This window comes from Spirosoma arcticum, assembly GCF_054779955.1.
This window is the reverse complement of record NZ_BAAGXG010000001.1, coordinates 57,672-173,014: the sequence shown is the minus strand read 5'-3', so window position 1 is coordinate 173,014 and position 115,343 is coordinate 57,672. Positions and strand designations below refer to the sequence as shown.

The window sequence follows — 115,343 nt, the reverse complement described above, 5'->3', positions numbered from 1 at the left end:
CTTTGAGCCGGATAAATTCGGCCAGTTTAGCTGGGTTTTCGGCCGTGATCCAGCAGGCTTTGGTGTAGTTAAGCGGCACCCACCGGCACTTAGCCCCGTATTCATTCTCCAGCCGGTATTGAATTACCTCAAACTGGAGTTCGCCTACAGTGCCAACGAATTTCCGGTTGCCGAGTTCAAGCGTAAATAACTGCGCCACACCTTCATCCGTCAACTGCTGAATACCTTTGTCCAGCTGCTTCGACTTCATGGGGTCGAGGTTGACGAGTTCTTTGAATATTTCGGGCGAGAAACTCGGAATGCCCTGGAACTGAAACGCTTCGCCTTCGGTCAGCGTGTCGCCGATTTTGAACGTACCCGTATCGTACAACCCAACCACATCGCCGGGGAACCCTTCTTCAACAACGCTCTTGCTGTCGGCCATAAAGCTGAACGGCGAGGCAAAGCGCACGTTTTTGTCCAAACGGATGTGGTGGTAGAATTTACCCCGCTCAAACACCCCTGAGCAGATGCGCAGGAACGCAATGCGGTCGCGGTGGCGGGGGTCAAGGTTCGCGTGAATTTTGAAGACGAAGCCGCTGAAGGCCTTCTCACCGGGCAGCACCTCACGTTTGTCGGTTGGGCGGGCGATGGGTTCGGGCGAGATGTCGCAAAAGCCTTCGAGGAGTTCTTTTACGCCGAAGTTATTAACCGCCGAGCCGAAAAATACCGGAGCCAATTTCCCGTCTAAATACGCCTGCCGGTCGAACCCGTCATACACGCCGTCGATCAATTCAACGTCTTCCCGAAGTTGAGCAGCATCACGAGCGCCCACTTTTTGGTCGAGCAGGTCATCAGCCAGATCGATGGGCAATACGTCGGCCTCTACTTTGGTTTTGTTGGCTTTGAAGAAATATAACTTTTGCTCGATCAGGCTATACACCCCTTTGAAGTCCGACCCCATGTTGACGGGCCACGTCATGGGCCGAACGCGAATGTTCAGCTTCTCTTCCAGTTCATCCAGCAGGTCGAACGGGTTACGGCCTTCGCGGTCCATTTTATTGATAAAAATAATCACCGGCGTATCGCGCATCCGGCATACTTCCATCAGCCGCTCGGTCTGTTCCTCCACGCCTTTCACGCAGTCGATCACCAGAATAACACTGTCGACGGCGGTCAGCGTCCGGTACGTATCTTCCGCGAAATCTTTGTGACCGGGCGTGTCGAGGATATTAATCTTCAGGCGGTCATACTCAAACGTCATTACCGACGTCGCGACAGAGATACCCCGCTGTTTCTCAATTTCCATAAAGTCGGACGTAGCCGACTTCTTGATTTTATTGGATTTGACGGCCCCAGCCGTTTGGATGGCCCCACCGAAAAGCAACAGTTTTTCGGTCAGCGTGGTCTTGCCGGCATCGGGGTGGCTAATGATGGCGAACGTCCGCCGACGGGCGGTTTCAGCCTGTATATTCGTTTGCATTATTTTAAGAATCAGAGGGCAAAAGTAGGGATTTGAATGATGAATGATAAACGATGAATGGTTTGCACCGGTAGATATTCATCGTTTATCATTCATCATTCTATAAAAAAGGCCCAGAACAGCAGTGCCCAGCCCGCGATAAGGGCCACGCCACCGAGGGGGGTGATCGCACCCAACCACGTAACGCCCGTGAAACAGAGTACGTACAGCGAACCCGAAAAGATGAGCGTACCGATCAGGAATGAATTACCCGACCAGTTCAGCAATTTGACTGTTGCGGGATTACTACCGAATAACTGCATCAACACACCAACCAGCACGAGGGCAAGCGCGTGATAGAACTGGTACTTAACCGCTGTCTCGAACGTCGCGGCCCGGCCGGTGGCGTCCAGCATAGTTCGCAGGGCGTGAGCGCCGAATGCACCAAGTCCCACGCCGATAAGGCCCAGAATAGCCCCGGCTTGAATAAAGAATTTCATACTATGTAGTGCCGAACGTCCACGTTCGGCGGGGTCTGTTTGCTTTGCAGCCGAACGTGGACGTTCGGCATTACCGCGCCCCGAAAATAGCGCTTCCCACCCGCACCAGTGTGCTTCCTTCGTCAACGGCAATGCGGTAATCGCCACTCATACCCATCGACAATTCGCGGAACTGGAGCATTGGCCGTTGAATTGCGGCAAGTTCATCGTACAACTGCTTCAGGCTGTGAAACTCCCGACGTACCTGATTTTCGTCGTCGGTGTTGGTGGCTAAGCCCATCAGTCCAACAATGCACACGTGGGTCAACTGATCCAGTTCGGGAGCACAGAGCAGGGCGTTGGCTTCGTCGGGCGAAAGGCCAAATTTAGTTTCTTCATCGGCAATATGAATCTGAAGCAGGCAGTCGATAACGCGGTCGTGTTTAGCCGCCTGTTTGTCGATTTCCTGTAACAGCTTCAAACTGTCGACCGAGTGGATCAGGGCCACAAAGGGGGCGATGTACTTAACCTTGTTCGTTTGTAAATGCCCGATCAGGTGCCACTGAACGTCGGCGGGCAGTTGCGGCTGTTTGTCGGCCATTTCCTGCACTTTGTTCTCGCCAAACAACCGGCAACCGGCGTCATAAGCCTCCTGCAACAGGGGAACGGGCTTCGTCTTGGTAACGGCAATCAGTTTGGCGCGGCCCTGTAATTCACTGTCAAGCCGGTGGATTGTGTCTGCAATCATAATTAGATAACAGTGGACCGAGACGGGCCGTTCGCGAATAATTTGCAAAATCAAGTCGATCCGTACGCGCAAACCCGTAGTTTTCGGCCGGTGGCTACCAAAACCGCGTAATTGGCGCAATAAATCGACAAATGCATTAGTTTTGGTAGCGAATTTGACCTCTAATGATCTGCCCAACTTATGACCCCAATAGAACCCCGACCCCAAACCAAGAACAATAGTCGCAGTTATTTGCTGGCTGCGCTACTTATTCTGGCCGCGCTGAACGTGCTGCTACTGTATTTCTGGTATCAGGAACGGCAGGATAATAAAACCAAAGACGCCACTATTGCCGCCCGAACGGAGGAAGTGCTGACCGTTAAAACCAGACTCGATTCGGTATCGGCGCAGTTGGATGCAAAGATTGCCGAAATTCAGCGACTCGGTGGCAGCGTGGACTCCCTGCTAAAAGTAAGGCAGCAACTGGAGGTTGACAAGCGCGAACTCCGCAACGTCACCTCCTTCGACAGCCGGAAATACAATCAGAAGATCCGCAACTATCAGGCATTGCTGGCCCAGAAAGACCAGGAAATTGTCCGCCTGAGAGAGGAAAACGGCTTGCTGGTGCAGCAAAACGATAGTCTCTCACAGGAAAACAGCGGTTTAAAAGCCGAGCGGCAAACACTCAGCGACTCAGTGGTGGCGGTTTCCACCAGAAATCAGGAGCTAAACGAAAAGGTAACCATCGCGGCAGCGCTCCGGGCTGAGAGCGTTACAGTCAATGCGCTTAATACCCGAGGCAAGGAGCGCGACGGTGGCAGCTACAAAGCAAAACAACTCGACAAAGTAAAAATATCGGTCAGGATAGCCCCGAACGGACTGGCCAAGCAGGACGACAAAGAGTTGTATTTGCGGATACTCGATCCCAGCGGAGCCGTTGTGTCGGACATGGCGACCGGCTCCGGCGAATTCACGTACAATGGTCAGGGCATGATTTACACCGCCATGCAACGCTTCCCATTCGACAACAGCCGCCAGCAAATTGACTTCGTGTATGGGCGCGGGGGCAGGCGCTTCAGCGAAGGCCGCCACGTTATTGAAGTCTACTGTGAAGGCTTCCGCATCGGCGAGGGCGAGTTTACGGTTCGGTAGCGTAGGGCGGTAATCATGGGGCAATGCCCTACGTTACTGATAAAGCCCCTTCAGGGCAGAACGTCAAAGGTCGCTGACTGCCTGTATTTGGCTGGCAGCAGCGGCTTTTGACGTTCTGACTTTTGAATTGCGACTAATTTTCTTACCTTTGCGCCCTCATTTCAAACCAATTAGATACAATGTTTCCCAATAACTACGAAACGGTGTTCATTTTAACTCCCGTTTTATCTGATATTCAGATGAAGGACGCCGTTGACAAGTTTCGCAAAGTGCTAACCGACAACGGTGCGGAGCTTGTTCACGAAGAAAACATGGGTCTGCGCAAGCTCGCTTATCCCATCCAGCACAAGAACACGGGTTACTACCAGCTCTTCGAGTTCAAAGCCCCTGGCACCACCATCGAGAAACTCAATACCGAGTATCTCCGCGATGAGCGTATCATTCGTCACCTGACGATTTCGCTCGACAAACACGCCGTGTCCTACAACGACCGGAAACGCAATGGCTTAGTGGGTAAGAGAAAACAAACCGAAAACGCCGGGGAGGCCAAGTAATCATGAGTCTGCAAAACGAATCCGTCTCAAAAACTGAGAACCGCAAAAAATACGACCGCTTCAAAAAAGCCGGTATCAAATACATTGACTACAAAGACGGTAATTTTCTACTGAAACTGCTCAACGAGCAAGGCAAGATTCTGCCCCGCCGGTTGACCGGTACCAGCCTGAAGAATCAGCGCAAAGTAGCCCAGGCCGTCAAACGCGCCCGTCATTTAGCCATCCTGCCGTACGTCGGCGATTCACTGAAATAAGTTAATCAGTTGGTCAGTCGATCAGTCAGTGAGTAGCTAACCGCATCAGTTACTCACTGACTGACTGACTAACCGACTAACGGACTCTAACAAATGAACATCATTCTAAAAACCGATATTGCCGGCCTGGGCTATAAGAACGACACCGTCACGGTGAAGCCCGGCTACGGACGCAACTACCTGATTCCGCAGGGATTTGCCGTAATGGCGACTGACTCCAACAAGAAAATTGTTGCCGAGAACATTCGTCAGGCGGCTCACAAAGCGGAGAAAATCAAGACCGAGGCCCAAACCATTGCCGACGGCATTGGCGACATGACGCTGACTATTCCTGCCAAAGCGGGTGAGAGCGGCAAAATCTTCGGTCGCGTTACCAACACTCAGGTGGCCGACGCACTGCGCGAAAAGGGCTTCGAGATCGACCGTAAGAAAATAACGGTCGACGATGTGAAAAACCTCGGCTCCTACGAAGCTTCCCTCGACTTGCACAAGGACGTGAAGCACAAAATTAAATTTGAGGTGGTTGCTGCCGACTAATCGTCTCGTCTGGCCTTCCCAACTAAATGCAAACCTCCCGGTCAATGGCAACTGCTATTGACCGGGAGGTTTTTTTGTGCCGATGGGCTTGTGAAATAGGTCGGCTTACTGAACAGACAGCACCTGACAGGGTAGACCATTAAACGTCACCACGTCACCCGCCCGGTGGCCCGCCAAGGCAGCTGCCACGGGTGAAGCGGGCGAAACGGCAAAATAGTCAGGCCCATCGAGCGTCAGTTTTCCCGCGCTGATGCTGATAAAGAAGGTGCCCCGATTGGTCGTGACTAAGCTGCCGGACTGAACGGTATCATAGGTCTTTTCTACGTTGAGCCGGGTGAGTTCCTGTTCCGTTTTTCGGGCTTCGGCTAATAGCTGAGCATACCGGTCGCGTTCGAGCTGGGCCATCGCCCGGCCGGTTTCGTATTTGTCGCCCGCGCTGCTCTTCGATTCCGAGTTAGCTGACTCCTGAGCCGCATCCATGGCTTGCTGAGCGGTGGCGATGCGTTGCTCAACATACTGCTGACAGCGGCTGTACAGGCTTTGTTTGATACTCAGCGAATCACTCATCATGTTGTTTTCCTGCAATTGGTCAAAGCGCCAGCTCACTGCAATCGACGCCAACCACCCGCATCACAGCACACTCGACCTCAATGATGAAGTCGATTTCGTCGGTGTTGTAGTAAAGTACGTCCCAGGCGTCGACGTATCCCTGAATACTGTCCCTGAATTCTTCCGGTTCGGTATCGCCGTCGTTGATCAGTCCCGTCAGAAAGTCGATAAACGCATTGACTGCTCCATTCATTTTCTGCCGGCCGGTTTCATCGGGCGGGGACAATTCCCGATTGATCCAGTCAGCATCGGGAAATTTTTCGTGGCTGCGGTAAAACGACAGCCGGGCCAGCATGTCCTCGGGCGTCAGTTTTGGTTTAGTCATGCGGTTTTCTACAAATTGGTTTTCTTCATTTCTGAAACCGCATAACTGACCGCCCTGTCCGTAAGTGCCATGTACGTAATTGAGGGGTTTTGCGAACCGGTCGAGGTCATCGCTGCGCCATCGGTTACAAACACGTTTCTGACGCTGTGAAGCTGGTTGTGTGCGTTGAGCATCGACGTTTTCGGGTCGCGCCCCATCCGGACACCCCCCATCTCGTGAACGTCAAGTCCAGGATTGCGGTGATCGTCGTAAGGTTTAATGTTTTTGCAACCTGCTTTTTCGAGCATGTCGGCTCCCTGTTCCAGAAAGTCCTGCATCATGCTCAGATCGTTGTCGGTGTAGCCGATGGACGTGACGAGTTGCGGTATGCCCCACGGATCTTTTTTGTCGGCGCTGAGCCGGACGTGGTTTTCACGACGTGGCACGGTTTCGCCCTGCATCATCATGAATACGTGCCACGGACCGGGTTTAGTCATACTGTCTTTAAATTCGGCCCCGAAGGTCTCCATCGTGGGTTGCCCCGTACTGCGGCTCGCGCTGAAGGCAACCATGTAACCCCGCTGAAACCGGGACGCCGGACCGCTCGTTTCCTGCTTATCGACGTTGCGAAAATTGGGCATAAACGCCGTTGTCGGGCGACGGCCGTAGTAGTAGTCATTTTCAAAACCCTCGTAGTCGGCCAGGATATTCCCCCGGTAATTATGGAACGCCACGTAGCGGCCCAGCACCCCGCTATCATTGCCAAGACCGTTTGGAAACCGGCGGGAGGTAGAGTTCATCAAAATCAGATTCGTATTCAGGCAGGCCGCATTCACGAAAATAATGCGGGCGAAATACTCAGTCATCTGCTTCGTATGCGTGTCGATCACCCGAACGCCGGTGGCTTTTTTCTTTGCATCGTCATAGATAATTGAATGCACGACCGAATCAGGCCGCAGGGTTAGGTTACCCGTTTTGGCCGCCCACGGTAGGGTCGACGAATTGCTGCTGAAATACGCGCCGTAGGGGCAACCCCGGTAACACAAATGCCGCGCCTGGCACTGCGCCCGGCCCTGGTCAAAATGAATTTGCTGCGGGTCGGTCAGGTGAGCGCACCGGCCAATGATCACGTGCCGATCCTTGTAGCTATCAGCGACGCGTTTCTGAATGTGCTTTTCGAGGCAGTTCAGTTCCCACGGCTTCAGAAACTCACCATCGGGCAGGGTTTCCAGCCCATCTTTATTACCGCTGATGCCCACGAACTTTTCGACGCGGCTGTACCAGGGCGCAATGGCCTCGTAGCGAATGGGCCAGTCGACAGCGGCCCCGTCGCGGGCATTGGCCTCGAAGTCGAACCGGCTCCAGCGCTGCGTTTGCCGCGCCCAGATCAGCGACTTCCCTCCCACCTGATAGCCTTTGATCCAGTCGAACGGTTTTTCCTGAACGTATGGGTGCTCCGCATCTTTGGCAAAAAACTGCTGCGTTCCCTCATCCAGCGCGTAACACTTGGTAGCAATGGGATTTTCGTTTTTGAAGGCGTCCGGCATTCGGCCCCGGTGCGGAAAGTCCCATGGGTTGAGCGTAGCGGTTGGGTAATCGACAATGTGCCGCACGTCGCGTCCGCGTTCCAGCACGAGCGTTTTCAGGCCTTTTTCGCACAATTCTTTAGCCGCGTAGCCCCCACTAATCCCCGACCCAATCACGATGGCGTCGTACGAATTCACTTTCTGGGCGTCGCCGTTGATAGTCATATAACTGCCCTTTTTAAGGTTACGATATTACGCATTAATTGCCCGGTAGCCAAAGCCTATCATTTTACTCGATTTTGTAAACAACCGCTGTTGGTTTTGGCTTACTCCCCAAAGTACAACCCAAACGCAACGTATGGAAAACCAGATCAAACCCCAACATCAGGACCAGCACCCCGGCCTGACGGAGGAAATGGACCCTAAACCCAAGTATATCCGGCATTTATACGTCGGGGCCGACAAACTCAAAGACAAAGTTGCGCTTGTTACGGGCGGTGACAGCGGTATTGGCCGGGCCGTTGCCATTCATTTCGCCCGCGAAGGAGCCGATGTCGCCATCGTGTATACCCCCGAAGAAGAGCAAGACGCACAGGAAACGAAGCAGTTGGTCGAAGCCGAAGGGCGGCAGTGCCTGACGCTGGCGGGTAACCTTCGGGAGTTAGCCTTCTGCGAACAAGTAGTCGCGGATACGGTGGCTCGGTTTGGCAAACTGAATATTCTGGTCAACAATGCGGCCGTGCAGTATCAGCACGAAGACATTACCCAAATTCGCGACGAGGACCTGCTGAAAACCTTCGAGACCAACATCTACGCGCAGTTTCGGGTTACGAAAGCCGCCGTGCCCCATTTGCACGAGGGAGACAGCATTATTAATACAACGTCCATCACCGCTTACCAGGGCCGCGCCGACCTACTCGATTATTCATCCACGAAGGGGGCGATCATGACCTTCACGCGGGCGTTGTCCAGCAATCTGGCGTCTAAGAAGATACGGGTTAACGCCGTAGCGCCCGGACCAATCTGGACGCCACTCATCCCGTCGTCGTTCCCAAAAGCGCAGGTGGCCATGTTCGGCAAAGACGTACCCATGAAGCGCCCCGGACAGCCGAGCGAAATCGCCCCGGCCTACGTTTATCTGGCATCGGAGGATGCATCGTACGTAACTGGCCAGGTTATTCACCCCAACGGAGGCACGATTGTAAATGGTTAAATTAGTTTGTAGTTCGTGGTTTGTCGTTAGCACTAACGACAAACCACGAACTACAAACCACAAACTGAATACTACGTTATGGAGCAAATGGAAATTGAAACTAAGCCCCAGCATCAGAATGCACAGCCGGGCTTAGAGTCGCAGATGGACCCGCAGCCCATCTACATACGCGACGATTACAAAGGAACTGGAAAATTGAAGGAAAAAGTCGTCCTGATTACGGGCGGAGATTCGGGCATTGGCCGGGCTGTGTCGGTGCATTTCGCCCGTGAAGGGGCCGACGTGGCCATCATGTACCACCCGCGTGAGGAGGAAGACGCCCAAAAAACCGCGTCGTTAGTGCGCATAGAAGGGGTCCGCTGCCTGCTGCTGCCGGGCGACCTGCGTTTCCTGGCCTCCATTCGGCAGTCGGTGGCTAAGGTTATCAGCGAGTTCAACCGGATCAATATTCTGGTTAACAACGCGGCTAATCACGTGGAGCAGAAGGAGTTCACCGATATTTCGGACGAGCAGATGCGCGACACCTTCGAGATCAACATCCTGGCGATGTTCCGGTTGACCAAAGAGGTGCTGCCCCACATGGCTGCTTACGACAGCATCATCAACACCACGTCGGTCGTGTCGTACCGGGGCAGCGAATCGCTGATCGACTACGCGTCTACCAAAGGGGCCGTCACGTCGTTCACGCGCTCATTGTCGCAGAACTTAGCCGACCGCAGCATCCGCGTCAACGGCGTGGCTCCCGGCCCAATCTGGACCCCGCTCATCGTGTCAACCAAAACGCCGGAGGAAGTAGCCAAATTTGGTAAGGATACGCCGATGGAGCGCCCCGGACAACCCGCCGAACTGGCCCCGGCCTACGTCTTCCTGGCGTCGGAAGATGCCTCGTACATAACCGGGCAGGTGATGCACGTGAACGGGGGCGAAGTGATTAATTCGTGATGTGAGACTGAAAAAACTTTGCCAAAGTTTAACCGGACCGCGCAGGTTTTGGCAAAGTTGATTGTCTAACTTTAAAGCCCTTCCGACACATTCGTCAGAACGGCTTTTGTTATGGAAACTCCCCTCGCCAACAGTCAGTTAACCGCCCACCCTGTTCCCCTCCACCCTGGCCTGCCGGTGCTGGGCAACACACTCGCGTTCCTTCGCAACCCACTGGGTATTCTGCATACGCTGCAACAGCGGTACGACCGTGTAGTGCACCTGCGCATTGGGGGGCGCCATCAGTATCTGGTTATGCAGCCCGAAGATGCCAAGCATGTTTTGCAGGAGAATCACCGCAACTACGGCCGCTCCCCGGCGTTTAACATACTGAAAATTTTTCTGGGCAACGGTCTGTTAACCAGCGAGGGCGATTTCTGGCGTCGGCAACGGCGGCTGGCGCAACCGGCGTTTCACCGGCAGAAGTTAGCAGCACTGGCCCAAACGATGATCCACGAAACGGCCGACTGGGTGGACGAATTAGGTCAGTTTGACCACCGGCAACCCGTCAATGTATCGCAGGCGTTTATGGACGTGACCATGCGCATCGTTTGTAAAACGCTGTTCGGCTCCGATGTGGTTGGTAAACTCGACGGTCTGTCGTCGGCCCTCGACACGCTACAGTACTACGCCAATCAACGGATGCTGTCGCCTATTCGGTTTCCGATGCACTGGTCAACGCCCGCTCACGTACGGTTCCGGAAGGCGGGGGTGCTGGTCGATTCGTTTATTTACAACGTCATCAATCAACGCCGGGGAGAGAACGCCGACAACCGCGACGACCTGCTGGCCATGCTCCAGAGTGCTCAGGACGAAGATACGGGTGAGCAGATGTCCGATCAGCAACTGCGCGATGAATGCGTGACGCTCTTTGGGGCCGGTCACGAAACCACCGCCGTTTCAATGGCTTGGACACTCCACTTGCTCAGCCAACACCCCCATGTGCTGGCCCGGCTACAAACTGAAGCTAAAACAGTACTGGGTGGTGCCCGAACGCCCCCACCCGACGCGTTTCGGGCGTTACCCTACGCCATGCAGGTCGTGCAGGAGTCGCTCCGGCTGTATCCACCAGCCTGGATTATGAGCCGGTTGGCCCTCGCCGACGACCCCATCGGTCCTTATACCATCCCAGCCGGAACGACTGCATTGGTCAGCCCGTACCTGCTACACCGCGACCCGGCCAGTTGGCCTGATCCTGACCGGTTCGACCCCGACCGATTTGCGCCGGGTCCCGGCGGGGAACCGCACGAGAGGCCGGGTGCGGGTGGCGCACAACCTGGTGATGATCGGCATTCGTATGCATATCTGCCTTTTGGGGGTGGACCGCGCTTGTGCATTGGCAATCAGTTTGCGCTGATGGAGATGCAAATTCTACTGGCCATGCTGGCGCGAACGTTCGCGATTGCTCCCGTAGCGGGCTGGAAAATTGAGCCACAACCCTTGATTACGTTACGTCCTAAACGCCCAATTCATGTTTACCTGAGTAAGTGAAATTACACTTTACCAGGAACTTGTGCAGCTAAGCGTTTCACAGCACCCTTCAAAACATAAACCGTAGACCGTCAAAGGTCATATTTGCATTTCTGCTGTGAAACACGATTGCATCTTTCGTAGCGGGGCTTGACTTTGTGGTCACTATAGCCAAACTTAGACAGTCCATTGATGTTCTGTTTCAATTCACCTTTAAAAGCGACACAATGAGACTACAAATGCACGCCGTTAAGTTCACGGCCGATCAAAATCTGCTTGATTTCATCCAGGCAAAACTTGATAAGTTAGACACCTTTCACGACCGTATCATCGGTGGAGAGGTGTTTCTGAGATTAGAGGGGGCCGACTCCAACAAGGTGAAGGAGAAAGTCGTGGAAGTTCGCCTGACGATTCCCGGCAAGGAGTTGTTTGTGAAGGAACACGACAAAAGCTTCGAGAGCGCCACCGACCGGGTGCTCGATGTGCTGAAAGATAAACTCGTTCGCTGTAAACAGAAACGAAGCGATTTCTCCAGCCCGGCCATTACGGAGGCTAAATCCAGACAGGAAGAAGAGGTTTTTGAACCTGACGAGCTATAGAGCGTTTTGCTCCTGAATGACAAAAGCCACTCCAAACGGGGTGGCTTTTGTCGTTTATGTACCTACGGGCTGAAGCCCGTATCGTAATATTGAGAGGCTACGGGCTGAAGCCCGTAGGTACATAAACTATAGCCCAAACGCTGTTTTTACCTGGTCGACAAAGTCAAGTTTCTCCCAGGTGAACAACTCGACTTCAACAGTTTTGGTGTGCCCGTTGGACCCGAACGTCTTGGTCACAATCTCATTCTTGCGGCCCATGTGACCGTAAGCGGCCGTTTCGGAGTAGATGGGATTGCGGAGTTTCAGCCGCTGCTCAATGGCGTATGGGCGCATGTCGAACAGTTGCGCGATTTTTTCGGCAATGACGCCGTCGTGCATGTCCACTTTAGCCGTGCCGTAGGTGTTTACGTATAAACCACACGGTTTGGCCACGCCAATGGCGTAGGATACCTGCACCAGCACCTGATCGCAGAGGCCGGCAGCAACGAGATTTTTGGCAATATGGCGCGTTGCGTAAGCCGCTGACCGGTCCACTTTCGAGGGGTCCTTGCCCGAGAAAGCTCCCCCACCGTGCGCACCCTTGCCACCGTACGTATCGACAATAATTTTGCGACCCGTCAGGCCCGTATCGCCGTGTGGTCCGCCAATAACAAACTTACCCGTTGGATTTATGTAGTAGGTAATGTCGCCATCAAACAACCCGTGCAGCTCAGCTTTCTGGGCGGCTTTCACGCGGGGAATAACAATGTTGATGATGTCCTCACGAATCTTGGCCAGCATGGTTAAGTCGTCGGCAAAGTCATCGTGCTGCGTCGAAACGACGATGGTGTCGATGCGAATGGGCTGATCATCGTCGGAATATTCGATGGTCACCTGCGACTTGGCGTCGGGGCGCAGGTAAGGCATCAGGTCGGTTTCGTGGTTGCGGATGGTCGACATCTCGCGCAGGATGGCGTGGGCCAGATCCAGCGGCAGCGGCATGTAATTGTCGGTTTCGTTGGTTGCGTAACCAAACATCATGCCCTGATCGCCCGCGCCCTGTGCGTTAGCCAGACTTTCGAAATCATTGCTGTCAGCCTGACGGTCAACGCCCTGATTGATGTCGGCCGACTGGTCGTGCAGGGCCGAAAAAATTCCGCACGAGTTGGCCTCGAACATGTATTCGCTCTTGGTGTAGCCAATTTTGCGGATAACGTCGCGGGTGATTTTCTGAACGTCTAAGTAGGTATCGGTTTTGATTTCGCCCGCCAGCACAACCTGACCGGTTGTCACGAGGGTTTCGCAGGCTACTTTACTGGACGGATCGAACGCTAAAAAATTGTCGATCAGGGCGTCGGATATTTGATCAGCGACTTTGTCAGGATGTCCTTCAGAAACGGACTCGGACGTAAAGAGGTAGGGCATTAGTAGCTCCGTATGACTTGGTTTGAACGCACAAAGCTAACGGTTTCCGGACAGAGGGCAAGCACCCGCACCGAACCGATTTAGCAAGCAGCTGGTCATCCGATCAGTTTCCGGCGCAGCACATCGAAAAAAGCGACGGTGAAGGGCCACGACGGATACGTAGCGAAAAACCGTAGCTCGTCGATAAACCCAGTGTCTTCATCTAAGAACCGAAATGCGTCGACGGGCCGATTTTTCGCGTAAAACCGCGTAAATATATCGTCGGCGGGGTGGCGATTCTTCTCCAGTACGTTCAGCAGCACACTATCATAAAGTTTAAACCGGCGGCTGAACCACGATGGCTTACGATTGGGCTTGCCCGTTTGGACTAAGTTACGGACAATGTCGCGCAGGTACTGTTGCGTACGCTGGAACGTGTAACCCGTTGAGGCTTTCGTATGCCCACCCGACGTACCAATCCGAACAATGTGCTCCGAGGGATTTTCCTGGGTCTTCGTGTCGCTCATGGGAATAACACCGTATTCGGTTTCCGTAATCTGGTACGTACCCGTATCCAGAAAACGGTTAATGTAGCGCCGGATGTCGGCGTCGTATTCCGCGTCCGTCAGTAGTTTATCGTTGAAGAGAGTAAACTCAACGAGGGCCGTCTTCGCATCAAATGGCATCACATACACGAACCGGCAATCGCCGTGCTGCTCCACCCGAAAATCCATTATTTCGGGCTTCTCCGGATCAAAACAAGGCTTCTCCGTATTGATTACCCAGCCCTTAAAATGCTGGAGGAGGTTATGGTTCCTCGGCTGATCGGTTTTGAGCGCAAATGTGCTGTCGAACACGTAATCGGCGATATACGGCTCGTCGTCGGCAATAACGAAACCGCCCTGGGGCGTGTCTTTTATTCGGTTAATGGTGGCCTGACGGCGTTCGATATTGGGCCACTTTCCCAATTCATTCTGCACGAAGGTGTAGAAGTCGATTCCCCGCAGCATCTTGTACTGATAGGTGCCGAGGTCGAGCGGACCAGCGTGGGTGGTGCCGTGGAAACTAACCGTGTTCCACCGCCGAAACATGATCGACTCGAACGGCCCGGCTCCATTTTCCCAAAAGCACCACGTCCGGTCGTTGCGGTTTTTCTGGTCGCGGTCCAAAATCAAAATCGACCGGTTGCGCAAGGGTGACTGCGTAATATAATACGCCAGACTCAATCCCGCCATGCCACCTCCGGCGATAATAAAGTCGTATTTTTTCATGCAGCAAAATAAAAGTCCGAACCGTCGGCCCGGACTTACTTCTATAAATAACGGCAATCGTCAATTGTTTGCAAAGGAACGGCTAAACTTACACATGCACGTGCTTTTCGGCGTGGTAGCTCGACCGCACCAGCGGCCCCGATTCTACGTATTTCAGACCCCGCATCAGGCCCTCTTCCTTATACATCGCGAACGTTTCGGGATGAATCCACTCAATCACCTCATGGTGCATCTTGGTCGGTTGCAGGTATTGACCCAAGGTAAGAATGTCCAGCCCATTCATGGCAAGATCGTCCATTGCTTTGAATACCTCTGCCTGCGTTTCGCCCAAGCCGAGCATAATGCCCGACTTAGTGCGCTGTCCGTAGGCTTTTGTCCGGCGAACCTGCTCCAGACTCCGCTCGTAGCGGGCCTGCGGCCGAACGCGCCGGTAGAGCCGCTCCACAGTTTCCATATTGTGCGACACCACTTCCTGACCAGCCGAAATCATGCGTTCCAGGGCGTCCCAATTGCCTTTAGTGTCGGGAATAAGCGTTTCGATAGTCGTTTGAGGAGATGCTTCTTTGATAAGCCGCACCGTTTGATACCAGATTTCGGCACCCCGGTCTTTCAATTCGTCACGGTTAACAGAGGTGATTACGGCGTGTTTGACTTTCATCAGCACAATGGCTTCGGCCACGCGCCGGGGTTCGTCCGTATCGTATTCATTGGGCCGCCCCGTAGCCACGGCGCAGAACGTGCAGCTTCGGGTGCAGATATTGCCCAGAATCATGAACGTGGCCGTACCGGCACCCCAGCATTCGCCCATATTGGGGCAGTTGCCGCTTTCGCAGATGGTGTGGAGTTTATGCTCGTCCACCAATTTGCGCACTTTGGCATACTCAGGACCGATAGGCAGCTTTACCCGCAGCCAGTCGGGACGTTTTTTCCGTTGTTCGGAGGGTATAACGGGTAGTTCGATCATGGGGCCTCATTCCTTTCCCTTAAAATTCGTTTTTGGGGCGTAAAGTTCTCTATAAATGTATAATGGTTAATGCACAATGAATAATGACAACTCGGTCATTATTCATTGTGCATTAACCATTATACATTGGTTTTACTTCTTGTTTCCGAAAAACAGGGTAATGTAGCCTGAGGTGAAAAAGCTACGGTTACCGTCAGTGCGATTACCACCAGCGACTGTGTTCGGGATAATTACGATCTTGTTAGGAAACGCTTCCGCCAGAAAACCTATTTCAAGACCTGTTGTGTTGGTTCGGAATGCACTAAGTTCAAAGCTGAGCGCTGCCTTTACGTTCAGCCCAAGGGTAAATTTGGACTCGTCGATACCCTGGAAGAAATTGCCTTTTCCGGTTACATTTTCACCGGTGGGCGTTGTGGAACCATTCACCTGCGAAGCCGGAACCTGCCGGGTGGTGTTGCCAAACGATACTTCGAGGTAATACGGCTTTATAATTCCCAGCGAAGGTCCACCCGCCAGAATACCACTGACCGAGATACCGTCGTCGGCATCTCGCTGGAATAATTTGACCTCCCGGCCATACTGAGGGCGCAGAACAAAGAGGTAGTTTTCTTTGCCGTCAATGAACCGTGACCCAAACGAACTAATGGACGACTGAATCTCCTTGGGGTGTCTCACATTCACCAGTTCAACGCTCAGATAGCGGTACTGAGGCATTCCCAGTAAAGTGCCGGACAGAAGTTTAGACTGCCGAAACGAAAACCCACCGATAATGCCGGAATTGGTACTCGTGGTGACACCAAACGTCGTTATGGTGCGGTAATCTTCGTCCTCTGAGTCAGTCGATTGTGCGTAGGAGACCTGCGCCAGCGGCAGCAGACAGCTCAGTACAATCCCAGCCAGTATGTATAGTGTTCTCATTTTTTATAAAATCATGAATTAAAGCTAATCAATTTACCAGTCTTCACAAAATCGTGCCGCACTATTAGCGTAACCAATTGATAATTTATATGTTTGACGGTAAAGTCAGTCAGTTAGTCAGTTAACCAGTCAGTGAGTAGCTGACCGCACCGGCGGACCGGCGTACTTTACTGATCAACTCATCAACTGTCCAACTGACTATCTGTTTTTATGGCAACCATTCATATCGACTACCTCGGCGGATTACGCACGGACTGCGCCCATCTGCAATCCGGCACCCACATCAACACCGACGCTCCCACCGACAATCAGGGCCGGGGCGAGGCCTTCTCCCCTACCGACTTAGTGGCCAACGCGCTCGGTACGTGCATTATTACGACGATGGCGATTTTTGCCCAGCGCGACGGCATTGATTTGACGGGCAGCGCACTCGACGTCACAAAAGTTATGACCAGCCAGCCGCCCCGTCGCATCGCCCGCATCGAAATCGACCTTACGCTTCGCGCCAATCCCCTGCCCGACGATGACACCCGCGCCCGCCTGGAGAACATAGCCCATACCTGCCCCGTGGCCATCAGTCTGCACCCCGACGTGGAGCAGGCGGTGAGCATTCGGTGGGAAGCGGGGGTTTTAGTATAGGTCGAGAAAGTAGTAAAAGCAGTTGTCCAGATTCGATTCCCTCGAATCGATCAACGCTGAAACAGAGCAAACAATCCTTTCTTCGCCTTTAAGCGCACCACCTGCCCGGAATTTTTGGCGTTGAATTTTTCCACAATGTCGAGTTCGTACTGCCGGAAAAATTCTGGGTCGAAGTTGGCTTGCGGCAGGTGTTCCAGCACGTGTTGAATCGATTTTTCGTCCGTAATCCACTGCTGCCAAACGGCCTGCCGCTGCCGGATGCCGAGGGTGTTCATGCCCGTAACGGCCTGATTGTCGGCCCGGTAGTTGATGCGTAGGGCAATTTTTCCGGTCGGGTGCTCCCAGTAAAACGTCTGCTCGGACTCGTCTTTGGGTAGAAAGGCCGCTACATTTCCGTACGTCTGATACTCAATATCGAAGAACTTGGCCGAGTTAAAAAAAACGCCCGGCTGATACGCGTTTTTTTTACCAGTAATCGTCTGCGCCACAGTTTCGCCCATCATCTGGCCAGCGTACCAGATTTGTTCCAGCGGTTTGCGTCCCGGCGGGGGTGTTCGGTGCTGAACACAGTCGCCGATAGCGTAGACACCGGGGAGGTTCGTTTCCAGCCGTTCATTCACCAATATGCCCCGGTCGGTTTCCAGAGCCGTGTTTTTGAGGAAATCAATAGCAGGACTAACGCCAACAGCAATACCAACAAACTGCGCAGGAATCGTTTCTCCGCTTTTCAATACCAACGCCCCAACGCGACCACTGCCATCATCCTGAATTTCGGCCAGTTCAGTCTCAGTGCGTAAGTCAACGTGGTGTTCGCGGATGTGGCGCGTTACTAAGGCCGACTCTTCGGCGGGCAATACGCTGCTCCAGAAGCTTTTCTCGCGTACCAGAAACGTGACGTGGATACCCCGCGACAGCAGCATTTCACACAACTCAATCCCAATCAGTCCGCCCCCCACGACCACCGCCTGCCGGATGCCTTTCGTGTCGGCTTCCATCCGGTCGAGGTCGGGCTTGCCGTAAAGTCCCTGTACTCCCCGCAACGCCTGACCTGGCCAACCAAAGAAGTTAGGCTTGGAACCAACCGCGAGAATAAGTACGTCGTATTGAAGCGTTTGGGTGTCGCCGTATTTAAGCGTTTTGTGGTCAAAGTCGATTTCCGTCACCTGCGTTCGTAGCAGCTCGATCCGGTTTTTTTGCCAGAACCAGTCTTCGTAGGGCTTCGTATGGTGAAACTCCAAGTGGCCCATATACACGTACATCAGCGCGGTACGGGAGAAAAAATGGTCGGTTTCGGACGAAATAACCGTAATCCGGTCGTCGCTCAGTTTGCGAATTTCGCGGGCGGCTGTAATACCGGCAATGCCGTTGCCGAGAATGACAATGTGACGCATAAGAAACGTAAATAGATTATCAAAGTACGGCAATAGATGGCAGTCGGTTAGTCGGGTCGCCGACAGAATACCATAAAAAAAGCCGATTCCCATAAGGATCGGCCACAAACCTGCCTGGGTCGAAGTAAGATCTATCTAATTTCGTTTCTCGCGGGTCATCGACATCGACGCCCCCGTGCCGCGCCGGGCCTGCATTTTCTGCAAGCGAGCCGCGTCCTGCTGCGACACAATCTGTAAGGCCGAATACTCAGTCTTGCCCGTAATGAGCGGGAAGCCTGCCACCCGCTGGGCCGATGAACAGTGAACGCATGTTTTAGCCGTTGGCAGCGCTTTCAAACGCGCTTCAGGAATTGAGTTACCACATCTTACACAGTACATAACGTTGCTTGGTTGCTTATCTAAAAAACACCAATACGCGCTGGAAAGTGCCTTTTTGCGTATTTTAATCCTCCCAAACGATTACTTCCTCGCGCCCGAACCACGGCTCGTACTGCGTTTGGTAGCGGGCGTCGATCACGTTGCGTTTCATTTTCATGGTCGGCGTCATCAGGTTGTTTTCTACCGTCCAGGGTTCTTTCATCACGATCAATTTACGGACGCGCTCGTAGTTGTGAACGCGCTCGTTGAGGGTATCGAGCGTCTGCTGAAGTCCCTGCGCTACGGTTTGCCGGTCGGCCTGACGGGCGGCTTCCGATAGGACGATCAGCGCAATCGGCTGGGGAAGCTGCTGACCCGTTACGCACACCTGCTCGATGTGGTTGTTTTCGGCAAAGCCAAACTCGATCTGCGACGGAGCAATGTACTCGCCTTTGGGGCTTTTGTACATTTCCTTCACGCGGCCCGTGATGCGCAGAAACCCCTCGCTGTCTACCTCGCCCACGTCGCCGGTGTAGAGCCAGCCGTCTTTTATCGTTGCCGCCGTCAGGGCCGGTTCGCGGTAATAGCCGAGCATGTTCCAGCGAGATTTGGTTTGTACTTCGCCCGTTTGCGGATCGGTGCGGACGGCCATACCGTCATTAATCCGCCCAACGGTGCCGTCCTTGATTTTGTCGGCGGGCATCATCGACACCGCGCCGAGGTTTTCCGTCATACCGTAGGCTTCCTGAATAACGATGCCCAGACGCCGAAACCACTGAATCAAGGAAATGGGCATGGGCGCGGCTCCGGTGATGATGACTTTAGCGTCGTTGAGACCCAGCCCCTGCCGGATTTTACGCTTTACAATGCCCGACAGAATGGGAATTCGCAGCATTGTGTCTAATTTCTTCTGCGGCATTTTTGCCAGAATGCCCATCTGAAATTTCGTCCAGATGCGCGGCACCGCCAGAAAGTGCGTAGGGCGGGCTACGGCTAAGTTTTTGGCGAACGTTTCCAGCGATTCGGCGAAGTAAATGGTTCCCCCTGTGGCCACACCCGTGGCTTCGACCACGTTGCGTTCGGCGATGTGGCAGAGTGGCAGGTAAGAGAAAAAACGTGTTTCGGCGATATCGTAGCGCATTTGCTCCTGTGTTTTGCCCATCACTTCGGCCACCGAGTCGTACGTTATCATGACGCCTTTAGGATTACCCGTGGTGCCCGACGTGTAAATGATCGTGAACAAATCGTTCAGGTCCGGCAACGGATTTCCGGTCATGGGCGCGTAATTAGCCAGTACGTCGTCCCACTGAACAGCATCGGCATCAACGGAGGGAAAACCAGGTGCATAAGACGGAAAAGCAATCTTGTGTACGTCCGTCGGCACCCCCGACTTCACACCGTCCCAGCCATCTAATTTTCCCACAAACAGCGCCCGGCATTCACTGTGCTCCAGCACCTGCCGAAGCTGTGGTCCGGTGAGCGTTGGGTAAAACGGCACCGACACATGGCCGCTCATCAGAATGGCCAGGTCGGCAATGAGCCAGTGGGCGCAGTTTTTGGATACTAAGCCGACATTGCTTTTCGGCGGCAACCCAATTGAGTTGAGATAGGTAGCCAGAATGCGGGCCTGACGACCCACTTCAGCCCAGGTGAAATCGACAAACGCGTCGCCGATGGGCTGGCGCAGAAAAATCCTGGCAGGCTGTGACTGTTCCCACTTATAAAAACAGCCAATGAGCGTGTCTACCTGCTGATCGGTACGGACGAGCGTTTCCATCAATTAGTCAATTTATTCCGTGAAATCTTATAAATTGATTTAAGACGAAAGTTCGGCTGAAATACTCGTAATGAAGCACACAAAGCCGAAAACTCACCCTTTTTTCCGGGTTCTTCGCCACCGCTTATAATCGGCAGTGAAGCTGTCGAGAAAGAACGACGGACCGGCCGAGATGTATAAGCCGGAATAATTGATCTGACTGGCGGGAATGTCTTTTTTGAGAACGAAGCGGTAGCCAGTCAGTACGCTGAAGCCGAACCAATGAAACGGCCGAAACCGGCGCAGTTTGGGAAACTGATACAACGCCTGCGCACCAACCCCGGCAGGCAGAAAAAATCCCCTCGCTATTTCGTTTTCGAGCGATTGGTCATTTTTGCGTTCGTAGCGCGAGTGGCCATACCCCACCTCAATTGGCAAACTGATCTGAATTGCTCCTTTGCGAAACAAATAAGGCTCAAAAAAAGCAGTTGCAATGCGCAGGCGACGCGTAATGGCTTCCGATGTACCCGGCAATAAGCCCGGCTGGGTTAGGGTCTGATTAACGAAATAAAAACCGACTCCTGCTTTGAAGGCGGCCGACCTCCCTTCAGAATCAACCTTGCGTGGGTGCCGGGACGGGAACAGTAATCCCGCCCGAAGTCCGTAGACAGGCACCGGAATACGGCGTCCATCAGCGTTACGCGTGTCGTTGAAAAAGAAAAAACGCTGGTCGGTAGAACCCGTGACAGTGGGTGACTTGGAACGGGCGGTGCCGACCGAATCGGGCGATGTGTTCGTTGCGGGAGACGGGTAAGCGGACTTTTCGACGGATATGTTAGTTTGAGCTGACGCAAGTGAACCAACGCCCGCCCAGATTACGCTGAGCAGCAGTACATGCCAAAACCAGTTCCCGTTTACCATAGTAGTAATGAACTTATAACCCGTAAACTGCCCGATGGTTAATCAGGGCGGTCGGTCACTAATTTTTGAGTAACTTTCTACTGAACAACTGGTTGCCTGGTATCACCCAACTCATGCAGCATTATGGCAACTAAATCAGAGGGATCGTCAACGACGACCGCCAAAAAGAAAAGCAGCAAGAACGACAATTATGACAAACCCGACCTGCGCGAAAAGCTCAAGGAGGAAATCAAAGCGGGCGACAAAGGAGGCAAACCCGGCCAGTGGAGTGCCCGCAAAGCGCAGTTGCTAACTCATGAGTACGAAGCAGCCGGGGGTGGCTACCTCAGCAACGAACGGACCGAGTCGCAGCAGCATTTACAAGAATGGACCGATCAGGATTGGCGAACTGAAGACGGCAAGCCAGCGGACAAAGGTGACAAAACAGCCCGTTATTTACCCACTGAGGCCTGGGAAAAATTGACACCGGCGCAGCGCAAAGCCACCAACGCCAAAAAACTGAAAGGTTCTGAAGAAGGAAAAAGCCGCGTTCCTAACACGAAGAAAGCCAAAGAAGCCCATAAAGAGGTGAGTGAGTAGAGAAGTTTGTAGTTTGTGCGGGCGCAGGGGTTTCTGGCTCCCTACCAGCAGCGAGCGTATTGGGGCTGGGTCGGCACGGTCATGCTGGTCGACTATGAAACCTCGCCCGTTGGCCCCTACCAGGAATTGCTATTCGTTCCGGGCCTGTTTCGATTTGGCGATACGACCAGTTTCTCTATCGCCAAAATATACGTGTCGACCCGCGCCAGCGTCTGGAACGGTCGTCAGAATTGGGGAATCCCAAAGGAACTGGCCCACTTTTCGTTCGTGCTGAATTCCGACGGCAGCCGGACGATTTCGGTGCGATGGGGAGTCACTCCTCTCGTTGCGGGCTACTCCCTGGGGCCCTCGCTTCCCAATCACGACCAAACTCGTGCCCGGCTTTCGCGTGGCGCAGGAACCATTAACGGCCAATGGTTTCGCTCCTGAACCGGCGGGCGGTTTGCTGCTGACCCGCCCGTCGGCGGCTGGTTCGGCCCGGCTGACTTCCCTTTCCCAACTGCACATGAATCCGGCTTTATTTCCTGATCTTAAACAGGTGAAACCGCTGATCGTGTTGACGGTCGAAAACTTCGGGATGACGTTTCCTTCACCCCAGCCCTGCTAACGGCCGGCCGACCTTCCCCGCCCGGTGCAACTCCGATTGGGCGTAAATCCGGCAGCTTAACCAAAAGTTACATAAGTAGAACATCGTTGAACGCGTGCTTTGTGGGACATTGTTATACTGCTATATCTTGTTCCCAAAACCATACTCTGTCTACACCGTCGAGGAATTTGCCCTCGATGACCTGTTTGTTCGTTGGGTGCAGCACCCCAGCGACGAGGAGGTAGCCGCGTATTGGCAAGGCTGGCTCAGTAACAACCCGCACTGTGTCGAAACCGTCGAAGCAGCTCGCGAACTGGTACACACGGCATCGCTGCCCACCAGCACCTCGCTGTCTACCGGCGACGTATCGTCGGTATGGGGGCGCATCCGGGAGTCGCTCCGAACGATGGAAGATGTCCGGCCGCTGCAACCCGATGTGCGGGCGGTGGTGGGCTGGTGGTATTTTCTGCGTACAGTGGCCGCCACATTTGGACTGATTCTGCTCGTTGGCTGGGCTGTGTGGATGCAATACGGTCCTGGCCAATCCATTCAAACCATCCGAACCAGCCTGGGCGAAACCCGTACCATCCGCCTACCCGACAACTCCGCCGTTACCTTACACGCCAATAGTTCGTTGCGCTACGCCCGGCGGTGGTCCGACGAATCGCCGAGGGCCGTCTGGCTACAGGGTGAGGCCGATTTTTCGGTCGTTCACCGGACCGACACATCGTCAGCGCGGCTGTTCCGGGTGCATACCAGCGATCTTACTGTCGAAGCCGTGGGCACGGCTTTCCGGGTGCGCCAACGGCCCGAGTGCACCCATGTTGCCCTAACATCGGGAAAGATAAACTTACTACTGAATCAACAGAAGCCCATTCGGCTCCAGCCCGGCGACTCGGTGGAGGTAACCGCCGGATTTGTACAAACTTTACCTTAATCAATATCCATTTAACGCTGTACCTGTAATGCATAAAACTAATACCAAATCAACGCGGCCGTGGCTTCCTTTACTTAGCCTGACCGCCCTAACGCTGCTGGCGCAACCTGCGCTGAGCGCTTCGCCCACGCCCCAGTTGGCCACCGAAAACCCCGCTCAGGAACGGACCGTGAGCGGCCGGATTCTTTCCAGCGACGACAACGCGGCTCTGCCCGGCGTTAACGTGGCCGTAAAAGGTACAACGCGCGGTACCACTACTGATGCCAATGGCGACTACCGCATTGCCGTTCCGAATAATCAGGCTGTGCTCGTTTTTTCGTCCGTCGGATTCGTTTCTCAGGAAGCAACCGTTGGCAACCGGTCGAGTGTTAACTTGACTTTAGCGGCTGACGACCGGTCGCTGAACGAAGTCGTCGTCGTCGGCTATGGTACGCAGAAAAAGAGTCAGACGACCGGTGCCATCTCGTCGGTAAGCGCTAAGGAGATTGCTGAACTGCCCATTACCAACGCCCGGCAGGCCTTGCAGGGCCGGGCCGCCGGGGTCGACGTGATCCAGAACGGCAGCAAGCCCGGCGCGGGGGTAACGGTCAGGATTCGTGCCCGCCGGTCCATCAACGCCAGCAACGATCCCCTGTACGTACTCGACGGAATTCCATTAGCGGGTAACATCGACGACGTAAACCCGAATGACATCGCCGGTATTGAAATTCTGAAAGATGCTTCAGCCACCGCTATTTACGGGTCGCGGGGAGCCAACGGGGTCGTTATTGTTACAACCAAGCGGGGTAAAGCGGGCAACACGGTCGTAGCCTATGATGGTTATTACGGCACGTCAAGCCCACTCAGCCTGATCGACGTGATGGATGGTCCGCAGTTCGCCGAATACAAACGCGAGTCGCGCCGGGCTTTGGGTACGGGCGTAGGCGGCTACAAGGATGCCAACGGGGCTGCGGTCCCAAGCGGCCAGACGAATGCATTCGCCGATAACGCCCTGTTCGAGGCTGTTGAAAAAGATGCTATTGCGCAGGGCCGCTCGACGGATTACCAATCGTTTCTTCTGCGGACGGGGCGCATTCAAAGCCACAACGTATCGGTGCTGGGTGGCTCCGAGAAAACGCAGTTTGGCCTGTCGGTCGGCTATTTTAACGAAGTGGGCATTATTAAAAACCAGGACTTCAGCCGTTTCAACTTCCGGCTGGCTATTGACCACCAGATCAACAAGAAACTTCGCGTGGGGTTGACCTCCCTGAGCGCCTACGGCCTGCAAAACGGAGAAAACTTTAACCCCTACGGCGGTGCGCTTCAGGAGAACCCGCTGGGTCGACCTTTCGACGACAATGGCAACCTGATCTTTTTACCCACTCCCGACGGGTTACGGACGAATCCGGCGGCTGAAGTAGTACCGGGTGCTCAAATTGACTTAGTCAAGCGCATTCGGACCTTTAACAGTCTTTACGCCGAGTGGAACATCATTGACGGGCTAAAATACCGGGTCAATTTTGGCCCTGACTTTACCAATCGGCGCATCGGGCGCTTCACGGGTAGCCAGACCAACGCCCGGCGCGGGGGCGACCCAACGGGCTTCACCGGCTACGAGTACCAGTTTAACTACACGCTGGAGAACATCCTGAGTTACCAGAAGTCGTTCGGCGGGGTGCACAACCTGAACGTAACGGCCCTGCACTCGTTTCAGCGCGACGACGTAGAGGGAGGTAGTATCAACGTGACGGGAATTCCGGCCGAAACCCAGCAGTATTTCAACCTCGGCCAGGCAACCATCATTAGTGGCATTAATACTGGTCTGACCCAGTGGACGCTCAACTCGTACATGGGCCGCGTTAACTACGATTACAACGACAAATACCTGCTGACCGTGACGGGCCGCTACGACGGGTCGAGCCGGTTCGGAGCCAACACCAAGTACGGCTTCTTCCCGTCGGCGGCTGTAGGCTGGAACATCAGCAACGAACCATTTATGAAGGGCAGCACCTGGGTCGATTTGCTGAAACTGCGTGCCAGTTACGGCTCCACGGGTAACACGGCCATCAACCCCTACCAGACCCAGACCCTGCTCACCCGCACGACCTACGCCTTTAATGCTACGCCCGCTTACGGCTACCGGCCCAACAGCATCGGCAACGCAGATCTGAAGTGGGAAACGACCACAACCGGAAACATTGGCGTGGACTTCAGCCTGTACCGGGGTCGGGTGTCGGGTTCAATCGAAGCCTACCGGGCCAACACCCGCGACCTACTGCTGTCGGACCAGCTACCATTTACGAGTGGCTACGGTTCGGTACTGCGTAACGTAGGAAAGACCCGCACCGAAGGATTGGAGTTAACCCTCTCGACGGTAAACGTCAAATCGCCGTCGGGTTTCAAGTGGACCACCGACCTCCAGTGGGCACGCAACCGCGAAGCCATCATTGAACTTTTCAATGGTAGAGTCGACGATATTGGCAATGCCCGCTTCATTGGTCAGCCGCTAACGGCTTATTTCGATTACAAGAAAATCGGCATCTGGCAGTCGAACGAAGAAACGCAGGCCGCCAGTTTCGGGCGCAAGGTTGGTGAGATAAAAGTTGAAGACAACAACGGCCGAGCCGCCGACGGCGCACTAACGGGCCAACCCGACGGCAAAATCAACGCCGATGACCGTGTCATTATCGGATCGCAGGTGCCGGAGTTCTCCGCCGGGATGACCAACCGCTTCAGCTACAAAGGGTTTGACCTGTCGTTCTTCCTGTTTGCCCGCGTAGGCAGCACCATTCGGAGCGGGTTCCACACGGCGTTCAACTCGCTGGCGGGTCGCTATAACAACTTAGACATTGACTACTGGACGCCCAACAACCCGACTAACGAATTCCCACGCCCCAATCAGAGCCAGGAGTTTCCGGTATTTCAGTCTACGTTACAGTACTACAGCGGTACCTTCCTGAAAGTGCGGAACATCAACCTCGGCTACAACGTCCCGGCAGCACTCACTCAGAAACTCCGCATGAGCAGCCTGCGGGTCTTTGCCTCGGCCCAGAACCCGTTCAACTTCTCGGAGTACCGTTCCAAATACAAGGGCATTGACAACGAGTCGTTCGATACGGTCAACGAGGCTCAATCGCCGTCCGTTAAGCAATTTACCGTCGGTATTAACGCTAAATTTTAAGAATCTGATCGTCCATGAAAAAGACATATTTATTTGTTGGAGCGCTTACCACCGGCTTGCTGCTCGGTACAACCGCTTGCAAAGACGTCCTTGTTGAAGTTCCCATCTCGCAGGTTGGGGCGCAGTACATCAACACTGCCGCCGGGTTTGAAGCTGCGGGCCGCGCGGCCTACTCGACCCTGCGCGATTTTTACGGCCGCGAAATTGGCATGAACCTGACTGTTTTCGGCACGGACACCTACACAATGGGTGCCGATGGGGCTTACAAGTTCATGAACCAGTACCTCTCGCAGTTCGACGGGCGGGTAGACATTCTGCGCGATCTCTGGAACAACTTCTACGTCGGCATCAACACGATGAACATCGTCATCGACAACAGCACCGTTGTAACGGGTCTGGATGCTGCATTAGTGAAGCGCCGGGTAGCTGAGATGAAGTTTTTGCGGGCGCACCACTATTTCGTGCTGGTACAAACGTTCGGGGGCGTGGCGCTGCTCACGAAAGGTAATCTGGCCCCCACGAAGGAGTTTTCGCGGGCCTCGGTCAAAGACATCTACGCCCAGATTACGAGCGACCTCGAAGCGGCCATTCCAGATTTGGCTACCCCAACGTCGGACTACGGCCGGGCCACGAAGGGAGCCGCCGAACACCTGCTGGCACGGGTGTACCTAACCAAAGGTACCTCGGAAGCTGCTGCCTCCGACGACTTCACCAAAGCGGCTACGTATGCCAACAACGTGATCAAAAATTACAACTACGCGTTGCTACCTGACTTTGCCAACGTGTTTGCTCAGGGCGGTGGAGAAATCAACAGCGAAGTAATTTTCTCGACCCAGTACACGTCTGACGCACTCACCGCTATTGGAGGAGCCGGGGGTAACCCGGTTCAGGGCAACGGGAATCCAAACAACGTACAGGGTAACCAAACGCACCTGTACTATGGGATGGAGTATGATACGCAGGCGGGTATGCAGCGCGACACGCAAAATGGTCGGCCTTTTAAGCGGTATCGCCCCACGACCTACATGCTCGAAACGGTGTTTGCTCCGGCCAACCGGGTGAACGATTCACGCTACAAAAAGACGTTTAAGGATACCTGGCTCAGCAACCGGCCCGGCACCTTTACGACACCCATTTTCGACGACTCGAAAACGACGCTGACGTTTGCCTCCGGCGACACCACCATTTTCATTCCGGGCTTCGAGATGACGAAAGCTGAGCGGGCCAGACGCAAGTATCAGGTGTTGGTACCGAGCAACTACCGGCCTAACCTGTTCCCGACGCTTCAGAAGTTTCTGGACCCGCTCCGCCCCGACCGGACCTACGAAGCGGGCAGCCGCGACTTCCTGATGTTTCGCTTAGCCGAAACGTACCTGATTCTGGGCGAAGCGCAGTTTAAATCAGGCAAGCTACAGGAAGCCGCCGATGCCTTCAACGTCGTGCGTCGGCGGGCCGCCTGGCCGGGTCGGCAGAGCCAGATGGAGATAACGCCCGCGCAGATCAACATCGACTTTATTCTCGATGAGCGCGACCGCGAACTGGCAGGCGAAATGTTCCGTTGGTTCGACCTCAAGCGCACGGGTAAGCTCATTGAGCGGGTCAAAGCTAACAATACCGATGCCGCAGCGAACATCAAGGACTTCCATGTCTTACGGCCCATTCCGCAGGATCAGATCGACCGCACCGCCAATGGCGCAACGACCTTCCCGCAGAATCCGGGTTATTAATTGGGAGGTGAACAGTTTACAAAGTGCCGGGCACATCAGTCCGGCACTTTATTTTTGCCAAAGTAGAATTGAGTCGTCTTGTTCTTATACTACCGGTTCTCAAACAGAAACGCCATTTTTCACCATCAGTAACCGCTGCCTCAGCTTATACTGATTATTCCTGCCTAACCCTCATGCACGAGACTGTAAACAGACGACAGTTTCTCCAAACGACCGCACTTTCGGCTCTGGCAATCACCGCCGGAGCCGATCGGTTGTTGGCCGGATTAAGCAAGAAATCCGGGCTTAGAATTGCGTATTCAGCCATTACCTGGGGCGGCAACGACGCCCAGGCCATCACCGACCTGGCGGCTCTCGGCTACCGGGGCATTCAACTGCGGGCGAACACCTTTGGGCCATACCGGGCCAAACCCTCTGAACTCAAAGCCTTGCTCGACCAAAACAAGCTGACATTAGCCATGTTTTCGAGCGGCAACGTTGAAATTGACCTGGCTAAAGAGCAGAGCACCATCGACCAGCACGTGGCCCACGCCAGTTTTGTGAAAGCGCTCGGCGGTTCGGCTATTCAACTGACCAACTCGGCCCGGCCCAAAGACCGTCTCCCCACAACTGAAGAACTAAAGCGATTAGCAACAGTCATGAATGAGATCGGCAGGCAAACGGCCGACCTGGGCGTTCAGGCAACTTATCACAACCACATGCACCAACTCGGCGAAACGCCCGAAGAGGTCGATGTGATTGTGCAGGCGATGAATCCCAAATTCATGAAGCTGGAGCTTGATATTGCTCACTACAAACAAGGTGGAGGTCAGCCCGAAAAAGCGGTGAAGCAGTACAAAGACATTATCTATGCACTCCACCTGAAGGATACGATGTCGCCCCTACCCGATAAGCCCGGCGATCCCCAAGCCTACAAATTCGTGGAACTCGGCCGGGGGAATGTGGACGTACCAGCGGTGTTCAGGGCGCTGGACGACATCAGTTTTAAAGGCTGGGGAATTATTGAGCTGGATGGCGTGCCAGAGACAGACAAGACGGCGGCTCAGTGCGCGCAGATTAACAAGGATTATATCACTAAAACGCTTAAATTTCCGCTGTAAATCAGTGCTTTTTCGTTTCTAATCTTACACAAAGCACCCAATTTTTCAACGTATGAAACAACCACTCATCATCTGTCTTTTAACACTGGGCTTGATGGCGGCTGAGAAACCGCAGTCCCCCAATACGCTCACAGTCAAAGAAAAGAAAGACGGTTGGAAACTGCTTTTCGATGGCAAAACAACCACCGGCTGGCGTGGGGCTTATACCGATAAGTTTCCCAACAAAGGCTGGACCGTTCAGGACGGAATGCTCAGCATTCAGCAGTCCAACGGCTCGGAATCCCAAAGTTTCGGCGACATTGTAACCGACGCTGAATACAGTGATTTCGACCTGATGTTCGATTTCAAACTAACCGAAGGAGCCAACAGTGGCGTCAAATACTTCGTCGTTGAGCATCAGCCAAAACCCAAAGGATCAGCGTTCGGGCTGGAGTTTCAGGTGCTGGACGATGACAAACACCCCGACGCCAAACTCGGCCGCAATGGCAACCGCACCGTTGGTTCGCTCTACGACCTGATTCCGGCAAATAGCAAAAAGGCCAATCCAATCGGCGAGTGGAACACGGGCCGGGTCGTGTCGAAGGGAATGCACGTTGACCATTATTTGAACGGCAAAAAAGTAGTCGAGTACGAACGGGGCAGTTCAGCTTTCCGCGAGGCTGTGGCCATGAGCAAGTATAAAGCACCCGATTACAATGCCAACGGCCGGTTTGGGGAAGCTCCCAAAGGTCATATCCTGTTGCAGGACCACGGCAATCAGGTGTCGTATCGGAATATCAAAATAAAGCCGTTGGACCAGTCTGCCAATACGGCTGGACAGTAGCCATTTATAACCATTTTTGTCTATTTATTATTCAGTATAAAACGCCTGACTTATATGGAAAATCGTCGTGAGTTTATAAAAAAATCAGCGCTTGCCGGTTTGGGCATGAGCTTCTCGGCGGGCAGCTACGCCCGCATCCTTGGCTCGAATGAGCGGGTCCGGGTTGGTATTATCGGCTTCTCCGACCGGTTTCGGCAGTCGCTGGCTCCCGCCTTCATGGCCCACGCCAAAGATCAGAATTTTGCCTTCGTTGGCGTATCCGACATCTGGAGCCGTCGGCGGGATGAAGCCGAGTCTTACCTGAAAGGCAAAAGCTGGAACGACAGCGCCTTTTTCAAAGCCCGCAACAACGACGAATTGCTTGACCGTAAAGACGTCGACGCCGTCATCATCAGCACCGCCGACTTCCAGCACGCGATTCACTGTGCAGATGCCGTTGAATCGGGCCGGGACGTGTATTGCGAAAAGCCCTTTGCCGAATCGCTGGAAGATGCCCGCAAGGCGCTGAAAGCCGTTGAGAAAAGCAAAAAAATTGTGCAGATCGGCTCGCAGCGCCGGTCAGCGCCCAACTACCATGCGGCCAATGAGTTCATCCGCTCGGGTAAGTTCGGCGACATTTCAATGGTTGAAATGACCTGGAACGTCAACCAGCCCGGTCGCTGGCGTCGTCCGAAATTAGTGTCCGAAATTCGTAAGGAAGACACCGACTGGGCACGTTATCAGATGAACCGCCCGAAAGTGGAGTGGGACCCGCGCAAGTACTTAGAGTTCCGGCTTTTCTACCCCTATTCGTCGGGTATTCCCGGTCAGTGGATGTCGCACCAGATTGACACGGTCCACTGGTTCAGCGGCTTCGATCACCCACGCAGCGTGGTGGCCAATGGTGGAGTGTATGTCTGGAAAGATGGCCGCAGCAATGCCGATACGTTTACGGCTGTTTTCGATTACGGCCCGGACAATGACAAAAACAAAGGTTTCCAGGTAACCTACCATTCCCGGATGCACAACGAAGCCGGTGGCACGAAGGAATATTACTACTCGAATGGGGGCATGATTAACTTAGACACCAACCAGATTTCGTCGGAAGGTGGTTTGCAAGCCAAATATGCCAAGGAGATGAATATGGAAGCCAACATGCTATCGAGCCTGCAGTTGGAGAAGGGAGCACCCGTGGAAACGTCGGCTAATACGGGGGCTGATGACATGACGTCGCGCCACATGAAAAACTGGATGGAGTGCGTTCGCAGCCGCAAAGAGCCGAACGCGCCCGCCCGCGTCGGATTCAATCACTCCGTCGCCAACGTCATGGCCACCATGGCCCTACAGACCGGCAAGCGCGTGACGTGGGATTCCACGAAGCAGGATGTGGTGATGAGTTAATTGAATGATGAATGATGAATGATGAATGATGAATGATGAATGATTATGCAAAAAACATTCATCATTTATCATTCATCATTGTTTTATAAGCCCCGCCCCGATCTGGCAGCTCAGGCACTTTTTGACGGAGCAAAACTCGTTATAGAGTTCGATAGACGCCTGCGAATCGAAGGCGGTGCGGACGCCCAGCCCCAGCGCATTCCAGCCGTTGGTCAGGCGGTTTTTCTCGGCGGGTAGCTGCTCCAGTAATGCGATGGCCCGGTCAATGTAGCCCGGCTCTCCCCGATGGTGTGCGTAAGCCGCCAACAACGGCACCACGGTGTTGATGATAATGTTCTGAGCGGAGTTTTCGCCCAGCGAGGGCACCGTCGCTTCGGTCGCTTTGCCGAACCGGTAGTGCGACTGCCAGTAGTCGGACGGTGTTACTTGCAGTGACTTCAGCAGCGTATCGGCATCGTTGCTCCCTACAAACAGCGAAAACAGGCTGGCATGTCTGGTTACCAATCGAGCGAGTTGAGCCAGTCGTAACGTCGGGAAGTTGGCGGGCCGAAGCCGCCCCCATTTCCAGGCGTGAGCCGTCACCTGTTTATCTGAAAGCTGATACTTAACCGACAAAAAGCGGTACTCCCGTTGCAGCGCAACCGCATACTCGTCCGCCATTCCGGGCCGGGGTTCGTCGATGGTATCGAGCAGCCCCGCCGTACCAAACAGCATGGCCTCGGCCTGTAGCAGCACGTCGCGGTGTTTGAGCATGGCTTTCAGCGGCAGTTCCCGGCTAAGCTGCGCCATCGGTTCGGCGTTGATCTTGAAGCCCATGTTCACCGTCAGCAGCCGGTACGCTGTTTCCTCCCAGTCTCCGCCCGTTGTCTGGAACACCGCCTGCACCCCGGCCGCCTTGCGCTCTAACCGTTGCAGCATCGCTTTGTCGAGCATAGACGTTAGCCGCAGCGGCTGCACCGACCGGAACTGCCCGGCGCAAGGAATAGCGTCAGGAGAGTCACTCAGTAAGGCGTAGCGGTCGATAAGTGCGGCATCGGTCAGGGCGTTTAGTTCGATGGTGGGCAGTGGTGTACCATTCGCCCGGTCAACCCGGCGACCTGTTGTAGCGCGGTCGTCCTGCCAGACCACGTGCAGAATAACATTGTCGTAGGCGCGGTCGTGCTGATGACGATGTGCCAGCCAGTCCGACGTTTTGGTATGCATCTCTACGGTTCCACCCCATTCCACGTCTTTGATGAGCAGGCGGGCGTTGAAAAAATCCGGCCCGGCGTCATGGTTTCGGAAACCGGGGTGCAGCACCTGAATGGAATCGCCGTCGGTGGTGATCAGGTTATGCCTGGTGAAATACTGGTATTGCCAGAGAAAATAAAGAAAGGCTTCGGACATGAGGGACGGTGGGCGGGAACAAGGCATCAAGTATCCGAAATAAACTGGCCAATGTCAATTGGTTACGGAGCCAGATGGCTAAAAGGGTTAGGTTTTCCCAACTTTCCGCTTTACCAGTAAACGTAATACTGCATATCATGAAAAAATACATCCTTTTGGAAGTCATACTGTTCGCCTGGCTGTGCGTGGGCATCGCCGTTCGCTCCTCACCATCAGCCGACGGCTGGGTTAGTATTTTCGATGGCAAAACGCTGAATGGCTGGAAAGCCGCCGAAAACCCCAGTACGTTCAGTGTGCAGGATGGGGCCATTGTCGTGTTCGGGCCACGGGCGCACCTGTTCTACGACGGACCCGTCAACAACCATATGTTCAGGAATTTCGAGTGGAAAGCGCAGGTCAAAACCATGCCCGGTGCTAACTCCGGCATGTTTATTCACACAACCTACCAGGACACCGGGTGGCCCAGCAAAGGCTACGAAATTCAGGTGAACCAAACCCACACCGACTGGCGTAAAACGGGCAGCGTTTACGCCTTACAGGACGTAAAGGAGACGTTCGTTAAAGATGATGAGTGGTACACCGAGCAGATTAGCGTGCAGGGCAAGAAGGTGACCATTCGGATCAACGACAAGATTATCAATGAATACATGGAACCGGACAGCATCAGCCGGGGCACCAGCGGCAAGAAGCTCAGCATGGGCACCATTGCCCTGCAGGGTCACGACCCCAAAAGCAAGGTTCTCTTCAAAGATATTATGGTAAGGGTGCTGCCGGATTGATGGCAGGTGCCGGAGGAACGGGAAGAAGGGGGCGAGAGGGAGGAATGGGAACGTAATAACGTTCTTCTTCCTCCCTCTCGTCCCCTTCTTCCCGTTCCTCCCTCTTACCGAAACCGCTGAATGCTGAAGTCGCGGTCGTTGCCATTCTGACCGATCCGGGCGTTGAGCGTGTAAATCTGGTTGTTCACGGCTACGCTGGTCGTTGCGCCCGTGTAAACATCCGTATCAAATTTCACAATTGATGCCGTCTGGAAGTTGTTCGTGCTACGCACCTGAGCTACCCGGCTGCCCCCTGTCACGACGTAGAGATCACCGTTGAGCAGTGACAGGCCATCGCCGGGCAACGAAACGTTACCCATTATCATTATCTCTGAGACCGCGTTGCCGTTCTGTAAGTCGACCTTGTAGAGTTTCCCCTGACCGGTGTTAGCCACGATGAGGTAATTATTGGGGTGATACAGGATACCGTTCAGGCCAAAGCCAGGATTACCAAATCTGGCGTTATCCCGCAGCAGAATGCTGGCTGTCCCGTCGGGGGCGACCTTATAAATCACGGGTGAAAACGAATCCGTTACGTAAGCGGTGCCATCCGGGGCCAGGGTCACGTCATTAGCAAAGTTCGGATCATCCGCCGGTAGCAGAGCGTCTAAATCGGTCCGACGTACCAATTGACGGGTGTTGAGATTAAAAACCAACAGTTCGGCCGTCTGACGGGTAGTTGCCGGGGTGCTTCGGATCGACCGTCCCTGATCGCTGTTGCAGACAAACACGAGATCACCAGCCACCTTCATGCCAATACCGGCAATCAGTTCGGGGGCCGTCAGCAGGTCGGCATAGCGACCGTCCGTATCGACCGTACCGATTTTCCCCAGCGGAATTGAGGTCACCAGAAACTTGGCCAACTGCGACGAGTAGGCAATTCCTTCCGGGTACAGGCGCTCGGCCACAAAGTTGATCCGCTCCGGAAACGGGGCATTGGGACTGGCGCGGTGATCTTCGCAGGCGGCCAGCCAGCAGGCCGCTGCCACCAGCAGCGCACCTGACATCCATGATTTTTTCATTGGGTAATCGTTGTGCATGATTGTGAATGTTAATCGGTTATGGGCGTTAGCTACGTCCCAACAGATAAGGGTTACTTACGCCGTTTTGTTTTGGTTTTTTAGGCCCCGGCCCGCCTTCAGCAACAAACTATTTGGGACAGGGGTAGTTTCTATTGTATCAACTTTCACCCTACTGAGTACGATCATGAAACATTTCACAACGCTGACGGAAGCCATGGAAGACCTGCGCGAACGCGGCTACACCGTTGACTTCTCCCCGGCTAAAGAATATTTGAAAGCCACAACCAACGATAACATCAAGCTAAAAAGTGATGAGTTTAACGTAGACGAATTTCATCGGTTCGAAGGTACTTCCGACCCCGGTGATGAGATGACGCTGTATGCCATCAGCGCCACCAATGGCATGAAAGGCGTGTTCGTTTCGGCACAGGGCACTTACGCTAACGAAGTATCGCCCGAGTTAATGGCCAAATTAAACGTGACCCATCCCAACGTCAATACGGAAGGAGCTGTTCAACCAATAAACCCCACTGCCGCCAGCCAATAAGCGATTTTACTGACATATGCAAGAAAAGAACCCGGAACATGCTAAATTTTTCGGGTTTTTCACTATCTTTGCGGCCTTTACACTAAAACGAGTCGTTCTTTTTCGTACTGATACCATCATGAAGTTATCCGAATTCAAGTTTGATTTGCCCGAAAGTCTCATTGCCAAACACCCGGTGGAGCGGGGAGAATCACGGTTGATGGTCGTTGACCGGAAAACCAAAACGATTGAACATAAGCAGTTTTCGGATATGCTCGGCTATTTCAATGATGGCGATGTGATGGTGATTAACAACACGAAAGTGTTTCCGGCCCGCCTTTACGGCAACAAAGAAAAAACCGGCGCTAAAATTGAAGTGTTTCTGCTGCGCGAACTGAATCGTGACATGAAATTGTGGGATGTGCTGGTGGACCCCGCCCGCAAAATTCGCGTGGGTAACAAATTATATTTTGGCGACAGTGACTTGGTAGCCGAAGTAATCGACAACACCACCTCGCGGGGCCGCACGATCCGGTTTTTGTTCGATGGCAACCACGACGAGTTCATGAAAACGGTGGACGAACTGGGTGAAACGCCCCTCCCCCGCGAGATTCAGCGCGAAACCGAATCCAGCGACCGCGACGATTATCAGACCGTTTTTGCACAGCACGTTGGCGCTGTAGCCGCTCCCACGGCCGGTATGCACTTTACGCGCTCCATGATGAAGCGCATGGAAATTAAAGGAATCCATTTCGCTCCCGTTACGCTGCACGTTGGTTTGGGCACGTTCCGGCAGGTGGACGTTGAGGATTTGACCAAGCACAAAACTGATTCGGAAAATTACCGCATTCCCGAAGAGTCGGCTCAGATTGTGAATACCGCCCTCGATGCGGGCAAACGGGTTTGCGCCATCGGCACCACGTCGCTCAAAGCCATCGAATCGTCGGTGTCGGCCAACAGCCGGTTGAAGCCGGTTGAAGGCTGGACGGATCGGTTCATTTTCCCGCCTTACGAATTCAAGATTGCCAACTCATTGCTGACGAGCCTGCACTTGCCGGAGTCGATCCTGATTATGATGACGAGCGCGTTTGGCGGTCACGAACTCATCAAAGAAGCGTATCAGGTAGCCATCAAAGAGAAATACCGCTTTTTCGGCTACGGCGACGCGATGCTGATTATTTGAAAAGAGTTGACCAGTTCATAAGTTGGTGAGTTAATCAGTATTTTTGAGGGGCCATCTGGCCCCTTTTTTTGACTCATCAACTGACCAACTTGTCAACTGACCCACTGTTTGCCATCATCGTTGCCGGGGGAAGTGGCAACCGAATGAAGTCCGACGTGCCGAAGCAATTTCTGCTGCTCAATGGTAAACCCATTGTTCAGCACACGCTGGAGCAATTCCTGAGCGTTACGCCCACGCCCCAACTGATTCTGGTGTTGCCCGCCCGCGACCGGACCACTTGGGAAACCCTCAGTCAACAACACGGCTTTCATCAAACCATTCAGATTGTCGATGGTGGGGCTACCCGATTTCAATCCGTACGCAATGGGTTACGGGCCATTTCCAGCCCGGACGGATTCGTCGCTGTACACGATGGCGTCCGACCATTTGTTTCACCGAAGATCATTCAAAATAGCTACGAAACGGCGGCCCGCACCGGATCGGCGGTGACATGTGTGCGGGTGAAAGATTCCGTACGGCAGATTGACCCGGATGGTAGCAGCATGGCCCTTGACCGAAATGCGCTCCGACTTATTCAAACGCCCCAAACCTTTGAGTTAAGCCGGTTTCGGCAGGCGTTTGAAACCGACGAGCAACCGTTTTTCACCGACTGTGCCAGTGTCCTGGAACACGCTGGTTTCCCGATAACGCTCATCGACGGTTCCTACGAAAACATCAAGATTACAACACCGGAGGATCTGAGGTAGCCAATACAACCACCGTATCCAGCAACGCTTCCAAATATTCATCCGTAGGAGCAAGCCGGTTCATGAGCGACACGCGACTGTGTGGGTATGTACTTTGTTATGTGTCCTTCTTTAAAGAGTAAACATCTCTATCATTTGTATAAAAACATGACTGCTGTCATGTTTTTGAATGATTAATCTCATAGAAGAATTGTGTCAGCCTAAATAGCTTTGCCAAACGATTCATTTAAACGTGTAATGAACAACACGTTGACAAGTAACAACTCGAACGACATTCCTCTTTTTGACTATCTCCTAAATTTAATGCAGTTAAATCCATGAACGTACCGCTAAAGAACGTTAAAAACGATATTGACAAACGGACTGGAGAAACCTTTATTATTTACATTCAGCAAGTGAGCAAACTGTATCAGTTACCAGCTTCGCTCGAAAGGCGAATGCAGGCTTTGGCTAAGTCTATGATTCCCTGATTAGCCCATTGAGCATGTTACGTTTACTGCCGTAACTGAAATCCGTTAGATAAAAAAACGGATTAGACGAGCCCAGGCAGCACGTAAATGTCGACGAAGTTCCTTCAGCCATTGCTGCCTACCAGTTGATTCATCCGTTGGTGAAGGCTTTGCGAGCGACTCTGCCTCAAACTGGTTTCTATACTGTCTTAAATTGGCATAATGTTGACGTTGGCTTTTTTTCATATACTTAATTGGTATATGTAGAAGCAATAGAAGAGTGATATCAGTGACGCAAAGTAGTATAAGGCGTAATTAATCACTATGACATTTATCAGTCTACCAGATAACCGATATCATGGGCTGTCCATTGACAAACTGACATCTTTACGGATAGCCAACTCTATCGTATGATCGTCATGCTCCCCTCGACCTAGCCGGAGAGGTCTGTCCAATATCAGACTCGTTGACTCCGTCTCGACCCGATACCCGATTTTAAGGCTTAATAGGCGGCACTTCGTTTCGCGTCATAATCGTTTAAAAGCAGATCTCAGCGTGTCGGAAGGCAGACCTTCTTCATAAGCCAGACCCAGTAACCAGTTGAGCATCTGATTCCTCCCAATAGTCTGCCGGTGGGGGTGCTGCCAGGCTTTCACGAAGATGTTGATCAGAATAGTTTCAGATTGAGACGCCGGTAGATTGGCCGACAAAATAAGCCCCCACAGTTTAGGAGTGTACTGCTCATAGAATGTCAGAAAAACCGGAAGGTCCCTCCTGTCCGGCTTAGCGGAGTCGATTGATATCATTGCGTTGATGGAAGTCCGCAAAGATCACAGGACTGGGTCGTCCAAACTATAACAGAACACCCAACCGAGACTGATAGATGTCAGTTCTCCGCATGATTTTTATCAGGTTCAGACCCACGTCAGCGCTTCAGGCGGGTGAGTTTGTCGATGTCGAGCAGCGTAATCTGGCTGGCATTGATGCTAATCAGCCCTTCGGCCCGTAAGTCACCAAGAATACGGATAACCGTTTCGGTGGAGGCCCCCACTAAATGTGACCAGTTCTCACGCGACAGCGTCATTGCCGGTGATGTGTTGGGAGCCGGATCGTCTGGAGTCTGCGTGGAACTGTTTGGATCGTCAGCAATGCGCTCCTGCCTTAGCGCTGAAGCGGGGAAAAGGGCAGGGCCTTCCAGCAGCACCGGCTCATTGGCGGTGCGGTTATCCGACCGCACCGGATAAAATTTCCGCTTGTACATCAGCAGGGCTTCGGCTACCCGTTTACGCACCGACTGATACGCCAGCTTCAGCAGCCGCTCCTGAAGTTCGGCCACGTCGCCAGCCAGCATCCGGATGAATTGATTGGCTATGTACTGGTGGTTATAAATAAGGAACAAAAAGTCTGCTTTGGGAATGATGCATATATCGGCGTCATCGAGCACTTCGGCGCTTTCGGCATAGGGGGCTTCTTCCAGAAGGGCCAGGTGGCCCACAAAATCACCCTCCCCGAGCAGAGCTGTAATGTACTCGTTACCGGCTGAGTCCGTTTTAAATAGTTTAATTTTTCCCTTACTGATAAAGTACAGCGCAGTCGGCCAGCTACCGGCCGTAAACAGGCGGTGTTTCTGTTTGCAGAGCGTCGTTGGGTAATTATTGCACAGAGACTGCTGGGCGTCCGTTTCGTCCATGATGGCCCGCGTCAACTTGTCCAGCCGGGAGAGGTTCTCGGCTGGGTCCGTTTGTTGGCCCACCCCCTTCCTGAGCCGCACATCCACCACATTGAGCAGGGTGAGGTCATCAAAAGGTTTAGTGATGTAGTCGTCCGCGCCTAAGTTCATACCGTGGCGAAAATCGGTCGGTTCTGCCTTGGCCGTCAAAAAAATAAACGGAACATCGGCTAAACGGGGATCTTTGGCCAGAATATGCAACACGCCGAAGCCATCGAGTTCGGGCATCATGATATCGCACAGAATCAGATCGGGACGGGTTTGGCGGGCCAGTTCGATCCCTTCTTTGCCGTTGGCCGCCTGCAGGACTTCGTACGGGGCTAACTGAAGAATTTCGGTTATATTCTCGCGCATCTCCCGCGTATCGTCAATGACCAGAATGGTTTTCATCTTGAATGGGGAATATGGGTAGCGTTACGGTAAAGACCGTGCCCGAATCGAGCTGGCTGGTAAAGGTAACAATCCCTCCCAGCAGATCGACATACCGTTTGACAACGTACAAGCCTAAGCCCGTACCCTGGGCGTAAATGGCGTTGCGGGCGCGGAAGAAATTGATGAACAGTTTGTCTTTGTCTTCATCGGGAATGCCAATGCCTTCATCCCGAACGGTGATCACTAATTGATTGCCCTCAATGGCGGTGGTCAATTCGATCTCTTTGCCATCGGCAGAGTATTTACTGGCGTTGACCAGCAGGTTGATGAGGATGTTTTTGAGCATTTGCCCATCGAGCGAAAGGACCGGTTGACCCGACCGATGGGTGTAGACCACGCGCTGATGGGGCTTGATAACGGCCTGCATATCCTCAATGACTTCGTTGCAGAACGTCACGATATTGAACGAATAGGGGCGACCGTGCAGCGTGGCCTGTTCCATCTGGCTGAGCGAGAGGAAATCATTCAACAGGCCCGTCAGGCTGTGCACCGCCGATTTGATGCGCTGCACGTGCCGCTCCCGCTTTTCGCCGTCGTCGGGGCCAGTGTAGCGCCCAATCAGGGCGGCCGAAGAAAGAATAGTGCCCATGGGGGTACGGAACTCGTGGGAAGCCAGGGTCACAAAGTTCGACTTGAGTTCGTTGAGTTCCCGCTCCCGAATGAGCAGATCATCGGCCTGTCGGCGGGCCTGATAGGGTTCGCTGGCGTCGCTGGCCGTCACCATAACGCGGTTTATTGTTCCATCGGCATCGGGCAGGGCATCGTAGACAAAGTCGAAATAGACCGTTTCGAGTTTTCCGTTGCGATTTAGGGTAACGGGTAGTTCTGAACCGACAAAGGGCTGACCAGTTTGCATAACGGTGGTCAGCAGTTCCTCAAAGCCCTGGTCGGCCGCTTCGGTCAGCACGCTAAAGATAGGCTTACCCAAGACCTGCGCTTCGGTGCGGCCCCAAAGTGCGCAGATGCTGGGGTTGGCTACCTCAACGATAAACGTCGGTCCCCGAAAAATGGCCATCCCGACTGCCGCTAACCGGAAAACCCGTTGCACGTAATCGGCGTTGGCGTTAACCTGCTGGCGGGCCAGCACCTGTTGGGTCACCTCAGTGGCCAGCACGAACACCCCGGAGACGGGACCGGTCGATGGGTCTGTGCCGACGGGAGAGCGGCCGGTTAACCCGTCGAGCAGGGGTTCGTACACAAAATTAAAGTAGCACGTTTCGAGTTGCCCGTTGCGCAGCAGGTCAGCCCGGCGTTCGTTGGCCGTAAAGGTTTCGCCGGTCTGCCTAACAGTGTGCAGCAACCGGTCGAACCCCTGTACGGTTAGTTCGGGCAGGGCCACCAGCAGGGGCTTGCCAATGAGGTCGTCAACCGTGGCTCGGTCCACTAAGGTGAGGTAGACCGGATTGACCATCTCAAAGATCAGTTCCGGCCCGCGCAAAATGGCGATGCCCACCGGTGCCTGCTCGAACAACTCCCGAATTTGCCGGTCGCTGTTAGCGAGTTGCTGCCGGGCCTGTACCTCCTTCGTTACCTCGTGGGCAATGCCACTGAACCGATAGACCTTGCCCGCCGGATCAGCGTAACTCCGGCCCGTGAACCGAACCCAGCGCAACAATCCGTCTGTGGCCCCAATGGTCCGGTACGTCAGGTCGTACTGCCCCCCTGACCGGGCGTTTATTTCCCGCTTCACGGTCTCGTCCACCCGCACCCTATCGTCGGGATGAATATGGCTTATGGCTGCTTCGTAGGGGATGTCCTGGCCGCTGGCCAAGCCAAAAAGCGCAGCACACCGGTCGTCCCAGTGCACGATATTGGTTAGCGGATCAACCTCCCATACACCGAACTGGGCGGCCTCCATCGCAAACCGGAAGCGTTCCTGATCTTCCTGCTCCGTGGCTACTCTCCGGGTGGCTTCTTGGCAAGTAACTAAAACACCCGCTACCTGACCGGCTTCGTCCCGGACGGGGCTATAGCTGTAAGTCCAGTACACATTTTCGATCTGGCCGTTGCGATAGATGGGAATCAACTGGTCTTCGTTCCAGGTGGCCTCGCCCCCGGCCAGCACCTGCCGGATCAGCGGGTGAATAGTCGGCCAGATTTCGGACCAGCAGTCGGCCCCGCGCTGCCCTAACGCCATTGGGTGTTTGCCACTCTCGCCGAGGCTGGGCTGGTAAGCGTCGTTATAAAACTGAATCAGGTCGGGTCCCCACCACAGAAACATGGGAAACTTCGCCGACAGGAGCACGCTTACCACCGTGCGCAGACTTGATGGCCACTGATCGGGTGCCCCAACGGCCGTAGAGGCCCAGTCGAAGTGCCGGGTTCGTTCGCCCATTTCGCCACCCCCGGCCAGAAACGCCGGTGCGGCTGCGTTATCTGCCGCCATGTTTATAGGGGATCAAAACGGGCCTTGTACGGGCCGATTTAACGGGTGTGATGGTATAAAGTTAGGCCGTTTTGGCGAGCGGACGATCACCCCGTCGATGTATTTAGAAAGCAGACCTGGATGGCCTGGGCAATCTGGGTCATATCGAAGAGGGAAGCTGGTTTCTGGATATAACTGTTCAGGCCGTTCTGATAGGCAAGGGCCACATTGCCGGGATCGGCGGAGGTTGAAATGATCACGGCCGGAATGTGGCGCAGTGCCGGATTGGTTTTGATGGCCATCAGCGTCTCCAAGCCGTTCATTTTCGGCATGTTCATGTCGAGCAGAATCAACGGTATCGGCTGGGGCGACGGTTCCTGACTCCAGTTGCGCAGCATAGCTAACAAGTCCCCACCATTCTCGGCTTCAAGGATAGTAACGGATGGGTCGGCTGTTTGAAGGGCCTGCCGCATAAAGTAACGATCATCATCATCGTCGTCGGCCATGTAAATGACTTTTCTCAATTCGTTCATTGGCGTAGCGCGTATTATGGGGGTAATAAGGATAACAAAGGTGCAGATCAATAGACGGTTGGCCTATGACGGATGTCAGCAGCGGATATGATGGTTCACGGAATTGACGGTCAACCACCACGTATAGCTATATACCGCTACCGGTCATATAAGTAGGTGATGCCTGTCATAGCGGGGCGGTCAGTCCCGCCCTACTTTTGTCAGGATGGTCTACTGCCGTTTCGTACAGACACAATCAATCAAAGGGCACGCGTATGACGCAACGACAAACGATAATGGGCTTTTTTGAGAACGCAGCCGAAGCCCAGCAGGCGGTTCAGCTCCTGCTGACGGAGGGCTTTATTCCGGAAAAGGTTAGCCTGTTGACCCCTACCGGCTCCCACCCGGTTGCCAGTGACGGACTCACCGCGCCTGCCGAAGCGGACAGCAGTGGCCGGTTTTTCAGTTCTTTATTTGGTGATAGTGAAGCTGTCCGGGGTAGCTCAGACGGACGGGACTACAGCGGACCGGCCGAAGAACCAGTCGCCCGTCAGCGCGGTACATGGGTAACAGTTCAGGTACAATCCACCACTGAGGCTAAGCAAGCCGCCGAGTTGCTGAATACGGCCGGAGCGGGGGACGTAGCTGCGGATGAACGCCCGAACCCAACCGATTGAATAATCCTTTCAATCTCATTCCAACATCGGTTGGAATGAGATCAATTCGCCCACGCGACCAGTACTGGCTATCGATGTGAGTGACGAGCCGAATCACCTCAGCTATGTGTGACCGGGCATAGAGGTGCATTTGAACAAGTTGATGGGGGAAGCAATGGAGCACGCAGAATCCAACCAGGAGTTGTATGCGCTTAGTAACGCCTACGAAACCACGCTAATTATTGAACTAAAGCGCGTTAAAGGGGAATTACACACCCTACGGACTATTTAAGTGGCGGCTATCCGTGGAGTCATACAGTCACGCCGATTTTTTAATCCAATAACCCGGTTGGTTCATGCAAAACATAAAGGCATGTTCAGCTGTAGTAACCGTATGGGTTTGTATTAAACTCACAGTTAACCCTTTTCTTTTGTCAATCACCGGCCCTGTTGTTTGTATTGAAGATGACGAAGATGACCAACTGTTGATGAGTTCAGCCATCAACGAACTGCGGGTCCCCAATGAGCTACGTTTTTTTACCAATGGGGAGTCCGCGCTACACTTTCTGAAGACCACGCTACAGAAGCCTTTCCTGATTCTATGCGACGTAAATTTACCCGGCATGGACGGAATTGAGCTACGAAAACGGCTGAATGAAAATGAGTATCTAAGACGAAAATCGATTCCATTCTTATTTGTCACTACGGCCGCCAGTCCGGCACTCGTGCAGACGGCCTACGATGAGACGGTTCAGGGCTACTTCAGAAAACCACAGACGTATATCGAACTAAAGAATCAACTTCAGTTGATCCTGACCTATTGGCGTGATTGTATTCATCCCAACAGCGATTTCTAATAGTTCATCGGCACAGCGCTATCCGTAGACGGCGTAGATCACAGAATGGTAGCGGGGCCAGCAGGCACACACCAATTGAAAGAAGGTACTGTCAGCCTGAGTGATGAGTTGGCTGTAGCCTTTTATCCAGGAAACGAAGTGTATGAGACAGCGCAGGCAACTGCATCGAGCAAGGCCGTCAAATGCGCATCGGTCGTCAGCGGATTCATGAGCGAAACGCGGAGCCACACGCGCCCGCGCAGGGTCGTCTGAACGATGTAAAACCGTCCGTCCTCCAGTAGCTTCCGACGAATTTGGGTGTTCAGCGCATTGAGTTTATCGGCATCGGTTTCGTCGCCAACGTACCGAAAGCAGACGATGTTACTTTCCGGCTCAACGGCTAATTCAAAACCGGTCCGACTCCGCACCTGTTTGGCAAACCGACACGCCAGGCCGTAAAGCGTATCAACGTTCTGGGTAAAAATTTCTTCGCCGTACGTCTGTAGCACGGTGTATACTTTCGCGCTCATCATCAGCTTCGTACACTCGAACGCCCGCTTACCGGAGTTAAACCAGTCTTTCGCACTACTGTCAGCCCACAAATATTCTGCTTTCTGTTGGAACGTCCGGTAGGAGTCGGCGTTGCGTCTGTAAAGCACCGCTGTGGCTAAAGCCGGTATCATCATCATTTTGTGAAAGTCGATCACTACCGAGTCAGCCCGTTCGATGCCCCGCACCAGCGGCCGGTAGGTATCCGATAGAGCCGCCACGCCCCCGTGTGCTCCGTCGGCGTGGAACCATAGATTGTGCTTTTCGCAGAAATCAGCAATAGCGGTCAGGTCATCGTAGGAGCCGGTAGACGTGGAGCAGGCGCTGCCAATCACCGCAAAAACGGTCAGCCCGGCGTCTTTTGTCCGTTCCAGATGCTCTTCTAATAAGTCGGTCCTCATTTGAAAACGGCTATTGGTCGGAATTTTGACGATGCCATCGGTGCCGAGACCCATAATGCGGGCAGCCCGGTCCACGCAGTAGTGCGCTTCTTCCGACACGATGATGGCGAGCCGGCTCGTTGTCCCCTCAATCCAAACATCATTTAACAGGGTAACGGCACGGGCCGTAAGCAGCGCCGTGAGGTTGGCCAATGTACCACCCGACGTGAGCAAACCGCCCGCATCCGCCCCCAGAGTGAGCCGTCCCGCCAGCCACTCCGTCACAATTCGTTCGAGGGCGTTGGCGGTCATACCCATTTCATACACCGCCTGTCCCTGGTTGAGCATCCCCGTCAGCACACCCGTCAGAGCCGCTAAGGGCAGCGGCACGGCGACTTGATGGCCCATGAACTGCGGATGATGCAGGTGAACAGACCGCTGCACGATATTGGCCAGTAACGGCAGCGGGTCGGGGTTGACGGGCTGTTGGAAATCGGCCTGCCAGTAAGCCAACTGTTCGTCGGGTTCGGTGTAAGGCAGCACTGGGTGAGTTCCGGCTTCGGCGCGGGCGAGGTGATCGGCCATCAAGTCGACCAGCGCGTGAGCTTGCTGGCGGAATGTTTCGGGTGAATAGGCGTCGGTAAGGTTCATAAAACAAAGCAACGTACTAATTTTGATACGTAGAAATGCTGTTTTCTCATGAACTGATACCCGAAACGCATCAATGGACCTTCATCAGCTCAAGCACTTTCTGGCCTTAGCGGACTCACTCAACTACCGCCGAACCGCCGAAACAGTGTTTATTGCCCAGCCCGCGTTAAGCCGACAAATTCAGCAGTTGGAGTCTGAAATAGGTGCGTTGTTGTTCAAACGCAACAAACGAAACGTGACGCTGACACCGGCTGGGGCGTATCTGCAACAAGAAGCCCGCCGATTGGTGGAGCAGTTGGAAGGGGCGTTCCGGCGGTCTGCTCAGATTCACCGGGGCGAAGCGGGCGAGGTGCGCATCGGCCACGCCAGTTCGGCCATGCAGTCGATCTTACCTAAACTATTGATTAGCATCCAGAAGAAGATGCCTGATTTGCGGGCACTACTGATGGAAACGACGAATCGATATCAGATGGAGGCTCTGCAAAATCGGCAGATCGACGTGGGTTTTTCGCCCAACATCATTGCCCCGCCCAACGTGAGCAGCCGGGTGGTATACGAAGAAAACTTCGTTGTGTTGCTGCCCGAACATCATCCCATCAGCGCGAACACGTTTACCGACTTATCAGTTTTTGCCCAGGAACCGTTCATCCTGCCACCCCTGTCAGAAGGCATCGGCTACGTCGAAAGCATTCAGGCGCTATGTCAACCTTACGGATTCCTACCGCGCATTGCGTATGAATCGGCCTATTCGGGGACGGTGCTGCGCTTAGTCGAAGCGGGCATGGGCATCAGTATTGAACCGACCTCGACGCTGCGCGGACAAAACCTGCGCATCAAGACGATTGAACTAACGAATGCATCCATAAAAGCCGAAATGCGCATGTTGTGGCTTACTGAACGAACGGCGGAACTTCAGCTGTTTTTTAGGTTAGTTGAACAAGTATCGTTACAATAAACGTTGCCAACGTTAATTCTTTATGCACCAGCGCCTATCGCCCGCCCAGTACACCAACGGCATCCTCGCCGGTGACCGACTACTGCTGAGCCGGGCCATTACGCTCGTCGAAAGCCGCCGACCCGACGATCAGGCCCTGGCGCAGCAAGTGCTCGACAGCGTGTTACGAAGAACGGGAAATAGTACAAGAATCGGTATTACGGGGGTGCCGGGCGTGGGCAAAAGCACGTTTATCGAAGCCTTCGGTACGTATCTAACCGACTTGGGCCATCGGCTGGCAGTGCTGGCCGTTGACCCCACCAGCCAACGGTCGGGCGGGAGTTTGCTGGGCGATAAAACCCGCATGGAAACGCTCTCAATGAACCCCAACGCTTATATTCGCCCGTCGCCGGCTGGTGACTCGCTGGGGGGCGTGGGCCATCGTACCCGCGAAACGATGTTGCTTTGCGAAGCGGCCGGATTCGATGTAATTTTGGTGGAGACGGTGGGCGTTGGTCAGTCGGAGACGGTAGTGCACGGCATGGTCGATTTTTTTCTGCTGCTGATGCTGGCCGGAGCGGGCGACGAATTACAGGGCATGAAACGCGGCATCATGGAACTGGCCGACGCCTTAGTCATTACCAAAGCGGATGGCGATACGGTAGGCCCGGCCAACCGCGCCCGCGTCGACTACCAAAACGCGCTGCATCTGTTTCCACCCACCGGCACGGGCTGGTTTCCGCCCGTGCTGACCGGCTCAGCCCTGATCGGCGAAGGGATAACTGACGTCTGGCAAACCATGCAGGCCCATCAGCAACTGATGACGCAGAACGGCCACCGCGACCAACGACGGCAGGAACAGCAGCTAACCTGGTTTCGGTCGGCGCTCCGGCAGCAGTTGGAAGGCCGCTTCTACGAGCAACCGGGAATGCGCGACCGGCTCACGGCCCTCGAAGCCGAGGTCCGGGCCGGAACAGTACTGCCCACCCCGGCCGTACAGGCTTTGCTGCAATTTCCTGCTAAAGGTTAGAGTCAACGGCTTTCCCGCTTTTATCAGGATGTACAGAATTTTACTACTCGCTGGTGGTCTTTTCGGCGCACAAGCGGCCAATGCTCAACGCGATACGACCATTACCATCACCTCGTCGGGCGGTTTGCAATACGATCAGAAACGGCTGATTATCAAACCCAATACCCGCCTGAAACTTCGTTTCTGGAATAAAGATGACATGGAGCATAACCTCGTGGTGACGCGGCCCAACTCCCGGCTGCGGGTGGTTGAGTTTGCGCTGGCACTGGGCGAAAAAGGACCGGAGCAACATCATGTCCCCATCATGGACGACGTGCTGGCCCATACCGTGAGCGTTGCGCCGGGCAATACCGATTCGCTGGTCGTTACGCTGCCCGAAGGAGCGTATCCATTTGTGTGCACCTATCCCGGTCATGGCTCGATCATGTACGGTATTATCTACGCTACCAACGACCCACGCCTGCCCGATCCCGCACGGGACCGGAACCTGCCCAACACCGAGCGCGTTGCCGAAGCCGCTCACGCCAATCACACCGCAGCGTCGGGTCATCCCTACACCGTGCAGCTCCCCGCCGTTTACCGGACGTTTATGCCCGACTGCGGCCCAGCAGCCATTGCTGTGGGCTTACCCGGTCCCGACGGGGGACAGTCGTACGTGTTCGACGCGGGACAGTGCCGACTGCGCTATGCCTGGTCGGGTGGGTTTGTCGATAATACCGAGCAGTGGGACGGTAAAGGTCAGCGCCTGACGAAAATAGTGGGCGATATTTACTACCGGGATACGAGCGATTTTCCATGGCGAGTCGGCACCGCAGCCACGCCCCCGCAGTTCAAAGGGTATCGGCTAATCAATCGCTATCCCGAATTCCGGTACGTTGTGAACGGTGTGGAGGTGCGTGAACTCATCAAACCGCTGCCCGCCGGACGCGGGCTGGTGCGGACGTTTACACTTAGTCCCACCAAACAATCTGTAACGTTCATTTCGGCCGCGCAGCCGGGTATCCAGGTGAAGCCGTCCGTTGGCCGATTACAAAACGGCGAGGTACGTTTACCTACTGGTACGAAACAATTTTCAATTACCGTATCTACAATGTAGAATGAATAATGTAGGCTCCGTCCCTCATTGTGCATTCTACATTTTACATTATTCATTAAAAATGCTCGCTTCCCTCCTGCTCACCGCGTCCCTGCTTGTGTCGGCTCCGGCCGATACCATCACCGATTATTACGAAATCGAAACCATCCCGACCCCGGCTGGACTGGTGGCTGAAACGGGCGGGTTGTCGTTTTTGCCCGATGGTCGGCTGGCGGCTTGTTTTCACCGGGGCGAGGTCATGCTGTACAATCCTAAAACCAAAAGCTGGAAACTCTTCGCCGAGGGGCTGCACGATCCACTGGGCGTGGTAGCCATCAGCAACCGCGAATTATTAGTGATTCAGCGACCCGAACTGACGCGCCTGACTGACACGAACGGCGACGGTATAGCCGATCAGTACGAGACCGTGACGGACCAGTTTGGGATGTCGGGTAATTACCACGAGTTTGCGTTTGGACCCGTGCGCGATGCGAAGGGCAACCTGTACATTGGCCTCAACACGGCCTCCAACGGGGCCGGTATCCGCAACGAAGTACGGGGACAGTACGACTCGCTCGGTCGACAGGGCCGCATGTACGCCTGTGTGCCGTACCGGGGCTGGGTGATGCAGATAAAGCCCGATGGCACCGTTAAACCCTACGCCAGCGGATTTCGGTCGCCCAATGGACTGGGTTTTGACGCGCAGGGGCGGTTGTTGGTTCCCGACAATCAGGGCGACTGGCTCGGCACCAGCAAGCTCTATCACGTGGAAGAAGGAAAGCACTACGGGCACCCGGCCAGTTTGGTGTGGAAAGCCGGTTTCGCCGAAGTAGACCCACTTACCCTACCGGCCCAAACGCTCGACAGTATGCGGACGGTGGAGGCCATTGCGTTTCCGCACGAGGTGATGGCTCACTCACCCACGCAGGTTATTTTCGATAACACGGGCGGTAAGTTCGGGCCGTTCGTCGGGCAGACGTTCGTGGGTGAAATGGATTTCTCGCGCCTGATTCGCATCCTGCCCGACGTAGTACAGGGGCAGATGCAGGGTGCCTGCGTGCCGTTTTTCGACAAGGCGGGTATGAGAATCGGGAACAACCGGATGACGTTTGCGCCCGACGGAAGCCTGTGGCTGGGCCAAACTGATCACGGCTGGCTCGGCGACCGGGGCATTCAGCGACTGCACTATAAGGGACTGACGGCCAAAGAAGGTATTCCGCTCGATGTTATGGCTATGAAGCTGACCGCTACTGGCTTCGACCTGACGTTTACACAACCGCTGGACGAATCCACGGCGCAGTTGGTGGCCAACTACCAGTTTCAGCGCTATTATTACGAATATCACAAAGAGTACGGCTCTCCCCGAATGGATGTGCAACCGGTAGTTTTGAAGACGGCTACCCTGTCGCCCGACCGCAAAACCGTCTCACTGACCCTGACTGATCTTAAGCCGGGCCGCATCTACCAATTAGATTTAGGTGATTTACGGGCAGACGGCGGACAGAAGAAACTGATGAATAAACTGATTTGCTATACGCTGAACCGGCTGGTGGAATAATGTATCCTGGTGGTGCGGCATACCGACGGCCACGTCCGGGCGTAAGATGCTTAATAAGACGTTTCACGCCCGGACGTGGACGTCGGTATGCCGCACCACCAGGATACACTGCTCTTACTTCCCAAACATTTTCGTTACCTCAGCCACACGCTTGCCCTGAAAACGAGCGGCATTCAAAGCTACTTCGTCCGGCGCCACCGTACCATTCTGGCTCGTAAACGACGCGCCATACGGGTTACCCGACTGGAACTGGATTGGATCGGCATAACTCGGCGCGACGATGATACTACCCCAGCTATAAAAAACATTATTTATCGCAAGAACGGTGCTTTCGTGACCGCCGTGGGCCGTTGCGATACTCGTGAACGACGACCCAATTTTATTTACCAGCTTCCCCTGACCCCACAACGGGCCGGTGGTGTCAATAAACTGTTTCAACTGAGCAGAGGGTAAGCCGTAGCGCGTCGGCGATCCCAGGATAATGGCGTCGGCCCACTCCAGGTCATCCAGCGTTGCTTCGGGAATGTTTTGCGTTTCGAGCCGGTGTGCCGACCAGCCTTCGTTCGAGGCAATGGCTTCTTCAGGCGCCAACTCCTTTACTTTTAACAACCTGACCTCGGCTCCGGCCTGTTTAGCTCCCTCTTCAATGGCGCGGGCTATTTTGTGGGTTGTACCCGTCGCGCTGTAATAGATTATTGCAACTTTTGCCATGATTCTGATTGGTTTTCAAGTTTTTATTAAAGGCGTTTAAACTGCCTCTTCATCAACCATCAGTTCGAGGTTAAGTTTTCTCTGTGCTCGCATGAAGTCTCTTTGTGTTTAAAAACAACGCTTCCAAAAACAGATCAGCTTCGTCAACCCCAACAGCCAGCGAAGGCAATAACCGGATGGTGTTTTTGCCCGCAACGCCCGTAAACTGTTTATGCTCGAACAACAGCGACTTCCGCAGGGCATCAACTGGAAAGTCGTACTCAATGCCGATCATCAGTCCCCGGCCCCGCAGTTCTTTATAACCCCCAATCTGCCGTATACCGTCCATGAAGTAATTTCCCATGCGGGTTGCATTTTCAATCAGCCCTTCGTCATTCATGATGTCGAGTACGGCAATGGCCGCTGTGCAGGCGAGGTGATTACCGCCAAACGTGGTGCCAAGCAGCCCGTAGCTTGCCTTGAACTTGGGAGAGATTAGAATACCGCCAATGGGAAAACCGTTACCCATGCCTTTGGCCATCGAAATAATGTCGGCGTTGATGCCGCTGAACTGGTGCGAAAAAAACCGCCCCGACCGTCCGTAGCCGCACTGAACGCCGTCCAGAATGAGCACCGCCCCGGTTTCATTGCAGCGTTGGCGCAAGGTTTGCAGGAACGCATCCGTGGCGACGTGTATACCGCCCACACCCTGAATGCCTTCGATAATGACAGCGCAGGTTTCCGTCGTAATACCGGTCAGGGCCGCTTCGACGTCGTTGAAGGGCAGGAACCTGACGTGTTGATTGTAGTTAACGGGCGCAATGATAGCCGGGTTGTCCGTTGCGGCCACGGCTCCGGCGGTGCGGCCGTGGAAGGCTTTCGAGAAGGCCACAACCTGCGTCCGGCCGCTGTGAAACGACGCCAGTTTGAGCGCATTCTCATTGGCTTCGGCCCCGGAGCTACACAGAAACAGGGCATAATCCGGGTGGGCCGACGCAGCCCCTAACTTGTCGGCCAGTTCCTGTTGCTGCGGAATATGGACGGAGTTGGAATAAAACGAAATCTTTTGGAGCTGGTCGGTGATCGCCTGCACGTAACGCGGGTGCGCGTGGCCAACCGAAATCACGGCATGACCACCGTACAGATCGAGGTAGCGGGTGCCATCGGCATCCCAGAGGTAACTGCCCTGCGCCCGAACGGGTTCGATGTCGTAGAGCGGGTACACATCAAAAAGTTTGGCCATTCTGTTCGTAAAAATCAAGTGCAAGTTTACGGATAATCGGGTTATAACGGGGCTAAAGTGCAAAAAGGAAGCCGCTTAGCTTCCCCGTTTCCTATAACGCCCATTGCTCAAAGTCGGGCAATGAATGTGTTCAGCGCCTTCAACGCGTCGTCCGGCTGTTCAATCATACCGAGGTGACCCACCATTGGCAAAGACACCACCGTGATGCGGGCGTTCATGTTGGCCAGACGGCTCGTTTGCTCATACGGAATGACCTGATCGTTCTCCCCTAACAAAAGAAGTACGGCAAAGCGGGCATCGCGCAGAACGTGCGTGCGGTCAGGTCGGCCAGCGATGGCGTTCATACCGGCGATGAGCGCATTGGCAGGCAGATTCTGGTACCGCACCACTAATTCCTGAACCTTCTCGGCCGGGTAATCGGGCGAGACTACTTTCGACATCGTTTTCTCAATAAAAGGAGCAGATCCGTTTGTTTTCAGGGCTTCGATGGTCTGCTGCCGCTGCGCTTGCTTCGACTCGTCATCGGCGTAGGCGGTTGAATGAAACAGGCAAAGGCCTTGCATCATTTCAGGATGCTGTTCGGCAAAGGCCAGCGCGATATATCCACCCATTGAGTGTCCAACCAGCATGACATCGTCAATACCGTCCGCCTGTAGCTGGCGAAACAGGTCTTCGGCATATTCATCGATTGTCGTATGATTTGTCAGCCAAGAAAAGTCGGGGCGAAGAACAGGACCGTCAGATACCAAACCGGCGTAGATGCCATCCCAAATAGAAGCATCTACGCCGTGTCCGTGGATCAGAACGATGGTGAAGGAATCACGCATCAGCTATATAAGTCTCATTGCAAGAGGTCGACCAGAATCAGTGCTAAACCCACAATCAGCGCAATAACACCTATCGTACCACTACCGACCAGAATCAGAATCAGACCAATAACGCCAACGATCAAACCAATGGTCAGCAGTGATTTAGCCATTGTCCGTTCGGGCGAAAGTTTGTTTTTGATTTGCTTGTCAATACGCTTGGTAGCCATACGCTCCAGCAGCGACGCTTTCTTGGGCGAGGTTGTCGCGTTGGGAGCCAGCGACGCTTTCGTGTTAGCCGAAGCCAGCATCGTTTTGACCCGATCCATGCGCTTATTCAGTTTCTTGTCCGTCGCGAGTTTGCTGTCATTACGGACATACGCTTCAATCTGGCTCATGGTCGCGTTGGCCTGCGCAATCTGTTCAGCAGGAGCGGGCGTTGCAGCGGCTACCGGCGCAGGGGCAACAACCTCAGCGGGTTGAGCAACTTCAGCGGGCGTAGCTACGGCTACCGTCTCGGTTTTGGGTGTATTGTACTGATCAACGGGGCCACGCTGGAAATAAGCGACCGGGCGGCTACAGGACGAAAGGATGGCCACTCCCATCAGGGCAGTGCAAATGTGTTTGGTGAATGTACTGGTCATAGGGCATTGATTTTTTGAGGTGAAACATTGAGTTAACAACCACACAACCTCCCACCTGTCAGATTGTTAATGGATAAATGAAAAAACCAGCGAACGCAGACGGTACGCGTGTGCAAAACCAAAGTATAAGCCCGTCATACGTTGAGCACATGACGGGCTTATACTCAGTCAGTCCGGGGTTACTCAGGCGGCAGAGCGCAGTTGGTAAGTAGCCGTCTTGCCAAATTTCTCGCGGGCATACTCAAGGCTGATCGTCAACTCTTTAAGGGTAGTTTGCGACGGCACTTCAAACATCGCATCGGTAATGATCGACTCGCAGATTGACCGAAGTCCCCGCGCGCCCAACCCGTATTGCAGGGCCTGATCGACAATGTAATTCAACGCGCTGGCGTCCCAATGCAGGGTCACGCCCTCCATCCTGAATAATTTATCGTATTGCTTGGTAATGGCGTTTTTGGGTTCGGTCAAAATCTTCATCAGCGCATCCCGGTCCAGCGGTTCAAGGTGGGTCAGCACGGGAAGCCGACCGATTAGTTCGGGAATCAGACCGAACGATTTCAGATCGAGCGCCGAGATGTAGCGCATCAGGTGACCTTTTTCGAGCGTATCGTTCAGCCGCCGGTCGCCCGAAAAACCAATGGGCCGCGTGTTGATTCGCTTGGTAATGTGCCGTTCAATGCCATCGAACGCCCCGCCACAGATGAACAAAATATTTTCGGTGTTGAGCGCAATCAGCCGCTGGTCGGGGTGTTTGCGCCCGCCCTGGGGTGGCACGTTCACGACCGAGCCTTCGAGCAGTTTTAGTAGCGCCTGCTGAACGCCTTCACCACTCACATCGCGGGTGATACTGGGATTGTCTGACTTGCGGGCTATTTTGTCAATCTCGTCGATGTACACGATACCTCGCTCAGCCGCTTCAACATTGTAATCAGCCGCCTGCAGGAGCCGGGTCAGAATCGTTTCCACATCCTCGCCCACGTAGCCAGCCTCAGTAATGACGGTGGCATCGGCAATGCAAAACGGCACTTCAAGAATTTTAGCGATGGACCGCGCCAGGTACGTTTTGCCGGTGCCCGTTTCCCCCACCATAATGATGTTCGATTTTTCAATCGTCACGTCATCGTTGGTGTTGGGCTGCATCAATCGCTTGTAATGATTGTAGACCGCTACGGTAATCGACTTTTTCGCATCGTCTTGCCCGATCACGTACTGGTCGAGGTGACGCTTCATGTCAGCGGGCTTGATGAGGTTGATTTTTACCTCGGTGGGTTCACTCTTACGAGGGCGCATTTCTTCCAGCACCACTTGGTGGCCCTGTTCGATGCAGTAGTTACAGATGTGCGCGTCGATGCCCGACAGCAGCAGCATCACCTCGTTTTTGCGTCGTCCGCAGAACGAGCAACTGATTTGTGGCATGAAAGGTTGCAGAGTAGATAGTAGGATTAAAGTCGGTTGATATGCTCGTATACGATACACATCCGCACACATCCGCCGAGTTTGGTTAACGATATATTTACAGGCTTTGTTGGTACAATTCGGACACAGAGTGAGTATTTGGCTCTGTTACGAGTGGCAGTAATTAACAAAGTTACCAGTTAACACCCAAATCGGCAAATACCGGCCCGGTTAAAGGCTAACAGCGGATGATAAGGCACAAAAAAACGCGAAGGTCCTGATGGCACCTTCGCGTTCTGCTACCGTATAAAAACGCAACTGATTACTTTTCCCGACGCAATACCTCGTCGATCAGACCGTAGGCTTTGGCTTCTTCGGCCCGCATCCAGTTGTCGCGGTTCGAGTCCAACTCAATTTGTTCAACCGTCTGACCCGTGTGGTTGGCCAGGATTTCGTACAACTCCTGACGCAGTTTAACGATCTCGCGCACCGTAATTTCCATATCGACCGACTGTCCCTGCGCACCACCCGACGGCTGGTGAATCATAACGCGGGCGTGGGGCAGCGCCGACCGCTTGCCAGCCGCACCACCTGCCAGCAGCACGGCACCCATCGACGCGGCTAAGCTTGTACAAACCGTGGCCACGTCGGGCCGGACATACTGCATGGTGTCATAAATGCCCAGACCGGCATAAACCGAACCACCAGGACTATTGAGGTACATCAGGATGTCTTTTTTAGGATCGGCTGACTCCAGAAACAGCAACTGCGCAACGATGATGTTAGCAATATTGTCGTCGACGGGAAGGCCCATAAAAATGATCCGGTCGGCCATCAAACGGGAGAAAACGTCAACTTCGCGGAAGTTCATCGGCCGCTCTTCAATAACCGACCGGGTCATGTTCTCAACGGTGTGGTTTTCGATAGTGTGTTTTACATAGCCGTCTACAGTCAGGCCGTTCAGACCCATGTGTTGCACGGCAAACTTGCGGAATTCGTTTTGAAAATTCATATAGTAGATTTACGCTTTGGTTTTAAAACGATGATTGTGGGGTGTAAGTTTCGGTTGCACCGAACGATGCAAAATTGCGTTATCCAACCGAAAAACCCTGTCGGTCTGCGTGTAGAATTTATCGGTATCACTTGACATGAAGCATTCCCTTCCCGAACGAATCCGGCTGCAGCGGCTCCAGCGTGGCCTGTCGCAGGAAAACATGGCCGATCTGCTCAGCCTGTCCACCACGGCTTACGGCGATATTGAGCGCGGCAAAACAGATCTTACTCTGTCCCGGCTGTCACAAATTGCCCATGTTCTGGACGTTTCGCCCGTGACGTTACTGACGGATGAAGCCATCCCGGCGCAGGTCGTTGATAGTCAGCCCAAGGAGATAGCTAATCACGAACTGGAAACGCTCCGCCTGACGGTTGAGAAACAGCAGGTTGAGTTGGACAAACTCCGGCTCGAAGCCGATTACTACAAACGCAGATACGACGACCGCATCGCCATGGAAGTGGCCCGGTCGATGGGCGTGAGCCAAAGCCGGGAGCGGATTGGATTTTAAGAACAGCCAATGTAAATCACTACGTACTGTGTTGAACTACGAATCCATTTACAAAAAGTGCCAGCCGATTCAAAAGTCGGCTGGCACTTTTTTTCACGAATCGTTGATCAGTTACAAACTAACCGTTGCCCATTCTATCGAATTCTTGTTGTTCGGTTTCCGCACTTCGTATGCCACTACCAACTGCCTGTCAAGTACGAGTCCGCTGGCGTTGGTCCCATTCTGCGCGTTTTTGACAAACTGGGTGTTGGGCGTTGCAGCTCCGTTGATGTTGCGGAACGCAATTACCGAACTCATGCCACTTTCCGACGGCTGGCTTTGCTCCCAGAGCAGCACCGACGACTTTGGGGCGGGAACGAGATAAGCATTTTTAGCGGTGGGGTCATCAAGCACAAACAGTCGTTTGCCCTGCTCGTTCACAACCCGGATACCCGGCGAATCCTGCGTACCGGAGAACCAGGCCACCAGTGGGCTACCCCCACCCGCGCTCGACGTTGGTCCCGAATGTGGGCAACCGTTGATTTGCCAGTTGTCTTTCGACAGAATTTGTGGTTTCGAGAAGGTCCGTCCGTTGTCGGTTGAACTCATTTGGGCAATATCCCGGATGTTGTCCTGATTCTCGCGGTAGTACAGATGAAGCGCCCCGGCCGGGTCAACCAGCAGGCTGATGTTGCAGCAGTCGCACACGAATGGATCGAGAATTCGCTCGTCACTGAATTTACCCCCGGTTGAGGTCACAAACCGCAGGTCGCGCTGGTGGGCTTTACCCTGAATATCGTTCAGGTAGGCAACGCCAATTTCGCCGTTGGCCAGCACAGTCGCATCGAAAAAGCCCCGGACAATATTGGGCGTTTTGTCGGCGTGTACCGGTGTTGGCTGCGTCCAGGTGTTGCCCTGGTCGGTCGAGACGACGTACACGATTTGCAGATCAGTTGGTCGGCCACCACCGGGCCGGGTCGCTTTAGGCGCTTCTGCTTTGTGGCCCTCATGCCCGGCTCCGTGCGCGTCGTGCCCCGCATGAGCAGCCTCCTGTGGTGGTGCCAAAGCGGCTGTGGCTACGGTTTGAGGATTGGCAGTCTGAGGACCGCGCAGGGCAAAAACGGCCACTGCCGAACCGTCCTTCCGGAACAGTAGTTTGGGGCGCATCAGCCGTGAGTTACCAATACCGGCGGCTGAATGAATCAACTTCTTGTCGCCGAACGTCTTACCCTGATCGCCGGATTTCGCCCAGTAGAAATAAACAATGCCGTCATTGTCTTTCTCAGTCCACGACAGCGCTACGTCGCCCGATGGCGTTCTGGTTAGCGTTGGCACTGCGTAGGCGCGGCTGGTATCGCTGGAAATGCCGTTCGAGTAGGCCGCTGTCGTGCAAACGATAAGCAGACATAAGCAAGTGATGTGATTGAAAAATGTGTTCATGATATAGACAATGCTGGCTCGTTTACTTAACTATTTAGATTCAATCTAATTTAACGTAAAGGTAAAAGCGAATCGCATAGGTCAAACCGTTATCCACAAAAAATCTGCACAATTCTGCTAACCTCCCCCTTATATTTGGCAGTTTACATTTAAATAGTCCGTAAGCGCGGACCAATTGCCCACTACATCCATGAACGAACACAGTAAAGCATTTCTCTACCAGTACCTTAATAATGCTTCGCCCACCGGCTTCGAATCATCGGGGCAGCAGATTTGGCTGAACTACCTTAAACCCTACACCGACGAATACATCGTGGACACCTACGGCACGGCGGTGGGTGTGGTTGGACCGGGCAAAGACTACAGCGTGGTTATTGAAGCCCACTCCGACGAGATTTCGTGGTTCGTCAATTACATTTCCGACGATGGCTACCTCTACGTTCGGCGCAACGGCGGCTCCGACGCCATGATTGCCCCGTCGATGCGGGTTCACCTGCACACCAAAAAAGGTCCCGTTGATGGGGTATTCGGCTGGCCCGCCATTCACGTCCGCGACCTGACCAAAGACGTGGCACCCAAGGTATCCGACCTGACCATCGACGTTGGGGCCGCTACCAAGCAGGAAGTTGAAGAAATGGGCATTCACGTCGGCACAGTGGCGACATTCACCGACGGGCTGATGGAACTCAACGGCCGCTACTACGTGGGCCGGGCGCTGGACAACCGCATGGGCGGATTCATGATCGCCGAAGTGGCGCGGCTACTGAAAGAAAACAACGTGACGCTGCCGTTTACGCTCTACGTCGTCAACGCGGTACAGGAAGAAATTGGATTGCGCGGGGCCGAAATGATTGCCCGGCGGCTAAAGCCCAACCTCGCCATCTGCACCGACGTCACGCACGACACGCAGTCGCCTAAGTACGACAAGAAGGAACAGGGCGATCTCAAATGTGGCGGTGGACCAGTGCTGTGCTACGGCCCGGCGGTGCAGAACAACGTGCTCGACTTTATGATCGGCGTGGCTGAGCAGCAGGAAATTGCGTTCCAGCGGCAGGCCGTGAGCCGCTCCACCGGCACCGACACCGACGCTTTTGCCTACGCCACCGAGGGCATTGCTTCGGCCCTGATTTCGCTGCCGCTGAAATACATGCACACGACGGTCGAAACCGTTCATATGGATGACGTGCAAAGCGTGATCCGGCTCATGTACGAAACCCTGCTGGCACTGAAAGGCGGGGAAGATTTTCGGTATATTAAGTGAGTAGGGACAACGTCAGCCGGATGAACTTCCTGTTGAGTTTGTTTACATTGTATTTGTTACTTTACCTTAGTGTATGAAAGAACTGATCTTTTTAGTCGAAGAAGACCCCGAAAGCGGCTACACGGCACAAGCCGTTGGCGAAACCATATTTACTCAGGGCGAAACGATGGCTGAGTTAAAAACAATGATTCGGGATGCGGTTAATTGTCATTATGATGGTCCGTCGCAGTGGTCGCAATTCGTTCGGTTGCAATTTCCCGTTTAAACGCCACAACAAAACAACGCCGATGCAAAACCAGTTGTGTGGACATCTACTAAATGTAGTTACCTCAAAACACATACAACCATGCGTAGCACCCGCGATTTTTTTATTGGCACCCTGACTGGCTTAACGATTGGCTTATTGGCAGCACCGAGCAGCGGTCAGGAATCGCGCCGACGGCTGAAACAAGAATATGACAAGCGTATGCAGTCTTCCGGTGGACCGTCATCTGGCGGTGGTCTGAAAGAGCAACTAACAACCGCCTTCGAGCAGATCAAAGAGCAGGTGAACAATTACATTGGCCAGAAAAAGAGCCATGAACAGCGGATGTCAGACACGGGACATTTTGATTATCAGTCCGAACGGATGAATAAGTTCACCGACCAGAATCCAACGTCACCAGTGGCTTCGTCGACGCTGGTTGATGTGAACGACTATAAAGCGTAAATCGTAAACTGACACATCCGTTTTTTAACCGAATTTTTGCATTAAGCCGGATAAGGATGGTGGGTAGATTATGTCTGCACCTATTCTGGTCCGGCTTATTACTGATTGAAAAATCTGTTGACTACTTAGCAGCCGTTGTCGATACGGGCGGGTTAATCATGATGTGGGCACGGTGGGTGCCGGGGTCCATGATCCAGGGCATACCGGGGGCGGCAGGCTTCAGGGGCAGACCCGTGCTTTCGGCGGTGGCGTAGGGAATGTAGACCACCGAACGCAGATACCCGTCTTTTACCTCGCCGGTAGCCGGGTCGTAATTTTCGTCTTTAGCCGTGTACACGAACAGCGACGACGGATTGACGGGCATTATCAGTTTCTCCGCTTTGGCTTCCTGTTCCCGAGTTTCCAGAACTTCTTTTGCCGTTTTGCCCTGCTGTTTCAACTCCCGACCGCGCTTCATGAACGGCTCCAGGTCGCGGTGGTAGCACGACACGCTCAAACCCTTTTGGGCGGGATCATCGGCTAAGCAGATCAGTTCGTTGGTGCCTTTCCGCAGCACGGCAAATTCATTTTTGTCGGAATAACCGTACACCGTAGCGCCCGCCTGTTTATCGGCCGGGGCGGCCATCACAGCGGTTTTGATCTGCACATCAGCAGTCGGAACGGTGGGCGTCTGGGCCAGCGCGGCAAAGGTTAGCAGTAGGAAGGAAGTAGTCAGAACGGGCGTTTTCATGGTCGTGTACGTGTTTCCTGTACAAGACAGTCCAGTTCAATAGCTACTCACCCGTTCCGCCGACCGCCCCTCATGCCATTCCCGTTGCCCCGGTTTTGCCGGTCATAGGGCTGCATGGCGGGGGCACTACCCACGAAATTTCGCAGGTTATACACGAAACTGAGCATGAAATAGCGGTTCAGCACGCGGCTCTGTACTTCCTCGGTGTACGTGTCGGTGACGTTGCGGACGATGCTTCGGTTCTGGTTCAGCAAATCGAACGCTTGCAACCGCAACTCGCCCCGCTTCTGCTTAAACAACTGCTTTGTCAGTGTTGCATTCCAGAGCGTGAATGACTGATTGTAACTACCCGACGATCCGCCATAATGGTTGTAGAAAACGTCGTTGGCAAGCGTGAAACCGCCCGGCAGTTGGTAGAACACGTCGAGCGTAACCGTCTGGTTCAGAAAGTTCTGGTTTTGCTGAGGTTGGAGCGAATACCGCGCCGATTGGTAGTTGATGTTTCCCGACAGGTTCAGGTCTAATTTCTCCGTAAAGTTGGAACTGATGCCCACGCCCTGCCCCACGAGCCAGTTGTTGGCGAGGTTCGGCTGGCTATTCACGAAACTCGTTCCCCGGTTGTAAGTGAGGTTAGTGGTCAGGTTGAGGTTAGCTTTCTGCTTGCCGATTTTAACAGGCTGACCCAGCACCAGAGAGCCATTAGCCGTATAATATCCGTCGGTGTTGACCGGTTGGGTCCTCTGCGCCCCGGATTGGTTAAACGTGGTGGCGTTCACGATCTTGTTATCCGTGCGGCTCAGGTTCAGCGACGCAAACAGGTTGCGAAACGTACTCGGCTCGAAGCGGTTAAAATTAGCCGATAAATTGTGGCTGTATTCGGGTTGCAAATTGGCATTACCGAGCCGAATGTTGAGCGGGTTCGTGTTATTAGGCACGGGCTGCAACTGATTCACGTCCGGCGCGTTGATACGGGTGCGGTATTGGATACGCAGTCGGCGGCTCTTGCCAAAATTGTACGTGAACAGGGCGTTGGGCAACAGGCTTGTGAAGGCCCGGCTAAAGCTGCTGTCGCTCGTAATGTTGTCCGAATTCAACCGGGCCTGCTGCACGTCGAAACCCAGCGCGTACGTGTATTTGAGTCGGCGGGTTTGCCAGGTCATACCGGCCCGGTTGGTCATGAACGTATTCAGAAAGCGGTTGCTCAGGGGGACGTTGGGCAGGTCATACTCGTTGGTTGCTTCGTTAAAATTGTTGACAAACCGGTTCGATGTATTGCGGTTGTTGGAGAGCGTATAATGAAATTCGAGCGTCTGGCGGAGCGACAGCGGTTCGGTATAATTGACGTTGACGCTGTTCGTGGCCGAGCGCGTTTGCTGATCGTTACGCTGGTTAATTGTCTGCTCAAACAACCCCGTTTGGCTGTTCGGACCGGAAACGCCTGTTGATGAAACGCCCGTCGTGGATATAGGAATAGTTGGCCGGGCGAAGGTGTTCTCTGACTGATTGATACCGTCGTTGTCCCGGTTGTTACGGGCCATGTTCCAGTTCAGGGAAGCTGTTCGTCCGCGTTTGCGAAACTTGCGAAACAGCAGCAGCGAATTATTTCCCGTAAATCCGTCACCGGTCGAATTGTACCTGGTATTGCTGGTATTGACTGAATTGCCTTGTCCGTCGAGCGTTTGTGATAAGCTGTTGGTCTGAAAATTGGAGTTAAGCCACGACAGGTTCGGGATGACCCGGATCGTCGTGAGCGAGTCGAGCCGGTAATCGAGCCGGAGATTGACCCGGTGATTGGTATTGCTATTGTTGGAGCCGTTTTGCCGGTTGGTCACGAACGTTGAGTCAGCCTGACTGCCTGATGCACCGTTTGGTAATACGTTTTCGCGTCGGCTGCGCTGATCGGTGAGCGTGTTGGTGTTGCTGGCGTTGTAGCTGCCCGCCACGTCAATCTTTTTACCCCACGTATCGCGGTAGTTCAGACCAGCCGCCCACGACTGCGTAATGGCGTTGCTACCCACCTGCCCCGTGTTGCCATCATTGTTGTTGCCCCCACCGGGTCCATTACCCCCAACGCGAACGTTGTTGCCGCCCCCAGTATTTCCACCCCGGCCCTGACCAGCTCCGCCGAAGTTGTTGCCCAGACCCAGATCCTGCGCCGTGAACCCCTGCTGATTGATGTTATTGGCCATGCCTACTACTGAATACTGCTGACCGTTGTTGAAGCGGTTTATGCTGGCACGACCCGAATAGCGCAGGTCTTCACCGGGCTGCGGGCCGGCCGCAATGGACTGTTGCCCGAACGTACCTTTGCGCTTATCTTTTTTGGTGGTGATGTTAATGGTTTTCTCGCGGTCGCCGTCGTCCACGCCCGAAAACTGCGACTGCTCCGACTGCTGATCGTAGAGTTGAATCTTGTCGATAATATCGGCGGGCAGGTTTCGGGTAGCCATTTTGGGATCGTTGCCAAAAAACGGTTTACCGTCTACCAGTACTTTTCGGACTTCCTGCCCCTGCGCTTTCACCGTGCCGTCGCGACCAACTTCCACGCCGGGCAGTTTTTTGAGTAGTTCTTCCACCTGCGCGTTGGGCCGCGTTTTGAACGAATCGGCGTTGAATTCCAGCGTATCGCCCTTCACGGCGATGGGTGCCGCTTCGCCCTGCACCTTCACCTCGCCAAGAGTTTGCGATGTAGCGACGAGGTCAACGGTGCCCACGTCGGGATTCGGGTTAGCCGACGACACACTCACACGCCGGGTTTTGCCCCGATAGCCCACGTAAGTCACTAATACCCGATACTGCCCCTCGGCCACTTTCGGAAACGCGAACCGTCCTTCGCCATCGGTAATGCCAAACGTCACCAGCGACGAATCCCGCCCCGACAGCAGCGACACCGACGCTTCGAGCAACGGCTTCCGCGTCAGCGAATCCACCACCGCACCCCGGATGCTCTGGGCTTGAATGAATAATGGACAATGCATAATGAACAATGCCACGAGCATCCCCCACCTTCTTGCCCATCTTGGTCCGCCCATTTTATATTTTACATTACTCATTAATTTCTGGGAAACGGTATTGTAGTCATCGCTTTCTGCCGAAAATCAGCCATTGCTTTCCGGCGGAGTTCGTTCATCTCATCAGACGAAACGGCTTTAGCATCGGCTGGCGGCTGAACGGTAGTCTCAGCCACGCTTTCGGTTGATATACCGGTCGCTTTAAATGACTCATTGTCCGACTCAATCTGTAGCACCACGCCCCGCTCCGGCGTCAGGGCGGCCACGGGCGAATAGGTAAACGGCAGTTCCGTCGTGTACCAAACCGTAAACGTTTGAGCTTCGCCCTCATTCCGGCGGGGCGAAGCGGCCGACGAATCCCTACCCGCCCGGTTGCCACCCCTCCGCTCACTAATTCGGGCGGTAGCCGTGGCTTTGTGGCAGAGATAACCCGCTATTTTCTTCGTCTTGTCGGAGAGTTGCCAGTTTTCAGGTTTGGGCATGGGCCGCTCGGTGCGGTAGGTCGTGCTGACCGAGTCTTTTTTGATCGTCATCACGTCGATGCGCTGCCGGTTGGCAAGGTCGAGAAAAGTCGTCTGCTCAAAGGGGGGCGTCATGCGTGTCTCACGTGGGGGACCGCCCTCCCGGCTTTCATTTGGCGTTCGGCGCACCATCATGTTTTGCGGCCGGTCGCGCTCCTCTTTGGCCATCGTGCCGGAGAAAACGAGTTTCTGCGTGAACGACATTACTTCCGGAATACCTTCCGGGGCGTCAGGCGCACCGGGGCTGCCCGGACGCACCTCCTGCCCATTGATGACCATTCGCATCTGCAACGGGTCGATTCGGCGCATGCCTTCGTAGGTGATTTTGCCGGAAGCCGGTGCGTTTTGCGCCAGTGCAAGGGTGCTGGTCAGGAATCCAGCCAGGAAAAGCGAGAAAGCGGTCTGTTTCATGGCAGAAGGAGGAAATCGTAAGGTGAAAGTTGCACAATTTTTCGGCCCGGTCGATTGTATCTTGTTAAAAGACGTTAACATAGCGACGAATGCCCAATTTGTGTAGCCGAACGCCCTTTATGACCTCCCAAATCATCTCCGTCGTGCCGTCGCAGACCGAACTGCTATTTGACCTCGGTCTGGATGCGGAGATCGTCGGCATAACGAAGTTCTGCATTCACCCGGCCGAAAAAATTCAAACTAAAACCATCGTCGGCGGTACTAAAACGCTGCACCTCGACCAAATTCACGCCCTCCAACCCGACCTTATTCTCGCCAACAAAGAAGAAAATACCCGCGAACAAATCGAAGAACTCCAGCGCCATTACTCCGTTCACATCACCGACGTGGTGACGCTACCCGACGCGCTGACGATGATTCGAGAGGTTGGAAGGTTGGTCGGCAAGAAACAACAAGCGGACGAAATGGCAAGCCAAATCGCGTTCTCCCTCGCTTCCCATTCCTCCCGCTCCTCCCCTTCTTCATCCGTCGCTTATTTCATCTGGCGCAAGCCGTACATGGTCGCGGCTGGGGGCACATTTATCGACGCCATGCTCCAAGCGGCCGGGTTTCAGAACGCCTTCGTCGGGCAGACGCGCTACCCTGAAATCGCACCCGACGACCTGCGGGCGGCCAATCCTGATATGATCTTTCTATCGTCGGAGCCGTACCCATTTGCGCAGAAACATGTCGCCGAGTTGCGGGCCATTTGCCCGTCGGCGCGGGTGATGGTGGTGGATGGTGAGGTGTTTTCGTGGTACGGCAGCCGGTTGTTGCGGGCCGACCGTTATTTTAGGAACTTGCATACCGAAATCGCCCGAACAGCATGATTACCGATATATCGCAGCTCGATCCCAACGGCACCTACACCTACGCCGACTACCTGAAATGGCAGTTTGACGAAAGCGTTGAACTGATAAAGGGGAAAATTCATCGAATGTCACCGGCGCCCCGACGTGCTCATCAGCGGGCTGTAAGCCAACTCCTGATTGACATAGGCGTATACCTGAACGACAAAACCTGCCAGATATACGCAGCTCCCTTTGATGTTCGGTTACCCGTCCGTAACGAGCGCAAGCCCGAGCAGTTACATACGGTTGTCCAACCTGATATTTGCGTGGTCTGTGAGGTAGCCAAGTTAGATGAAGCCGGTTGTTTGGGCGCTCCCGACTGGATTATTGAGATTATATCACCACGAACCGCCAAGAATGATTTTAACGAGAAGTATAATCTCTACGAAGAAGCCGGCGTTCGGGAATATTGGATTGTTCAGCCCAAAGAAAAGGCCGTGAACGTCTATACCCTCGAAGACGGCAACTATGCCTTGGTGGACATCTACGAGTCCGGCGATATTCCCAGCCGCATCTTTCCCGAACTAATTATTTCGCACGAACGCATTTTTAGGTAGATGACCACCTCCGCTGAGCACACGCTGTCCGTTGCGTCCGTCAACATGATCCTGTTTGCCATTCGGCAACGCGGGCTTGATTCCGACGACCTGGCCCGTTCGGTGGGTATCGACCCGGTGCAACTGCGCGATCCTGACGGGCGCCTGCCCATCCGAACCATGCAGGACCTGTGGCGCGAGATCATTGCCCGCACCGGTGACCCGTCGATTGCGCTCCGCATTGGCGAAATGATCAATCCGATGGCATTTGGCGTACTGGCCTACGTGATGATGCACAGTCCCACGCTCGGCCGGGCGTTTGAAAAGCTTTTTCAGTATCAGGACATTGTTTGCGATGGCATCCGCACGAGCGGCCAGCAAATCGGCAGTCAGTACGTAATCTCGCTGCACCTGACCAGCCGGGAAATTATTTATCCCGACTATGCGGTTAACTCCGAGCTATCGGTTTATTTGTCGGCGATGCACGCGCTGACGGGGCAACACATACCAGTTAGTGAAGTCCGGTTTTCTTACCCGCGACCGGCCGACACGACCGAACATGAGCGCGTCTTTGCCCCCGCCCGCCTGACGTTCGGCGCACCCGAAACGTCGATGGTGCTGGACGCGGCCCTGCTCGACACGCCCGTCATGAACGCCAGTGCCAGCCTGTTCCCGTTGGTTGAACAACACGCTATCGACCAGATGAAGCGGCTTCAGACGCCCACGCCCACCTTGGCGCAGCGCGTCCGAACCGAAATTGTGTCGCTGATGCGGGGCGAAGAACCTGCGCTGACCGTCGTTGCCGACCGGCTGGCAATGGGTGTCCGGACGCTGCAACTGCACCTCAAAGAAGAAGGCACGACGTATCAGCAGCTTTTGACCGACGTGCGCCGGGACTTGGCCGTGAAGCATTTGCGTGAGCCTAATTTCAGCACCACCGATATTGCCTATTTGTTGGGTTTCGCCGAGCCGAGCGTGTTTTTCCGGTCGTTTAAGAAGTGGACGGGACAGACGCCGGGCGCGTTTCGGGCTACAGCGTTCCCAAACTCGTATGCTTGAAATTATCGGCGTATTTCAGCCCGTATCCGGCTACGCGGTCCATACTGGAGTGGGCAACGAGGATAAGTCCCGCCAGCATCAGGTATTGATTGCCGGTCATCAAGCCCCACACGCCAATAAGAATACCCAATGCTTTGTGGTGAACGAGGTTGTAGGTCACCGCGCCAACGGCCGGGTTAATCAGGTAGCCAACCATGCTCAGGTCAGGCAGCAACAGCAGGGCCGGAAACCACCACCAGGCGAAGTTCAGGCGTGAGAACAAATAAATGCAGGCGGCAAATAAGGCTAACTCCTCAACTTTATGCAGATATTTCATCGTGTCTATGTTCACAAGAACGTTTAGTACACGACAAAGGTCCGACGAACCAGCCGGGCCGTCGCTGACAAAAGGCGTAGTTCTGACTGACCGATTACGAAAATTTTACAGTCACCACCCGCGCCATATCGTCCCAGAACGACGGATATGATTTAGCCACCACGCCCGGCTCGTTAATCACAATTTCCCGCTGCATCGCCACGGGCGCGAAGGCCATTGCCATCCGGTGGTCGTCGTAGGTTTCGATATGGGGAATCGATAGGACGTTGTTCGCTAACGGCCGAATTTCGTACCGGTGGTTTATCTCTACTTCGACCAATTCGGCACCAATCTTTCGGAGTTCCGTTTGCAGAGCCATCACGCGGTCGGTTTCTTTTATCTTCAGGCTTTCGATACCCGTCAGCGTCAGCGGAACGTGGTTTACGGCCGCACAAACGGCCACTGTCTGGGCCAGATCGGGGCAGTCGGTAAAATCCCAAGTCAGTGGCGATTCGGTCGGGCGTTTGGTTAGAATCACGCCGGTATCCGTGAAGGTGCTTTCGACGCCCAGCGGTCGCATAATGTCAACAATGGCACTGTCGCCCTGCAAGGATTTCTCCTTAAGACCCAGCAACTCAATGGTAGTGACTTCGTCTGGCGACAGGGCCACCACGCTGTACCAATAGCTGGCCCCCGACCAATCCGATTCGACCTGATACGGCTTCGGTGTGTATAGTTTTGAAGCTACGGTAATCGTTTTCGCGTCCCAGTCGGCCCGAACGTCAGCCCCAAAGTAACGCATCTGCTCGATGGTCATCTCGATATAAGGCCGTGACCCAATAGCGCCGGTCAAATGAAGACCCAGCCCATCAGGAAGCAGGGGTGCAATCATCAGCAAGGCCGAAATGTACTGGCTGCTTACGTCGCCCTGGATTGACACCTGATTCTCACCAGATGCGCTAAACCCGTTTAATTGCAGGGGCGGATATCCGTCGTTCTTCAAATAGGCAATGTCAGCACCGAGCGTGCGGAGCGCATCGACCAGAATGCCGATGGGACGTTCACACATGCGGGGGGTACCGGTCATGATTTTTTGCTGACCCGTAACCGAAAAATAAGCTGTCAGAAAGCGCATCGTCGTTCCCGCATCGAGTACATCAGCGGTTGGGTCCTCTGATTTCAGCAGCCGGATCATCGTCTGCGTGTCGCGGGCGGTGGATAGGTTTTGCAGATCGCAACGGAAGCCGGTCAGGGCGTTGAGAATCAGAGCGCGGTTGCTTTCGCTCTTCGACGAAGCCAGTGGAATAGTGGCCTGAACGGGCTTAGCAGGGGGTAGTAAACGAACGGTGTTCAACAGATTGCGGGTTGGCGATGGAAACCATTGAGTGGGTAAGCAATAGAATTAGCTGTATAATTCGACCAACTTTGCCAAAGTTCTAAACTTTGGCAAAGTTTACGCCGGATACACGCGGGCTTTGGCAAAATTAACGCATAGCCTTCACACGCATGACTTATTTCATCAACGCTACCGTCTTTACCGGCGACGACTGGCTAACCGGCGCGTCGGCATCCATCGCCAATGGCCGGATTCAGACGATTACAACGGCGGACGAGGTTGGTAAGAACAACAGCTTCGGAAGTGGCCATAACGAAACAGATACCGTTATCGATCTCAACGGCGACTACCTCGTTCCCGGCCTGATCGACCTGCAACTGTACGGCGGTTCAAGCCGGTTTCTCAACGAGCAGCCCACGCCCGACACCGTCCGGCATATTTACGAAACACACGCCCGCAACGGCACCACTACGCTGCTGCCTACCATCCACTCGACCTCGCTCGACGTGATGCAGCAGGCTATGGCGGCCGTGCAGACGGTGCGGGCCGAAAACCCGTTTGGCGTACCGGGTATTCACATCGAAGGACCGTATTTCAACCCCATCAAGCGCGGTGCCCACAGCGCGGCCTACGTCCGAACGCCCGCTGAGGGTGAACTCGAAACGCTCTTCGGTACCAACGCCGACGTGATCCGCATCCTGACGCTGGCTCCCGAAATCCTGTCGCCCGATCAACTCAAAACGATCAGGAAGCTAAAACACGCAAACACCCTTCTGTCACTGGGCCACTCAAACGCAACCTACCAACAGGCTACGGACGCACTGAACAATGGCATTCCGCTGGCGACTCATCTGTACAACGCCATGCGTGGTTTTGAGAGTCGCGAGCCGGGCGTCGTGGGGGCGGTGTTCGATCACCCATCGGTTCGGGCCAGCATCATCGCCGACGGCTACCACTGCGACCCGGCTACCATCCGCATCGCACACAAGCTGCTGGGCAATAGGCTCTTCTTAATCTCTGACGCGCTGTTTGCCAGTTCTCCCGGACAGGAACCGCCCCGCCCTGATTTTACCCTGGGCGAGTTTGTCGTCCATTATGAACCCGATGCAAACGGTCCGGGGCGATACGTCAATAACGAATGGAAACTGGCGGGATCAGCCCTGACGCTGATTGACTGCGTCCGGGTGTGCGTTGAAAAGGTTGGACTGTCGCTAACCGACGCGTTGCGAATGGCGACGGTGATTCCAGCGGATATTATTGGGATAGGCGATCAGATAGGGTCTATCAAACCGGGCTACGTCGCTAACTTGGTACGGCTGGATAAAACACTGATGGTTAAAGAAGTTTGGCGGGCTTAATTACGGTCGATAAGTGCTCAACTCGTCCTCTCCTACCCGTTCCTGGCTCACTAATCGACCAGACACTGTCGGTGCTTTCACCCCCCCGCCCAACAGCGTCTGGCTCCGCAACACGCGCATCTCGTCCCACAAACTGGCGTCCATGAACGAGTTGAGCAGAGTCGTGCCGCCCTCGACTAACACCGACTGAATCTTGCGCTGGTACAGATTGGCGAGCAGTTGCGGCAGAAATGGCTTGTCGGAGCTAAGCTGAATGTACGACGTGTTTTTTGTCATTCCGACCGGTCCGCCGGTGCGGAAGGAGGAGTCTTTGGGTAAAGCAATACCTGCTGCTAAAGAAGATTCCTCCTTCCGCACCGGCGGACCGGTCGGAATGACAAATCCATAAACCAGCGTTGGCTGAGAATCGTCAAATAGATTGAGGTTTGCGTCTAAGCGAAGTTGTTTGTCGATGACGACGCGCACGGGATTGCGCCCCGGTACGAGCCGTACGTTCAGGCGGGGGTTATCGGTGCGGGCGGTGTTAGTACCCACCATAATGGCGTCTTCCCCGGACCGCCACCGGTGCACCAACCGCTGACTCAGCGGCCCGCTGATTTGCACGGGCTGACCATTTTCGCCCGCAATGTAGCCATCGGCCGTTTCGGCCCACTTTAGGATGATATACGGCCGGTTCTTCTCTATGAACGTAAAGAATCGGGCGTTCAATTCGCGGCCAACTTCGTTCAGCACACCCGTTTCAACGGTTATACCGGCTTCGCGCAGTTTGGCAAACCCTTGTCCGGCGACTAACGGATTGGGGTCGTCGTTGCAGCAAATTACCCGTCCTACACGCTTCTCGATCAGCAAATCGGCGCAGGGCGGCTGCTTGCCGTAGTGCGAACACGGTTCGAGCGTTACGTAAGCCGTACATTCGGGCAACAGATGCGCATCTTCCGGGCGGACCGATAAAATGGCGTTCCGCTCGGCGTGCGCTTCGCCGTAGCGCTGGTGCCAGCCTTCCCCGATGACTCGCCCGTTGTGCTCAATCACGCAACCCACCATCGGGTTGGGGCTGACCTGACCCCGGCCGAGGGTAGCCAGTTCGAGGGCGCGACGCATGAATAAACTCATAGTTTGTGCGGTTCCCCCGGTACGCCGGAGCGGCCGGGATTTGTGCGTTTGTAGTTTGTGGTTATGTCGCGACTACCAACCCCAGCGGGGAACCGCACAAACTCAAAAACTCACAAACCACAAACTTCCCTATTTTTACGCAAAATCACGCTACCGAGATCAAATGGCAACCGCCAAACCACTATACGAACGACTCAGCAAAAACATCACGGCTTACCCGCCCGAAGAAGCGCGGGAGATGGCGTTTATGATGCTTGACCACTATTTCGGACTGCGCAAAACCGACGTACTGACCGACAAACCCTTGCCCCCCAACCGCACCGAACCCGACTGGTTTAAGATTCTGGAGCGTCTGAACCGCCAGGAACCGATTCAGCACGTTATTGGCACGACGATCTTTTGCGGTTTGGAGTTCGAGGTGTCGCCCGCTGTGCTGATTCCCCGGCCCGAAACCGAAGACCTCGTCCGGCTGATTATGCACGACTTTGCCGACCGCACCGACGATGTACCCATTGTGGATATTGGCACCGGCAGCGGCTGCATCGCCATCACGCTGGCGCGGTTTCTTCCCCAGTCGGTCGTTACGGGCTGGGATGTGTCGGAAGAGGCCCTGACGCTGGCTCGTCGTAACGCCCAACACCTCAAGGCCGACGTCCAGTTCGCCATTCAGGATATTCTTAATGTACCAGCTACTTTTACGGAACGGTTCGACTGTGTTGTGAGTAACCCGCCTTATGTTACGCGCTCCGAAGCGGCCGGAATGGACCGCAACGTGCTCGACTACGAACCCGGTCTAGCCCTGTTTGTGGAAGACAGTGACCCGTTGGTGTTCTATAAAGCCGTTGCCGATTTCTGCGTCCGTCATTTAACGAAAGATGGGTCTTGCTACGTTGAAATTAACGAGCGTTTCGGTGAAGCCACGCGGCAGGTATTCGTCGAGCGCGGCTTCGGCAACATACAAGTGTACAAAGACATTCACGGCAAGGACCGCAGCATCCGGGCCACGTTTTAACCTATGCAAGCTACTACCTCGTTTACCTACCATACCAAAATCCGGGACGTGTTCAGCGAGATGAGTCAGGTCGTTGTGGGGCAGGACCGTCTGCTCAACCGGCTGCTGATTGGGCTGTTCACGGGTGGGCATATTCTGCTGGAAGGCGTTCCGGGACTTGCCAAAACGCTGACCATCAACACGCTGGCGAAGGTATTGGAACTGGACTTCCAGCGCATCCAGTTTACCCCCGATCTGCTGCCCGCCGACCTGATTGGGACGATGATTTTCAACCAGAAAACCAGCGAGTTCGAGGTAAAGCAGGGACCCATTTTCGCCAACCTGATTCTAGCCGACGAGGTCAACCGCTCACCCGCGAAGGTGCAGGCGGCTCTGCTCGAAGCCATGCAGGAAAAGCAGGTGACCATTGGCGAAGAGACGTTTGTGCTCGACCGCCCGTTCCTGGTGCTGGCCACGCAAAACCCCGTGGAGCAGGAAGGCACCTATCCGCTGCCCGAAGCGCAGGTCGACCGGTTTATGATGAAAGTGTTCGTCGATTACCTCAGCAAAGACGATGAATTAGCCGTGATGCGCCGGATGTCGAACATGAATTTCGACTACGAAGTACAGCCGGTACTGGGCAAGGACGATTTAGTAGCCATTCGCGACGAAATTAACGGCATTACCATTTCCGAAACGCTCGAACGCTACATTATTGAGCTGGTGTTTGCCACCCGCAAACCCATGGACTACAACCTGCGCGACGAAGCCCGGTACATTCAATACGGCGTGTCGCCCCGCGCCAGCATCAACCTGAATTTAGCCGCTAAAGCCCTCGCCTACTTCGACCGGCGCGATTACGTCCTGCCCGAAGACATCAAGGAAGTGGCCCCGGATGTGTTCAATCACCGCGTCATGCTCAACTACGAAGCCGAAGCCGACGGTGTAACGACCCTCCAGGTGATCGACTCGATTCTGCGCAAGGTGGCCATTGGACGGTGAACCGGCGACGGGCGTGATGTTGTTTCCTGTCCATGAAGCAAACGCACGTTTTTCTGCTCATTGCCGTTTTTATTGCCGGTAGCATCTGGCTCTACCGCACGTATTTCGGCACCCCGCGCCCACCCCACCGCCGACCGGCCAACGCAACTTCGCCCGGTGATCGACGCGTTGAGAAAACCGAAGCCGAGTGGCGCGACGTGCTGACCCGGTCACAGTACAACATCATGCGCGACCGGGGCACCGAGTGGCCAAACAGCAGCCCGCTCAATCATGAACACCGACCGGGCACATATGCCTGCGTGGGTTGCCGCAACCCGTTGTTCCCGTCCCAAACCAAGTTTGAATCGGGCACGGGCTGGCCGAGTTTCTCCGCGCCCATCGTCCCGAACGCCGTTTACACCGAACGCGACGGCAACCGCACAGAAGTGCGCTGCTCCGTCTGCGATGCGCACCTGGGCCACGTGTTCAACGACGGCCCCGACCCAACGGGATTGCGCTACTGCATGAACGGCGTGGCGCTGGAGTTTGAAAGGAGTACAGCGCAATAGGTAACGACCGCACCTGTCAGGGTCGCTTCAGGAAACGTTGGCCTGCTGTTTTCTGTTTGCTTTGCACCCGTAGATAATAGGTGCCTGCGGGCAGGTTATCGGTCGCAAGCGGGTGCCGAGCCGAGGTGCTGATTTGCTGGTGCAACAACCGGCCCCAGGCGTCGTACAGCAAAACCGTTGACTGAGGTAGTAGTCCCTCAATAGTTACAAGATTTGTGGCTGGGTTGGGATAAATGCGTAATGATTCGTCCAGCGCACTGGCTACGGCTGTTATGAGAATACCCCGTTGTACCACGCTAACCATCTGATTGGCTGTCCCATTAGCCGAAATCGTGAGGGTGGCTGTCCGCGATTCAACTACAGTATTTGCCCCGGCGGTCAGCGCTAAAGTCACGTTTCCCGAACCTGATGCGGGAGAAGCAGATAGCCAGGGTTGCGAACTGGTTACCGACCAGCTTGCGTTCGAGGTGATGTCAACAGACGGAGTGCCACTGGTGGCCTCTACGGTCAGGCTTGTGACCGAAACCGCCAGCGCAGCGGGCGCACCCGTCTGCGTAACCACTACGAACTGACTCGGCACTCCATTGGCCGACACTGTCAGCGTGGCCGACCGGGGGGCTGCCAGCGCGTTGGCCGTTGCCGACACACTTAATACCTGACCGCCCGCTCCTGAGCTTGTTATGGTAGTAAGCCACGATTGCGAACTGACCACCGACCAGCTTGTATTGGACGTAATAGTCACCGAAGTTGGTCCAGCCGAAGCGGCCAGTGATAGGCTTTGCGTGGAAGTGGCGAGGGTGGGCGCTGCGCCCGCCTGTACGACGGTTATCGTTCGGTCTACGAACCCGGCAGCCGCGATAGTAACCACCGCTGTTCGGGAGGTGATCGATGAATTGGCCGCAGCCGCCAGCGTTAAGACCTGATTTCCCGATCCGCTATTCATACTGGGCGTTAGCCAGGGCTGCGAACTGGCAACCGACCAACTGGTAGCCGTCGACGTAACGCTGAACGAACTGGCATTGCTGGCTATTGATGACAGACTCAGTGCGTTGGTCGATACGTCGAGTAAGGCAGGGTTCAAAAAAGCCCAATCTGCATCACTTACGGGAAACTTTAATGCCCTGAAATCGGCGCGAAGATCTTTCTGAAACGCGTGCGATATGGCCGCTACCATCATCGTTGCCCGGAAGCTGTTAGCTGCTGAGGTATTGTTCAGGCGGTCGTAGCGTTTTTCCCACTCGGCATTGAAGCGTTGCAGAAATTGGGTCAATCGTTTCGTAGGTATTCGGTAACCCAACCCCTGATTTTCGGCGTACTCGCAGAATTTATAGCCAGCGGTGCCAAACGTGTACGTAATAATTTCATACGAATTCTGCGAATCGACCCAGGTCTGGTAGTTCATCCCTTTATCCACGTATTGCTGATAAAAGTAGCTGAGCTGCCGGAACGAACTCAGAAACTCGGTTCGCAGAATATTGGTCGCAACTGCGTCCAGACCATACTTTTCGGGGTTGTTAACCATCTCGTAGCCAACGGCGTGCTGGAAGATTTGGGCCATTGTTTCTATGTAAATCGCTCCCCCCGGTCCGCCAACTTTTGGTCCGATCAGAAAATCAGCGGGCATCGTAGTGGTCATGTTGTGACCCATTTCGTGCATTAACGACGAAAATCCTATTGGTTCCTGTGATCCATTTACATACCTGTCATTCATGTAAAACGAGAACGGGTTCGTATAATCAACCGCGTACCCTCCTCCAAAATCAGGATCGCGCAGCATATACTGTTCAACTTTGCCATTGAATTGATAGACGTTTCCATTCGCTAAATCAAACTCAATGCTGTTCCCAACGGTCAGAATGTATTCAATCTCGGCGCGGGTGAACGGGCCTTTAAAGTGATCGTCGTTGAAATAGCTTCGGGTAAAGAATCCGGTGGAGTTGCGAATGGGCAGCGACACCACCTGGTTGGGAATCGTTACTTTGAACTTTGGGTCTGTACTGATGGGGCTAACTTTGGGCTTTATAAAGTTGACAAATACTTCGGCTGTGTCTTTCTGGTTGTCCTTGAAGGTGGCCACCGTGCGAACTAATTGATTTTGGGTTATTGATGCATACGTGTGGGTTTGGGGAAAATAACCAATTGTATTTGGTGTATTATCTCCCCAAATAAACGTAAGAGGAACTGAGGAATTCCGTCGGTTATCGTCGATAGCCGTATTGATAGTAATCGCACCTGTTGTTCGGTCAATACTTTGCACTCTAATGCCAAATGTGCTGGCTAAACCAGTCGTATATTCCTTGTAGTTAAAGGTCTCTGTTTGTGCCAGTGCGGGCGATAAACCAAGTATTGCGGCTACTAATCCTGTGTAGATCGTTCGTTTCATACAATCGTGTAGTTTAAGGGCAATGTGTGTTATCGCGCTGCAATTAAAAAAGCTGTTGCAAAGCCACTGACTATTTACTTGCGGGTCGCCATTAGCTTAGGCAGTAAACGGCCCGTGGAGCGCATATAGGCTTTGTATGGCTCGCCGAACGCATCCATCATCATCTGCTCCTCATTCCGTACCCGGCCCAGATACATCACCCAGAACCAGACAAGTTGGGGTACGCCAATGAACCAATTGGCCGAGAGCAGCAGCGTACCAATACCCGACAATAAAAAAGACAGGTACATCGGATGGCGAACATAGCGGTATACCCCCCTGACTACCAGCGCATGATTCTCCTGAATATGGAGTTGTCCGGTCCAGTTTTTACCCAAATCCTGGTGAGAAAGTAGCAGGACGACCATCGCCAGTACCGAAATACCGAAACCAGTCCACCTGACCCAACCTGGTAAATAGAAACCGGCAAAATCGAGCCAGGGGGTTAAGCCATAAATAAGCGGGAGAGTGAATAGGACAACGCCCATTCGGTACATTAATAATTCTCTGGCTGTATTCACTGACTTTATACTCTTCCCCGACGGATTTTTCCGTAAGATATACTGCCGGATAACCTGGCCGGGCACATAACAGGCCAATAGCAGAATGCGAAAAACAAGGTCCTGATTCATTGCTCTGCTCAGGTTAGTTTATAGACAGCTACAAGATTCGTACTAAGAGAGTAATCGAGTAAAGCAACTGGGTTAGGGAGCAGGCTCTTTTGGGTCGCACATTCCAGCTATAAACGTCAGTGAAAAGACCGACAGACAGATGCTCAGGTAACGTCTTACTAAATAAGTTTTCATGGCAGTTAGTGTGAACTATTTGGCGTGTGGATAGAAGTCGGAAAGCTTATTGCTTAATTCCTGTACAAACTTCGGCCTGAAACCCGTAACAGGCTTTTGGTTTTGCGCCAGGCTTGTTTGCCAGTTGGACAAAGGTGGCCGGAAAAACAGGGCGGGGGCAATACCACAAAAGGGGTATTTTTAACTAAGGGGTCAGCAAATATCTTTGGCTGCGTAAATCAATCTCCATGACAAAGGGTCTGCTCGTTGGTTGTTTGTGGGTAGTCGCGCTTGTGGGTAGGTCGCAGGCTGTTGAGCCTATACGAATTGGTAACGAGTCGGACTGGTCACTGCGTCACCGTCTCGTACTGTTCAGGACTACGTCGTGGCTTACGCCCGCGCAGGCCTTTGCTGCCGCCCAGACGGCCCCCACCACCCTTCTTACCGAACGCCATCTTAATCTTGGTCTTGAGCCCAACTACGTATGGCTATACTTTAGGGTACAGAACAGGGCAGTCGCCCAAACAGTCGTTTTCCTATTTGATCGCATTGACATTCACCGCGTTCAGGGCTTTCGGCGACGAAATGGGCAGATAGATACACTGGCCCTCACGGGCGATGCTTTACCTTTTCGGAGCCGCCCCATTAAGATCAATTATTTTGCCATACCAATCCCGCTTGAAGTCGGCGAGCAGTCTGAAATCATGGTTCTGCTGGACAAACGCAATGAGTTTATTTCAGGGAATGTAAGGCTATATTCAGCCGGAGAATTTTTACAGACCGTTCGGTTTGATTCGGCGGTCGTCGCTTTTTTTCTCGGTATAGCCGGGTTTATCCTACTGTTCAACTTTCTGTTGTGGCTGTCCCTTAGAGATTCTGTGCACCTGTTCTTTATGGCGCACCTAACCTCTACCACACTCTACGTACTGAGTAGTCTTGGCTACGGGTTTGAGTTTATCTGGCCCGATTTGCTTTTTAGCAATTCGCTGATCATGACTATGTTATCAGCACTCTGGGCCAGCACCAATCTGTTTCTTATGAAACGGTTTTTGGGGCTTAACCCATCGACCAGCCGATATACACAGGCAACAACTGGGTTAGCCTGGTATATCCTGATTATTTCGTTTATGGGGTGTTCTATAGCTCTATTTCAGGAGCAGGACCTACCTGTTTATATCCTTCAGCTTGGAGAATTTTTGCTTGTAACCTGGATAATCGCGAATGCAGTTCTTTTGGTGGCTGTTATTACTGAACAAATTCGCAAGCAAAACGAAGCCGCTTACGTATACGTAACGGCGCTCAGTTTTACGCTCCTGGGCACTATTATCTATATCCTGACCCTTTTGAATGTATTAAATGCTGGTCATTTTACCACCAACTGGCTGTTGCCGGGATTCCTCCTGGAGCAAATCACACTGGCTTTTGGGTTAACCATACGTTACAACCGCTTCCGACAACAGAATCTTAACCTTCAACTGACACTGGCTCAGGAGCGCAATCAGACGACAACACAGATCATCAACGCGCAGGAAGCCGAACGACAACGGCTGGCGGCCGACCTGCACGACGACCTCGGCGGCACCCTGGCCACGCTCCGGCGCAGGCTGGGCGACCTCGGCCAGCGGCTGCGCGACCCGCAGGCCGCCGATGTGCTCGGCCAGCTTGAGCCGCTGGTACAAAAAAGTACGCATGATCTCCGGCGCATTGCCCATAATCTGATGCCGCCCGAATTTGACCGGCTGGGCCTGCGACATGCGCTCGACCAGTTGATACAAAGCCAGCCCGCGCAGCCCACCCGCTTTTCGTTTGTAGTAGCAGGCCAGGAACGACGGCTACCGCTTGAGATCGAACTGAATCTTTATCGAATCGTGTCAGAACTGGTGCAGAACATTCACAAACACGCCCAAGCCCGGCGAGCGGCCGTACAACTGCTTTATTATGAAGAGCATCTATCGGTCATGGTTGACGATGACGGGCTGGGGAGCCGGGTAACAAAAAACGGTGAGACTGGGGTGGGGCTTGGGCTGAAAAGTAGTGGCTTACGGGCCGAATACATCGGAGCACGGCTGCGTAGGGACGTAACGGAAGCCGGTACACTGGTCGTGCTCGATATGCCCTACGCAACGATGTCCTAAGGAGTCTTCTCCCCCAGTTCGCCTACTTCTGATTGACGACCATCGGCTGTTTAACGACGGTCTGAAAAGCCTGCTCGACGCCCAACCCGACCTGACCGTCTGTGGACAGGTATTCACGGCCGCTGATGCCCTGCCCGCCGTTCATCGCTTAGCCCATCAATTCGTACTGTTAACTGTTAATTCGTACCGTGCTGAACGGCGGTACTTTTTTGCGCTAAACGAGTCGGGCATCATCACCCACGATGACCGTTTTGGCGACGACTTTGCCCGACGAGTGAGCCTGACCTTCCGTGAGGTCGAAATCAGTCGGCTCATTAATGAGCAGCCAGAGTAACAATAAACGTAGTCCCCTGCCCTTCCTGGCTCTCCACCCACATTTCCCCACTATGCCCTTTGGTGATAATATCGTAGCTTAATGATAGGCCCAGTCCTGTGCCCTGGCCCGTGGGTTTAGTGGTAAAAAAAGGCTGAAACACCTTCGCCTGAACGTTAGACAGGATGCCCATACCGTTGTCCCTTACCCGCAACTCTACCTGCCCCTTCACCCGCTGGCTACTCACCCAGACCGTCGGCTCATAAGCCCCCGTCGTATCCGTACTTTCCTGCAACTGGCGTTGCTGCACAGCGTAGAAGGCATTGTTGTACAGGTTTAGCATCACCCGCCCTACATCCCCCGCCACGACCTCCACCAGCGGCAAATCGGCCGCCAGATTGGACTCCAACGTAGCACTGAACTCAGTGTTTTTGCTCCGAAAGCCATGATAAGCCAGCTTGAGGTACTCCTCAGCCAGGGCGTTGAGGTTAGTCGGTTCCCGTTGGCCCGTGCTGGCAGAGGAGTGTTCGAGCATGGCCCGCACGATGTTGGAGGCTCGTTGGCCGTTGTGGGCAATCTGCTGCATGTTCTGGCGCAAATCGACTGCCAACTCCTGACTGAGGGGCTTATCGTTCTCCTCGACGCTCTGGTGGAGTTCGTCAGCCAGTTCAACAGATACCTCGGCGAAGTTGTTGACGAAGTTGAGGGGGTTCTGGATTTCGTGGGCGATACCGGCGGTTAGTTCGCCCAGAGAGGCCAGTTTTTCTTTCTGGATGAGTTGATTTTGAGTAGTTTTGAGGTTAGCCAGCGATTGGGCCAGTTCGGCGGTGCGTTCGCCTACCTGCCGTTCGAGGGTTTGATTTTGGGTAGCCAGGATCTGTTGCTTTTCCTGGGAAAGCTGTTGAACTTCCAGTAGCTTTTCCGTTAAGCTGCGGGCGGCAAATGAAGCTTCCAGAGCTAAGTAAATCGAAATGGAAACGGGGACGCTTAAATACCCAATATTAAAGGCTAAATGGCCATAAATCCAGGCAGGTCCACTCGGTAAAATATTAAATAGGAAGACCGCCCAAAGTGTATAGAACACAATAAAGGAGATAGAGCCCCAAACAATAATCGTGGCCCCTCTTTGCTTTCTTTGGGCACCCAGAAACGTTATTCGAATGGATTCGAGGAGAGTTAAAAACGCAAAGAGACTAATTCCCAAATTATAACTGTTGTGATACTGTACAAACAAGATGAGGACACTTATTAAGGAATAGGTTATTAATAGCCAATAGACTATTCCCCGGCGTTGACTAAATATGCTGTAGAGTGCTGTCAGGAAAAAGAGGGTACCCACTACGTAGAGCAGGCTGGCAGCAATAAGAAATCCCATTTTGGTGGCTGCATTCTGAACATAATAATAGACAATTGCCAGCAGAATAGAGTTGGTCGCAAAGCTGATAGTGGACAGAAAAAAATAGAAGTTTGATTTTTGGGAGGTGCCAAAATAAAATAGGGCCAAGTGAATGATGGCCAGCAGTAAGAAAAAGCCAAACTTAAAATAGTCCAACGGAGCACGGACATCATTTTTCCGGAAGAAATTGATATTCGTTGAATCGGTTAATAAGAGAGACAAGGCTATATTTTTTTGCCCTACAAATTCAATGTAAGGTAAGTCTCTTTGTAGAGCAAATCGAACGGCCAGTACCTGCTCCCTAGCTTTCCGGATCGGAGCACCCAAAAATGTACCAATAGGAGGAGTTGCCGCCCGTACCCGTCCAGTCGCATTATTTATTTCGCCAAACTGCCCAATCAAGTGTCCGTTCAGGTAAATTTCCGATGCGCCGGTTTGCTGAACCAGCATGGCCAGCGATTTTGCCATCATCACGCTATCGACGGTGAACCGCAGCCTAAACCAGCCTACATTGGTTTTCCAGAGTTGAGGCACATCCATGATATCCTGAGTTGGGTCAATCGACTCCCAAGTTGCGTCATTAAACTCGGGTCTCGCCCAATCGGTATTATCGCCCGCATGCCACTTCCATCCTTTATCGAGGAGCATACCCGGCGGGGGAATAAAATTTGGAGACGCTTGCCCCCAGCACAGGCTTATGGGCAGAAATAAGAACAGTGGAAATAAGTGTAGCCGGTTCATTCATTTGTACAGGTTAAGGCAGACGCTGATTAAAAAATAACCTGGTCTATTCGGTAAAAATGAAACATCTAAACCGCTTGAGAGCTTCGGAATTTATTGATGAAGAGGAAGCTTGACGATAAAAATGCTTCCTTGCCCTTCCTGGCTCTCCACCCACATCTCCCCGCCATGCCCCTTGGTGATGATGTCATAACTCAACGATAGGCCCAGGCCTGTGCCCTGCCCGGTGGGCTTGGTGGTGAAAAACGGCTGAAATACCTTTTCCCGAATCCCAGCCGGGATGCCCGACCCGTTGTCCCTCACCCGCATCTCCACCTGACCATCCACCCGCTGGGTACTCACCCAGATGCTCGGCTCATAAATCTCCGTCGCATCCGTATTCTCCTGCAACTGTCGTTGTCGCAGTGCGTAGAAGGCATTGTTGTACAGATTCAGCAGCACCCGACCCACATCACTGCCCACTACCTCCACCAAGGGCAGGTCAGCCGCAAAGTCGGTTTGTAAGTTGGCCGTGAAGCCGCTGTGTTTGGCCGGATCGCCGGACCGCCGGAAGCCATGATAAGCCAGCTTGAGGTACTCTTCGGCTAAGGCGTTGAGGTTAGTCGGTTCCCGTTGGCCCGTGCTGGCAGAGGAGTGTTCGAGCATGGCCCGCACGATGTTGGAGGCTCGTTGGCCGTTGTGGGCAATCTGCTGCATGTTCTGGCGCAAATCGACTGCCAACTCCTGACTGAGGGGCTTATCGTTCTCCTCGACGCTCTGGTGGAGTTCGTCAGCCAGTTCAACAGATACCTCGGCGAAGTTGTTGACGAAGTTGAGGGGGTTCTGGATTTCGTGGGCGATACCGGCGGTTAGTTCGCCCAGAGAGGCCAGTTTTTCTTTCTGGATGAGTTGATTTTGAGTGGTTTTGAGGTTAGCCAGCGATTGGTTGAGTTGGGCGGTACGTTCGTTGACTTGTTTTTCGAGCGTCTCGTTTTGAGTGGCCAGGATGTGTTGTTTTTCTACAAAAAGGGCTTCGTTTTCTTTTAATTTTAAGGCTAATGAGCGCGTAGTTTGAGCAAAATCCCTGGCTAAGAACAAAGTGATACTAATTGGTATACCAAAATTACTAACATTAAAGGAAAAATGTAAAAGTATAAGATTTGAAGGATTACTAAGGGTATAGAAATAATGAATATTGAAAACAATGTAAATTAATGAGCCAGCTAAGAGAAGATACGCTCCATCTTTTTTATTTTTATAGGCTAAGATTGAAACCCTTACAATTTCTAAGTTCATTAGTATTACCAGTGTAATTCCAATATAATATGGCGATGAGAAGTTAATTGTATCAAAAGTTAAATAGATTATGATGAGAGCAATAAGTATGTTGATTGTGTGCCGATTCCTGTAAGAAAAGAGCGTATACACGGCTGTAAGTAACAAAAGCCGGGTTGTAAAATAAACAATCTGAACTATAGCTATATAATACTGACGCTCGGTTATATAATGAAAATACTGTTCTACTAGTACTTGTATTTGAAAAATAAAAAAACTTAAAAAACAAAAAAAACCGAAATACAAGTTTGCTTTTTGTTTTCTATATGAAAAAAATATGAATAAATGCAAAACACTTAAAATGAGAAATACCCCCGATTTAAAGTAGTCTAACATTGCAAAATCAATTTCTCCCCTCTTTTCATACTGATTTTCTTTACGTAGGGTATTACCTGAAGCATCTGACAAGAAAAAGCTTACTTTTAAGAAACCATCTTTTACACCCCAAAAATCTCTATATTTAGCTATGGGCTCAACCGCAAACCGAACAGCAAATACATGTTCATTGGAATTCCCTGTGTAAAAATGAATCACCTGATGCAGCGTATTCGTGCCAATTGGATTGTACGCTTTTACATTTTCTGGATTGCTGCTTAGTTGGCCAAAACTCCCAATGAGCCTGCCATCCCAATAAAACTCCGATGCCACCGACTGATCCGAGACAATACTGACAATTTTATCGTTGAGCGATGAATCAATTTGTAGACGGACCCGTAGCCAGCCTGAACCCGCCTTTCGGATTTGCGTTAATTGGTTAATATCCTGTGTGGGATCAATCCGCTCCCACTTTGAATCATCGAATGCTGGTTTGGCCCAAGCCGGATTATCGCCCGCCTGCCATTTCCAGCCTTTATCGAGAAGAATGCCTTGTGGCGGGAGGCTGTCGATGCGGAAGACGGGTTGAGTCTGAGCATGACAGATTATCACCCTAAAGACCGTTAATAGTAGACAAGTGAGAAGTTGATTCATGGAATACGTCAGGATAAGGGTAAGTGGAAGCTTAGTGAACGTAAGGTATCACCGCCCTATGTATTCCGTTGGTGTTCGCTGAAATACCTCTTTAAAGGCGGTGGCAAAGTTGGCAGGGTGCTCAAAGCCAACCATATAGGCTGTTTCGGAAACGGGGTGGCCAGCCCGAAGCAGTTCAGTGGCCCGGCGCAACCGGTAGATGCGTATAAACCGGGCGGGACTCATGCCCGCCAGCGTTGTCAGTTTACGGGTCAGGGTCCGCAAACTCATAGCTACTTCTTCCGCCAGCAACTCCGCCCGAAAGGTTGAATCGTCCAGATGAGCGTCGACAATGCGGTTCAGTTTGGCCAGAAACGCATCCTGTACTGTGGGCTTACCATTATCCTCGGCTGGTGGCGTTACGGAGACAGCGTTACTGAATTCCCGCTGGTAGTAGTCGCGTAGCTTCTGCTGCCGATGGATGAGGTTATGCAGCCGCAGCCGCAGTTCGTCCAAGTTAAACGGTTTGGTCAGGTAATCGTCGGCTCCCTGCTCCAGACCCGCCCGGCGGCTCTCAGCCGTTGTTCGGGCTGTGAGCAGAACTACCGCAATGTGGTCGGTGATAGGATCATTCTTTAGCTGATGCGTCAGTTGGTAGCCATCCATTTCGGGCATCATCACGTCCGAAATAACGACATCGGGCAGTTCGCGTTTCGCGATGTCGAGTCCGTCGCGGCCATTGACGGCCGTCAGGATTCGGTAGTGAACCGCCAGCGATTCGGCCACAAACGAGAGCAGTTCCGTATTGTCTTCAACTAATAAGACCAACGGCAGGTCAGCATTAATGGCATTAACCAGCATCGTTTCGGCTACTACCGGTATTGTCCCAAAGACCTCAGGATCAGTCAGAACGTGAGTTGGAGCCGAAGCAATCCCGTTGCTCAATGCTGGCCCAATGGGTAAATCAGCAGTAAACGTAGTACCGGCTCCCGGCACACTAACGACCGACAACCCGCCCCCTACCCGACGAACCAGTTCATAGGCCAGGGCCAGTCCAATCCCGGAGCCTTCGTAGGCTCTGGTCAGCGAGGTGTCAACCTGATAGAACCGGTCGAAAATGTGCGGCAGGTGGTCATGGCCGATACCGATGCCCGTGTCCGTTACGGTTAACGTCAACTGGGTTTGATCGACTACGCACCGCACGTCAATCTGCCCGCCCGCAGTGGTAAACTTGACCGCGTTCGACAGTAAATTCGTCAGAATTTTCTGCCATTTGTCGGCATCGAACACCGTTTCCTGCTTCAGCACGTTGGCCGAAAAGGTTAGTGTAAGCCCCTTCTGTTCGGCAAACAACTGAAACGACTCAACGACCTGCGCCAGAAAGTCCACCACGTCGCCCCACGACTCGACGAGCGGCAGGCTGTCTGCTTCCAGCTTGGCCAGGTCCAGCAGTTGATTAATTAAGTGCAGCAATTGGCTGGCGTTGCGTCGAACCGTAAGGAGACTGCGTCGGGTAGGTCCATCATGCCGGGTATCCTGTAGCATCACATCGACCGGCGCGATAATGAGCGACAGGGGCGTACGAAACTCATGCGTAATGTTATCGAAGAACCGGGCTTTCAGATCAGCCACCGCTTTCGTGCGGATTGATTCCCGCAATTGGCTAACGTGCCGGGCTGTTTTCTCAATTGTCAGCTCCAGATCCTGAAAATTGATGGGTTTCGTGACAAAGTCAAAGGCTCCCTGATTCATGGCCGTGCGTACATTGGCCATGTCGCCGTAGGCCGATACCATCACGGCCCGGCTCGTTGGCACCAGTTCGGGCAGATGGGCCAGCAGCACTAATCCACTCATATCGGGCATGTTGATGTCGAGCAGCAGTACATCAATATCCGGCTCGTTGTGCATAAGCGTCAGGGCTTCCCGCCCGCTGGCTGCAAACTGGAAGGTATAATCGCCCGCCTGAATTCTACGCCGGAAGCGTTGTTGCATCAGTAGCTGCATGCTAACCTCGTCGTCCACCACCAAAATTCTCGTGATCATTACCTATACAGTAAAGGATGTGTCAAATTCGGATGAATTCGGTTATTTTTTGCTTTAGCAAAGCGAAATCAATTGGCTTGGTCAGAAAATCATCGGCTCCGTATCGACTGGCCTGTTCCCGGTTTTTTACATCACCATAGGCAGTAATCATCACAATGGCCGGGGGGCGATGGGGGTGCGTGTCCCGAATTCGACGCAGCAGCTCCAGCCCACTCATGCCTGGCATGTTGATATCTGACAGAATAAGAATAATTCCTGAATCATCAAGACTGGCCAGGGCTTCTTCGCCAGATCGGGCAAAGGTCAAGTCGATTTCGCCCCGGCTGATTTCGTGGCGAAATCGCTGCATAAACAGCGGCTGAATTTGTGTCTCATCATCGACTACTAAAATCCTCATACGTATTGTTTTATTGATTAAAGGGCTATTGATGAGAAGTTTTATAAGCTCAACGGGAAGTCCATATAACACTACCTATCCCTACCCATTGCCCAACTTCATACAAACGCATTTCGTCGATTACGCGAGTTAGCTTCCGACGAAGCGATGGCTACCTGGTTGTAATAAGCACTTATTGAGTGCGCAATATGGGATAGCTTAAGGAGAGGTACTTTTTATTTTTGGCCAAAACCCTTTTCTATTCGGCCAACAGTAGTGCGCTAACGCATGATACCTGCGTCAGGGACCGTAACCCGCTGTTTTCGTTCCAAATCAAGTTTGACTCCGGCAAGGGCTGGCCGAGTTTCTACGCGCCCATCGCTCCCAACGCTATTTACACCGAACCCGACGGCAACCGCACCGAAGTACGCGGTTCGGTTTGCAATGCGCACCTGAGTCATGTGTTCAACGAGGGCCCCGACCCAACGGGTTTGCACTATTGCATGAATGGCGTGGCGCTGGAGTTTGAACGGGGAAGGTGAATCTGTACCTTGATTTAAACCGACGACACGACAGAAATTTGCGATTCGCGAATTGCAAATTTTACCTCACACTTGTAAATCAAACCCCACCAGCACATCCTCGCCGGACAGCGGCTTGTCAAAACCCTGGACGATTTGAATTTCGCCATTAGCGCGGAAGATATGCGTCATTTCTGTTTTTGGGTCGATTAGCCAGGCTAACCGGCAACCATTCGCCATCCAGACGTCGGTCATTTTAGTTTTCGTAGCATTAAGCGAATCGCTCGGGGAGAGCAGTTCGATGACGAAATTAGGACAAATCGGTGGAAATTTTTCCTGCTCCCGTTCGCTGAGTGCTTCCCAGCGTTCGCGGCTAACCCACGTTGCGTTTGTTACGCATAGACTGCCATCGGGCAAATGAAAAGCGGTGCTTGAACTAAAAACTAATCCAGATTCAGCCGTTTCATTCCAGATACTCAGGTCAGCCGTAATTTGAGCATCCAGCCGACCAATAGTTCCTCCGGACAAGGGAATTTCAATAATGTGGTCATCGGGTTCGCACTCGAAACGGTGGTTTGGATTTTCCTGACAGAAGTAATAGAACTCGTCGGCCGTTCTGATTTGCTGGTTCGAAAGCGTCATCGGTTGCAGTAGCCAACCACGATTGGCCTACCCAAATATACCCAAATCAGAACTGGAAATAGATGAACTGGTTGGATGAGAAAACGCCAAATAGATACGTCACGAACGTAATTAGCACGAACAGCAGAGCGAAGCGGGCGGTGTTGGCCGTAGGAATGCTGAGGTAGAAATACTCCTTCACAAACAGAAACCCGATCAGAAATAAGCTGAAGCCCATCTCGACCGTGTTCAGGGGGCTGTCGATGCGCTCGAAGGGCGAGAACGTGGCAATGCGGGCCAGAATTAGAAAGGCGTCATCGACGGTGCGGGCGCGGAAAAACACCCACGTCAGCATAATCAGGACGAACGTGAACAGCACGTTGCCCACCACCCGTAGCGGTGAGTTGTCGGGAGGTGCACCAATTCCCGATTTTGTCGTTCCGGTTCGTGAGGGCGACGTCAGGCCCAGGCGCACTAATAGTTTGTCCCGGAGGACGGCCAGAATCTGGTAGAAGCCGTTCAGGCCTCCCCAGATTACGTAGGTCCAGTTGGGGCCGTGCCAGAGGCCACTGGCCAGAAACACGATCATCATGTTGGCGTACTGCCGGACTTCGCCCTTGCGGTTGCCGCCGAGAGGAATGTAGAGGTAGTCGCGGAACCAGGTCGAAAGCGAAATGTGCCAGCGTCGCCAGAACTCCGAGATAGACTGCGCAACGTAGGGCGTCCGGAAGTTCTCCATGAGCGAGAAACCCATCACCCGCGCAGCCCCGATGGCAATGTCGGAGTAGCCCGAAAAGTCGCAGTAAATCTGAATCGTGTAGAAAAACGTCGCAGCCAGCAACGTCAGGCCGTTATGCTGGCTGGGGTCGGCGTAGGCGTAGTCGACGAGCAGGGCCAGCCGGTCGGCAATGACGAGTTTTTTGAATAGCCCGAACGCCATCTGCATCAGCCCGGCTTTCACGTTCTCGGCGTCGTAGGGAAACGTTTTGTGAAACTGGTAAAGCACGTTCTGCGGACGCTCAATGGGTCCGGCCACCAACTGCGGGTAGAACATGACGTAGAGCGCGTAGATCCCGAAATGTTTCTCGGCTTTCTGATTGCCCCGGTACACCTCAATGGTGTAGCTCATGGCCTGAAACGTGTGGAACGACAAGCCAACCGGCAGAATGCTTTTGTTATCCTTAAACGACGAAATACCACTTTCCCCAAACACGTGCAACACCTTGACAAAGAGCCGGTTTCCCAAAATAAACACCTGCTCAGCAACCTCCGGCATGTGGAGTTGGGCGAACAGCCACGATACGTTTTCGGTGAAGAAACCGAGGTATTTGAAAAACGCCAGAATGCCGAGATTAGAAATTAACGACAAAATCAGCAGCCACCGCCGGGCTGGACCGGTCGTCTGTGCAATCCAGATACCCGCTACGTAATCAATGACAATGGTCAGGAACAGAATCAGAATGTATTCTGGCTTGAGGACCATGTAGAAATAGCAACTCGCCACCAACAGGAGTATCCACCGGCCGCGCCACTTCAGACCGAAGTAGGTGAGCGTGACGACGATGAAAAAAAGTAAAAACTGGAGCGAATTGAATAACATGCGGGATTGACGTAATCGGGCGAATGGAGTGTATTGTATTTGGGTGTTTAGGTGTTTGAGTTTTTAAGGGGGTGAGTGTAGGTATCGATAGACTCAAACACATACACACTCATACACCCAAAACTCAAATACAGCACTCCTTCGGGTAAGTAGCAAAACAAGTCAAGTCAACCGAAACGACGAGGGCATTTCGGTGGCTTGCTCCTGCCCGGCGACAACCTTTATTCGATTCAGCACGACCCGCAGCAAGTACACAAAAATACCAACCTCTATGCACTGAATGCCGTAATCGGCCCATTCGAGGGGACCGTTAATAGCCGACCAGCTATTGTACAAGTCCTGCTTGTTGTAAATAACGGATAGAATCGGCTGCACAATGGCCAGCACGTTCAGCACCACAAACGCAAACCAGGCCCGCTTTCCCCGCTCCGTCGACAGCACGACGAACACCAGCGGCAGGGTGTGCGTGAACAGGTAGAAACCCGGCGAACTCGGCAGGCATACCATGAAGAGCGCGAACGTGAATATGTACAGCAGTGGCATCAGTTGCTGGTAGCCCACGGCCCGAAACCGGTGCCCCACGAACGAAGCCCCGCCGATGGTCGCCAGTAAACCGGCCCAGTTCAGGTAGGTCAGGGAAATTTGCTCGAAGTACGTACCCAGCACGGGCCGCAGTATACTGCTCAGGTTGGGCGTCATGGGCAGCGACGAATGCTGAATCGGCATCAGAAAATCCATGCCGACCAGCGCGTACAGAATCGCCAGACTCGGCAGGCCCACCAGCAGCAGCCCGCCTACGTACTGAAATCGGTTGGGAACGATGAAAAACAAGGGAATCAGAAACACAATCAGCATGAATTTGATTGTCAGCATGCCCACGCCCCACAGCAGACCTAACCATAAACTAAACCAGCGACCCTGTGGCAGCGACAGCGACAGCAGGCAAAGCCCCCACATCCAGATGTCCTCCTCGGCAAACAGGACCATCGCCACAAACGGCACCGGTAATAGATAATAAATCACGAACCACACAATTGGCGCATCAGAACCGGTCCGGTAGCGACGCAGCGTGGCTTTGGCGATAATAAACTCCATCAGGGCCATCAGCAGAATCAGCACCCTCGCGTTGTGCCACAGCAGCAGCGGCAGGCTAATCAGGTAACCAAACAGGGGCGCGTGATAGGATAAAAACTCGCGGTAAACGAGCTTACCCTGCACCGCAGCTTCCGCTTTGCGGTAAAAGAAATCGACGTCGTTGCGCGGCTCCTGGTTGAGCACGATGTAGACGCACAGAAACGGCACGAACCGCAACATCACGAACGTGAGGTAGGTGGTGATCCGCTCGTGGCGTTGCAGCAGCGGGCCAACGCGCTGGCGATTGGCGAACAGCAACCCCACAGCCACAGCCAGAGCGGTGGCAATGAGCACCTTAACGAGGGAAGTAGTGTCGAGTGAGATCATGAATGGTTCGGTAGATCAACGGGCAAAAAACGTCAATTACGGTTGGGTAATCAATGAACCCGCTCGACGCGTTCGACAAAATCGCCGAATTGCTTAGCGGGAATAAACTGCGGCTGGGTGCGGTAGGACAGCACCATGAACACGAGCAGCAGCGAAATAAGAAATGCCTGTAACATGACAATCAGAAACGAAAACACTAAGTAAGTTGTCCAGCCCGGTGTGGAGGTGTTGGTGAATAATTTCAGGTAAATGACAATACCAATGCCCAGCATCGACGCCACCAGCATCATCACGCAGAACAGCGCCAGCCGCACGGCCGTCGTCTCCATAAGTACCGATATGGCCCCCAGCCCGTGCAGTACCAGCGACACGAAATTCATTTTCGACTCGCCCGCCAGCCGACGACCGCGCTCCAGCGGAACGGCCGTGTAGGGCAGCCGCGACCGAATGACGCCACCGGGGTAGTTATTCCAGATTTCGGACACGTGAGCCAGTTTACGAAGTAGCCCGGCGGGTACCAAACTGAAATTGCCGAAGGTAATGACCTTACCCGTCAGCAGCCGAAACACGGATTTATAGATCAAGTAAAACACCCGAAATAAGAGACTTTCGTGGCGCTTAGCCCGGTGCGCAAACACCACGTGACCGGGTTTTTCGGCTCCCCGCCGGAGCAGTTGCCCAATGTCTTCGGGGCGATCTTCCCCGTCAGAATCCATCACGATGGTCGGGTATTGGTCGGGCTGATCGGCTAAGAACGACAACCCAAGGGCAATGGCTTTCTGGTGACCCACGTTCCGAAACAGCCGCAGAATGGATACCGATTGCCCCACGCCAGCCGGAATAGTGTCATAAACGGTGGTGGAGCAATCGTCCACGATTAAAAATGCCAGCCGGTTGCATAGCGGCTCGTCTACCACTAATCGAATACGCTCCAGCAGCAGCGCGACAGCGGGCCAGTCATTGAAAAGGGGAATAACGACGTTGATGCGTTCGGGCAGCGAATGGAATGTACTATCCAACGGAATGGGTGGTTTGAGCGGCAAAAGTAGTTTTTTTCTCCCAACATACGACCGACCGGCTTATCGGCCGGTCGGGTCCGTTCAGCAGTGACCTATGGCACGTCGACGAACTGATTGGTGAATTCAATGACACTGCGGTCGGGATGGGTGCGAAACAGACCCAGTCGGTAGCGGCCCTGCTGCATCAGCGCGATGGGCATTGCGGCCGAGAAGCCCGGCAGCACCCGCCAGGGCCGGAACGTGAGGGGTCGGTTCCTATTGGCAAACACCAGGTACGTATGGCGTGCTGACTTCATGACGACGTACGCTCCTTCATTCAGCCCGACGGCATAACCCGGTTCGTCGCTGGTGACCACAATGAATTCGGGTCTGTAGTCAACGCGGAGTGGAGCAGTTCCGGTAACGGTGCTGACCGGAGCCATCAATTGTTGCTCATCGGGCGTAATGGCGGGGTTTGGCAACCGATACCAGCCGCGTTTGTCCATGAGCGTCGTAAGGTCGGAAATGAAGCGGGCCAGGTTGGAATTCCGGCTTCCGCCGAGGCCAATGTCGTTATGAATCTGGCTGAACGTTAAGCCCTGTTTGTGCTTGTGATACTCAAAAATTACGGGCAGGTAAGTGGCATACGAGAGCACATTTACGACTACAAAAAGCCCCCAAACGGCAGGCCAGACCCGCACGCGCATCCGTTCCGGCAGGCGACTGAAGAGCAGCACCGACGCCACCGACCACAACGTCAGCGAGTAGATGCGGTAGGAAATCGTGAGCGACATACCGAAATCAAACCGGAGCCGAAAAAAAGCAATCAGGGCGATGTTTGCCAATAGAAACAACAGACAGCCGAACACGAATGCCTCGAAGCGGGAGGGGCTAACAGGCTGACGGGAGCGGGCGTTTTTTACGGCACTAATCAACGTCTGGATCAACCAGTAGGCCAGCCCCGTCACCACAATCAGCCCCGCTGCAAACGGAAGGTAGTAGCGGAATCGCTGGGGCAGCGCGGGAAACAGATCAAACACACTCCCGGCGTAAACCAGGAAGCCAGCAAGGGTCTCCAGCGGGTGGTTCATAACATAGGCGAAGCCTTCGGCGTTACCCTGCTGCACCGGATAGCCCCGGAAATAAAGGTAAACGCCCAACGCCCCAACGCCCAGCCAGATGCCCAATGCCAGCCACCGCCGTTGCACAAACAGCATACCGGCACCGGCGGGCCACAGCAGCAGGCCATTACCCATGCTGAAGGTGCTCAACAGACCAAGTCCGAGTGCCAGCCCCAGATGAAGCGGCCGGTCGGTAACCAGCACAAACAGGGTCAGCAGGACTAAGGTGATGATGGCTAAGTACTGCAGCGAGAAAATAGCCGTGAACGTCATGATGTAGCTCTGCGCCGTGAACAGCAACAGCGGCACGGGCAGCAGTCCCACCAGCGCCCGTGCCGAAACCCGTTCGTGCCAGTGGAGGGCGCGGTAAAGCAGAACGAAAATAAGGACCAGCCCTAAGTTGCCCCACAGCATCAGGTTGGCGAAATTGAGCTTGCCGGTCAGAAAATACTGACCCAGCACCACCAGCCGGGCATACACAACGCGGTGCTCATTGTTGGGGCGCAGCAACGCGGTCATCTTGCCACCGAACGTGGGGGCCGTCAGAAACCGATCCAGAAAATACGGAATATTCTCGTAATCATCGAGCCAGGGGACGTTGTAGCGCAGGGTAAAGAAATACATGAAGAAACCGGCAATGGGCAGCAGCAGGAGCACCCACGTCAGCGGGGGCAATGCCAGCAGTCGGTACAGGCGGGGCATAGAATAAACGGGTGTTTACGATTAACGGGCATCCCGGTAGGTTTGGTGAATTCGGTATAGTTCATACCACATCCTGAACACGTAGCCCGAACCAATGCGGGAGTCGCTTTGCTCGATCCACCGCTTCAGAGGCAGTTCGGCCACGTGGTCGGCAACATTGGCCCGGCCGTGCTGCCGGATCAGCCGCGCCAGCAGTTCCACGTCGAACAGCCACGGGCTAATGAACGGCTCCTGGAACAGATTAGTCACGATGCCGCGCCGGAACAGTTTGGCCCCGCACTGGGTGTCGTAAACGGGTAGCTTCAGAATGTTGCTGATGAAGGTCGCAATCACACGCCCAACGTAGTGGCGAAACGGGTCGCGCTGAATGTCGGCTCCGAGGATTTTGACGCGCGACCCCATCACGAGGTCGAGCGTGGGTTGCCGGTCCAGCGCCGTCTGCAAATCGTCAATGGCGTCGAGGGGTGTGGCCAAATCCGCATCTAAATAACCGAGGTAGTCAACCGGCTGACCGGCGCAGTGCAGTATTCCTGCCCGCACGGCCCCAGCTTTTCCCTGGTTCTGGGCTAAGTGCAGTACCTCGATCTGGTCCGGCTGCTGCTGCTGCAAACCATCCAGCACAGCGCGGGTGTTGTCGCGGCTACCGTCGTTGACGAAGCACACGCTTACCGTCGGCATCCGGCGCAGGTACGCTATAAAAGCAGTTGCGGGGAGTCGGGTGGCTTCATCATAACACGGAATAATCATGCAAACTGACGACATGCGGGCTTAACGTTTGGTGGGGGTCGGCTCCAGCACACGGGCCGTGGCAACCGCAGACAGCGTAGAGTCGAGAATGATGGCTTTGTGGCCGTAGTAACCCGATTGGCAGCGATTCCACCAGTGCGTACGCTCGGGCCGGATGTCTTCGACGAACAGGCTGGGGGGATACACGCTGATGGGCGCCAGCCGGAGCGTATCGGCCGGTGACTGAAGCCGCTGGTGGCGTTCGCTCATCTCTCGGTCATACGTAGCCGCACGGCCACCCAGCAGGTCGGTGTACAGTTGCTTCAACGACGCACTGAATGCAATGCTGCCCATCACCCACAGGCCCGTCAGCACCAGCACGGGCAGCGTCGGGCGCGACGCAGGCAGCAGCATTGACACGGTCGAATGCGTACGTCGCTCTGTGCGACCCGCCCAAACGGTGAGCACGAAGAACCAGCCCAGTGTAAAAAAGATAAACAGAACGTTCATGGTCCGGGCGAACGGCGGCAGGCCGATACCGTAATAGGACGGAAAGATGATGGCCGCCAGCAGCCCCACGAATACCAGTGTGAGCAACGGAGCTGGGAGGTTGAACAGGCGGGCGTTGGGACTACCGGGCCGGGCAATGCGCCGGGCCAGTGGCCAGAACAGCACCGACAGCGGCAGAATGGGCGTTTTGATGAGCCACTCCCCCACCGACCGCGCTAACCAGCCAAACGACGCCCCCATCGACTTCACCAACTCGCCACTGTTCGGATTACCCCCCATGCGAATACCGTTACCCGGTGCCCGAAACAACAACCATGCCGAGGCCAGCGCGACCACGACCAAAAACAGCAGGAACGGATCGACTGTGCGCTGAAATACCAATCGGTAGCCCGCAATGGTCAGCAACAGTAAAACGAGCAGAATCAGGTTGGTTTCGCCGGAGCCGATGCTGGCAAATACCAGAAACCCCGCCCACACCACCGTCAGGCGCTTGTTCCAGCCCGCAGGCTGTCGATACCAGCGCAGCATGACCGCCAGCAGGTAAATTGTCAATACGGTGGGGACAGTGTACGTAGCGATGGAGGCCGTCCAGAAAAACGCTTCCACGACGCTGCGCAAGGCCAGTACAATCAGAAAAAATAAGACGCCGGTTGTCAGCAGGCGGGTTTTGAGCAACTCGCCCCGGAGCAACTCGCTCACTAAAGTGAACAGCGACGACAGCAGGGCCGTAATGGCGAGGGCCGGAATGAGCCGGAATCCATCGTACCAACCCCACACCAGCGGATTGGCGTGAACCAGCATATTGGAGAAATAACGGCCCGTCCAGCCGTTGTAATAGTAGCGCTGCGCGGGCCAGAAGCCGTACCGCACGGCCGTATCGGCAAAACAATAATCGTCGGCCGCCGAGGGGTGGTTGTAGAGCGACAGGCAAAGCAGCGGGATACAGGCCAGCAGAAACAAAAAAATGGCGGTTGCGTCCGCAAGCCGTCCCGTAACGGGTTCTTTCATAGTGTAGCACCCAACCCGAAGGTCCGGTGTGAATGGTTAATCGGGCAGTAAGCCAACAACTTTGGCAAAGTTTAACCGGGCCGCGCAGGCTTTGCCAAAGTTGTTGGCTTACACAATTCCCGTCGGTGCCGGACGATTCAGCCGCTGTAGCATGGGGTAGGCCAGCACGGCTGCTAAAATCACGAGCGTACCCGCGTAGAAACCGGTTGTCATGCGTTCGGCGTTGCCAAAAATGAGCACCGCAAGCAGAATTCCGTATACCGGCTCCAAATTTACGGTTAAGATTGCCATGTACGGCGAAAACTTACGCAACAACCGCACCCCCACTGTGTAGGCATAGACCGTGCAGACCAGCGACAACACCAGCAGCCAGCCCCATTGACCGGCCGAATCGGGTACGTATTGCACGACACTATTCACTGCCGGGGGATTAGTTGCGCGGATTGCCGTCCACATCAGGAAAGCGCCAACCGACGCCCCGGCCATCTCATAAAACGAAATCACGTAGGCGTCGAGCCGTTGCGTGAACCGGCTGTTGATGATCGTGAACAGCGACGATAGCAGGGCCGAAAACACGGCCACCGCCAGCCCGACCACCTTATCGAACTCGAACCGGAAAATCAGGTACAGCCCAGCCAGCACCACTGCCCCCAGCACGACCTCCACGGCCCGCACCCGGCGACGCAGCAAAAGCGGTTCGAGCACACTCGCCCAGAGTGAACTCGTTGCCAGACCCGCTAAACAGACCGAGACGTTAGCAATGCGGGCAGCCAGAAAAAACGTCATCCAGTGGAGCGCAATAATGCCGCCCGTAGCCAGCAGCCGCCAGCGGTCGCCGGGCGAAACCCGAATCGTTTGTCGCCGAACCAGCAGCACTACGCCCATGCCCAAAACGGCCAGCATCGTCCGGAAAAGCACCACCGCCGACGAATCGAGCGGTTCCAGCAGTTTGCCCAGAATGGCCGTAAATCCCCAAATCAGGACGATAAAGTGAAGCTGGAGATAATCGGAAAGCGCGGGCTTAGTCATTTAATGATGAATGATGAATCGGTCCGCCGAAGCGGATGAACGATAAGTGATTAGCACCGACAGGCATTCATCATTTATCGTTCATCCGCTTCGGCGGACCGATTCATCATTATTAACGGGGAATGGTATTGTACAGTAGTACGCCGATGGCCGCAAAAATAGCGTTCGGCAGCCAGACCGCCACAATGGGATTCAGAATACCCCCCTCAGCAATGCCTTTGGCGAGCATGAAAAACAGCAGGTACATGAACGCCAGCATAAAGCCCAGCGCCACCTGCCAGCCCACCCCCTGCCGACTCTTACGGGCCGACATAATGACGCCGATAACGGTCAGGATGAGGATGGCGAATGGTCGGGTGTCGCGGCTGTATTTTTCGAGCAGGTACATCTCCACCCCGTCGGCCCCGCGACTTTGCAACAGGGCGATGTGTTTGTTGAGTTCGGGGCGGGTAAAGGTCTCGTAGAGGTTGAAGTCCGAACTGAAATCGTCGGGCTTCATGTTGAGCGTCGTGTCCAGCCGGGTGCCGGGCGTCAATGTTTCTTTCACCCCGTTGATGGTGCGGATTTTATAGTCGTACACCGCCCACTTCTTCTTTTTGGCATCCCATTCAATGTGGTCGGCGGAGAGCTTTTGCTTGAGCAGATTGCCTTCAATGCGCTCCAACGTGAACTTATAGCCCGTGTTACTTAGGTTATTATAACTTTCCATGTACGCATACGTATTCGGCGCAATGGTGAGGTGAACGTTGCGGCCGGAGTAGGTGTACGCATCGTTGATGTACTTCACCTCAAAGGCAATCCGGGTTTTGTTCGCCTTTGGAATGATGTAATTGACCAAAAAATACGTCGCCACCGCCAGCACCGTTGCGCCCAGAACGTAGGGAAACAGTAGCCGGATAAAACTGACGCCACTGCTCAGAATCGCGATGATTTCAGTACGGGCCGCCAGCCGGGAAGTCAGAAAAACCGTGGCAATAAACACCATCAGCGGACTGATGTAATTGGCCCAGTACGGAATAAAATTCAGGTAATAGTCGAACAGAATTTTGTCGCCCGGCGCGCTGTTCTTGCGGAAGTTGTCAATCTTTTCGGTGTAGTCGATCATCACTACCACCAGCACAATCACCAGCACCACAAAGACGTAGGTGAGCAAAAAACGCTTTAGAATATACCAATCGAGTAGTTTCATTTTCTGGATCAATTCACTAACAAATTCTTCGCGACTTCATAACTCACGAACACCGCGCGGCCACTGTCGATAGTCACCAGCACCGACTTATCGAAGGCGTTGATTTCGGACACCGTCACGGTACAACCGAGCGTAAGGTCCGAATGATCGAGGTGTTGCAGGAATTCCGTCGAGTGTTCGAGTACCGCCATCAACCGGACGTTCTCGCCCGTTGCGGCATCCGACAGTTTGCGGTAACCGGTTTCGGGCATGTCCCCGGTTGGAGTCGGGATAGGGTCGCCGTGGGGGTCAAACTGCGGACAGCCTAAGAATGTATCTAAGCGGGAGACTAATTCGGCCGACCGAACGTGTTCCAGTTCCTCCGCTATTTCGTGCACCGCGTCCCAGCCGAAGCCCAGCTTTTCAACCAGAAACACTTCCCAAAGCCGGTGCCGCCGAATGACTTGCAACGCTAACCGTTCGCCCTCCTCCGTTAATCGAACGCCCTGGTATTTTTTGTAGTGAATAAGCTGTTTATCAGACAGTTTCCTGAGCATATCTGTTACAGAAGCGGCCTTCGTGGCCGTCATCTCGGCCAGCGCGTTCGTGCTCACTTCTCCCGCCTGCCGGGTGGCTAAGTAGTAGATCGTTTTCAGATAATTTTCTTCAGTGAACGACTGCATGGGATGCGGCTGCTTAGGAGAAAACGGCTCAATAGGGTTAAACAGTTTACGGGCAAAGGTAGTTTTTATGTTAAACTTTCTAAAAATTTAGATTAGCCTAAATTTTTATTTCCACAATCCTTATCTTTGCGATGTTATGCTGTCAGTCATCGAGTGAATCAACTTCACTGAATGGCTACAGATGCAGATCAACCAATGGAGGCAACAAAGACCACAACGAAAGGCTGGCGGCAGGAAAATTCAGCAAACTCGCTGGCCGAGGTACACAGATCGGTGCGGGTGCCGAAAAACGTCGGTTTTTTCAGGACACTAATGGCCTACGTTGGCCCCGGCATGATGGTGGCCGTCGGTTACATGGACCCCGGCAACTGGGCTACCGACATTGCGGGGGGTGCCCAGTTTGGCTATCGGCTGCTGTCGGTGGTGCTGATTTCCAATCTGTTCGCCATGCTGTTGCAGCACTTAGCGCTCAAACTTGGCATCGCCACCGGCCGCGATCTGGCCCAGGCCTGCCGCGACCACTTCAGCCGTCCGGTTGCATTTATGCTATGGATACTAGCCGAAGTGGCCATAGCCGCCTGCGATTTGGCCGAAGTTATTGGCTCGGCCATTGCCCTCAACCTGCTGTTTGGGTTACCGCTCACGGTCGGTATTCTTATTACGGCCTTAGATGTGCTATTAATACTGTACTTACAAAATCGGGGTTTTCAGATCCTGGAGCGCATTGTGGCCAGCCTGATTTTTCTGATCTTTCTTTGTTTTGGGTATGAGTTGCTCGTTTCCCGACCCGACGTTGCCGGTATCGTTGGCGGTTTGCTGCCCCGCGCCGAAATCGTGACCAACCCGGCCATGCTCTACATCGCCATCGGGATTCTGGGGGCTACCGTCATGCCGCACAACCTCTACCTGCACTCCAGCATTGTGCAGACCCGCGACTTCGACCGGGACGACGCGGGCCGCAAATCGGCCATTAAGTTTGCCACAATCGACTCGACGGTCTCGCTGTTTCTGGCGTTCTTTATCAATGCGGCTATTTTAATCTTGTCGGCGGCCGCGTTTCATTTTTCGGGCAATCAGCAGGTGGCCGACATCACCGACGCCCACCGACTGCTCGACCCGGTCCTGGGCGTTAAGTTCGCGGGCATCTTCTTCGCGGTAGCGTTGCTGGCCTCGGGCCAAAACTCGACGCTGACGGGTACGCTGGCGGGTCAGATTGTGATGGAAGGATTTTTGAACCTGCGCATCAAGCCGTGGGCGCGTCGGCTCATCACGCGCCTGATCGCCATTGTTCCGGCAATGATCGTGGCCATTCTGTACGGCGAAAAAGGTACGTCTGAATTGCTCGTACTGAGTCAGGTAATTCTCTCGCTGCAACTGAGTTTCGCCGTAGTGCCGCTGGTTGCCTTCACGAGCGACAAATTGAAGATGGGTCGCTTCGTCAATCCCGGCTGGGTGCGGGTGTTGTCGTGGGCGGTGGCCATCATCATCATCAGTCTGAATGCGTATCTGCTGTGGGATACGTTTACGTAACAGCCGCGATTACTCCGCTGGCAGCGGATACCCCAACGCTAAAGCGGTGGGCTGATACACGGATATTTTGCTCTCTTTGCGCTCAAACCTGACCCTCTGCTCAGGTGGTGGCAAAGTGCATAATGCGTTCTTCGGTGGCGTCGGCCCGGTTAAGTTCCGCCGACACCCGTCCGTCACGAATAACCAGAATCCGGTCGGCCAGCAGGAGCAGTTCGGGTAACTCACTCGAAATAAGGAGAATACCTTTCCCCTGCTTGACCAGTTGGCGCAGCAACGCATAAACCTCTGCCTTTGATCCTACGTCGATGCCGTGCGTCGGCTCATCCACAATCAGCATGTCCGGGTCGGTCAGGAGCCAGCGGGCCAGCAGCGTCTTTTGCTGATTTCCCCCACTAAGATTACCCACCCGTTCCTGCACCGAAGCCGTTCTGATGCCGAGTTTCTGCCGATACTCCCCGGCGATGGCGGCCACCCGCCGGGTGCTGAACCACGGACCGTTGGCTGGTGGTTTCACCGCTACGATATTCTGCGCCACCGACTGCTCCATGAATAACCCCAGCGCCTTCCGTTCTTCTGGCAAATACCCAATTCCTGCCTCCACGGCATCGGCCGGATGCCGTATATTGACTAAAGTGCCTTTCACCTCGATTAAGCCAGTCGTTCGGGTGTCAATGCCAAAAATAGCGCGGGCAATCTCCGTCCGGCCAGCGCCAACCAGCCCCGCCAACCCCAGTATTTCGCCCCGGTGCAACTGAAAACTCACGTCCCGGAAACGTTCACCCGATAGATTCGTCACTGCCAGCAGCACCTCGCTGGTGGCCTGAGACTCGGTTTCAGTCTTCGTTAGGTCGCGGCCAACCATCAGCCGGATGAGCCGGTCGGGGGAGAGTTCGGCAATAGGCAGTGTGCTCTGGTGCCGTCCGTCTTTGAGCACCGATACACGATCCGCAAGTGCGAAAATTTCGGTCAGCCGGTGCGAGATATAAACGATGGTCTTGCCCTGCGCCCGCAATTGCCCCAGCAGCGCGAATAGCGTTTGCGTTTCAGGCGCGGTGAGGGAGGCCGTTGGTTCGTCCAGGAGCAGAATGTCAGGTTCCTGCGACAGCGCTTTGGCAAGTTCAACCAGTTGCTTCTGGCCCGGTGACAGTTCACCGACGGGAGTTTCTGGCTGTATGTCGTTGAGATTCAACCGACTCAATAACGCTCGGGTGGCTTCGTGCAGCGCCCGGTAGCGGATCAGGCCAAAACGAGTGCGCGGCTGTCGATTGGCAAAAACATTTTCGGCCACCGACAGGTTTTCCACCAAACTAAGGTGCTGATACACAATAGCAATACCCAGTTTAGTGGCGTGTACCGGACCGTCGATGCGCACCACCTGCCCATTGATTAAAATCTGACCCTCAGTCGGCTGAAGATTACCAGTCAGCAAGTTGAGCAACGTACTTTTCCCCGCGCCATTTTCCCCGCAAAGGGCGTGAATTTCGCCCGGCTTCACCGCAAACGATACGCCGTCGAGTGCCCTTACGCCGGGAAAGGTTTTGCTAATGTTACGTAGTTCGAGCATGAATTTAGTTTGTGGTTTGTGGTTCGTAATTTGTCGTTCGTGCCCGCTGTCGCTGCGAAGCTGTTTAAGATTCTTGACGCCAGGGTTGGCTGATAGAGATGAAATTCTAAACAGTTCCTGCAAAACGAACGAGAAACCATACACCACAAACTAATTAAACTTGGATCGCTTCGCCCCGCTTCGCCGAGTCGTAGGCGGCATACACCAATCGGATCGTCTCGAAATTATCAGTACCGGTCGTTTCGGCACTGCCCAATCCGCGCAAATCGGTCAGCAAATTACGATTACAATCCACAATGGACGCATGAACGAGGGCATAAGCCGGATCGGCCCAGTCGTAAACCGGTGGCACGGCCGTCTGCAACTGCGTGTTTGTCTGACCGTTCGGCCCGCGGGTCGTCGTGCGAATCTCGAAATTACGCGACAACACTACCGACCCCGCCGATCCCTCCACCGTGACGAGCGTTTGCGGAAAAACTTCGTGTTCCAGAATCGACGCATACGACATGGTTGCGTAGCACACCAAACCGCTCTGCATCGTCATCAGTACATTCGCTACATCTTCGCCCCGAATGGTGGGGTTCACCCGCGTTGTCTGGCAGTAAAGCGACCGGGCCTCACCAAATAAAAAGCGGCAGATGTCCAGCGCGTGGGAGCCAATATCAGTCAGGATAAACTGCTTCAGTTCGGCCAGAAACGGCTGGTTATCAAACACCGGAAACGCCGAACGGAAGGACACCGTCGCCTGGAACGGCTGGCCAATTGCGCCGGAATCCAGCACGGCTTTTAGTTGACGAATGGGCGTTTGCCAGCGGAAATTTTCGTGGATGTACAGCCGAACGCCCTGTTGCCGACAGACGTCGAGCATCTGCCGGGCATCTCGGAGACTGGGTCCCATCGGTTTCTGACAGATTACGTCAATTTTTCGTTCGGCAGCTTTGGTGGTCAGGTATAGGTGCGTGTCAACGTCGGTGATGATGTCGACAAAATTCAGTTCGTGGGCGTGGTGGTCGAGCAGGTCGTCGATGTCATCATACACGGGTGGTCCACCGTACCGGAGGGCGAACGCATCGGCACGGGTGCGGGTCCGGTCGCAGAGCGCCACCAAGTCAACATGTTCCAGTTCAAACCAGGCGGGTAGCTGATAATTCGCCCAAAAACCGGTTCCAATCACCGCAAACTTTAATTTTTGCATGAAATTGTTAAATTAGTTGAAAGAACCGTACTTTATGGCCATGCGCCTGGGAATCAGTACCTACACCTACGGCTGGGCGGTGGGCGTACCCGGCGACCGACCTGAAAAGCCACTCGATGAGCAAGAGATACTCAACCGGGCGAACGCATTTGCCATGCGGCTGGTGCAATTTGGCGACAACTGGCCACTACATGAACTGCCTGTCGAGCGGCTGAACCTGCTACGACAACGAACTGATAAAGAACGGATTACACTTGAATTGGGTGCCCGTGGATTGACCGACGCGCATCTGGACCGGTACATCGACCTGACCCACCACCTGAACAGCCGACTGCTGCGATTCGTGATTGATGAGCGAAATTATCAACCAGACATTGCTACTGTGGTGAGCATACTGAGGAACGCCCTGCCCCGGCTTGCTCAAACGGGTGTTACGCTGGGGCTGGAAAACCACGACCGGCTGCTGGCCCGCGAGTTTGCCGACATTGTGGAGCACGTTGGCAGTGCGCACGTTGGCATCTGCCTCGATTCGGTCAATTCGATGGGCGCTGGCGAAGGATTGACTGAGGTAGTCAGGACGCTGGCTCCGTACACCGTCAACCTGCACCTGAAGGATTTTGGCATCCGGCGACTGCCCCACCAGATGGGTTTTCAGATTGACGGACGACCCGCCGGACAGGGAATGCTCAACGTGCCGTGGCTGGTGGAGCAGGTTGGTCAATACGGCCGGTGCCAAACAGCCATTTTAGAGCAGTGGGTGGTACCCGAACCAAACCGGGCCGCTACCATCGCTAAAGAAGCGGCCTGGGCCACGGAGAGTATGAATTATTTACAACAAACGGGTTTGTTTAGTGACTGAAAATCAATAAATACAATGACCAAAATTGCTTTGATAGGCGCAGGTGGTAAGATGGGCTGCCGCCTGACCGACAACTTCCTCAAACAGTCCGATTACGCCGTTTCCTATCTGGAAGTGGCCCCGGCCGGGATTGATAGGCTCCGCGAGCGGGGCGTGTCGGTGAGTGAGCAGGGCCCGGCAGTGGCCGAAGCCGACGTGGTGATTCTGGCCCTGCCCGACGTCGCCATCGGCAAGCTGTCGGAGACGATCATCCCCCAAATGAAAGCCGGGGCACTGGTACTAACCCTCGACCCGGCGGCCCCGCTCGATGGCGTCATTGCCCACCGCGACGATCTGGGCTACGTTATTGCGCACCCCTGCCACCCGTCGGTGTTCAACTGGGAGCCGACCGAACAAGCCTTCCGCGATTTCTACGGCGGCATTTCGGCCAAACAGTCCATCGTTGTCGCGCTCATGCACGGCTCCGAAGCGCACTACGCCCTCGGCGAATCGGTGTCGCAGGCGATGTATGGCCCCATTGATCGGACGTACCGAATCACGCTTGAACAGATGGCAATGCTGGAACCGGCGATGGTTGAAACACTGGCCCAAACCTGCATGGAAGTCGTGAAAGAAGGGTTTGACAAGATCGTGGCGCTCGGTGTGCCCGAAGCAGCCGCCCGCGATTTTGTGCTCGGCCACCTTCGTATTCAGATCGCTGTGCTGTTCAAAGAGGTAAACGGCACCTTTTCGGATGCGGCCTACAAAATCAGCAAACGCGCCAAACCGATCCTGTTCCGCGACGGCTGGCAGCGCATTTTCGAGATGGACGACATTCGGGAGCAGGTAAAAGACATTACGGCATCATGAAAAAAACCACCCTACTACCCTTATTTTGGCTGATCAGTCTGCTGTCTCAAGCACAAACGCCCGCGACAACGGGTCCGCTGAAAGTAGCCGATAACAAGCGCTACATCGTTCGGCAGGACGGCACGCCGTTCTTCTGGCTTGGCGATACGGCCTGGGAGTTGTTCCACCGGCTCAACCGCGAAGAGGCTGACAAATACCTCAAACGCCGGGCCGAGCAGGGCTTCACCGTCATTCAGGCCGTGGCGCTGGCCGAGTTCGACGGCTTGAAAGAACCCAATCCCTACGGCGAAACACCCCTACTCAACAACGACCCCACCAAACCCAACGAAGCGTATTTTAAACACGTCGATTACATTGTCGACAAGGCTGCGCAGTACGGGCTGATGATTGGCTTTTTGCCAACCTGGGGCGATAAAGTTTTCAAAGATAAATGGGGAAAAGGTCCCGAAATCTTCACCCTCACCAACGCCCGCATATATGGTCAGTATCTGGGCAACCGGTACAAAAACCGCCCCAACATCATCTGGATTCTGGGTGGCGATCGTAACCCGCGCGACGGTTCGCAGGACGTAGCCATCTGGCAGGCCATGGCCGCAGGCGTTCAGGAGGGCGTTGGCGGACCCGACAAAGCCATGATGTCGTATCATCCGCAGCCCAACGGTTTGGACGGGGGTGCGTCGAAGTGGTTCAAAGACGAGAGCTGGTTCGATTTCAACATGCACCAGAACGGCCACTGCCGCTTCACGCCCGTGTACGACAACATTTCGGCGTCCTATAACCGGCAACCCACTAAACCGACAATGGATGCCGAACCGATTTACGAAGACCATCCCGTTTGCTTCAACGTGAAAGACCTGGGCACGTCCAACGCCTTCGATGTGCGCCAGTTCGCCTACCTCGACCTGTTTGCGGGAGCGTTTGGGCATACCTACGGCTGTCACGACATTTGGCAAATGTACAGTGCCAGCCGCCCGGCCGTCAACGGGCCGCACCTGTACTGGCCCGAGGCCATCGAGCTGCCCGCAGCCAATCAAATGATTTTTGTAAAGCAGTTGCTTATGTCGCGACCGATGCTCGACCGGGTGCCCGACCAGTCGTTAATTATTGAGAGTAACCTAAACCCCGCCGACCGGATTCAGGCCACGCGGGGCCGGGATTACGCGTTTGTGTACACCTCGTCCGGCAAGCCTTTTACGGTGAATCCGGGCAAAGTATCGGGGCAGTCGGTGACGGCAACCTGGTTCGACCCGCGCACGGGCAAGACGAAACCCGCCGAGACGTTTGCCAATCAGCAACCGCAGAAGTTTTCTCCACCCGACAGCGGCTACGGGCACGACTGGGTGCTGATTCTGGACGATTCGGCCAAAAATTATCCAATGCCATGATCGCATTCAAACTAACGATACCCGTTCTGACGCTGTTGCTACCGGTCCTCGTGCAGGCGCAAATGTCGGCAATTAGCCCAAACACCCGCCTGCTGACCACCAGCATTCGGACGGGTGATACCGAGGTGTTTTGGGTGAATCCGGTTACGGGCGATGCGTTTAACATCACCAAAGCGCCCGCTTCGGAAGAGCGGTACCCGATCTGGTCGCCCGACGGAAAACAGGTCGTGTTTACATCTAATCGGGCCGGTGCGACACTCGCCGGTGGGCCACTCGGTGGTGCGTTCAATCTGTACATCGCCAATGCCGACGGCACTACTGTCCGGCAACTGACGAAACAGTCATCACCAGCGGTCTATTACTTCCCAAGCTGGACCGCCGACGGCAAACAAATCTGGTTCAGCTTAGCCGATGATGCCCAAAAAAAAGCCGTCATTGGCTACGTCTCCCCCGACGGCAAGCAATATAAGGAAGTAGCCGAAGGCCGCGATGGAGCCATCTCGCCCGACGGAAAAACGGTTGCGTTCACCAAGCAGGTCGGGAAAGGGTTCTGCCTGTTCGCGATGAACGCCGACGGCACCAACGTCCGTCATCTCAGTCAGCACGAAGACGAGATTGGGGCCGTTGCTCCGGCCTGGTCGTTCGACGGACGGCAGATTCTCTACAGCGATCAGGTGGGCGAAGCGCTCGAACTGTTCATCTACGACATGGCCACGAAGCAAAGCCGACAATTGACCAGATTGGGCAAAATCAGTTCGTCGGCGGCCTGGTCGCCGGACGGCAACTTCGTTACCTTCCGGGTCACAGACGTGGCTTACTGGCGCAACGCCAACACCCGCGACAAGGCTTACGAAGACAAACAGCCCGACAAACGCCCGGTCTGGATGATCGGAGTTGACGGTTCCAACCCGCACGTCATCGACGTACTACGCTTTCACTGTGCCATTGACGGAAGCCGGGCCGCGTGGTGGCCAGGTAAATGACAATGCTGAAACTCCTCCAGGAACGAACCTATTCACTGACGCTCACCATTTTGCTGGTCGGCATCGGCGCGGCCGTGGCGTTTCCGCAGACGTTCCCGACGTTCGGCAACTGGAGTCAGTTGCTGCTGAATCTTTCCATTGACACCATCGTGGCGGTGGGCATGATGCTCCTGCTGGTATCCGGCGTTTTTGATCTGTCAGTTGGGTCGGTGGTGGCTTTTTCGGGCGGACTGGCGGCCTACGCGATGCTGATTTTTGGCTGGCCGGTACCGGTCGCCATCGGGCTGGCGCTGGCCGGAGCCGGAGCAATTGGCGTTACCAACGGCTATTTAATTGCCTATCAGGGCGTTAATCCGATGATTCAGACGCTGGCCATGATGGGTATCGTGCGCGGGGGTGCGCTGTTAGTGAGCGGGTCGGGCATTCAGAATTTGCCCTACTGGTTCAACGCCATCAGTCAGTCGCGGCTGCTGGGGGTGCAGATGCCCGTTTGGTATATGCTGCTGACGGTGGGCGTGTTTGCGTTTTTGATGCACCGGACCGTGTTTTTTCGGCGCTACTACTATATCGGCGGCAACGAACGCGCGGCTGACCTCTCCGGCATTCGAGTTCGGCGGATGAAGTTGTACGGCTTCGTGCTCACCTCGTTGCTGGCCGGCGTGGCCGGGTTACTGCTGACGTCGCGGCTCGGAACGGCCCTGCCCACGGCGGGGCGGGGACTGGAACTGCGCGTCATTACGGCGGTGATTCTGGGCGGGGCGAGTTTGTCGGGCGGGCACGGAAAAATCGTCGGTGCCCTGCTGGGAGCCGTCTTTATGGGTCTCGTCAGCAACGTGATGGTACTGGCCCGCGTGTCGGGCTACTGGCAGGAAATCATTCTGGGCTTGATTCTGATCACGGCCGTCTGGACGGATATGGCCCTGCAAAAAAGGATTCGTTAGTTCTGCTAACCAACCGTTCAAAACCTAACAACCATAAAAATGAAAATCTGTGTGTATTGTGCCTCAAGTGCGAAGGTTGATAAATCCTATTTCGACGCCACCGAAAGGTTGGCGAAAGAACTGGTAAGAGCAAATATCGAGGTTGTTTACGGTGGTGGAGCTATCGGGCTTATGGGGAAACTGGCTGACACGGTTATAGAACAGGGTGGTAAAATAAAAGGTATCATGCCCAAATTCATGAATGAAGTGGAATGGGCCCATAAAAAAGTAGCCGACTTTGAGTTTACCGATACGATGCACGAGCGGAAAGCAAAGTTTCTGGAAGACATTGACGGACTGGTAACCTTACCCGGCGGTAGCGGAACACTCGAAGAGTTACTGGAAGCCATAACTCTAAAACGACTCGGCCAATTCACAAAGCCAATAGTCATCCTGAACACAAACGGCTTTTATAATCCATTACGACAAATGCTTGAGAAGTGCGTCAGTGAAAATTTTATGAACGAGAAGCACCTAAAGATGTGGACATTCGTCAATGAACCGGAGGATGTCATACCGGGCCTACTACAGGCACCTCCCTGGCACATAGACGCCATCAACTTTGCCACGAATCAATAAATTTACTTACCACAAAGCGTTATGCTAAAATGCCTTCTGTTGCCATTAGCCCTGCTATCCTGCGAGTTGCCCCCCCGCAATGCTTCGTCGGTCGCGTACCGGGCCAACGAGACCGCCACGCAATTGGGCACTACGGAAGAATATGTCATGGTCACCACCGCCGTATCCATGCCGATGTACGTGAACCACGACCAGGCGACCTTCAAACGGTGGGGCAAGGAACGCAACGTGAAGGTGTCGGTACTCGGCCCCGCCGACTGGGACGTGCCCGCGCAGATCAACACCATCGAGGAGGTTATCGGAACGCGGCCGTCAGGTTTGCTCATCAACGGCACCGACCCGGCCATTGGCCCCGTCATCGACAAAGCCGTAGCGGCTGGTATTCCAACGGTGGTGTATGATTCCGACATTCCCAACTCCCGGCGCGACGCTTTTTTGGGCACCGACTGGTACGAAATTGGGCGGATGCAGGGCGAAGAAATGGTGCGGCTATTAGGTGGTAGCCGAGCGCGGCCCGAGGGCAAGATCGCGTACATGGGCATTTTGGGCCTGACCAACATGGAAGCGGGTTTCCGGGGGCTGTTAGACGTGCTCAAAAAATACCCCGGCATCGAGGTTGTCGGGAAGTTTGACGACAAAGCCAACGTAGAAGAAGCGGCCCGAATCACGGCGGACCTGCTCTCGGCGCACCCCGATCTGGCGGGCTTGTGCGGCTTCGATTCCAATTCAGGTCCCGGCATGGGCTTGGCTATTAAGGAAGCACGTCGGGCCGGGCGGGTGAAAATTACGACGGTCGACTGGGAGCCGGAACACCTGCAATTAGTGCGCGAAGGCGTCATTCAGATGCTGGCGGGACAGAAACGGGAGTTGTTCACGTGGTACGGCGCTCAGTTTCTCTACGACCGCGTCCACCAGACCAACCGGCTATCGGCAGGCGACGCGCAGGCGGGCATCACCAACATTCCGACGGCCGTCAACACCGGTCTGTTGCGCATCACAAAGGCAAACGTGAACGAATTCATCAACCGGCCAGTCAGCCAGTGATGCCTGAATCACTACTGGCTGACTGACCGGGCGAAGTCGCTTCTGTTGACTAATCAGCCTGAGTTATGCCCTTAAAGTCCGGCCTCTACCGAAGGCATCAACGGGGTGTATTTCAGCGTACTGACTGACACTCCCACAGCCGACTTAATAAATAGTTTGGTCATGTCTTTGTCCGGAAAAAACACATCGGTCATTACCGTCAGGCCATCATCGGCAAATAGCTCGACGGAGGCCACATCGACTAACAACGTGAGCGACAGGTTGCCATCTGTCGATAAACGCGGGGCGGTGTGCCGCTTGCCGAATCCCTTCTCAAAATCCGTTTTGCCCGATTTCGTCCGGTCAATGTAGTACGCATTGGTGCTTTTATCGTAGCCAATAACCAGCTCATTACCCCGTTCATTGGCGAGCACGATGGAAAAGTCATTGGTAGCGGGGGCCGAAAGGGTGAGTTTGAAATGACCAGTCTTACCGCCGGTTTTTGCCGTCAAATCATACTGGTCTTTTACAGCCACGTTGTTCAGCGAGGTTGTTTTGCCCGCCAGCCCATCGAATTCTTTAACCGGCATTGACGTGAGAAACAGTTCGCTGCCCACTTCGCGCAGACCCAGTTCGCGCGGCACCGTGGTAGCCCCGCGCCAGTTAGGGGTTGGGACGTCACGGGCGTACTGCCAGTTATTCATCCAGCCCATCAGAATGACTCGGTTACCGGTGTTGGCGAATGTAACGCCCGCGTAGTTGTCCGTCCCGTAATCCATCCATTTGGTTTGCCCGGAATTAGGTTTGAAGGTTTTTCCGTCGAAGTCGCCTGTAAAATACTGCGCGGCCGATCCCCCGTTTGGCCCGCCGGGGTTAACGCTCACAATGAGCACCCAGACATCCTTACCATTATGGGTCAGCGGAAATAGGTCGGGGCACTCCCAAACGCCCCCGTGAGCGCCCAGGTCCTTGCCAAATTCACTTTCCTTTGCCCATTCTTTCAGATTCGGTGAGGAATAGAACGTAATCCGGTCTTTGGTGGCCAGCGTCATAACCCACTTCTTTTGGGGTTCGTACCACCGCACCTTCGGGTCGCGAAAGTCGGTGATGCCGGGGTTGGGCAGCACCGGATTACCAGCGTATTTGGTCCACGTTTTGCCCTCGTCCAAACTGTAGGCTAAGCTCTGGTACTGGAATTTCTCCGACTTCTGCTTTTCCAGCGCCTGATTGTGGTGCGTAAAGATCGCGACCAACGGAACCTGCCCGTTTTTGCCGAAACCACTGGTATTGTTTACATCCACGACGGCGCTGCCGGAGAAAATCCAGCCCAGGCTGTCCGGGTACAGGGCAATGGGCTGCTCCTGCCAGTGCACCATATCTTTGCTAGTCGTATGGCCCCAGTGCATCGGCCCCCAGACAGAACTCGCCGGGTGGTATTGATAAAACAGATGGTACGTCCCTTTGTAAAAGACCATCCCATTGGGGTCGTTGATCCAGTGAGCCTTGGGCGAGAAATGGTACTGAAGGCGATGAGCCTCAGCGGTTTTCTGGCCGTTCGCAATTTGGCCGACGGCGACCAGCAGAGAAATGTTGAGCAGTAGTGTTCGCATGACTTGAGTGGTTAACCTGGTGGTGCGTAACCTGATGGTCCAGCAGTCTGGCGGCCACGTCCGGGCGTAAAATAGTTGTTTGAACTAAACGCCCGGACGTGGCCGCCGGACTGCCGGACCACCAGGTTACGTTAAAAACCTGGATTCTGCTTGTATAAGCCCTTCGTAAAATTAATCTCGCGTTGCGGAATCGGCAGGTACTCGTCGCGGCCCGCCGTGAACTTCGCTCCGTTCAGGAACGACCGCCGGGTTTTTTCTTTGGCAATGTATGCGTTCAGCGTTGGCTCGGCAATGCCCCACCGAACGAGGTCGAAGAAGCGCGGACTCTCGGTGGCGAACTCCAGCCGCCGTTCAAATTGCAGCGCTTTGCGGGCGTAGGCCTGCGTCCAGTTGGCGGCTTCGTACGGCCGGATCAGGTAGTTGGATGCGGGCGTACCGTCGGCTTTTTTAGTGCGCCCGGTGCTGACGGCGGCTCTGGCCCGGACTCGGTTAATCAGCGGCAGCGCCAGGGCTTGCTGCCCCAATTCGATGTAGGCTTCGGCCTGAAACAGCAGCACGTCGGCGAAGCGGATGATGTCGATATTTTTTGAGGTTCCAATGAATGGCCCCTGCTTTTTGTACGTCGAACTCGTGGCCGCCTGCTGTGACTTCATCGCCTGAAAAAAGCCGTACACGCCCGGATCGCGCACCCAGCTATTGCTGAAGGGCAAGGCCGGATTGTACTTGTACGGGTGGCCATCAATGCCAATCGTGTGATCAACGCGCGGGTCGACGGTGGCGGTTTTAAAGTCGATCACCGCGTCATTAAACGTATCGAATTTGGGCAGTCCGCTCGCATCGGTACCAAAGGCGTTGGCTAAATTCTGGCTGGGCTGGTGGAAGCCACAGCAACCGTACTGCGGGGCACCGTGCGGGTAGTTCAGCCCGTCTTCAAAGTTGAGCCGCCCCACCGTCGTCCCGTCGTTGATCGAATACTGAACCGCGAAGACCGATTCAACGCCATTGTCAAATTCGGGCAGGAAATTCTCGGCAAAATCAGGTTGCAGGTTGTATTTTCCTGAGTTGATAACCAGACCCGCCAGTTTGACTACTTCTTCCAACTTGGTCCGGTTGATGCCCGTGACTTTGTTGTTGTCATCCTGCTCATACGCCTGATACAGCCGCAGTTTGGCCAGATACGCAGCCGCCGACAGTTTATTGGCCCGGCCCACCTGGGTCTGCATTTCGGGCAGGTTATCAACAGCAAACTGGAAATCGGTCGCGATCTTATCCCAAAGCTGATCGTTGGGCAGGGCCCGGTTCGAGACGGTCAGAATCTGGTCGTTCGACAACGTCTCATCTACGTAAGGAATATTTTTGAACAGCATTTTCAGCATAAAGTGCGCGTGACCCCGCAGAAAACGCAGTTCACCCTGCCGCGTTTTCTTCAGCGGAAATCCGGCGTCAGTCAGGTCGTTAATCGAGCGTAGCGCGACGTTGGCCCGTGAGATGGCTTTGTAGTAATTCTCCCACGTGTACGGGTGATAAAAGCCACCGCCCTGCTGGGGCTGCGTCAGGTTATGCTGCTCATAGAAGTTGATGTCTTCCAGGTCAGCTACCCCGCCACCGCCCTTGTAGGCATCGTCGGACCGGACGCTGCCGTACACCCACATGCTGGCGATGGGACCAATCATTTCGCCGTTACCAACGGAAGCGTATGCGGCCGTGACGAGCGCATCGGCGTTTTCGGCGCTCTTGACATTGTCGGATGAGAGCGTTCCCTGCGGCTGGTATTCAAGAAAATCGCTGCAGGACGAGAACAGACTTCCTCCCGCGATGAGGAGACAGCATATTAGATAATTAGTTTTCATGATCGTAAGGTCGTTAGAAGGATACATTTAAGCCAAACGTGAACGTGCGGGGTACCGGAACGGCGTTAACATCGACCCGCTCGGGGTCTGGTCCGAGGAAGTTTTTGCCCTTCAGCCAGAACACGTTTTCCGCCATCCCGTACAAACGCAGGCCCGCCAATCCAAATTTACCGATGGCCGTTTTTTGGAACGTGTAGCCCAACTGAATGTTCCTGATCTTGTAATACGAGGTGTTCACGTTGAAATAATCCGACGCCCGCGTTTCGTTATTGCCATCCGACAGAGTCAGCGCCGGAATGGTCGACGACGTATTTTGCGGGGTCCAGGCGTTGAAGACCCCCGGCCCGACGTTTTCGCGACCCCGGATAAAGTTGTTGTAGAACGTGTACGAATCGAAACCCGTCCGGCCCGCAATGCCGGAGCCGAAGATGGAGAAGTCGAAGTTTTTGTAGCCTAAGTCAATGCGGGTGCCGTATTCCAGAGCGGGCAGCGTGGTTCCGTAAAACTCCTGATCCAGGGCGTCAATCTTGTTGTCGCCGTTGAGGTCGCGGTAGCGAATTCGGCCCGGAGCCGCGCCCACCTGCTGCGAGTGGTTCGTCACCTCTTCCTGACTCTGGAAAATGCCATCCGTCCGGTAGCCGAACAAATCCAGTTGCGAACGCCCGATGATGGTCGTGACCGCGTTTCCCGCGAAGGCCGAGCGAACTTCTTCGGGCAGCACCGTGATCCGGTCGCGGAAGCGGGCCAGATTCGCCGAGACGCTGTAGGTGAAATCGCCCCGTGGTTTGCCCAGATACGATAGTGAGAATTCAAACCCTTTGTTGGTTTTGGTCGCTCCGTTCACGAATTTCAACTGCCCTTCACCCACCGCTGAGGCCACGGGCGGTTTAATCAGGATGTCTTTAGTCTCGCGGGTGAAATAATCGAACGAACCCGCCAGACTGGCGTTCAAAAAGGCAAAATCCAGTCCCACGTTCAGTTCGTCGGTAGTTTCCCATTTCAAGGCCGTATTCTCACCCTGCGTTTGCACGAAGCCCGACGGCAGCGTTCCGGCACCGGCCCCGTTCAGGTCGTAGGCGGTGCCCACGTTCCAGTACTGATCGAAGAAACCGTTGTGCCCGTTCGGAACCTGCGAAGCCAGCGTACCGTAGCGCGGCTCAAACAACCCGAAGCGGGCCAGATCCCCAATATCCTGGTTACCAATCCGACCCACGCCCGCCCGCAGCTTCAGGCTGCTGATGGCGTTGATATTACTCATGAATGCTTCTTTGTCGATGCGCCAGCCGACCGAAGCCGCCGGAAAGAAACCGTAGCGACTGTCGGCCCCGAAGCGGGAGGAACCGTCCCGACGCAGAGTCAGCGCGGCTAAGTAGCGATCTGAAAAGCCGTAGTCAACTCGGGCAAACTGCGACAACAGGCGGCTCCCCGTCGAATTGCCGGTGCTGCTGGCGTTGCCCGACGCGGCACTCAGCACGAAGAAATCTTCGGTCTGTACCGCAAAATTCTCCCGGTAAGAAGTCACGTCGTCCAAGTTGTCGCGGATGGCTTCGACCCCGGCCAGCAGCTTGAAGGTGTGATCGCCTAAGGCGAAATTGTACCGCAGCGTGTTGGTCCAGGCTACGCTCAGAAACTTGTTTGTATTAAGGGTCAGGCTATTCAGTGAGCGGGCGATAAAGCCGTTCTGAAATGACTGCTCGATGTTTTTGTTGGCGAAACCGGCATTGTCCATGCCCAGCGACGACCGAAAAATCAGGCCCGCGATGGGTTCAATTTCGGTGTAGACGTTACCAAACACGAATGTGCGGTTGATGCGGTCCCAGCGGTTGATGTACTGCATGAACAGCGGGTTGTTGCGGTCCGAATAGCCTGACCCAATCGGCCCGGCATAATCACCCGTGCTGGTATAGACCGGGATGGTCGGGGCCAGCGTAACGGCCAGTCCGGGCGTTGGCGCTCCACCCAAATCGGTGGTGACGGGCGTTTCGCGGGACGTAGTCATCTGGAGGTTCACCCCGAATTTAAACCGCCCGTCGAACTTGCTGGTCAGGCCGTTGATGCGGCCCGTGAGCCGGTTGTAGCCCGTGTAGCGCAGCATCCCGGTGTTATTCAGGTAGCTCACGTTGACCAAGATCGACGAGCTTTTGGTGCCGCCCGAAACGGTCAGGTCGTTGTTGGTGACGTAGCCTGTCTTGTAGACGGCATCCTGCCAG

104 protein-coding genes and 1 pseudogene (2 of these 105 cut by a window edge) are annotated in these 115,343 nt (G+C 54.2%); 49 read left to right on the top strand and 56 right to left on the bottom strand.

Annotated features, from left to right (window positions below):
• From ACYVHB_RS00740 to ACYVHB_RS00730, 3 genes are all read right to left on the bottom strand, one after another.
• On the bottom strand, window positions 1–1,462 hold the 5' portion of the coding sequence (locus ACYVHB_RS00740; RefSeq protein ID WP_461048668.1) for a peptide chain release factor 3. Its footprint begins 140 nt before the window's first position; only the first 1,462 of its 1,602 coding nucleotides appear in the window; the start codon lies at window positions 1,460–1,462; its stop codon lies off the left edge, out of view.
• A gap of 95 nt (window positions 1,463–1,557) precedes the next feature.
• Window positions 1,558–1,941: a DUF423 domain-containing protein gene (locus tag ACYVHB_RS00735; RefSeq protein WP_461048666.1), complete on the bottom strand. Its 384-nt coding sequence runs from the start codon at window positions 1,939–1,941 to the stop codon at window positions 1,558–1,560.
• A 70-nt stretch (window positions 1,942–2,011) separates the two neighbouring features.
• On the bottom strand, window positions 2,012–2,668 hold the full coding sequence (locus ACYVHB_RS00730) for a YggS family pyridoxal phosphate-dependent enzyme (RefSeq protein ID WP_461048664.1): 657 nt from the start codon (window positions 2,666–2,668) through the stop codon (window positions 2,012–2,014).
• A 180-nt stretch (window positions 2,669–2,848) separates the two neighbouring features.
• Here ACYVHB_RS00730 and ACYVHB_RS00725 point away from each other — a divergent pair, with 180 nt between their 5' ends.
• The 4 genes from ACYVHB_RS00725 (at window position 2,849) to rplI (ending at window position 5,144) form a co-directional block, all read left to right on the top strand.
• Entirely contained in the window at window positions 2,849–3,799 is a 951-nt protein-coding gene (locus ACYVHB_RS00725; protein WP_461048662.1) for a hypothetical protein, read from the top strand.
• Between the two features lie 179 nt (window positions 3,800–3,978).
• On the top strand, window positions 3,979–4,353 hold the full coding sequence (gene rpsF / locus ACYVHB_RS00720) for a 30S ribosomal protein S6 (protein ID WP_461048660.1): 375 nt from the start codon (window positions 3,979–3,981) through the stop codon (window positions 4,351–4,353).
• A 2-nt stretch (window positions 4,354–4,355) separates the two neighbouring features.
• Entirely contained in the window at window positions 4,356–4,607 is a 252-nt protein-coding gene (gene rpsR / locus ACYVHB_RS00715; protein ID WP_012925715.1) for a 30S ribosomal protein S18, read from the top strand.
• A gap of 93 nt (window positions 4,608–4,700) precedes the next feature.
• Window positions 4,701–5,144 (top strand): 50S ribosomal protein L9, encoded by a 444-nt coding sequence (gene rplI, locus ACYVHB_RS00710; RefSeq protein ID WP_461048658.1) that lies wholly within the window; start codon window positions 4,701–4,703, stop codon window positions 5,142–5,144.
• Between the two features lie 105 nt (window positions 5,145–5,249).
• On the opposite strand, the gene ACYVHB_RS00705 is transcribed toward rplI, so the two are convergent.
• From ACYVHB_RS00705 to ACYVHB_RS00695, 3 genes are read right to left on the bottom strand one after another with little or no spacing between them, the layout of a single operon-like run.
• Window positions 5,250–5,711 (bottom strand): 3-oxoacyl-ACP synthase, encoded by a 462-nt coding sequence (locus ACYVHB_RS00705; protein WP_461050004.1) that lies wholly within the window; start codon window positions 5,709–5,711, stop codon window positions 5,250–5,252.
• 22 nt (window positions 5,712–5,733) lie between these two features.
• Entirely contained in the window at window positions 5,734–6,078 is a 345-nt protein-coding gene (locus ACYVHB_RS00700) for a hypothetical protein (RefSeq protein ID WP_461048656.1), read from the bottom strand.
• Window positions 6,079–6,086: 8 nt separating this feature from the next.
• Window positions 6,087–7,808 carry a GMC oxidoreductase gene (locus ACYVHB_RS00695; protein ID WP_461048654.1) on the bottom strand — a complete coding sequence of 574 codons (1,722 nt, stop codon included), beginning with the start codon at window positions 7,806–7,808 and terminating at the stop codon, window positions 6,087–6,089.
• A 58-nt stretch (window positions 7,809–7,866) separates the two neighbouring features.
• Between ACYVHB_RS00695 and ACYVHB_RS00690 the strand changes: the two genes are divergently transcribed.
• The 4 genes from ACYVHB_RS00690 to ACYVHB_RS00675 all read left to right on the top strand — a co-directional run bounded on the left by ACYVHB_RS00690 (window position 7,867) and on the right by ACYVHB_RS00675 (window position 11,846).
• Complete coding sequence (locus ACYVHB_RS00690) at window positions 7,867–8,796, top strand: SDR family oxidoreductase (RefSeq protein ID WP_461050002.1); 930 nt, start codon at window positions 7,867–7,869, stop codon at window positions 8,794–8,796.
• Window positions 8,797–8,874: 78 nt separating this feature from the next.
• Window positions 8,875–9,738, top strand: coding sequence for an SDR family oxidoreductase (locus ACYVHB_RS00685; protein ID WP_461048652.1), 864 nt, complete (start codon window positions 8,875–8,877; stop codon window positions 9,736–9,738).
• 111 nt (window positions 9,739–9,849) lie between these two features.
• The gene (locus ACYVHB_RS00680) at window positions 9,850–11,268 is read left to right on the top strand and encodes a cytochrome P450 (RefSeq protein WP_461048650.1); all 1,419 of its coding nucleotides are present in this window, start codon (window positions 9,850–9,852) and stop codon (window positions 11,266–11,268) included.
• A gap of 206 nt (window positions 11,269–11,474) precedes the next feature.
• Window positions 11,475–11,846 carry an HPF/RaiA family ribosome-associated protein gene (locus ACYVHB_RS00675; protein WP_461048648.1) on the top strand — a complete coding sequence of 124 codons (372 nt, stop codon included), beginning with the start codon at window positions 11,475–11,477 and terminating at the stop codon, window positions 11,844–11,846.
• A 126-nt stretch (window positions 11,847–11,972) separates the two neighbouring features.
• Here the strand turns inward: ACYVHB_RS00675 and metK are convergent, their stop codons facing one another.
• From metK to ACYVHB_RS00655, 4 genes are all read right to left on the bottom strand, one after another.
• Window positions 11,973–13,250, bottom strand: a complete 1,278-nt coding sequence (gene metK / locus ACYVHB_RS00670; protein ID WP_461048646.1) for a methionine adenosyltransferase — start codon at window positions 13,248–13,250, stop codon at window positions 11,973–11,975.
• A 95-nt stretch (window positions 13,251–13,345) separates the two neighbouring features.
• Entirely contained in the window at window positions 13,346–14,500 is a 1,155-nt protein-coding gene (locus ACYVHB_RS00665) for a lycopene cyclase family protein (protein WP_461048644.1), read from the bottom strand.
• A gap of 88 nt (window positions 14,501–14,588) precedes the next feature.
• Entirely contained in the window at window positions 14,589–15,464 is an 876-nt protein-coding gene (lipA, locus tag ACYVHB_RS00660; RefSeq protein ID WP_461048642.1) for a lipoyl synthase, read from the bottom strand.
• 132 nt (window positions 15,465–15,596) lie between these two features.
• Window positions 15,597–16,382 carry a hypothetical protein gene (locus ACYVHB_RS00655; protein ID WP_461048640.1) on the bottom strand — a complete coding sequence of 262 codons (786 nt, stop codon included), beginning with the start codon at window positions 16,380–16,382 and terminating at the stop codon, window positions 15,597–15,599.
• Window positions 16,383–16,592: 210 nt separating this feature from the next.
• On the opposite strand from ACYVHB_RS00655, the gene ACYVHB_RS00650 reads away from it, so the two are divergent.
• Complete coding sequence (locus tag ACYVHB_RS00650) at window positions 16,593–17,021, top strand: OsmC family protein (RefSeq protein ID WP_461048638.1); 429 nt, start codon at window positions 16,593–16,595, stop codon at window positions 17,019–17,021.
• Window positions 17,022–17,071: 50 nt separating this feature from the next.
• Here the strand turns inward: ACYVHB_RS00650 and ACYVHB_RS00645 are convergent, their stop codons facing one another.
• From ACYVHB_RS00645 to ACYVHB_RS00630, 4 genes are all read right to left on the bottom strand, one after another.
• Window positions 17,072–18,412 carry an NAD(P)/FAD-dependent oxidoreductase gene (locus ACYVHB_RS00645; RefSeq protein WP_461048636.1) on the bottom strand — a complete coding sequence of 447 codons (1,341 nt, stop codon included), beginning with the start codon at window positions 18,410–18,412 and terminating at the stop codon, window positions 17,072–17,074.
• 135 nt (window positions 18,413–18,547) lie between these two features.
• Window positions 18,548–18,790, bottom strand: a complete 243-nt coding sequence (locus ACYVHB_RS00640; RefSeq protein ID WP_461048634.1) for a TraR/DksA family transcriptional regulator — start codon at window positions 18,788–18,790, stop codon at window positions 18,548–18,550.
• 64 nt (window positions 18,791–18,854) lie between these two features.
• On the bottom strand, window positions 18,855–20,546 hold the full coding sequence (locus ACYVHB_RS00635) for an AMP-binding protein (RefSeq protein WP_461048632.1): 1,692 nt from the start codon (window positions 20,544–20,546) through the stop codon (window positions 18,855–18,857).
• Between the two features lie 93 nt (window positions 20,547–20,639).
• Complete coding sequence (locus tag ACYVHB_RS00630) at window positions 20,640–21,446, bottom strand: hypothetical protein (RefSeq protein ID WP_461048630.1); 807 nt, start codon at window positions 21,444–21,446, stop codon at window positions 20,640–20,642.
• Window positions 21,447–21,569: 123 nt separating this feature from the next.
• On the opposite strand from ACYVHB_RS00630, the gene ACYVHB_RS00625 reads away from it, so the two are divergent.
• The 9 genes from ACYVHB_RS00625 (at window position 21,570) to ACYVHB_RS00585 (ending at window position 31,738) form a co-directional block, all read left to right on the top strand.
• Entirely contained in the window at window positions 21,570–22,025 is a 456-nt protein-coding gene (locus tag ACYVHB_RS00625; protein ID WP_461048629.1) for a hypothetical protein, read from the top strand.
• A gap of 15 nt (window positions 22,026–22,040) precedes the next feature.
• Window positions 22,041–22,454, top strand: a complete 414-nt coding sequence (locus tag ACYVHB_RS00620; protein ID WP_461048627.1) for an acetoacetate decarboxylase family protein — start codon at window positions 22,041–22,043, stop codon at window positions 22,452–22,454.
• Window positions 22,399–22,632 carry a hypothetical protein gene (locus ACYVHB_RS00615; RefSeq protein WP_461048625.1) on the top strand — a complete coding sequence of 78 codons (234 nt, stop codon included), beginning with the start codon at window positions 22,399–22,401 and terminating at the stop codon, window positions 22,630–22,632. Before ACYVHB_RS00620 ends, ACYVHB_RS00615 begins: the two co-directional genes overlap by 56 nt.
• A 127-nt stretch (window positions 22,633–22,759) precedes the next feature.
• Window positions 22,760–23,548 carry a FecR family protein gene (locus ACYVHB_RS00610; protein WP_461048623.1) on the top strand — a complete coding sequence of 263 codons (789 nt, stop codon included), beginning with the start codon at window positions 22,760–22,762 and terminating at the stop codon, window positions 23,546–23,548.
• 28 nt (window positions 23,549–23,576) lie between these two features.
• On the top strand, window positions 23,577–26,708 hold the full coding sequence (locus tag ACYVHB_RS00605) for a SusC/RagA family TonB-linked outer membrane protein (RefSeq protein ID WP_461048621.1): 3,132 nt from the start codon (window positions 23,577–23,579) through the stop codon (window positions 26,706–26,708).
• Window positions 26,709–26,722: 14 nt separating this feature from the next.
• On the top strand, window positions 26,723–28,435 hold the full coding sequence (locus ACYVHB_RS00600; protein WP_461048619.1) for a RagB/SusD family nutrient uptake outer membrane protein: 1,713 nt from the start codon (window positions 26,723–26,725) through the stop codon (window positions 28,433–28,435).
• 173 nt (window positions 28,436–28,608) lie between these two features.
• Window positions 28,609–29,535, top strand: a complete 927-nt coding sequence (locus tag ACYVHB_RS00595; RefSeq protein ID WP_461048617.1) for a sugar phosphate isomerase/epimerase family protein — start codon at window positions 28,609–28,611, stop codon at window positions 29,533–29,535.
• 52 nt (window positions 29,536–29,587) lie between these two features.
• The gene (locus ACYVHB_RS00590; protein ID WP_461048615.1) at window positions 29,588–30,358 is read left to right on the top strand and encodes a 3-keto-disaccharide hydrolase; all 771 of its coding nucleotides are present in this window, start codon (window positions 29,588–29,590) and stop codon (window positions 30,356–30,358) included.
• 54 nt (window positions 30,359–30,412) lie between these two features.
• Window positions 30,413–31,738 (top strand): Gfo/Idh/MocA family protein, encoded by a 1,326-nt coding sequence (locus ACYVHB_RS00585; RefSeq protein ID WP_461048613.1) that lies wholly within the window; start codon window positions 30,413–30,415, stop codon window positions 31,736–31,738.
• A 75-nt stretch (window positions 31,739–31,813) separates the two neighbouring features.
• Here ACYVHB_RS00585 and ACYVHB_RS00580 read toward each other — a convergent pair whose 3' ends face one another.
• A complete protein-coding gene (locus tag ACYVHB_RS00580; protein WP_461048611.1) occupies window positions 31,814–33,124 on the bottom strand; it encodes a DUF2851 family protein in 1,311 nt (436 codons plus the stop codon).
• Window positions 33,125–33,261: 137 nt separating this feature from the next.
• On the opposite strand from ACYVHB_RS00580, the gene ACYVHB_RS00575 reads away from it, so the two are divergent.
• Window positions 33,262–33,903, top strand: coding sequence for a 3-keto-disaccharide hydrolase (locus ACYVHB_RS00575; RefSeq protein ID WP_461048610.1), 642 nt, complete (start codon window positions 33,262–33,264; stop codon window positions 33,901–33,903).
• Window positions 33,904–34,007: 104 nt separating this feature from the next.
• Here ACYVHB_RS00575 and ACYVHB_RS00570 read toward each other — a convergent pair whose 3' ends face one another.
• Window positions 34,008–34,964 (bottom strand): gluconolaconase, encoded by a 957-nt coding sequence (locus ACYVHB_RS00570; RefSeq protein ID WP_461048608.1) that lies wholly within the window; start codon window positions 34,962–34,964, stop codon window positions 34,008–34,010.
• Between the two features lie 184 nt (window positions 34,965–35,148).
• On the opposite strand from ACYVHB_RS00570, the gene ACYVHB_RS00565 reads away from it, so the two are divergent.
• From ACYVHB_RS00565 to ACYVHB_RS00555, 3 genes are all read left to right on the top strand, one after another.
• Complete coding sequence (locus tag ACYVHB_RS00565) at window positions 35,149–35,511, top strand: hypothetical protein (protein ID WP_461048606.1); 363 nt, start codon at window positions 35,149–35,151, stop codon at window positions 35,509–35,511.
• A gap of 118 nt (window positions 35,512–35,629) precedes the next feature.
• Window positions 35,630–36,673, top strand: coding sequence for a tRNA preQ1(34) S-adenosylmethionine ribosyltransferase-isomerase QueA (gene queA, locus ACYVHB_RS00560; protein ID WP_461048604.1), 1,044 nt, complete (start codon window positions 35,630–35,632; stop codon window positions 36,671–36,673).
• 68 nt (window positions 36,674–36,741) lie between these two features.
• A complete protein-coding gene (locus ACYVHB_RS00555; RefSeq protein WP_461048602.1) occupies window positions 36,742–37,419 on the top strand; it encodes a 2-C-methyl-D-erythritol 4-phosphate cytidylyltransferase in 678 nt (225 codons plus the stop codon).
• Between the two features lie 976 nt (window positions 37,420–38,395).
• On the opposite strand, the gene ACYVHB_RS00550 is transcribed toward ACYVHB_RS00555, so the two are convergent.
• The 4 genes from ACYVHB_RS00550 to ACYVHB_RS00535 form a co-directional block, all read right to left on the bottom strand.
• Window positions 38,396–38,674 carry a sigma-70 family RNA polymerase sigma factor gene (locus ACYVHB_RS00550; protein ID WP_461048600.1) on the bottom strand — a complete coding sequence of 93 codons (279 nt, stop codon included), beginning with the start codon at window positions 38,672–38,674 and terminating at the stop codon, window positions 38,396–38,398.
• A 119-nt stretch (window positions 38,675–38,793) separates the two neighbouring features.
• Window positions 38,794–39,987, bottom strand: coding sequence for a response regulator (locus tag ACYVHB_RS00545; RefSeq protein ID WP_461048598.1), 1,194 nt, complete (start codon window positions 39,985–39,987; stop codon window positions 38,794–38,796).
• Window positions 39,965–42,415, bottom strand: a complete 2,451-nt coding sequence (locus ACYVHB_RS00540; protein ID WP_461048596.1) for a PAS domain-containing sensor histidine kinase — start codon at window positions 42,413–42,415, stop codon at window positions 39,965–39,967. Before ACYVHB_RS00540 ends, ACYVHB_RS00545 begins: the two co-directional genes overlap by 23 nt.
• An 86-nt stretch (window positions 42,416–42,501) precedes the next feature.
• The gene (locus tag ACYVHB_RS00535; RefSeq protein ID WP_461048594.1) at window positions 42,502–42,927 is read right to left on the bottom strand and encodes a response regulator; all 426 of its coding nucleotides are present in this window, start codon (window positions 42,925–42,927) and stop codon (window positions 42,502–42,504) included.
• Between the two features lie 254 nt (window positions 42,928–43,181).
• Between ACYVHB_RS00535 and ACYVHB_RS00530 the strand changes: the two genes are divergently transcribed.
• Together ACYVHB_RS00530 and ACYVHB_RS00525 are read left to right on the top strand one after the other, a co-directional pair.
• Entirely contained in the window at window positions 43,182–43,583 is a 402-nt protein-coding gene (locus ACYVHB_RS00530; RefSeq protein ID WP_461048592.1) for a hypothetical protein, read from the top strand.
• Between the two features lie 335 nt (window positions 43,584–43,918).
• Entirely contained in the window at window positions 43,919–44,419 is a 501-nt protein-coding gene (locus tag ACYVHB_RS00525; protein ID WP_461048590.1) for a response regulator, read from the top strand.
• A gap of 122 nt (window positions 44,420–44,541) precedes the next feature.
• Here ACYVHB_RS00525 and ACYVHB_RS00520 read toward each other — a convergent pair whose 3' ends face one another.
• Window positions 44,542–45,978: a pyridoxal phosphate-dependent decarboxylase family protein gene (locus tag ACYVHB_RS00520; RefSeq protein ID WP_461048589.1), complete on the bottom strand. Its 1,437-nt coding sequence runs from the start codon at window positions 45,976–45,978 to the stop codon at window positions 44,542–44,544.
• Between the two features lie 73 nt (window positions 45,979–46,051).
• Between ACYVHB_RS00520 and ACYVHB_RS00515 the strand changes: the two genes are divergently transcribed.
• The 4 genes from ACYVHB_RS00515 to ACYVHB_RS00500 all read left to right on the top strand — a co-directional run bounded on the left by ACYVHB_RS00515 (window position 46,052) and on the right by ACYVHB_RS00500 (window position 50,575).
• Window positions 46,052–46,933: a LysR substrate-binding domain-containing protein gene (locus ACYVHB_RS00515; protein WP_461048587.1), complete on the top strand. Its 882-nt coding sequence runs from the start codon at window positions 46,052–46,054 to the stop codon at window positions 46,931–46,933.
• Window positions 46,934–46,955: 22 nt separating this feature from the next.
• Window positions 46,956–47,942: a methylmalonyl Co-A mutase-associated GTPase MeaB gene (meaB, locus tag ACYVHB_RS00510; protein ID WP_461048585.1), complete on the top strand. Its 987-nt coding sequence runs from the start codon at window positions 46,956–46,958 to the stop codon at window positions 47,940–47,942.
• A gap of 28 nt (window positions 47,943–47,970) precedes the next feature.
• The gene (locus tag ACYVHB_RS00505) at window positions 47,971–49,038 is read left to right on the top strand and encodes a plastocyanin/azurin family copper-binding protein (RefSeq protein ID WP_461048583.1); all 1,068 of its coding nucleotides are present in this window, start codon (window positions 47,971–47,973) and stop codon (window positions 49,036–49,038) included.
• Between the two features lie 61 nt (window positions 49,039–49,099).
• The gene (locus ACYVHB_RS00500; RefSeq protein ID WP_461048581.1) at window positions 49,100–50,575 is read left to right on the top strand and encodes a PQQ-dependent sugar dehydrogenase; all 1,476 of its coding nucleotides are present in this window, start codon (window positions 49,100–49,102) and stop codon (window positions 50,573–50,575) included.
• A gap of 114 nt (window positions 50,576–50,689) precedes the next feature.
• Here the strand turns inward: ACYVHB_RS00500 and wrbA are convergent, their stop codons facing one another.
• The 6 genes from wrbA to ACYVHB_RS00470 form a co-directional block, all read right to left on the bottom strand.
• Window positions 50,690–51,286 carry an NAD(P)H:quinone oxidoreductase gene (gene wrbA, locus ACYVHB_RS00495; protein ID WP_461048579.1) on the bottom strand — a complete coding sequence of 199 codons (597 nt, stop codon included), beginning with the start codon at window positions 51,284–51,286 and terminating at the stop codon, window positions 50,690–50,692.
• A 70-nt stretch (window positions 51,287–51,356) separates the two neighbouring features.
• Entirely contained in the window at window positions 51,357–52,508 is a 1,152-nt protein-coding gene (locus ACYVHB_RS00490) for an aspartate aminotransferase family protein (RefSeq protein WP_461048577.1), read from the bottom strand.
• 107 nt (window positions 52,509–52,615) lie between these two features.
• Window positions 52,616–53,335, bottom strand: a complete 720-nt coding sequence (locus tag ACYVHB_RS00485; protein WP_461048576.1) for an alpha/beta fold hydrolase — start codon at window positions 53,333–53,335, stop codon at window positions 52,616–52,618.
• Window positions 53,336–53,349: 14 nt separating this feature from the next.
• Window positions 53,350–53,958: a hypothetical protein gene (locus ACYVHB_RS00480; protein ID WP_461048574.1), complete on the bottom strand. Its 609-nt coding sequence runs from the start codon at window positions 53,956–53,958 to the stop codon at window positions 53,350–53,352.
• Window positions 53,959–54,141: 183 nt separating this feature from the next.
• Window positions 54,142–55,374 carry an ATP-dependent Clp protease ATP-binding subunit ClpX gene (clpX, locus tag ACYVHB_RS00475; RefSeq protein WP_461048572.1) on the bottom strand — a complete coding sequence of 411 codons (1,233 nt, stop codon included), beginning with the start codon at window positions 55,372–55,374 and terminating at the stop codon, window positions 54,142–54,144.
• Window positions 55,375–55,675: 301 nt separating this feature from the next.
• Window positions 55,676–56,365, bottom strand: coding sequence for a ClpP family protease (locus ACYVHB_RS00470; protein ID WP_461048570.1), 690 nt, complete (start codon window positions 56,363–56,365; stop codon window positions 55,676–55,678).
• Window positions 56,366–56,501: 136 nt separating this feature from the next.
• On the opposite strand from ACYVHB_RS00470, the gene ACYVHB_RS00465 reads away from it, so the two are divergent.
• Complete coding sequence (locus ACYVHB_RS00465; protein WP_461048569.1) at window positions 56,502–56,915, top strand: helix-turn-helix domain-containing protein; 414 nt, start codon at window positions 56,502–56,504, stop codon at window positions 56,913–56,915.
• A gap of 111 nt (window positions 56,916–57,026) precedes the next feature.
• Here ACYVHB_RS00465 and ACYVHB_RS00460 read toward each other — a convergent pair whose 3' ends face one another.
• Window positions 57,027–58,334, bottom strand: coding sequence for a sialidase family protein (locus ACYVHB_RS00460; protein ID WP_461048567.1), 1,308 nt, complete (start codon window positions 58,332–58,334; stop codon window positions 57,027–57,029).
• Between the two features lie 190 nt (window positions 58,335–58,524).
• Here ACYVHB_RS00460 and ACYVHB_RS00455 point away from each other — a divergent pair, with 190 nt between their 5' ends.
• From ACYVHB_RS00455 to ACYVHB_RS00445, 3 genes are all read left to right on the top strand, one after another.
• A complete protein-coding gene (locus ACYVHB_RS00455) occupies window positions 58,525–59,595 on the top strand; it encodes a M42 family metallopeptidase (protein WP_461048565.1) in 1,071 nt (356 codons plus the stop codon).
• Between the two features lie 73 nt (window positions 59,596–59,668).
• Window positions 59,669–59,860: a 2-oxoisovalerate dehydrogenase gene (locus ACYVHB_RS00450; protein ID WP_461048563.1), complete on the top strand. Its 192-nt coding sequence runs from the start codon at window positions 59,669–59,671 to the stop codon at window positions 59,858–59,860.
• A gap of 81 nt (window positions 59,861–59,941) precedes the next feature.
• A complete protein-coding gene (locus ACYVHB_RS00445) occupies window positions 59,942–60,304 on the top strand; it encodes a YtxH domain-containing protein (RefSeq protein ID WP_461048561.1) in 363 nt (120 codons plus the stop codon).
• Between the two features lie 121 nt (window positions 60,305–60,425).
• Here the strand turns inward: ACYVHB_RS00445 and ACYVHB_RS00440 are convergent, their stop codons facing one another.
• From ACYVHB_RS00440 to ACYVHB_RS00430, 3 genes are all read right to left on the bottom strand, one after another.
• The gene (locus tag ACYVHB_RS00440) at window positions 60,426–61,034 is read right to left on the bottom strand and encodes a hypothetical protein (RefSeq protein ID WP_461048559.1); all 609 of its coding nucleotides are present in this window, start codon (window positions 61,032–61,034) and stop codon (window positions 60,426–60,428) included.
• Between the two features lie 47 nt (window positions 61,035–61,081).
• Window positions 61,082–64,012, bottom strand: a complete 2,931-nt coding sequence (locus tag ACYVHB_RS00435) for an outer membrane beta-barrel protein (protein WP_461048557.1) — start codon at window positions 64,010–64,012, stop codon at window positions 61,082–61,084.
• A 74-nt stretch (window positions 64,013–64,086) separates the two neighbouring features.
• Window positions 64,087–64,977 (bottom strand): GLPGLI family protein, encoded by an 891-nt coding sequence (locus ACYVHB_RS00430; protein ID WP_461048555.1) that lies wholly within the window; start codon window positions 64,975–64,977, stop codon window positions 64,087–64,089.
• Between the two features lie 89 nt (window positions 64,978–65,066).
• Here ACYVHB_RS00430 and ACYVHB_RS00425 point away from each other — a divergent pair, with 89 nt between their 5' ends.
• The 3 genes from ACYVHB_RS00425 to ACYVHB_RS00415 are packed head-to-tail and all read left to right on the top strand — an operon-like array spanning window position 65,067 to window position 67,462.
• Window positions 65,067–65,846: an ABC transporter substrate-binding protein gene (locus ACYVHB_RS00425; protein ID WP_461048554.1), complete on the top strand. Its 780-nt coding sequence runs from the start codon at window positions 65,067–65,069 to the stop codon at window positions 65,844–65,846.
• Entirely contained in the window at window positions 65,843–66,424 is a 582-nt protein-coding gene (locus tag ACYVHB_RS00420; RefSeq protein ID WP_461048552.1) for a Uma2 family endonuclease, read from the top strand. Before ACYVHB_RS00425 ends, ACYVHB_RS00420 begins: the two co-directional genes overlap by 4 nt.
• Window positions 66,425–67,462 (top strand): AraC family transcriptional regulator, encoded by a 1,038-nt coding sequence (locus tag ACYVHB_RS00415; RefSeq protein WP_461048550.1) that lies wholly within the window; start codon window positions 66,425–66,427, stop codon window positions 67,460–67,462. It abuts the gene before it with no gap.
• On the opposite strand, the gene ACYVHB_RS00410 is transcribed toward ACYVHB_RS00415, so the two are convergent.
• Window positions 67,434–67,778, bottom strand: coding sequence for a DUF4260 domain-containing protein (locus ACYVHB_RS00410; RefSeq protein ID WP_461048548.1), 345 nt, complete (start codon window positions 67,776–67,778; stop codon window positions 67,434–67,436). The two genes, ACYVHB_RS00415 and ACYVHB_RS00410, sit on opposite strands and share 29 nt — an antisense overlap.
• A gap of 94 nt (window positions 67,779–67,872) precedes the next feature.
• Window positions 67,873–69,111: a 3-phosphoshikimate 1-carboxyvinyltransferase gene (locus ACYVHB_RS00405; RefSeq protein ID WP_461048546.1), complete on the bottom strand. Its 1,239-nt coding sequence runs from the start codon at window positions 69,109–69,111 to the stop codon at window positions 67,873–67,875.
• A gap of 152 nt (window positions 69,112–69,263) precedes the next feature.
• Here ACYVHB_RS00405 and nagA point away from each other — a divergent pair, with 152 nt between their 5' ends.
• Window positions 69,264–70,451, top strand: coding sequence for an N-acetylglucosamine-6-phosphate deacetylase (gene nagA, locus ACYVHB_RS00400; RefSeq protein ID WP_461048544.1), 1,188 nt, complete (start codon window positions 69,264–69,266; stop codon window positions 70,449–70,451).
• Here nagA and ribD read toward each other — a convergent pair whose 3' ends face one another.
• On the bottom strand, window positions 70,452–71,564 hold the full coding sequence (gene ribD / locus ACYVHB_RS00395) for a bifunctional diaminohydroxyphosphoribosylaminopyrimidine deaminase/5-amino-6-(5-phosphoribosylamino)uracil reductase RibD (RefSeq protein ID WP_461048542.1): 1,113 nt from the start codon (window positions 71,562–71,564) through the stop codon (window positions 70,452–70,454).
• A gap of 163 nt (window positions 71,565–71,727) precedes the next feature.
• Between ribD and prmC the strand changes: the two genes are divergently transcribed.
• The 3 genes from prmC to msrB are packed head-to-tail and all read left to right on the top strand — an operon-like array spanning window position 71,728 to window position 74,105.
• Window positions 71,728–72,576, top strand: coding sequence for a peptide chain release factor N(5)-glutamine methyltransferase (gene prmC / locus ACYVHB_RS00390; protein ID WP_461048540.1), 849 nt, complete (start codon window positions 71,728–71,730; stop codon window positions 72,574–72,576).
• Window positions 72,577–72,579: 3 nt separating this feature from the next.
• On the top strand, window positions 72,580–73,557 hold the full coding sequence (locus ACYVHB_RS00385; RefSeq protein ID WP_461048539.1) for an AAA family ATPase: 978 nt from the start codon (window positions 72,580–72,582) through the stop codon (window positions 73,555–73,557).
• A gap of 32 nt (window positions 73,558–73,589) precedes the next feature.
• Window positions 73,590–74,105 carry a peptide-methionine (R)-S-oxide reductase MsrB gene (gene msrB / locus ACYVHB_RS00380; protein ID WP_461048537.1) on the top strand — a complete coding sequence of 172 codons (516 nt, stop codon included), beginning with the start codon at window positions 73,590–73,592 and terminating at the stop codon, window positions 74,103–74,105.
• 16 nt (window positions 74,106–74,121) lie between these two features.
• Here the strand turns inward: msrB and ACYVHB_RS00375 are convergent, their stop codons facing one another.
• On the bottom strand, window positions 74,122–76,488 hold the full coding sequence (locus ACYVHB_RS00375; RefSeq protein WP_461048535.1) for a BACON domain-containing protein: 2,367 nt from the start codon (window positions 76,486–76,488) through the stop codon (window positions 74,122–74,124).
• A gap of 74 nt (window positions 76,489–76,562) precedes the next feature.
• Complete coding sequence (locus ACYVHB_RS00370; protein ID WP_461048533.1) at window positions 76,563–77,159, bottom strand: protein-S-isoprenylcysteine O-methyltransferase; 597 nt, start codon at window positions 77,157–77,159, stop codon at window positions 76,563–76,565.
• Window positions 77,160–77,560: 401 nt separating this feature from the next.
• Between ACYVHB_RS00370 and ACYVHB_RS00365 the strand changes: the two genes are divergently transcribed.
• A complete protein-coding gene (locus ACYVHB_RS00365) occupies window positions 77,561–79,447 on the top strand; it encodes a sensor histidine kinase (protein ID WP_461048531.1) in 1,887 nt (628 codons plus the stop codon).
• Between the two features lie 22 nt (window positions 79,448–79,469).
• Here ACYVHB_RS00365 and ACYVHB_RS00360 read toward each other — a convergent pair whose 3' ends face one another.
• The 5 genes from ACYVHB_RS00360 to ACYVHB_RS00340 all read right to left on the bottom strand — a co-directional run bounded on the left by ACYVHB_RS00360 (window position 79,470) and on the right by ACYVHB_RS00340 (window position 86,599).
• Window positions 79,470–79,592 (bottom strand): hypothetical protein, encoded by a 123-nt coding sequence (locus ACYVHB_RS00360; protein ID WP_461048530.1) that lies wholly within the window; start codon window positions 79,590–79,592, stop codon window positions 79,470–79,472.
• A gap of 169 nt (window positions 79,593–79,761) precedes the next feature.
• A complete protein-coding gene (locus ACYVHB_RS00355; protein ID WP_461048528.1) occupies window positions 79,762–81,804 on the bottom strand; it encodes an ATP-binding protein in 2,043 nt (680 codons plus the stop codon).
• A 186-nt stretch (window positions 81,805–81,990) separates the two neighbouring features.
• A complete protein-coding gene (locus tag ACYVHB_RS00350; protein ID WP_461048526.1) occupies window positions 81,991–84,180 on the bottom strand; it encodes a sensor histidine kinase in 2,190 nt (729 codons plus the stop codon).
• Between the two features lie 48 nt (window positions 84,181–84,228).
• Window positions 84,229–86,202 (bottom strand): response regulator, encoded by a 1,974-nt coding sequence (locus ACYVHB_RS00345; RefSeq protein ID WP_461048524.1) that lies wholly within the window; start codon window positions 86,200–86,202, stop codon window positions 84,229–84,231.
• 22 nt (window positions 86,203–86,224) lie between these two features.
• Entirely contained in the window at window positions 86,225–86,599 is a 375-nt protein-coding gene (locus ACYVHB_RS00340; protein ID WP_461048522.1) for a response regulator, read from the bottom strand.
• 248 nt (window positions 86,600–86,847) lie between these two features.
• On the opposite strand from ACYVHB_RS00340, the pseudogene ACYVHB_RS00335 reads away from it, so the two are divergent.
• A pseudogene (locus ACYVHB_RS00335) lies at window positions 86,848–87,120 on the top strand (peptide-methionine (R)-S-oxide reductase); the annotation flags it as partial.
• A 66-nt stretch (window positions 87,121–87,186) separates the two neighbouring features.
• On the opposite strand, the gene ACYVHB_RS00330 reads toward ACYVHB_RS00335, so the two are convergent.
• The 10 genes from ACYVHB_RS00330 to ACYVHB_RS00285 form a co-directional block, all read right to left on the bottom strand.
• Entirely contained in the window at window positions 87,187–87,741 is a 555-nt protein-coding gene (locus ACYVHB_RS00330; protein WP_461048520.1) for a Uma2 family endonuclease, read from the bottom strand.
• 46 nt (window positions 87,742–87,787) lie between these two features.
• Window positions 87,788–89,320, bottom strand: coding sequence for an MBOAT family O-acyltransferase (locus tag ACYVHB_RS00325; RefSeq protein WP_461048518.1), 1,533 nt, complete (start codon window positions 89,318–89,320; stop codon window positions 87,788–87,790).
• Between the two features lie 162 nt (window positions 89,321–89,482).
• On the bottom strand, window positions 89,483–90,781 hold the full coding sequence (locus ACYVHB_RS00320) for a hypothetical protein (protein WP_461048516.1): 1,299 nt from the start codon (window positions 90,779–90,781) through the stop codon (window positions 89,483–89,485).
• 50 nt (window positions 90,782–90,831) lie between these two features.
• On the bottom strand, window positions 90,832–91,800 hold the full coding sequence (locus ACYVHB_RS00315; RefSeq protein ID WP_461048514.1) for a glycosyltransferase: 969 nt from the start codon (window positions 91,798–91,800) through the stop codon (window positions 90,832–90,834).
• Between the two features lie 92 nt (window positions 91,801–91,892).
• Window positions 91,893–93,602: a hypothetical protein gene (locus tag ACYVHB_RS00310; protein ID WP_461048512.1), complete on the bottom strand. Its 1,710-nt coding sequence runs from the start codon at window positions 93,600–93,602 to the stop codon at window positions 91,893–91,895.
• Window positions 93,603–93,623: 21 nt separating this feature from the next.
• Window positions 93,624–94,364: a dolichyl-phosphate beta-glucosyltransferase gene (locus ACYVHB_RS00305; protein WP_461048510.1), complete on the bottom strand. Its 741-nt coding sequence runs from the start codon at window positions 94,362–94,364 to the stop codon at window positions 93,624–93,626.
• Window positions 94,365–94,370: 6 nt separating this feature from the next.
• Complete coding sequence (locus ACYVHB_RS00300; protein ID WP_461048508.1) at window positions 94,371–95,846, bottom strand: DUF6056 family protein; 1,476 nt, start codon at window positions 95,844–95,846, stop codon at window positions 94,371–94,373.
• 108 nt (window positions 95,847–95,954) lie between these two features.
• A complete protein-coding gene (locus ACYVHB_RS00295; protein WP_461048506.1) occupies window positions 95,955–96,875 on the bottom strand; it encodes a DMT family transporter in 921 nt (306 codons plus the stop codon).
• A 112-nt stretch (window positions 96,876–96,987) separates the two neighbouring features.
• Window positions 96,988–98,064, bottom strand: coding sequence for an LptF/LptG family permease (locus ACYVHB_RS00290; protein ID WP_461048504.1), 1,077 nt, complete (start codon window positions 98,062–98,064; stop codon window positions 96,988–96,990).
• An 8-nt stretch (window positions 98,065–98,072) separates the two neighbouring features.
• Window positions 98,073–98,726: a metal-dependent transcriptional regulator gene (locus tag ACYVHB_RS00285; RefSeq protein WP_461048502.1), complete on the bottom strand. Its 654-nt coding sequence runs from the start codon at window positions 98,724–98,726 to the stop codon at window positions 98,073–98,075.
• A gap of 195 nt (window positions 98,727–98,921) precedes the next feature.
• On the opposite strand from ACYVHB_RS00285, the gene ACYVHB_RS00280 reads away from it, so the two are divergent.
• The gene (locus tag ACYVHB_RS00280; protein WP_461048500.1) at window positions 98,922–100,256 is read left to right on the top strand and encodes an Nramp family divalent metal transporter; all 1,335 of its coding nucleotides are present in this window, start codon (window positions 98,922–98,924) and stop codon (window positions 100,254–100,256) included.
• A 100-nt stretch (window positions 100,257–100,356) separates the two neighbouring features.
• On the opposite strand, the gene ACYVHB_RS00275 is transcribed toward ACYVHB_RS00280, so the two are convergent.
• Complete coding sequence (locus tag ACYVHB_RS00275) at window positions 100,357–101,820, bottom strand: sugar ABC transporter ATP-binding protein (RefSeq protein ID WP_461048498.1); 1,464 nt, start codon at window positions 101,818–101,820, stop codon at window positions 100,357–100,359.
• Window positions 101,821–101,974: 154 nt separating this feature from the next.
• Entirely contained in the window at window positions 101,975–103,015 is a 1,041-nt protein-coding gene (locus ACYVHB_RS00270; protein WP_461048496.1) for a Gfo/Idh/MocA family protein, read from the bottom strand.
• Window positions 103,016–103,055: 40 nt separating this feature from the next.
• Between ACYVHB_RS00270 and ACYVHB_RS00265 the strand changes: the two genes are divergently transcribed.
• Genes ACYVHB_RS00265 through ACYVHB_RS00235 form a run of 7 tightly spaced genes read left to right on the top strand, consistent with a single transcriptional unit; the run spans window position 103,056 to window position 109,694 of the window.
• Window positions 103,056–103,874, top strand: coding sequence for a sugar phosphate isomerase/epimerase family protein (locus tag ACYVHB_RS00265; protein ID WP_461048494.1), 819 nt, complete (start codon window positions 103,056–103,058; stop codon window positions 103,872–103,874).
• A 15-nt stretch (window positions 103,875–103,889) separates the two neighbouring features.
• A complete protein-coding gene (locus tag ACYVHB_RS00260) occupies window positions 103,890–104,723 on the top strand; it encodes a phosphogluconate dehydrogenase C-terminal domain-containing protein (RefSeq protein ID WP_461048492.1) in 834 nt (277 codons plus the stop codon).
• Window positions 104,720–106,108 (top strand): glycoside hydrolase family 140 protein, encoded by a 1,389-nt coding sequence (locus tag ACYVHB_RS00255; protein WP_461048490.1) that lies wholly within the window; start codon window positions 104,720–104,722, stop codon window positions 106,106–106,108. The genes ACYVHB_RS00260 and ACYVHB_RS00255 overlap by 4 nt, the downstream gene beginning before the upstream one ends.
• Entirely contained in the window at window positions 106,105–107,091 is a 987-nt protein-coding gene (locus ACYVHB_RS00250; RefSeq protein WP_461048489.1) for a TolB family protein, read from the top strand. Before ACYVHB_RS00255 ends, ACYVHB_RS00250 begins: the two co-directional genes overlap by 4 nt.
• A gap of 2 nt (window positions 107,092–107,093) precedes the next feature.
• Window positions 107,094–108,032, top strand: coding sequence for an ABC transporter permease (locus ACYVHB_RS00245; RefSeq protein WP_461048487.1), 939 nt, complete (start codon window positions 107,094–107,096; stop codon window positions 108,030–108,032).
• 39 nt (window positions 108,033–108,071) lie between these two features.
• Window positions 108,072–108,650 carry an LOG family protein gene (locus ACYVHB_RS00240; protein ID WP_461048485.1) on the top strand — a complete coding sequence of 193 codons (579 nt, stop codon included), beginning with the start codon at window positions 108,072–108,074 and terminating at the stop codon, window positions 108,648–108,650.
• Window positions 108,651–108,671: 21 nt separating this feature from the next.
• On the top strand, window positions 108,672–109,694 hold the full coding sequence (locus ACYVHB_RS00235) for a substrate-binding domain-containing protein (protein WP_461048483.1): 1,023 nt from the start codon (window positions 108,672–108,674) through the stop codon (window positions 109,692–109,694).
• A gap of 71 nt (window positions 109,695–109,765) precedes the next feature.
• Here the strand turns inward: ACYVHB_RS00235 and ACYVHB_RS00230 are convergent, their stop codons facing one another.
• The 3 genes from ACYVHB_RS00230 to ACYVHB_RS00220 all read right to left on the bottom strand — a co-directional run.
• Window positions 109,766–111,283 carry a glycoside hydrolase family 32 protein gene (locus ACYVHB_RS00230; RefSeq protein WP_461048481.1) on the bottom strand — a complete coding sequence of 506 codons (1,518 nt, stop codon included), beginning with the start codon at window positions 111,281–111,283 and terminating at the stop codon, window positions 109,766–109,768.
• A gap of 131 nt (window positions 111,284–111,414) precedes the next feature.
• Window positions 111,415–113,133, bottom strand: coding sequence for a RagB/SusD family nutrient uptake outer membrane protein (locus ACYVHB_RS00225; protein WP_461048480.1), 1,719 nt, complete (start codon window positions 113,131–113,133; stop codon window positions 111,415–111,417).
• Window positions 113,134–113,146: 13 nt separating this feature from the next.
• Window positions 113,147–115,343, bottom strand: the 3' portion of a protein-coding gene (locus ACYVHB_RS00220) for a SusC/RagA family TonB-linked outer membrane protein (RefSeq protein ID WP_461048478.1). Its footprint extends 956 nt past the window's final position; the window shows 2,197 of its 3,153 coding nt (coding positions 957–3,153); its start codon lies beyond the right edge, outside the window; it ends in the stop codon at window positions 113,147–113,149.

What these genes read in the sequence shown, in the direction of transcription:
- ACYVHB_RS00735 (WP_461048666.1), bottom strand. Translation starts at nt 1,941, where the DNA reads ATGAAATTCTTTATTCAAGCCGGGGCTATTCTGGGCCTTATCGGCGTG.
- ACYVHB_RS00730 (WP_461048664.1), bottom strand. Translation starts at nt 2,668, where the DNA reads ATGATTGCAGACACAATCCACCGGCTTGACAGTGAATTACAGGGCCGC.
- ACYVHB_RS00725 (WP_461048662.1), top strand. Translation starts at nt 2,849, where the DNA reads ATGACCCCAATAGAACCCCGACCCCAAACCAAGAACAATAGTCGCAGT.
- rpsF (WP_461048660.1), top strand. Translation starts at nt 3,979, where the DNA reads ATGTTTCCCAATAACTACGAAACGGTGTTCATTTTAACTCCCGTTTTA.
- rpsR (WP_012925715.1), top strand. Translation starts at nt 4,356, where the DNA reads ATGAGTCTGCAAAACGAATCCGTCTCAAAAACTGAGAACCGCAAAAAA.
- rplI (WP_461048658.1), top strand. Translation starts at nt 4,701, where the DNA reads ATGAACATCATTCTAAAAACCGATATTGCCGGCCTGGGCTATAAGAAC.
- ACYVHB_RS00705 (WP_461050004.1), bottom strand. Translation starts at nt 5,711, where the DNA reads ATGAGTGATTCGCTGAGTATCAAACAAAGCCTGTACAGCCGCTGTCAG.
- ACYVHB_RS00700 (WP_461048656.1), bottom strand. Translation starts at nt 6,078, where the DNA reads ATGACTAAACCAAAACTGACGCCCGAGGACATGCTGGCCCGGCTGTCG.
- ACYVHB_RS00695 (WP_461048654.1), bottom strand. Translation starts at nt 7,808, where the DNA reads ATGACTATCAACGGCGACGCCCAGAAAGTGAATTCGTACGACGCCATC.
- ACYVHB_RS00685 (WP_461048652.1), top strand. Translation starts at nt 8,875, where the DNA reads ATGGAGCAAATGGAAATTGAAACTAAGCCCCAGCATCAGAATGCACAG.
- ACYVHB_RS00680 (WP_461048650.1), top strand. Translation starts at nt 9,850, where the DNA reads ATGGAAACTCCCCTCGCCAACAGTCAGTTAACCGCCCACCCTGTTCCC.
- ACYVHB_RS00675 (WP_461048648.1), top strand. Translation starts at nt 11,475, where the DNA reads ATGAGACTACAAATGCACGCCGTTAAGTTCACGGCCGATCAAAATCTG.
- metK (WP_461048646.1), bottom strand. Translation starts at nt 13,250, where the DNA reads ATGCCCTACCTCTTTACGTCCGAGTCCGTTTCTGAAGGACATCCTGAC.
- ACYVHB_RS00665 (WP_461048644.1), bottom strand. Translation starts at nt 14,500, where the DNA reads ATGAAAAAATACGACTTTATTATCGCCGGAGGTGGCATGGCGGGATTG.
- lipA (WP_461048642.1), bottom strand. Translation starts at nt 15,464, where the DNA reads ATGATCGAACTACCCGTTATACCCTCCGAACAACGGAAAAAACGTCCC.
- ACYVHB_RS00655 (WP_461048640.1), bottom strand. Translation starts at nt 16,382, where the DNA reads ATGAGAACACTATACATACTGGCTGGGATTGTACTGAGCTGTCTGCTG.
- ACYVHB_RS00650 (WP_461048638.1), top strand. Translation starts at nt 16,593, where the DNA reads ATGGCAACCATTCATATCGACTACCTCGGCGGATTACGCACGGACTGC.
- ACYVHB_RS00645 (WP_461048636.1), bottom strand. Translation starts at nt 18,412, where the DNA reads ATGCGTCACATTGTCATTCTCGGCAACGGCATTGCCGGTATTACAGCC.
- ACYVHB_RS00640 (WP_461048634.1), bottom strand. Translation starts at nt 18,790, where the DNA reads ATGTACTGTGTAAGATGTGGTAACTCAATTCCTGAAGCGCGTTTGAAA.
- ACYVHB_RS00635 (WP_461048632.1), bottom strand. Translation starts at nt 20,546, where the DNA reads ATGGAAACGCTCGTCCGTACCGATCAGCAGGTAGACACGCTCATTGGC.
- ACYVHB_RS00630 (WP_461048630.1), bottom strand. Translation starts at nt 21,446, where the DNA reads ATGGTAAACGGGAACTGGTTTTGGCATGTACTGCTGCTCAGCGTAATC.
- ACYVHB_RS00625 (WP_461048629.1), top strand. Translation starts at nt 21,570, where the DNA reads ATGGCAACTAAATCAGAGGGATCGTCAACGACGACCGCCAAAAAGAAA.
- ACYVHB_RS00605 (WP_461048621.1), top strand. Translation starts at nt 23,577, where the DNA reads ATGCATAAAACTAATACCAAATCAACGCGGCCGTGGCTTCCTTTACTT.
- ACYVHB_RS00600 (WP_461048619.1), top strand. Translation starts at nt 26,723, where the DNA reads ATGAAAAAGACATATTTATTTGTTGGAGCGCTTACCACCGGCTTGCTG.
- ACYVHB_RS00595 (WP_461048617.1), top strand. Translation starts at nt 28,609, where the DNA reads ATGCACGAGACTGTAAACAGACGACAGTTTCTCCAAACGACCGCACTT.
- ACYVHB_RS00590 (WP_461048615.1), top strand. Translation starts at nt 29,588, where the DNA reads ATGAAACAACCACTCATCATCTGTCTTTTAACACTGGGCTTGATGGCG.
- ACYVHB_RS00585 (WP_461048613.1), top strand. Translation starts at nt 30,413, where the DNA reads ATGGAAAATCGTCGTGAGTTTATAAAAAAATCAGCGCTTGCCGGTTTG.
- ACYVHB_RS00580 (WP_461048611.1), bottom strand. Translation starts at nt 33,124, where the DNA reads ATGTCCGAAGCCTTTCTTTATTTTCTCTGGCAATACCAGTATTTCACC.
- ACYVHB_RS00575 (WP_461048610.1), top strand. Translation starts at nt 33,262, where the DNA reads ATGAAAAAATACATCCTTTTGGAAGTCATACTGTTCGCCTGGCTGTGC.
- ACYVHB_RS00570 (WP_461048608.1), bottom strand. Translation starts at nt 34,964, where the DNA reads ATGAAAAAATCATGGATGTCAGGTGCGCTGCTGGTGGCAGCGGCCTGC.
- ACYVHB_RS00565 (WP_461048606.1), top strand. Translation starts at nt 35,149, where the DNA reads ATGAAACATTTCACAACGCTGACGGAAGCCATGGAAGACCTGCGCGAA.
- queA (WP_461048604.1), top strand. Translation starts at nt 35,630, where the DNA reads ATGAAGTTATCCGAATTCAAGTTTGATTTGCCCGAAAGTCTCATTGCC.
- ACYVHB_RS00550 (WP_461048600.1), bottom strand. Translation starts at nt 38,674, where the DNA reads ATGATATCAATCGACTCCGCTAAGCCGGACAGGAGGGACCTTCCGGTT.
- ACYVHB_RS00545 (WP_461048598.1), bottom strand. Translation starts at nt 39,987, where the DNA reads ATGAAAACCATTCTGGTCATTGACGATACGCGGGAGATGCGCGAGAAT.
- ACYVHB_RS00540 (WP_461048596.1), bottom strand. Translation starts at nt 42,415, where the DNA reads ATGGCGGCAGATAACGCAGCCGCACCGGCGTTTCTGGCCGGGGGTGGC.
- ACYVHB_RS00535 (WP_461048594.1), bottom strand. Translation starts at nt 42,927, where the DNA reads ATGAACGAATTGAGAAAAGTCATTTACATGGCCGACGACGATGATGAT.
- ACYVHB_RS00530 (WP_461048592.1), top strand. Translation starts at nt 43,182, where the DNA reads ATGACGCAACGACAAACGATAATGGGCTTTTTTGAGAACGCAGCCGAA.
- ACYVHB_RS00525 (WP_461048590.1), top strand. Translation starts at nt 43,919, where the DNA reads ATGCAAAACATAAAGGCATGTTCAGCTGTAGTAACCGTATGGGTTTGT.
- ACYVHB_RS00520 (WP_461048589.1), bottom strand. Translation starts at nt 45,978, where the DNA reads ATGAACCTTACCGACGCCTATTCACCCGAAACATTCCGCCAGCAAGCT.
- ACYVHB_RS00515 (WP_461048587.1), top strand. Translation starts at nt 46,052, where the DNA reads ATGGACCTTCATCAGCTCAAGCACTTTCTGGCCTTAGCGGACTCACTC.
- meaB (WP_461048585.1), top strand. Translation starts at nt 46,956, where the DNA reads ATGCACCAGCGCCTATCGCCCGCCCAGTACACCAACGGCATCCTCGCC.
- ACYVHB_RS00505 (WP_461048583.1), top strand. Translation starts at nt 47,971, where the DNA reads ATGTACAGAATTTTACTACTCGCTGGTGGTCTTTTCGGCGCACAAGCG.
- ACYVHB_RS00500 (WP_461048581.1), top strand. Translation starts at nt 49,100, where the DNA reads ATGCTCGCTTCCCTCCTGCTCACCGCGTCCCTGCTTGTGTCGGCTCCG.
- wrbA (WP_461048579.1), bottom strand. Translation starts at nt 51,286, where the DNA reads ATGGCAAAAGTTGCAATAATCTATTACAGCGCGACGGGTACAACCCAC.
- ACYVHB_RS00490 (WP_461048577.1), bottom strand. Translation starts at nt 52,508, where the DNA reads ATGGCCAAACTTTTTGATGTGTACCCGCTCTACGACATCGAACCCGTT.
- ACYVHB_RS00485 (WP_461048576.1), bottom strand. Translation starts at nt 53,335, where the DNA reads ATGCGTGATTCCTTCACCATCGTTCTGATCCACGGACACGGCGTAGAT.
- ACYVHB_RS00480 (WP_461048574.1), bottom strand. Translation starts at nt 53,958, where the DNA reads ATGACCAGTACATTCACCAAACACATTTGCACTGCCCTGATGGGAGTG.
- clpX (WP_461048572.1), bottom strand. Translation starts at nt 55,374, where the DNA reads ATGCCACAAATCAGTTGCTCGTTCTGCGGACGACGCAAAAACGAGGTG.
- ACYVHB_RS00470 (WP_461048570.1), bottom strand. Translation starts at nt 56,365, where the DNA reads ATGAATTTTCAAAACGAATTCCGCAAGTTTGCCGTGCAACACATGGGT.
- ACYVHB_RS00465 (WP_461048569.1), top strand. Translation starts at nt 56,502, where the DNA reads ATGAAGCATTCCCTTCCCGAACGAATCCGGCTGCAGCGGCTCCAGCGT.
- ACYVHB_RS00460 (WP_461048567.1), bottom strand. Translation starts at nt 58,334, where the DNA reads ATGAACACATTTTTCAATCACATCACTTGCTTATGTCTGCTTATCGTT.
- ACYVHB_RS00455 (WP_461048565.1), top strand. Translation starts at nt 58,525, where the DNA reads ATGAACGAACACAGTAAAGCATTTCTCTACCAGTACCTTAATAATGCT.
- ACYVHB_RS00450 (WP_461048563.1), top strand. Translation starts at nt 59,669, where the DNA reads ATGAAAGAACTGATCTTTTTAGTCGAAGAAGACCCCGAAAGCGGCTAC.
- ACYVHB_RS00445 (WP_461048561.1), top strand. Translation starts at nt 59,942, where the DNA reads ATGCGTAGCACCCGCGATTTTTTTATTGGCACCCTGACTGGCTTAACG.
- ACYVHB_RS00440 (WP_461048559.1), bottom strand. Translation starts at nt 61,034, where the DNA reads ATGAAAACGCCCGTTCTGACTACTTCCTTCCTACTGCTAACCTTTGCC.
- ACYVHB_RS00435 (WP_461048557.1), bottom strand. Translation starts at nt 64,012, where the DNA reads ATGCATTGTCCATTATTCATTCAAGCCCAGAGCATCCGGGGTGCGGTG.
- ACYVHB_RS00430 (WP_461048555.1), bottom strand. Translation starts at nt 64,977, where the DNA reads ATGAAACAGACCGCTTTCTCGCTTTTCCTGGCTGGATTCCTGACCAGC.
- ACYVHB_RS00425 (WP_461048554.1), top strand. Translation starts at nt 65,067, where the DNA reads ATGCCCAATTTGTGTAGCCGAACGCCCTTTATGACCTCCCAAATCATC.
- ACYVHB_RS00420 (WP_461048552.1), top strand. Translation starts at nt 65,843, where the DNA reads ATGATTACCGATATATCGCAGCTCGATCCCAACGGCACCTACACCTAC.
- ACYVHB_RS00415 (WP_461048550.1), top strand. Translation starts at nt 66,425, where the DNA reads ATGACCACCTCCGCTGAGCACACGCTGTCCGTTGCGTCCGTCAACATG.
- ACYVHB_RS00410 (WP_461048548.1), bottom strand. Translation starts at nt 67,778, where the DNA reads ATGAAATATCTGCATAAAGTTGAGGAGTTAGCCTTATTTGCCGCCTGC.
- nagA (WP_461048544.1), top strand. Translation starts at nt 69,264, where the DNA reads ATGACTTATTTCATCAACGCTACCGTCTTTACCGGCGACGACTGGCTA.
- ribD (WP_461048542.1), bottom strand. Translation starts at nt 71,564, where the DNA reads ATGAGTTTATTCATGCGTCGCGCCCTCGAACTGGCTACCCTCGGCCGG.
- prmC (WP_461048540.1), top strand. Translation starts at nt 71,728, where the DNA reads ATGGCAACCGCCAAACCACTATACGAACGACTCAGCAAAAACATCACG.
- ACYVHB_RS00385 (WP_461048539.1), top strand. Translation starts at nt 72,580, where the DNA reads ATGCAAGCTACTACCTCGTTTACCTACCATACCAAAATCCGGGACGTG.
- msrB (WP_461048537.1), top strand. Translation starts at nt 73,590, where the DNA reads ATGAAGCAAACGCACGTTTTTCTGCTCATTGCCGTTTTTATTGCCGGT.
- ACYVHB_RS00375 (WP_461048535.1), bottom strand. Translation starts at nt 76,488, where the DNA reads ATGAAACGAACGATCTACACAGGATTAGTAGCCGCAATACTTGGTTTA.
- ACYVHB_RS00370 (WP_461048533.1), bottom strand. Translation starts at nt 77,159, where the DNA reads ATGAATCAGGACCTTGTTTTTCGCATTCTGCTATTGGCCTGTTATGTG.
- ACYVHB_RS00365 (WP_461048531.1), top strand. Translation starts at nt 77,561, where the DNA reads ATGACAAAGGGTCTGCTCGTTGGTTGTTTGTGGGTAGTCGCGCTTGTG.
- ACYVHB_RS00360 (WP_461048530.1), bottom strand. Translation starts at nt 79,592, where the DNA reads ATGAACGGCGGGCAGGGCATCAGCGGCCGTGAATACCTGTCCACAGAC.
- ACYVHB_RS00355 (WP_461048528.1), bottom strand. Translation starts at nt 81,804, where the DNA reads ATGCTCCTCGATAAAGGATGGAAGTGGCATGCGGGCGATAATACCGAT.
- ACYVHB_RS00350 (WP_461048526.1), bottom strand. Translation starts at nt 84,180, where the DNA reads ATGAATCAACTTCTCACTTGTCTACTATTAACGGTCTTTAGGGTGATA.
- ACYVHB_RS00345 (WP_461048524.1), bottom strand. Translation starts at nt 86,202, where the DNA reads ATGATCACGAGAATTTTGGTGGTGGACGACGAGGTTAGCATGCAGCTA.
- ACYVHB_RS00340 (WP_461048522.1), bottom strand. Translation starts at nt 86,599, where the DNA reads ATGAGGATTTTAGTAGTCGATGATGAGACACAAATTCAGCCGCTGTTT.
- ACYVHB_RS00330 (WP_461048520.1), bottom strand. Translation starts at nt 87,741, where the DNA reads ATGACGCTTTCGAACCAGCAAATCAGAACGGCCGACGAGTTCTATTAC.
- ACYVHB_RS00325 (WP_461048518.1), bottom strand. Translation starts at nt 89,320, where the DNA reads ATGTTATTCAATTCGCTCCAGTTTTTACTTTTTTTCATCGTCGTCACG.
- ACYVHB_RS00320 (WP_461048516.1), bottom strand. Translation starts at nt 90,781, where the DNA reads ATGATCTCACTCGACACTACTTCCCTCGTTAAGGTGCTCATTGCCACC.
- ACYVHB_RS00310 (WP_461048512.1), bottom strand. Translation starts at nt 93,602, where the DNA reads ATGCCCCGCCTGTACCGACTGCTGGCATTGCCCCCGCTGACGTGGGTG.
- ACYVHB_RS00305 (WP_461048510.1), bottom strand. Translation starts at nt 94,364, where the DNA reads ATGTCGTCAGTTTGCATGATTATTCCGTGTTATGATGAAGCCACCCGA.
- ACYVHB_RS00300 (WP_461048508.1), bottom strand. Translation starts at nt 95,846, where the DNA reads ATGAAAGAACCCGTTACGGGACGGCTTGCGGACGCAACCGCCATTTTT.
- ACYVHB_RS00295 (WP_461048506.1), bottom strand. Translation starts at nt 96,875, where the DNA reads ATGACTAAGCCCGCGCTTTCCGATTATCTCCAGCTTCACTTTATCGTC.
- ACYVHB_RS00290 (WP_461048504.1), bottom strand. Translation starts at nt 98,064, where the DNA reads ATGAAACTACTCGATTGGTATATTCTAAAGCGTTTTTTGCTCACCTAC.
- ACYVHB_RS00285 (WP_461048502.1), bottom strand. Translation starts at nt 98,726, where the DNA reads ATGCAGTCGTTCACTGAAGAAAATTATCTGAAAACGATCTACTACTTA.
- ACYVHB_RS00280 (WP_461048500.1), top strand. Translation starts at nt 98,922, where the DNA reads ATGGAGGCAACAAAGACCACAACGAAAGGCTGGCGGCAGGAAAATTCA.
- ACYVHB_RS00275 (WP_461048498.1), bottom strand. Translation starts at nt 101,820, where the DNA reads ATGCTCGAACTACGTAACATTAGCAAAACCTTTCCCGGCGTAAGGGCA.
- ACYVHB_RS00270 (WP_461048496.1), bottom strand. Translation starts at nt 103,015, where the DNA reads ATGCAAAAATTAAAGTTTGCGGTGATTGGAACCGGTTTTTGGGCGAAT.
- ACYVHB_RS00265 (WP_461048494.1), top strand. Translation starts at nt 103,056, where the DNA reads ATGCGCCTGGGAATCAGTACCTACACCTACGGCTGGGCGGTGGGCGTA.
- ACYVHB_RS00260 (WP_461048492.1), top strand. Translation starts at nt 103,890, where the DNA reads ATGACCAAAATTGCTTTGATAGGCGCAGGTGGTAAGATGGGCTGCCGC.
- ACYVHB_RS00255 (WP_461048490.1), top strand. Translation starts at nt 104,720, where the DNA reads ATGAAAAAAACCACCCTACTACCCTTATTTTGGCTGATCAGTCTGCTG.
- ACYVHB_RS00250 (WP_461048489.1), top strand. Translation starts at nt 106,105, where the DNA reads ATGATCGCATTCAAACTAACGATACCCGTTCTGACGCTGTTGCTACCG.
- ACYVHB_RS00245 (WP_461048487.1), top strand. Translation starts at nt 107,094, where the DNA reads ATGCTGAAACTCCTCCAGGAACGAACCTATTCACTGACGCTCACCATT.
- ACYVHB_RS00240 (WP_461048485.1), top strand. Translation starts at nt 108,072, where the DNA reads ATGAAAATCTGTGTGTATTGTGCCTCAAGTGCGAAGGTTGATAAATCC.
- ACYVHB_RS00235 (WP_461048483.1), top strand. Translation starts at nt 108,672, where the DNA reads ATGCTAAAATGCCTTCTGTTGCCATTAGCCCTGCTATCCTGCGAGTTG.
- ACYVHB_RS00230 (WP_461048481.1), bottom strand. Translation starts at nt 111,283, where the DNA reads ATGCGAACACTACTGCTCAACATTTCTCTGCTGGTCGCCGTCGGCCAA.
- ACYVHB_RS00225 (WP_461048480.1), bottom strand. Translation starts at nt 113,133, where the DNA reads ATGAAAACTAATTATCTAATATGCTGTCTCCTCATCGCGGGAGGAAGT.